Origin of the sequence: Rathayibacter sp. VKM Ac-2927 (assembly GCF_022815525.1) — a bacterium.
Classification (GTDB): domain Bacteria; phylum Actinomycetota; class Actinomycetes; order Actinomycetales; family Microbacteriaceae; genus Rathayibacter; species Rathayibacter festucae.
Map to the genome: position 1 here is coordinate 56,315 of NZ_JALGRT010000007.1, position 113,828 is coordinate 170,142.

The following is a 113,828-nucleotide window of genomic DNA, read 5'->3' on the forward strand; positions in this document are numbered from 1 at the left end:
GGCGCGCCTGGGTCGGGCCCGCGGTCCTCTTCTCCGGCGTCGCACTCGTCGTCGGGCTCGGCGTCACCCCCGCCCCCTACGTGATCGAGCAGCCGGGCCCGGTCTTCGACACCCTCGGCACGAGCGGCGAGGACGTTCCGCTGATCTCCATCCCGGACGAGACGACCTATCCCACCGAGGGCACTCTCGACATGCTGACCGTCTCGGTGGTCGGCAACCCGCAGAGCCTGCCGACCTGGATCGAGGTCGCGACCGCCTGGTTCGACCGCACCAAGGCCGTCGTGCCCGTCGCGCAGATCTTCCCGCCGTCCTCCACCGTCGAGGAGCGGGACCAGGCGAACCAGGCCGAGATGACCGACTCGCAGCAGGAGGCGATCGCCGCGGCGCTCACGGAGCTCGGCTATCCGATCGGGCAGCGCGTCTCGGTCGTGCAGATCCCGGACGACTCTCCCGCCGCCGGCGCGCTCGAGACCGGCGACGAGATCGTCGCCGTCGCGGGGGAGCCGGTCGCCGATGTGACCGCGCTCCGCGCCGCCGTCCAGGCCTCGGGCACCCAGCAGCCGGTCACCCTCACCGTCGAGCGCGGCGGGGCCGAGCAGGACGTGCAGGTCACCCCGGTCGACAACGACGGAGCGGCCGTGATCGGCATCGTCGCCGGAGCGGCCTTCGATTTCCCGTTCGAGGTCGACATCCAGCTGGACGACGTCGGCGGGCCGAGCGCCGGGATGATGTTCGCGCTCGGGATCATCGACAAGCTCACCGAGGGCGCGCTGAACGGCGGCGCCTCCGTCGCCGGGACCGGCACCATCGACGCCGCGGGCGAGGTCGGCGCGATCGGCGGCATCCGGCAGAAGATGTTCGGCGCGGTCGACGCGGGCGCGCAGTACTTCCTCGCGCCCGCCGACAACTGCAACGAGGTCGTCGGCCACGTGCCCGACGGCCTCCAGGTCTTCAGCGTCGCCACCCTCGACGACTCCCTCGCCGCCCTGAAGGGCGTCGCCGCGGGCGACACCGACGCCCTGCCGACCTGCGACGGCGCGACCCCCATCAACTGACGGCGGCGGGTCTCGATACGCCCCTGCGGGGCTACTCGACCAGCAAGTGCGGCCACCGAGTCGCCGAACGACCGCGGCATGCTGATCGAGTAGCCCGCGCAGCGGGCGCATCGAGATCCACCGCCCGCCCGAGCCGCCCTGTCCGCTCAGGGCGGAGCGGCGGGGCCGCTCCCTGAGGGCGACGCTCAGGTCCCCTCGCTGGTCGTCGCCTACCATGGGGAGCCTCCCGTCACATCTCCACATCAAGAGGCTTATCCGTGAGTTCTGCAGCAACCGAAGCCCCGCCGCGCAAGAGACGGAGCGTTCTCGCCGTCACGGTCGTGGTGGTCGCCGTGCTGGTGGTGGCGTTCTTCGTCTTCGCCGGTCTCTACACCGACATCCTCTGGTACGACCAGCTCGGGTTCCTCTCGGTGCTCACGACGCAGTGGTTCGCCGCGGGCGGGCTCTTCGTCATCGGCTTCGTCGCGATGGCTGTCCCCGTGTTCGTGAGCCTGACGCTCGCCTACCGGCTGCGCCCGGTCTACGCGAAGCTCAACTCGCAGATCGACCGCTACCAGCAGGTCGTCGAGCCGCTCCGGCGCCTGGCCACCTTCGGAATCCCGGCGGTCCTCGGCCTCTTCGCCGGCGTCTCCTCCTCCACCCGGTGGCAGACGAGCCTGACCTTCTGGAACCGCACGCCCTCGGGCGACGTCGATCCGCTGTTCGGCCTCGACACGTCGTTCTACCTCTTCGAGCTGCCCTTCTACCAGAGCATCGTCGGCTTCGCCTCGGCCGTGCTCATCATCTCGGCGCTCGCCACCCTCGCCACCGGCTACCTCTACGGCGCGATCCGGATCAACGGCCGCGAGATCCGCATCTCGAAGTCCTCGCGCATCCAGCTCGCGATCATCGCGGCGCTCTACCTGCTCGTGCAGGCGGTCAGCCTCTGGCTCGACCAGTACGCGACCCTCAGCCGCCAGGGCACCCGGATCACCGGCGCGACCTACGCCTCCGTGAACGCGACGATCCCCGGCCTGCAGATCCTCGCCGCCATCTCCGCGCTGATCGCCGTCCTCTTCATCATCACGGCCTTCATCGGCCGCTGGCGCCTGCCCGTCATCGGCACCGCGCTCCTCATCGTCGCGAGCCTGCTCGTCGGGTCGCTCTACCCGTGGGTCGTCCAGAAGTTCCAGGTCGAGCCGAACGAGCGCACGCTCGAGTCGACGTACATCCAGGACAACATCGACATGACGCGGCAGGCCTACGGCGTCTCCGACGTCGAGGTCATCCCGTACGACGCGACCACCGACGCCGAGCCGGGCGCCCTGCGCTCCGACGCGGAGACCACGGCGAACATCCGCATCCTCGACCCCGCCGTCGTGACCGACGCGTTCTCGCAGCTGCAGCAGTTCCGCCAGTACTACTCCTTCGGCGACCAGCAGAACGCGCTCGACGTCGACCGCTACTCGATCGACGGCTCGACGCAGGACGCCGTCGTCGGCGTCCGCGAGCTGAACCTCAACGGCCTCGGCACCAACCAGACCTGGTACAACCAGACCCTCGTCTACACCCACGGCTACGGCCTGGTCGCCGCGTACGGCAACCAGCGCTCGTCCGACGGCGAGCCGGTCTTCATCGAGTCCGGCGTCCCGACGACCGGTGACCTCGGCGACTACGAGCCGCGGATCTACTTCGGCGAGAACTCGCCCGGCTACTCGATCGTCGGCGGCGACGGCGACCGCAACATCGAGCTCGACTACCCCTCGGGCACCGAGGGCGAGCAGCAGACTTACACGACCTTCGACGGCAACGGCGGCCCCTCGCTCGACAACGTCTTCAAGAAGCTCGTCTACGCGATCAAGTTCCAGTCCGAGCAGATCTTCCTGTCGGACGGCGTCAACGACCAGTCGCAGATCCTCTACGACCGCGACCCGGTGCAGCGCGTCCAGAAGGTCGCCCCGTACCTGACGCTCGACTCGGACGCCTACCCGACCGTCGTCGACGGCCGCGTCGTCTGGGTGGTCGACGGCTACACCACCTCCGCGGACTACCCGTACTCGGAGGTGCAGAGCCTGTCGCAGGCCATCGCCGACACCAACACGCAGCAGCAGTTCCCGACCGACGACGTCAACTACATCCGCAACTCGGTCAAGGCCACGGTCGACGCCTACGACGGCAGCGTGACGCTCTACGCCTGGGACACCGAAGACCCAATCCTGCAGACCTGGCAGAAGATCTTCCCGAGCACCGTCGAGCCGATCAGCGAGATGTCGGCCGGCCTGCTCAGCCACGTCCGCTACCCGGAGGACCTCTTCAAGGTGCAGCGCGCCGTGCTCGGCACGTACCACGTGACCGACGCCGGCTCGTTCTACTCGCGCGAGGCCGCCTGGTCCACGCCGAACGACCCGAACTCGGGTGGAGCGAGCACGGCCGCCGTCGGCGGCGGGGACACGCTGCAGCCGCCGTACTACCTGACGCTCCAGACGCCCGACGTCGAGACGCCGTCGTACTCGCTGTACTCCACGTACATCCCGGCGAGCACACCCGGCAGCGCGGCGAGCCGCAACGTGCTCACCGGCTACCTCGTCGCCGACTCGGATGCGGGCTCGACGGAGGGCGCGGTGGCCGACGGCTACGGCACGCTCCGGCTGCTCGAGCTGCCGAGCGACGACACGGTGCCCGGCCCCGGTCAGGTGCAGAACGCGTTCAACACCGACCCGACGGTCGCGAACCAGCTGGCACTGCTCCAGCGCGGCGACACCACGGTGACCCGTGGCAACCTGCTCACCCTGCCCGTCGGCGGCGGACTGCTCTACGTGCAGCCGATCTACGTCAGCTCGAACGGCGACACGAGCTTCCCGCTCCTGCAGAAGGTGCTCGTCGCCTTCGGTGACGACATCGCCTTCGAGGACACCCTCGACGCCGCCCTCGACAGCCTCTTCGGCGGCGACTCGGGAGCGGACGCCGGTGACACCGGCACGGTGGTCACTCCGACCCCGACGCCGACCGACACGGCGGATCCGGGCACGGGCGACACCGGGACCGGCGACGCGGGCACCGGCGGGACGGCTCCGACGGGCGACCAGACCGAGCTCCAGGCCGCTCTGAGCGACGCGAGCACGGCTCTCGCCGCCCGCGAGACCGCCCTGAAGGCCGGCGACCTGACCGCCTTCGCGGCGGCGGACGAGCAGCTCACCGAGGCGCTCCAGCGGGCGCTGGCGGCCGAGGGGCAGCAGTAGGCCGATGGTCCAGGTCGATCGTGGCGAGCACCTGCGCGCAGGGGAGTGGCTCGATCCGAACCGGGAGTACTGGGAGGGGCGTGCCGGTGACGGCGCGCCCCTCCGGGCGTTCGGGGCGGCGGTGCCGGCCGGGGCGCGGGTCCTGCACCTGCAGTGCGGCGCCGGGGGCGACGCGCTCCCGCTCGCCGAGCGGGGCGAGGACGTCATCGGCGTCGACTTCTCGATGCCGGCGATCCGGCTGGCCCGCGAGGCGGCCCGCGAGCGCGGTCTCGCCGAGCGGACCCGCTTCGTCTGCGCCAACGTCTACGAGCTGCGGCACATGCTGCCCGAGCCCGACGCCTTCGACGCCGTCGTGACGACCCTGGACGCGGTCGCCTGGCTCCCCGACCTCGAGGAGTGGGCGCGTGTCGTCGAGTGGTTCGTCGCACCGGGTGGGACCGCGGTGATCGGCGCGCAGGCGCGACCGCGCGTCGACGACCCGGCGGTGCGCACCTGGGAGCGCTCGGGCGAGGACGTCGCGGAGGCCCTCCGGGCGACCGGTCTCGAGGTCGCCGTGAGCGCCCTCGACGGTGTCGCCTGGACGGCGACGAAGTTCGTCTGAGCCGCCGAGCACGGCACTGCCTGCTCCGGGTGCCCACTCGATTTGCATCGCTCCTGATCCCCGTGTAGTGTCTCTTCTTGTGACGCGGGGTGGAGCAGTTCGGTAGCTCGCTGGGCTCATAACCCAGAGGTCGTAGGTTCAAATCCTGCCCCCGCAACAAGAAGACGGAAGCCGGTCGCGAAAGCGGCCGGCTTTAGTCGTTAACGCGGGCTGTGCACGGGTCAGGACGCCGCGTCGATGACGCTGAGCACGTTGCCGGACGGGTCGCGGAACCAGGCGATCGTCGGCCCCCGCCCGCGCATCACGCCGTTCTCGTCCGTCGGCATCTCGCTGTCCGAGTAGATCTTGGTGACGACGCCGGAGCCGTTGAGCGCCGCGACCGCCGCGTCGACGTCCTCGACGGCGAAGTTGAGGATCGTGAACTCCGCCGGCACGTGGCTCGGCTTCGGATAGGCGATGGCGCTCCCGCCGCCGGGCAGGGCGATGTCGAGGATCCCCATCGCGTTGACCGACACCTCCAGCCCGAGAACGTCGCCGTAGAACGCCCTCGCCGCCTCGACGTCCTGCACGCTGAACCCGCTGAAGGCCCGCTCGCTCCTGATCATGACCGCACTCCCGTCCGCGCAGCGCCGTCGCCGCGTCCTGCGCGCGACGCTACTCCGCCGTCAGCATGCTGGTCGAGCAGCCCCGCAGGGGCGTATCGAGACCCACCGTCCCCAGCAGGGCGGGTCTGCAGACTCTCGTTCTGACGCCGGTGGATCTCGATACGCCCGCTGCGCGGCCTACTCGATCAGCATGGTGGGCCCGCTCCGCGGGCTACTCGATCTGAGAGCGCCGGAGTCCCGTCCCCACTGCGTGCTGGTCGAGTAGCCCGCAGGGAGTATCGAGACCCACCATCGCTGAGGGTGCGGTCGCCCTCTCCTCCACAGACCCTGATTCGCACCCGACGTATCCAAGAGAAGCCTCGGCCCCGGCTCGATGGTCGTCCTGCCTGGTTCAGTGCTCGTATGACAGAGCACCAGACAGCAGAAGAACTCCGAGCCTCCATGCGCGCCCATCTCGAGAGCGCCGCCGCCCACGGCCGTGCCGCCGCTGCGCTGCGGCTCGCCTCGGTCGAGGTGCTCCACACCGGGCACCGCAGGGCCCTCGCCTCACCCGCACTGGCCCACGGCACGACCCGCGACCTCCTCGAGCGCTCGATACGTGCAGAGCTCGCAGCGCGGACGGGCCTCTCGGAGCGGGACGTGGCGCGTCGCCTCGAGCAGGGGGAGCTGCTGGTGGAGCACCTCCCGCTCACCCGCACCCTGCTTGCGGAGGCACGGATCGTCTGGGAGGCGGCAGAAGCGATCTGCGCCACCGCGAGCAAGCTCCCCGCCGCCTCCCGCGGCGTTCTCGACGAGCGCGCCGCCGAGGCGGTGCTCACGATGACGTTCGAGCAGCTGAACCGCGCCCTGCGCCGCTGGCAGAAGGAGCTGCGCTAGTAGGCCCGTCGACGTCGCGCGGTCGATGTCGCCCCGTGACGGGTGGATCTCGATGCGCCCGCTCTGCGGGCTACTCGATCAGCATGAGGGTCCCACTCCGCGGGCTGCTCGACACGGAGCGCCGCTCCACTGACCGTTTGTCCGCGGCCAGGCCCTGCGTGCTGGTCGAGCAGCCCCGCAGGGGCGTATCGAGACCCACCGTCACCAGCAGGGCGGGTCTGCAGACTCGTCGCTCTGACGCCGGTGGATCTCGATACGCCCGCTCCGCGGGCTACTCGATCAGCGGGAGGGGCCCGCTCCGCGGGCTACTCGATCAGCGGGAGGGGCCCACTCCGCGGGAGCCCCGAGTCGCTCGGTGTGTCGGGCCGGGGCGCACGCTATCCTCGTCCGGGATGCGAAGGGTGCTGGTGTGAGCGACGAACAGGTGGACGAGACCGCAGGAGCGACCCGGGACGGGTCCCCGAGCGAGGGGATCCACCTCACCCGCCGGAGCCGGCGGGACGCCGAATCCGCCGCACAGGCTCAGCGTCCGACTCGCCGCACCCGCCCGGTGCCCGTCGCCCCCGTCGCGGTGCGCACACCCGTCCTCGCGACGGTGGCGCCCGTCCGCCGCCGCCGCGGTCGCGTCCTCCGCACGACGGTCAGCACGGTCGCGGCCGCCGCGATCGCCGGCATGGTCGCCGTGATGGCGCTGCCCGCCTACTCCTTCGACCCCGCGCCCGACTCGCAGGCCGCGATCGAGGCCGCCGCCCGCATCCAGGCGCTCGGCAACCAGAAGCTCACGGTCGCGTCGACCGCCGTGCAGGAGCGGGTCATCCGCGACTCCTTCACCGCCCCGACGCAGGCGCAGCTCGACGAGGCCGCCGCGCAGGCGCGCGCCCTGGCCGCCGCCGCGGAGAAGGCTGCCGCCGATGCCGCGGCTGCCGCCGCTGCCGCAGCAGCCGAGGAGGCCTCCGGCACGTCCTCGGCCGCCGCCTCCCCGAGCCGCTCGGGCGGCACCAGCAGCTCCGTCACCCCCCGCGAGGAGGGCGACGACTACCCCTGGCGCGACGCGCTGACCGACGACCAGGGCGGCGGGCTCTCGCCGCTGCGCTACTACTACCGCGAGTGCGTCGACTTCGTCGCCTGGCGCCTGAACCGCGACCAGGGCTCCACCGGCGCCCCGTTCAAGTGGACCTGGGGCAACCTGACCCCGGGCGGCGGCAGCGCCTACGCCTGGGCCGGCCAGTGGGCCTCGCACGGCTGGGAGACCAGCACGACGCCCGTCCCCGGCGCCGTCGCCTGGTTCAACGGCAACCACGTCGCCTACGTGCAGTCCGTGAACGGCGACGGCACCGTCTCGCTCGAGGAGTACAACTGGGGCAACGACCACGCGTACCACGCGCGGACGATCCCGGCCTCGAGCGTCCCGCTCTTCCTCTACCCGCCGAGCTGATGGCGGCGCAGCGCAGAGCCTCCACGCGCAAGGCCGCCCGGCCCGCGAGCGCGGCGGCCGTCGGCTTCGCCGTCGCGCAGTTCGCTCCGAGCGACGACCGCGCGGCGAACCTCGCGGTGATCCGCCGCCTCGCCGGCATCGCCGCTCAGCGCGGCGCGAGCGTCGTGGTCCTGCCCGAGTACAGCTCGTTCTTCGTCGACCCGCTCGGCCCCGAGCTCGTCGCCGCGGGCGAGGCGCTCGACGGCCCGTTCGTCCAGGGACTCGGCGAGATCGCGCGCGAGCTCGGCGTCCACCTGGTGGCGGGCATGGTCGAGTCCGTCGACGACGGCGAGCGGATCGCCAACACCCTCGTCGCGGTCGAGCCCGGGGGAGCGGTCGTCGCCACCTACCGCAAGCTGCACCTCTACGACGCCTTCGGCCAGACCGAGTCCGACTGGGTCGCGCCCGGCGAGATCGGCGTGCCGCAGACCTTCGAGGTGGGCGGCCTCGTCGTCGGCCTGCAGACCTGCTACGACCTGCGCTTCCCGGAGGTGACCCGCTGGCTCGTCGACGCGGGCGCCGACGTGGTCGCCGCCCCCGCCGAGTGGGTCCGCGGCCCGCTCAAGGAGGCGCACTGGCGCACCCTGGTCACCGCCCGCGCGCTGGAGAACACGATCTACCTCGTCGCCGCCGACCAGACCCCGCCGATCGGCGTCGGGACGAGCATGATCGTCGACCCGATGGGTGTCGAGATCGCCACGCTCGGCGAGGTCGAGGACGTCGCGGTCGCCTGGCTCTCGCAGGAGCGCATCGCCGCGGCCCGGGAGAAGAACCCCGCGCTCGCGCTGCGGCGCTTCGAGGTCCGCCCCGTCCGGGCCGGCCGCCGGTCAGCCGCGGCGCGCGAGTCCCGCTAGCCGCTCCGCCGCGCTGTCCAGCACCTCGAAGCGCTTGCAGAACGCGAATCGCACCAGCGAGCGGTAGGCGTCCGCGTCCTCGGCGCTGCAGAAGGCCGAAACCGGCACCGCCACCACTCCGGCGAGCCCGGGCAGCGCCCGGCAGAAGGCGACCCCGTCGTCCCAGCCGAGCGGAGCCGCGTCCGCGACGACGAAGTACGACCCCGCCGACGGCGACACCGTGAAGCCGGCCGCCGCGAGTCCCGCGGAGAGCACGTCGCGCTTGCGCTCCAGGGTCGCCGCGATGCCGGTGAAGAACGCGTCGGGCAGCCCGAGGCCGACGGCGACCGCGCCCTGGAACGGCGACCCGCTGACGTAGGTGAGGAACTGCTTCACCGCGAGCACCGCGGTGATCAGCGCGCGCGGCCCGGTGATCCAGCCGATCTTCCAGCCGGTGGTGCTGAAGGTCTTGCCCGCGGAGGAGACGGTGAGCGTGCGCTCCCGGGCGCCGGGCAGCGTCGCGATCGGCACGTGGCCGCCGTCGAAGCGCAGGTGCTCGTAGACCTCGTCGGTGACGATCAGCGCGTCGTGCCGGTGCGCGAGCCGCACGATCAGCTCCCGGGTCTCAGCGGGCAGCACGGAGCCGGTCGGGTTGTGCGGGTCGTTGACGAGGATGACCCGGGTCCGGTCGGTGACGGCGGCCGCCAGCTCCTCGTGATCGACGTGGAAGTCGGTTCCCCGCAGCGGGACCGTGCGGTGCACGCCGCCGGCCAGGGCGATCAGCGCGCCGTAGGCGTCGTAGTGCGGAGTGAAGGTGACGACCTCGTCGCCGGGCTCCAGGAGCGCGAGCAGTGTCGCCGCCAGCGCCTCCGTGGCGCCGGTGGTGACCAGCACCTCGCCGTCCGGGTCGACGGCGAGGTCGTAGAACCGCCGCTGGTGCGCCGAGACGGCCTCGCGGAGCACCGGGAAGCCCGGCCCCGGCGGGTACTGGTTGAGGCCCGCGGAGATCGCCGCGCGCGCCGCCTCGAGCACCTCCTGCGGGCCGTCCTCGTCCGGGAAGCCCTGGCCGAGGTTGATCGCCCCGGTCCGCGCGGCGAGGGCGCTCATCTCGCTGAAGACGGTGGCGGCGACCTCGCCGCTCGGGCCGAGAAGACCGGCGCCGGAGGCGGCGCGGGTCCAGGATCCGGGGATGCTCACCCCGCCAGTCTGGCGGCTGGGGCCCCGCGGGCGCACCGGCGGGCATTGGCGTGCCGCTCGCAGGCGCGTCATAAGGAACGCACAGGTTCCCTGGTCAAGCTATCCCCGCTTGGAAGGAGCACCACCCATGACCGAGAGTCACGACGGTCCTCGTCAGCCGGAGGATCCCCGCACGCCGGAGGATCGCCGCCACGAGGCGAACCAGCCCATCTCCGGCGAGCACACCCCCGGACAGCCCACCACCCCCCTGGGCACCGGAGCGCCGTCGTCGTCCACCGGGCCCACCGAGCCCCTCCCGTCCTACACGTCGAACTCGGCGGAGGGGAACCAGGCCCAGCCGGTCGCGCCGACCCCGCGCTACGGCCAGTTCGCCCCTCCCGCCGCGCACACCGTGCAGAGCACCGAGCAGCCGCCCGTCGGCGAGCAGGGCTCGTTCGGCGGCGGCCAGCCCCCGGTCGGGCCCACCGCGACCAAGCGCCGCGCCGGTGTCGGCGTCGTCGCGGCCCTCGCCATCGGCGCGGTCGTCGGCGGAGTCGCCGGGGCCGGCGTCTTCGGCCTCTGGTCCGCCTCCAACGGAGCCGGCACGCGCGTCGTCTCCTCGAGCGGCTCGCAGACGATCACGGTGAACAACGCCGAGGACGCGACCACCGCGACCGCCGTCGCCGCGAAGGCCACCCCGAGCGTCGTGACGATCGCCGTCGCCGGCAGCTCCTCGTCCGGCACCGGCTCGGGCATCGTGCTCTCGAAGGACGGCTACGTCCTCACCAACACCCACGTCGTCACCCTCGACGGCCAGATCTCGGACGGCGCGGTCACCGTGACCACGCAGGACGGCCGCATCTTCACCGCGACCATCGTCGGCACCGACCCGACGCTCGATCTCGCCGTGATCAAGCTGGCCGACGCGACCGACCTGGTCCCGATGACCTTCGCCGACTCGACCGAGGTCAACGTCGGCGACACCGCCGTCGCGATCGGCGCGCCGCTGGGCCTCTCCGGCACCGTCACCGACGGCATCGTGAGCGCGCTCAACCGGAGCATCCAGGTCGCCTCCTCCGCCGCCCCGGACGACTCGGGCGACAGCTCGAGCGGCAGCACCGAGAGCCCGTTCAACTTCGACATCCCCGGCCAGACCCAGCAGACGCCGGCCACGAGCACCATCTCGCTGCCCGTCATCCAGACGGACGCGGCGATCAACCCCGGCAACTCGGGCGGCGCGCTGCTCGACAGCGACGGCGAGCTGATCGGCGTCAACGTGGCGATCGCGAGCGCGGGGCAGTCCTCGAGCTCGAGCGGGCAGTCCGGCAACATCGGCGTCGGCTTCGCGATCCCGAGTGCCATCGCCGAGCGCGTCGCGAAGGAGATCATCGCGAACGGCTCCGCCACGCACGGCCTGCTCGGCGCGAGCGTCTCGGACTCCACCCAGGACGTCCTCGGCGCGAAGATCCAGGAGGTGACCAGCGGCGGTGCTGCGCAGGCCGCCGGCCTGGCCGCGGGCGACATCGTCACCGGAGTGGCCGGGACGCCGATCACGAGCGCCTCGGACCTCACCGCCCAGGTGCGCGCGCAGGCCGCGAACGCCGATGTGAAGCTGACCTACGTGCGCAGCGGCAAGACCTTCGAGGTCGACGTCACGCTCGGCACCATGGCCACCAGCTGACTCCTTGAGCAGTGAGCGGCAGCCCCCGGGGATCCGTCCCCGGGGGCTGCTCCGCGTCCGCGGGGCGGTGCGCGACCCGCTGGTAGTGTGGGGCGCCCGCGTCCGGCCAGGACGCCCGGCCCCGCCTCACGAACTGGACCCATGCAGCCCGAGACCCCGACGGACGACCTCCCCGATCTGCCCGGCGTCTCCTACGTGATGCCCGTGCTCAACGAGGTCTCCCACGTGCGGGCGGCGGTCGACTCCCTGCTGGCTCAGGACTACACCGGGCCCTTCGACGTCGTCCTCGCGCTCGCGCCCAGCATCGACGGCACCGAGCGACTCGTCGCCGAGCTCAGCGCGGCCGACGAGCGGATCCGCGTCGTGGCCAATGCCGTCGGCTCGACTCCCGCCGGGCTGAACGCCGCGATCCGCGCCTCGCGGCACCCCGTCGTCGTCCGCGTCGACGCGCACTCCGTCCTCCCGCCGGACTACGCGCGGATCGCCGTCGAGGCGCTGCAGCGCTCGGGCGCCGCGAACGTCGGCGGAGTGATGGCGGCCGAGGGGCTGACGCCGTTCCAGCGCGCCGTCGCCCGGGCTTACGGCTCGCGGATCGGCCTCGGCGGCACCCCGCACCACGTCGGCGGCGAGGAGGGCCCGGCCGACACCGTGTACCTCGGCGTCTTCCGCCGCTCCGCCCTCGAGCGCGCCGGGCTCTTCGACGAGCGCTTCAAGCGCGGCCAGGACTGGGAGCTCAACCGCCGGCTGCGCGAGGCGGGCGGCCTCGTCTGGTTCACCCCGCGGCTCACCGTCACCTACCGGCCCCGGCCGTCGATGCGGGCGCTGCTGCGGCAGTTCCTCTCCACCGGGATGTGGCGGGGCGAGCTGACCCGGCTGTTCCCGGCCTCGCGGTCCCTCCGCTACTTCGCACCCCCCGTCCTCGTGGCGCTGCTCGCCCTCGGCCTGCTCGCCGGGGTCGCCGGAGCGCTGCAGGCGCTGCTCGGCGCCGCGCCCTGGCTGCTGATCGGCCTCGTCGTCCCGGTCGGCTACCTCGCCCTCGTGGCGGCGGCCACGATCGCCGTCGCCCGCGTCGACGGACCGCGCGCCATGCTGTGGTTCCTCGTCGTGATCCCCGGCATCCACGTGGCCTGGGGCACCGGATTCGTGCTCGGCTTCGCGGGCCTCACCAGCAACATCGCGGCGCACCGCCACCACCCCGCGGCCGACTCCGCCGCCGATTCCGCGAGGGACGCATGACCAGCACCGCCAGACCGCGATCGATCGCCGAGCTCCGCGCGGTCGCCCAGCCGCCCGAGGTCCGCGGACGGCGCAACGCCGAGCACTGGACGGCGTCGCTCTACCTGCGCCGCTTCTCGCCGTACCTGACCATGCAGCTGCTGCGCACCTCGATCTCGGCCAACGGCGTGACCGGGCTGATGATCCTCGTGGGCTGGAGCGCTGCCGCGGCGCTGCTGATCCCCGGGATCGCCGGCGCCGCCCTCGCGCTGATCCTCGGCCAGCTGCAGATGCTCGTCGACTGCTGCGACGGCGAGGTCGCGCGCTGGCGCCGCACCTCGTCGCCCGCCGGCGTCTTCCTCGACAAGGTCGGCCACTACACGACCGAGTCGCTGATCCCGATCGCGCTCGGACTGCGCGCCGCCGGGATCCCCTTCGACGCTCCGGAGGACTTCCTCTGGACGTCGATCGGCCTCGCGCTCGCGCTCGTGATCGTGCTGAACAAGGCGCTCAACGACATGGTGCACGTCGCCCGGGCGAACGCCGGGCTGACGAAGCTCGCCGACACGAAGGGGGAGGCGACGCCGTCCTCCTCCGCTCTCGCGCGCCTGCGCCGTGCCGCGCGGTTCCTGCCGTTCCACCGGCTGTACCACTCGGTCGAGCTGACCATGCTGGCCTTCGCCGCGAGCCTGGTCGGGCTGGTCGTCGGCGCTGGAACGGTCGACCGGGTGCTGGTGTCGGCGCTGCTGCCGCTCGCGCTCCTCGCGCTCGTCGGCCACTTCGTCGCGATCATGGCGTCCAAGCGTGTCCGGTCCTGAGCCGGGCGGGCTGCCGCGCGTCGGCGTCGTCGTCCTGACCCGGGGCACGCGCCCCGACGACCTCGCGGCCGGGCTCGCGAGCGTCCTCGCCCAGGAGGGCGTCGAGCTCGACGTCGTCTGCGTCGGCAACGGCTGGGTGCCCGAGGGACTGCCCGAGGGCGTCCGCGCGCTCGCCCTCCCGGAGAACCTCGGCATCCCGGCCGGTCGCAACGCCGGTGTGCCGGCCGTCGCGGGCGAGTACCTGTTCTTCCTCGACGACGACGCGCGCGTGCCCTCGCCGAGCTTCCTCCGCGACGCGATCGCGCTGCTCGCCTCGCCGCGGCGGATCGGCATGGTGCAGCCGCGGGTCGACAGCGTCGACGGCGCACCCGCGCCCCGGCGCTGGACCCCGCGCATCCTCAAGGGCGACCCGCGCCGCTCCGGACCCGTCTTCTCGGTCTGGGAGGGCGCGGTGGTGCTGCGCCGCGACGTCTTCGAGCAGACCGGCGGCTGGGCCGGTCCCTTCTTCTACGCGCACGAGGGCATCGAGCTGGCCTGGCGGGTCTGGGACACCGGCCGCAGCACCTGGTACGCGGGCGAGCTCGTCGCGCAGCACCCCGTGATCCAGCCGACCCGGCACGCCGACTACTACCGGCTGAACGCCCGCAACCGGGTGTGGCTCGCCCGCCGCTCGCTGCCGGCTCCGCTGGCGCTCGCCTACGTCGGCTCGTGGACCGCCATCCAGTGCCTGCGCTGGCGGAACGACCGTGCGGCGCTCCGGGCCTGGTTCGCCGGCTGGCGCGAGGGCTGGACCGCCGACCCCGGGGAGCGCCGCATTCTGGCAGGCCGGACGCTGCTGCGCATGACGGTCGCCGGGCGTCCCCCGATCGTCTAGCATCGGGGAATCCGCCCCCCGCCGGGCGGACGCCCCTCGGAAGGACGACGGTGTTCGATTCGACGCAGCCCCCCTCGACAGCTCTGCCCGGTGCAGTGCTGGACGAGCCGGTGCCCACCCCCGACGACCTGATCGCGGACGTGCGCTCCCGCGTGGACGCCCTCGGCGGACCGGTCGCCGATCCCGAGTTCCAGTCGCGCCTGGACGCCCGCCTCCCGCGGCTGGTCGACCTGCTCGCCGCGGTCTACGCGGGTCGCGACGACCTCGTCGAGCAGATCGTCGCCCTGGTCGAGCTCGCCGCGGCCTCCTGGCAGGAGCGTCCGGAGGACCTGCGCGCGCTCGATCGTGCCCGCGGGCAGCACCCGGACTGGTTCCTCTCGAACAAGGCCCTCGGCGGCGTCTGCTACGTCGACCGCTTCGCCGGCGACCTCGCGGGGCTGCGCGCCGAGATCCCGTACTTCCGCCAGATCGGGCTCAACTACCTGCACCTGATGCCGGTCTTCGACGCTCCGGAGGGGGAGTCGGACGGCGGCTACGCGGTGTCCAGCTACCGCCGCGTGCGCCCGGACCTCGGCGACATGGACGATCTGCGCCTGCTCGCGGCCGAGCTGCGCGAGCACGGCATCGCGCTCGTCGTCGACTTCGTCTTCAACCACACCTCGAACGAGCACGAGTGGGCGCGGAAGGCGCTCGCGGGCGAGCAGCGCTACGAGGACTACTACTGGATCTACCCCGACCGCGAGCAGCCGGACGCCTTCGAGCGCACCACCCGCGAGATCTTCCCCGACGACCACCCCGGCTCCTTCGTGCAGCTCGAGGACGGCCGCTGGGTGTGGGCGACCTTCCACCGCTACCAGTGGGACCTCAACTACTCGAACCCCGAGGTCTTCCGCGCGATGGCCGGCGAGATGCTCTTCCTCGCCAACCAGGGCGTCGATGCGCTGCGGATGGACGCGGTCGCCTTCATCTGGAAGGAGCTCGGCACCACCTGCGAGTCGCAGCCCGAGGCGCACCTGCTGCTGCGCGCCTTCAACGAGGTCTGCCGGCTCGCGGCGCCGTCGCTGCTGTTCAAGTCCGAGGCGATCGTGCACCCCGACGAGGTGATCGAGTACATCGACCTCGAGGAGTGCCAGCTCTCCTACAACCCACTGCAGATGGCGCTGACCTGGGAGGCGCTCGCGACCCGTGACGTCCGGCTGCTCGCCCAGGCGCTCGAGCGGCGGCACGCGCTGCCGACCGGGACGGCGTGGGTCAACTACGTCCGCGGGCACGACGACATCGGCTGGACCTTCGCCGACGAGGACGCCGCCGAGCTCGGCATCGACGCGGCCGGGCACCGGCGCTTCCTCAACGACTTCTACACCGACCGCTTCGAGGGGACCTTCGCCCGGGGCGTGCCGTTCCAGGAGAACCCGCGCACCGGCGACCGCCGGGTGTCCGGCACGACCGCCTCGCTCGCGGGCGTCGAGGCCGGCGACCCGTACGGGATCGACCGGGTGCTGCTCGCGCACTCCATCGCCCTCAGCACCGGCGGTCTGCCGCTGCTCTACCTCGGCGACGAGGTGGGACAGCTGAACGACCACGGCTACCTGGACGACCCGAGCACCGCGGGCGACTCCCGCTGGGTGAACCGCCCGCGGCGGCCCGCGGAGCGCTACGCCGAGCGCGAGACCCCCGGGGCCGACGCGGCCGAGATCTTCGGCGGGCTCCTGCACCTGATCGCGATCCGCAAGCGGACGGACCTCTTCGCGGGCAACGCGCTCACGGTCTTCGACGCGGTCAACGACCACGTGCTCGGCTACCAGCGCCCCGGCGACGGCGAGGCCGTGCTCGTTCTGGCCAACGTCTCCGACGAGGCGCAGGAGGTCGCGCCGGAGCGCTTCGGCGGCTTCGCCCCCGAGGCGGTCGACCTGGTCACCGAGATCGCCGTCGACCTCCGCGAGGGCTTCCGCCTCGCCCCCCTGCAGTTCGTCTGGCTGCGCGTGACCCCGGCCCCTCACCTGCTGGCCGAGTAGCCCCGAAGATCCATGCTGGTCGAGTAGCCCCGGAGGGGCGTATCGAGACCCACCGTCACACGGAGGCCGGTCTGCAGAGCCGACCTTCAGGCCGCGGTGGATCTCGATACGCCCGCTGCGCGGGCTACTCGATCAGCATGCTCAACCCCGGCTTGTAGCCTGGTCCGATGACACCCGCACCCCGCGCCGTCCTCTCCCGCCTGCTCCGGGACGCGACGCTGGCGCGCGGAGTGGCCGGCGACCTGCTGACCGCGCGGCGGGCCCGCCGCGACGTCGCCCGCGAGCTCGCGGCCCGCGCGCCGCTGACGCCCGGCGTCTTCGAGATCGGCGTCTACTTCGCCGACGGCGACATCAACCTCTACCAGCTGCGCCAGTGGTACGCGCCGCTGCAGGAGCTCGCGAAGACCCATCCGGTCGTCCTCCTCTCCCGGAACGCCACCGCCACCCGGGCGCTGCTGCGCGAGAGCCCGCTCCCGGTCGCGCACGTGCGCTCCGTCGCCGACCTCGAGACCGCCATCGACGAGCAGCCGCTGCGGATCGTCCTCTACGTCAACCAGAACGCGCGCAACTTCCAGATGATGCGCTACGGGCGCCGCTGGCACGTCTTCGTCAACCATGGCGAGAGCGACAAGATGTACATGACGACCAACCAGTTCAAGGCCTACGACTACAGCTTCATCGCCGGCGACGCCGCGCTCGCGCGCCTGCGCCGCGTCCTCTGGGACTTCGACTTCGACAAGCGCGCCCTCGCCATCGGCCGGCCGCAGGCGGACCACGTCTCGGGCCGCACCCCGTACCCCGAGGACGGGCGTCGGGTGGTCCTCTACGCCCCCACCTGGGAGGGCGACCGCCCCGCCGCCGGCTACGGCTCGATCCGCACCCACGGCGTCGCGCTCACCCGCGCCCTGCTGGCCGACCCCCGCTACCGCCTCGTCTACCGGCCGCACCCGCGCAGCGGCGCCGTCGACTCGGCCTACGGGGCGGCGGACCGAGAGATCGTCGCGCTGATCGCGGCGGCGAACGCGGCGGACCCGGCGGCCCGGCACGTGCACGACACCTCCGCCGAGCTCGGCTGGCAGCTCACCGCCGACATCGCGGTGCTGGACGTCTCGGCCATGGTCTACGACCGGCTCGCGACCGGCCGACCGCTGCTGGTCACCCGGCCGATCAGCCCGGCGGCCGAGGTCGACGAGTCCGGCTACCTCGGCGATGCGGAGTGGCTCCGCGCCGAGGACGCCGCCGCGATCGTCGCTCGGCTCGAGAGCGTCGAGCACGACGAGACGGCGGTCGAGCGCCTCGAGCGCTGGGTCGCCCACTACTTCGGCGACACGAGCCCCGGAGCCGCGACCGCCCGCTTCCACGCGGCGATCGAGCAGCTGCTCGCCGAGTGGGACCGGCACGCCGAGCTGCACCGCGACGACGCCGCCGTCGACGAGCACGATCCCGAGCACTGAGCGGGCCGCCGGCCACACGGCCGGCCACACCTCCGGCGCCCGTCCGTCAAGCCTTCTCCCGCGGCGCGGGCGGCCGTCCGCGCCCCGCTACGCTCGACGCATGATCACCCCGCGCGCCTTCGCCCGCTCCCGCCGGCGTGCCGCCGCGCCGGCCCAGCCCGTCGTCGAACCCGACATCGTGGTGTCGAGCGACCCTGAGCGACCGCAGTTCACCATCCGCTCGTTCCGGATCGGCCTCTTCGGCGGTCTCGGCGTGCTCGTCGCCCTCGTGGTCGGCGGGCTCGTCGTCTCGCTGGGCACGGTGCTCACCTACGTGTTCGTCGCGCTGTTCTTCGCCCTCGGCCTCGACCCGCTCGTCTCCTGGCTGGAGAGCAAGAGGATCCCGCGCGCGCTGGCGATCACGATCGTGCTGGCCTCGGTGCTGCTGATCTTCGCCGGGCTGCTCCTCTACATCATCCCGATCCTGATCGAGCAGCTCACCATCTTCGTGACGAGCGCTCCCCGGATCGTCTCCGACATCGCCTCGCAGCCGTGGGTGCTCGACCTGGAGCGGCAGCTCAGCGGCGTCGTCGACGTCGACTCGCTCATCGGCAACGTGCAGAGCTTCATCGGCAACCCGAACAACCTGCTCTCGCTCGGCGGCGGCATCCTCGCGGTCGGCAGCGGCATCGCGAGCGGCGTGACCGGCGCGATCATCGTGCTGATCCTCACCCTCTACTTCCTCGCCTCGCTGCGCTCGATGAAGTCGGTCGCCTACCGCTTCGCGCCCGCCTCCCACCGCCCGAAGGCGCGCGAGGTCGGCGAGGAGATCACCGGCGCGGTGGGCCGCTACGTCGTGGGCCAGGTCTCGCTCGCGGCGGTCAACGGCGTGCTGACCTTCATCCTGCTGCTGATCATCGGCGGCCCGGTGCCGGCGCTGCTGGCCTGCGTGGCCTTCCTCGGCTCGCTGATCCCGCTCGTCGGGACGATCTCGGGCGCCGTCATCATCTCGCTCGCCTGCCTGCTCGCCTCGCCGGTGACGGCGCTCGTCGCGGCGATCTACTACCTCGTCTACATGCAGGTCGAGGCGTACGTCCTCAGCCCGCGGATCATGAACCGCGCCGTGTCCGTGCCCGGCGCCGTCGTCGTCATTGCGGCGGTCGCCGGCGGCACGCTCGCGGGCGTGCTGGGGGCCCTCGTGGCGATCCCCGTGGCGGCGTCGGTGATCATCGTGGTGCAGAAGGTCGTGTTCCCGAGGCAGGACACGAAGTAGGGTCCACTTCGGCGCGTCGCTTCGCGACGGCGCGGGGGCGGCTCGGGGCGCGTCACTTCGTGACGGCGCGGGTGCGGTACCTCGCCGCGGCTCCTTCCCGCGCGCCTGCGGCGCGCCCGCCCCGAGCCAGGAGCCGCGACGAGGCACCGCACCCGCGCCTCGTGCTCGGCGGAGGGCCCCAGCATGCTGGTCGAGCAGCCCTGGAAGGGCGCAACCATGCTGGTCGAGTAGCCCCGGAGGGGCGTATCGAGACCCGCGTCGTCAGCGGGGCGGGTCTGCAGACTCGTCCTCCCAGGACGGTGCGGGATCAGCGGAAGGGCGGCACCGTGCTGTCGACCGTGCTGGTGAAGGCGTTCACGGACGCGGGCGGCTCGGGAGCGGAGCCGGGGGCCGGCGCCGCGGGGAGGGTGCGGGTGACCAGGGGGACGGTGCCCGCCCAGACGCCGGGGGTCTGGGCGTCGTCGTCAGAGGGGCCGGCGGCGCGGATCTTGAGGCTCGCCTCGGCGAGGGGCAGGCGGAGGACGAGGGTGGCGGCGATCTCGCGGGCGGTGCTCGGGCGGGTCTCGGCGGGGCGGCCGGGCAGGAAGCGCTCGGTGAGCAGATCGAGGGCACGGGCCTTGCCGGGGCCCTCGACGGGCTCGGCTCGACCGAGGATCATCGCGGAGCGGTAGTTCATCGAGCTGTCGAAGGCGGAGCGGGCGACGACGAGGCCGTCCACGAGGGTCACGGCGACGGTGAGCAGCGAGCCGCGCGCCGCCTCGCGCAGGAGGCCGCCGCCGCTCGAGCCGTGCAGGAGGAGGTCGTCGCCGTCGCGGGCGAAGAGGATCGGCAGCACGATCGCGGCTCCGTCGCGGACGACGGCGACGTGCGCGATCAGCGCTTCGTCGAGCAGGGCGTCCAGGGCGCCGCGGTCGAGGACCTGGCGGTCGCGGAGCCGGGTGACGCGGGTGCGGTCGGTGGTGTCGAGGGTGTCCATGGTCCGAGGATCGCGTCCGCACTGGATCTGCGAGAATGCCAGGGAGCCACGGGTCGAGTGGTCCAGAACGGGGGAGTCGATGGCGTCCGGTGATCTCGAGGTGCCGCTGCTGCTGCGGGTGCCGGAGCGCGGAGAGGTCCGCTCGGGGCTGGCCGAGGCGCTGCGGGCGGCGGTGCTGGACGGCCGCTACGGGGCGGGGGACGCCATCCCCTCCAGCCGGGTGCTCGCGCAGCAGCTCGGCGTCTCGCGCGGGTCGGTCGTCGCGGCGGTCGATCAGCTGGTCGGCGAGGGCTACCTCGTGGCGCATCCGCGCGCGGCGGTGACGGTGGCGGCGGACGGGGTGGTCGTGCCGATCCGGTCCCGGGTCGCGCGGGCGGAGCCGGCGGTGATGCCGGCGACGGCCCGCTTGGATCTGCGGCCGGGGCGCCCGGACACGCGTGATCTGGACGGGCCGGAGTGGCGGGCCGCCTGGCGGCCGGCGCTCTCGGCGCCGCCCTCGGAGCTGCCGTCGGCGGCGGGGCACGCGGGTCTGCGGACGCGGATCGCCGAGCAGCTGCGGCGCTCGCGCGGGATCGACGTCGAGGCGGAGGACGTCCTCGTGACGAGCGGGACCGCGGACGCCGTCGCACTGCTGGTGCGGGCGGCCGCCGCTGCGCTCGGCCGGCCGGTGCGGGTCGCGGTGGAGGACCCGGGCTACCCGGCGGTGCGGCGGCGGCTGCGCGCGGAGGGCCACGAGGTCGTCGGGGTGCCGGTCGACGCGGACGGCATCGACCTGGACGCGCTCGCGACGAGCGGCGCGGACGTCGTGGTCGTCACGCCCTCGCACCAGTACCCGACCGGAGGGCGCCTGGCGCTCGCCGCCCGGCTCGAGCTGGTGCGCCGCGCGGCGACGGAGCGGCTGCTGGTGATCGAGGACGACTACGACAGCGAGTTCCGCTACGTCGGCGCACCGCTGCCGGCGCTCGCGTCGCTCGACGGCGGCGGGGGAGTGGCGCACGTCGGCTCGTTCTCGAAGACGGTGTCGCCGTGGCTGCGGGTGGCCTACCTGGCGCTGCCGCCCTCGTCGTGGCTGCACGGGGCGGTGCGGGAGATCGACGCCGAGCGCGACGCCTCCGTCTCGGGCCCGACGCAGGAGGCGCTCGCCGCGTTCATGGCGGGCGGCGGCTTCCGGCGGCACCTCACCCGCTCGCGGCGCCGCTACGCTCACCGTCGCGGGCTGGTCCGCGACTTCTCCGAGGCGATCGACTGGGGCTCGGCGCGTGGACTCGACGGCGGGCTGCACGTCGTGCTCGGGCTGCCCGCGCCGCTCACGGCGAGGGCGGTCGTCGCGGCACTCGCGGCGGAGGGGCTCCTCGTCGCTCCGCTCGACGACTACGCCCTGGCCGACCGCGCGGAGGAGGAGGCGCTGGTCCTCGGCTACGGCAGCGCGAGCGATCTCGAGCTGACCGCCGCGCTGAGCACGATCGACCGGACGGTCCGCGCTCTGCTCGGCAGCGACGCCGGTGTCCGTGGTATCCCTGGAGGATGACCGCCGACTCCGCCCTGCACATCACCGACGACGCCGACGCCGACGCGCTGCTCACCCGCGACCCGCTCGCCCTGCTGATAGGGATGCTGCTGGATCAGCAGGTCGCGATGGAGACGGCGTTCTCGGGGCCGCTGAAGCTCGAGCAGCGCCTGGCCGAGGAGGGGTCGTCCTTCGACGCGGCCGCGATCGCGGACTTCGACGAGGACCGCTTCTCGGAGCTGTCCCGGACGCCCCCGGCGATCCACCGCTACCCGGCGAACATGGCCGGCCGGGTGCAGACCCTCTGCCGTGCGATCGTCGACGACTGGGACGGCGACGCCTCGGCGATCTGGACCCGCGACGACCCCGACGGCCGCGAGGTGCTCGCCCGCCTCAAGGCACTGCCCGGCTTCGGCGACCAGAAGGCCCGCATCTTCGTCGCCCTGCTCGGCAAGCGCCGTGGCTTCGAGGGCGAGGGCTGGCGCGAGGCCGCCGGCGCCTACGGCGAGGAGGACTCGTTCCGCTCGGTCGCCGACATCGTCTCCCCCGAGTCCCTCGCCGAGGTCCGCGCCACGAAGCAGGCGGCCAAGGCCGCCGCCAAGGCCAAGAAGTAGGACGCGCGCGCGGCTCGCGCCTCACGCTGGTCGAGCAGCCGCAGCAGCGAAGCCGCTTCGCGTCTCTGTGATGAGGGAGAGGACGCGCCTGCGCCCCGTCATGCTGGTCGAGTAGCCCCGCAGGGGCGTATCGAGACCCGCCGTCACCAGCAGGACGGGTCTGCAGACTCGTCTTCTGACCACGGTGGATTTACTGGGAACAGTCGCCCGCAGACATGCTGGTCGAGTAGCCCCGCAAGGGCGTATCGAGACCCTTCCACCCAAGGACGTCGGTCTCTTCCCCGCTCTGCGCTGGCGCCGGAGGCGCCCCCTCCGCTCGATACGCCCGCTTCGCGGGCTACTCGATCAACAGGGAAGCAACGGCTCCGCGCTCTGCTCCCGGACTCGACCGGCGAGTTCGAGGACCGACGTGATGCAGCTGCCCTCCGTGCCGATCCCCGCGCCCCCTGGTCCGAACCGCTCGGCGATGGTTACCGTGTCGTGTCTCCTTCCGGATCTCGCGATCCGGTCGGATGACTTCACCGGGCCGGGTGGACACGACTGAACGGTCGTCGGACAGTGTCCTTCCAGGTCGCGTCCCCCACCTGGTCCGGCCCTCCGATCCCTCTGGACGCAGAGCGGCGCAGCCGCAGGTGGCGGCGTATCGAGACCTGCGGGAGCGTGCCGTGCCGGTAGCGTGGCGCCGATGCTGCCGTTCGACACCGCGCGCCTGCGCTTCCGCGAGATGACCGAGGCGGACCTGGATCTCCTGGCCGAGCTGCTCGGGGATCCCGAGGTGATGCGCTACTACCCGGCCCCGAAGACGCGCGCGGACGCCGCCGCCTGGATCGCCTGGAACCGGCGCAACTACGAGCGCGACGGCTTCGGGCTGTGGGTCATCGAGACCATGGACCGCGAGTTCGTGGGGGACTGCGGCCTGACCTGGCAGAGCGTCAACGGCGTCCCCGAGCTGGAGGTCGGCTACCACGTCCGCTCCTCCCTGCAGGGGCGGGGCTACGCCACGGAGGCCGCGACCGCCTGTCTCGAGCTGGCTCGACGGTGCGGCCTCGCGGAACGCCTCGTGGCGATCGTCCATCCCGAGAACAGCGCCTCCCAGCGCGTCGCCGAGAAGATCGGGCTCCGCGTCGCCGGTGAGGACCGCGACGGAGGCCCGCTGGTGCGGATCGTCCTCGCGACGCCGCTCGACGGGCCCCGGTCCCATCCCGAGGAGGGTTGAGAGGCCGGAGAACGGTTCGGCCCGAGCTGCGCGGCCGAGGTCGTCCGGTCGGTGGATCTCGATACGCGCCCTGCGGGCGCTACTCGATCAGCATGGCGCGGCTCGGCCGGTGGGGAGGCGGACGCTCATCCCCGGCATGTTGGTCGAGCAGCCGCGGAGCGGCGTATCGAGACCCCGGAAGCCGGATCGACCCGTCGATTCCGTTCCACAGGTGGCCGGTGTCCTCATGACGAAGGCTGAGTGCGTCGAACACGAGCGGGTCCGCTGGTTCGGGACGCTCAGCCTCCGTCCTGCGGGCGCCGAAGGCTAGAGGCGGTCGGCGAGCGCCGCGATGAGGGCCGCGCGGTCCTCGCGGAGGATCGAGGCGCCCGCGCCGGGGATCGTGCGGACCTCCACGCCGTGGTCGGCGAGCACATCACCGAGCGAGGAGTGGCCCAGCGGGTCCTCCGGCAGCACAGCGAGCGTCGGCACCGGGAAGGCGTCCGGCGCTTCGGCGGCGCCGCGCGCCGTCAGGCCGGAGGCGGACTCCGGGTCCCAGAGCGCGTGGGCCGAGACGTCGAGCTCGATCTGCTCGTCAGTCCAGATCGGGTGGCGGTGGCGCAGGTCGTCGGCGTCGCCCTTCTCGACGTGGGCGATCGAGCCGCCGCGGCGCAGGGCGCTGGTCAGCCCCTTCGCGTCGGAGAAGGCGGGGTCGAGCAGGATCAGCCGCTCGGCGCGGTACTCCGGGGCGAGCCGCGCGGCGACGACGGCGCCGAGGCCGTGCCCGATCACCAGGTCGGGCGACTGCAGCACCGAGGCGCGCACGTCCTCCGCCCAGTGCTCGACCGAGTACGCCGGCGACTTCGGCGAGCCGCCGTGCCCGGCGAGGTCGGGCGCGACGACGCGGTAGCCGTGCTCGTGCAGCGTCGGCACCAGGGCGTACCAGACCCGCGAGTCCGTGCCGAGGCCGTGCAGCAGCAGGGCGATCTTCTCGCCGGTCCCGCCGTAGTCGCGGACGTGCAGCTCGAGCGGCTCGGCACCGGCCGCGAGCGCCTTCCGCTCCGCCTTCGTCGGCGGGAGCACGAAGGTGTTGCCGAACTCGCGCGGGGCCGGACCGAACGCGTCCCGCGCGCTCTGCACGACCTTGCGGCCGAGCATCGCGTTGCCGACGCCGCCCAGCGCGGCGCCGATCCCGAACGGCATCGCCCGCCCGACCAGCCCGGCGCCCTGCTGCGCGAGGAAGTGCTTGGCGAAGGACTTCTTGGCCCGGTCGGCCAGCTCGCCCACGAGGAACGACGGCAGCCCCTTGGTCACCACCGAACCCCAGTACTGGTTCATCCCGGTGCTGGTGCCGGTCGCGTGCCCGGCGACCTGGCGCACCAGCTCGCTGCCGGAGGAGCCCATCATCAGCGTGAGCACGAGGGCGCGGGCGCGGTCCGGGTCCTCGAGGCGGATGCCGTGCACCTCGGTGACCGACTGCGCGAAGAGGGCGCTCGCCTCGAGGAAGCCGATCGCACCGGCGCCGGAGAGCGCGACGGACGCGGCGGTGCCGATCCCGGGGACGACCGCGGTCGCTCCGATGGCTGCGCCGCCGGCGGCGACGCTGGAGAGGTACTGGCGCTCGAGGGAGGTGATCAACTGCTCGGGAGTCGCGTTCGGCCGGCGACGCCGCAGCGCCCGGATGTTCGCGAGGACCGCGGGCCGCTGGACGGCGAGGACGCGGTCCAGGATCCGGGCCAGCTGCGCGTTCTCGACGTCGGCGGCGCCGGCCTGCTCGAGCTCGTCGCGGTCCTTGCGGTCCTTCTTCGAGGACATGTCTGCACTCCTGCGTCGTGAGGACCCGCGCGTCGCGCTGTCACGACGAGCTCCGGGCCGTGCGGCTCGGACTGCCGGTCACTCCGCGGCGGGCTGCGCTTTCGGCGCGTAGTCCTCAGAATACCGGGCGAGAACCTGATCGATCGGTGCGTCGAGGACCAGCGCGCCCTTGTCCAGGTAGAGCCCGCGGGTGCAGAAGCGGCGGAGGTCGCGCTCGTTGTGCGAGACGAAGAAGAGCGTCCGGCCGGCCGCGAGCAGCTCCTCGATCCGGGCGTAGCACTTCTCGCGGAAGGCCTTGTCGCCCACCGCGAGGACCTCGTCGACCAGGATGATCGGCTCCTCGAGCCGCGACACCACCGAGAACGCGATCCGGACCTTCATCCCGCTGGAGAGGTGCTTGTACGGGGTGTCCAGGAAGTCGCCGATCTCGGCGAACTCGATGATCGAGTCGAACCGGTCGTCGACCTCGCGCTTGGACATGCCGTGCAGCCCCGCGGTCAGGTAGACGTTCTCCCGGACGCTGAGGTCGGCGACGAAGCCGCCGGTGATCTCGATCAGCGGAGCGACTCCGCCGCGGACCTCGACCACGCCCTCGTCCGGCAGCACGACCCCGGCGACGAGCTTCAGCAGCGTCGACTTGCCCTGGCCGTTCCGGCCGACGACGCCGATCGCCTCGCCCGCGTGCACCCGGACGTCGAGGCCGCGCAGGGCCCAGAACTCGCCGGGTCGCGAGCGCCGCGTCCCGCGGGAGAAGAGGTCCTTGAAGGAGCGACGGCCGCGGCGGTTCCGCCGGAACCGGATCCCGAGACCCCGGCACTCGATCACGACAGGGGAGTCCCCGGCGGGAGCGCGGCCGGCGAGGGAGTCGCCGCCGGAAGCGCGGTCGGGGGCGTCCACGCTCACAGCTCCTTCAGCACCGCGCGCTCGGAGCGGCGGAAGACGATCAGGCCGAGACCGAGCACGAGGAACGAGATGAGCACGGAGGTGAGGATGAGCGGCAGGTCGAGCTCGCTCGCGAAGAAGGTGGAGCGGTAGAGCGCGAAGATCCCGCTGAGGGGGTTCAGCGCGGCCCACGGCCGGATCGCGTCGGGCAGGTTCGCCGTCGAGTAGATGATCGGCGAGGCGTAGAAGAGGAAGCGCAGCACCAGCTTGATCGCGCGCTCGAGGTCGCGGAAGAACACGACGAGCGGGGCGACCAGGAGGCCCACGCCGAGCGTGAGCACGCCCTGGAGCAGGATCGCGAGCGGGAAGAGCAGGATCGCCGGCGTCACGCCCGCTCCCGCGACGACCGCGAAGAGCACGAGCACCGGCAGGCTCGCCACGAACTCGATGCCCTTGGACAGCACGATCCGGCCGACCCAGATGGTGCGCGGGATCGATGTGGAGCGCACGAGCTTCGCCTCGCGGAGGAAGGCCCGCGTCGCGTCGGAGGTCGCCTGGTTGAACCACATCCACGGCAGCAGGCCCGCGAGCAGGAAGACGATGTACGGGTCCTCGCCGACGGTGCGCTTGAAGACGACGGTGAAGACGAAGTAGTAGATGCCCGACATCACCAGCGGGTCGAGCACCGACCACACGTAGCCGAGCGCGCTGGTGGCGTACCGGACCGTGAGGTCGCGCTTGGTCAGCAGCCAGAGCGAGTGCCGATAGCGCCAGGCCCGCGAGCGGTGCGGACGCAGGGCGGTCGCACCGGCGTCGACGCGTGCGGGGCTGCTCACGGCAGGCGACTCCTCTCGACCGGCTCGGATCGAGCCGGACGAGACGCGAGCCTCAGACGAAGAGGTTCGCCCGCTCGAGATCCTCGGCGAAGTCCACCTCGACGGCGTAGAGGTCGGAGATGTCCATCGGCTCGACGAGCAGTCTGTCCTGCTCGATCGCCAACTCTATTCCACGCTCGAAGTAGTCCTGGGCGTCGACCCGGGCCAGCTGGCGGATGAGCGCCGGCTTGTCCGCGGCCGAGACGTAGTTGATCCCGACGGCCTCGCCGAGACCGCGCTTGACGGTCTTGGACAGCTCGTCGATGTAGCCCTCGGCGCTGGTCGTGTACTTGACCTCCTCGTCGGACACCTTCGCGGTGTTGACGGTGACGAAGGAGACGTCCTTCGCGATGAGGTCCGCGGTGCGGTCGAGGATCCGCGGGTCGAAGACGACGTCGCCGTTCATCCAGAGCACGCCGCCCTGGCCCGAGGCCTGCAGTGCGCGGAGGAGGCTCTTCGAGGTGTTGGTCTGGTCGTACTGCTCGTTGTAGACGAACGTCGCCGAGGGGAACGCCTCGATGATGTGCTCGAGCTTGTAGCCGACGACGATGCTCACCGGCACCTTCGTGCCGAAGGCGTGGTGGATGTTGTCGAACTGCTGCTGCATGATCGTGCGGCCGTCGCTCAGCGGCGTCAGCGGCTTCGGCAGGGAGCGGCCGAGCCGGCTGCCCATGCCTGCGGCGAGGATGACGACGGAGGCGGGCGCACCGGTGGAGCCGCCGGCGGGGGCGGTCGGGAAGGGCTTGCTCGTCATGGGTTCTCCTCGCGTCGATCGCGGCGGAACGATGTGTTCACCGCCGCGTAGCGATCCTTAACCGGCGTGCAGCGACCTGATCGCTTCCTGGGTCACCACTTAGTGTACTGTGCACGCCTTCGAAGGCCAGGGGTTGCCAGGAGCCGTGTCGGCGCGATGGATCGGAGGCTCCTCTCCACAGGGCCCGGCGCGCCCCGTCCCCGTCCGGAGCGACTTGGTACCGTAGCCGGATGACGTCCGCGACGAACGCCGAGGAATCCGAGCGCGACGGCGCTCCGCCCGCCGAGTCGCCGACTCCCGCAGAATCCGTCGCGACGGAGGCGGCGGCCCCGGCCGCTCCCGCGCGGACGGCCGACGCCTCGCAGCAGCCCGAGACCGCCCAGCCCGCCGACCCCGAGCACCCCGTCGTCTTCGAGCTGCACGCCCTCACCCGCACCTTCGGGCGCACGGTCGCGGTCGACCGCATCGACCTCGCCGTCCGCGCCGGCACCTTCTACGGGATCATCGGCCCGAACGGCGCGGGCAAGACCACGACGCTGTCGATGATGACCGGCCTCCTCCGCCCCGACACCGGCCGCGTGCTCGTGCACGGCGTCGACGTCTGGAAGGACCCGCGCGCCGCGAAGCCGCTGATCGGCGTCCTGCCCGACCGTCTGCGCCTGTTCGACCGGCTGACCGGCGCGCAGTTCCTCTACTACTCCGCCGCGCTGCGCGGGATCGACCGGAAGACCGCCAAGCAGCGCACGGTCGAGCTCGCCGAGGCGCTCGGCCTGACCGACGCGCTCGAGCGCCTCATCTCCGACTACTCGGCCGGCATGGCCAAGAAGGTCGCGCTGGCCGGCGCCATGATCCACGCGCCCCGCGTCCTGGTGCTCGACGAGCCGTTCGAGTCGGTCGACCCGGTCTCCTCCGCGGCCGTGATCACCGTGCTGCGCCGCTTCGTCGCGGGCGGCGGCACCGTCGTCCTCTCCAGCCACGGCCTCGACTTCATCGAGCGCGTCTGCGACGACGTCGCCGTGATCGTGGGCGGCAAGGTTCTCGCCGCCGGGTCCGTCGAGGAGGTCGCCGGCACCGCGACGCTCGAGGAGCGCTTCCTCGAGCTCGCGGGCGGCAAGCAGATCGCCGAGGGGCTGCAGTGGCTGCACGACTTCTCCGGCTGAGGCTCGACGTCCTGCTCGGCGCCTTCCGCTCGGGCGCGCGACACGCGGGCGGCGCCCTGCTCGGAGTGCTCGTCGTCGTCGTGGCGACCGCGGCGCTCCTGGCCGGCCTCGGCACGCTCGAGCCCGGCTCCTGGCTCGCGGACGACGCCGTCGTCGCCGGGGGAGCGGTCGTCACGCTCGGCTTCCTGGTGCTCCCGTTCCTGCTCGGACCGAAGGATCCGATGGACCCGCGGGCGTTCCGGCTCTTCGGCATCCCGAGCGGCCGGCTCGCGGCCGCTCTCGCGCTGGCCGGGCTCGCCTCGCTCCCCGTGCTCGCGCTCGTCGTCCTGGGTGCGGCGTCGATCCGGCTCTTCCCGGGCGCCGGACTGCTGGCGGTGCTCGGCCCGCTGCTCGGCGTGCTGACCGCGGCGCTGCTGGCCAGGATCGGCCTCGCCGCCTCGTCGGCGCTGGTGCCCTCCCGCACTGCGCGGGAGCTGCTCGCGGTGCTCGGCCTCGTCCTCCTGCTCACCGCGCCGGTCGCGCTCGTGCTCACCACCGGACTCGACTGGGGCGGCGAGGGCTCCGAGGCGCTGGAGCGGCTTGCCGCCGTCCTCGCGCCCACCCCGTTCGGCGCCGCCTGGGCGATCGCGCCGAGCGCGGCCTCCGGGGCGGTCGCCGGCCCGCTGCTGACCGCGCTGCTCACCCTCGTCGTCGCCGGGGCGCTCTGGTGGCTGGTCGTCCGCGCGCTGACCGTTCGCCCCGAGCGCACCTCCCGGCCGCCGCGGGGGCTCCGCCTGGGCTGGTTCGACGTCCTCGGCGGCAGCCGCACCGGTGCCATCGCCGCGCGGAGCACGACCTACTGGCTCCGGGACCCCCGCTATCAGGCGTCGCTCGTCGCCGTGCCGCTGCTCCCGGTGCTCGCCGTGGTGCTGCTGGCCCTGGTGGGAGTGCCGTTCCAGCTGCTCTCGCTGCTGCCCGTCCCGCTCGTCGCGCTGTTCCTCGGCTGGTTCCTGCACAACGACGTCGCCTACGACGGCTCGGCCTTCTGGCTGCACGCCGCCGCCGGGGTGCGCGGCTGGTCGGACCGGCTCGGCCGCGCCTTCCCGACGCTGCTGCTCGGCCTGCCGGTCGTCGTGCTCGGCTCGCTCGTCAGCAGTGCCACGTCCGGCCTCGACGATGCGCTGCCGGTCCTGCTCGCGGTGAACGCCGCGCTGCTCCTGGTGCCCGCGGGGGTCGCGAGCGCTCTCTCCGCGCGGCTCGCCTACCCGGCGCCGCGTCCCGGCGACAGCGCCTTCGTCCAGCCGCAGGCGCCGGGAGCGAGCGGGGCCGGCTCGCAGGCGCTCGCGTTCGGCCTCGGGCTGCTGCTCTCCGCGCCGGCCGTCGTGCTGGCGGTGCAGACCCTGTTCTTCGAGGGCGACCGGGACCAGGCGATCCTCGCGGGCCTCGGCAGCGCGGTCGGCGTCTTCGCCCTGGGCGTGCTGCTCGGCGGCTTCCTCTTCGACCGCCGCGCGGCCGAGCTGGTCTCGTTCACCAGCCGCTACTGAGCCTCAGCGGGCCCCGCCCGCTCCCGCGCTCCGAGCGTAGGATCGGAGCCATGACGTCCCGATTCGAGAACAGCAGCACCGACCCCCTCGAGGGAGGCGGAGGAACCGCCACCCTCGACCGCGAACTCGAGGAGCTCCTCAACCAGGAGACGATCGAGCCGGGCGACCACGAGCGCTTCTCCCACTACGTGCCGAAGGACAAGATCCTCGAGAGCGCGATGACCGGCAAGCCCGTCCGCGCCCTCTGCGGCAAGAAGTGGCTGCCGGGCCGCGACCCGGAGAAGTTCCCGGTCTGCCCCTCCTGCAAGGAGATCTACGCCCGGATGAAGTAGGGCGCGCGGCCCGGCCCCCTCGAGAGCCGGGCCCGTCCCGCTCCGGGTCCGCCCCGCTCCGGAACCGTTCCGCTCAGGCGTAGCGGGTCGGGATCACCGGGTCGCCGCGGCCGAGACGCAGCGCGTCCTGCGGCAGCTCGATCACGGCGTTCGCGCGGTGCTCGCGTGCGGCGACGACACCCGCCGCACCGAGGTGCTCCTCGCGGATCCGGCCGTCCTCGATCAGCGGCACCAGCAGTGCGCGCTCGTCCTCGCCGACCGCGCCCTCGGGCCCGGCACCGACGTGCACGACCTCCTCGACGGCGATGCCGTCCTCGGTCAGGCGCCGCCCCGCGGACTTGCGCCCGCCGATGGAGGCCTTCGCCGCTGACTTCTTGGCGACCGAGACCCACTCGCCCGCGTCGTCCTCGTGCGCGACGAGCTTGTAGACCATGCCCGCGGTGGGGTGGCCGGAGCCGGTCGCGACCGAGGTGCCCACGCCGTAGGAGTCGACGGGGGAGGCGGCCAGCGCCGCGATGCCGTACTCGTCCAGGTCGTTCGTGACGGTGATCCTGGTGCCGGTGGCGCCGAGCCCGTCCAGCTGGGCGCGGACGGCGGCGACCTGCTGGGGGAGATCGCCCGAGTCGATCCGCACGGCGCCGAGCGAGGTGCCCGCGACGCGGACGGCGAGGTCCACCGCGGCGGTGACGTCGTAGGTGTCGACGAGGAGCGTCGTGCCCGGCCCGAGCGCGGCGACCTGCGCGCGGAAGGCGTCCTCCTCGGAGTCGTGCAGCAGGGTGAACGCGTGCGCGGAGGTGCCCATCGTCGGCACGCCCCAGCTGCGGCCCGCCTCGAGGTTCGAGGTCGCGCCGAAGCCGGCGATGTGCGCGGCGCGCGCGGCGGCGACCGCCGAGCGCTCGCCGGCCCGGCGGGAGCCCATCTCGGCCAGCGGGCGGCCGTCGGCCGCGGAGACCATCCGGGCCGCGGCGCTCGCCACCGCGCTGTCGTGGTTGAGCACGCTCAGCACCAGCGTCTCGAGCAGCACGCCCTCGGCGAAGGGCGCCTCGACGATCAGCACGGGGGAGCCGGGGAGGTAGACCTCGCCCTCGCGGTAGCCCCACATGTCGCCCTGGAAGCGGTAGTCGGCCAGCCAGTCCATCGTGCGGGTGTCGACGACGCGGTTCTCCCGCAGCCAGTCGAGCTCGGCGTCGCCGAAGCGGAAGCGGGAGATCAGCTCGAGCAGGCGGCCGGTGCCGGCGAGGATCCCGTAGCGGCGGCCCGGCGGGAGGCTGCGGGCGAAGACCTCGAACATGCAGCGCCGGTCGGCGGTGCCGCTGCCGAGAGCGCCCTCGACCATCGTCAGCTCGTAGCGGTCGGTGAGGAAGGCCGTCGCGTCCATCCGACCAGTGTTCCATGCACCGTTCCCCGCACGGGGCACCCTCCCCGGGCGCGGGTAGGCTCTTCCTCCGTGACGGACGCACCCCTCGGCATCTTCGACTCCGGCGTCGGCGGACTCACCGTCGCCCGCGCCGTGATCGACCAGCTGCAGAACGAGTCGATCGTCTACCTCGGCGACACCGCGCACTCGCCCTACGGGCCCAAGCCCCTCGCCGACGTCCGCGCATACGCCCTCGACACCCTGGACACACTGGTCGACCAGGGCGCGAAGCTGCTGGTGATCGCCTGCAACACCGCCTCTGCCGCGATGATGCGGGACGCGCGCGAGCGCTACACGATCGGCCGCGGCATCCCGGTGATCGAGGTCATCCAGCCCGCCGTCCGCAGCGCCGTCCGCGACACCCGCAACCGCCGCGTCGGCGTGATCGGCACCGTCGGCACGATCCGCTCGCGCGCCTACGACGACGCCTTCGTCGCCGCACCGGACCTCGAGCTGGTCACCGCCGCCTGCCCGCGCTTCGTCGAGTTCGTCGAGGCCGGCGTCACCTGGAGCGACGAGCTGCTGGCGCTCGCCGAGGAGTACCTCGCGCCGCTGAAGCAGGCGGGCGTCGACACCCTCGTGCTCGGCTGCACGCACTACCCGCTGCTGCGCGGCGCCATCGCCTACGTGATGGGGCCCGACGTCCGGCTGGTCTCGAGCGCCGAGGAGACCGCGCTCGACGTCTACCGCACGCTCGTGGCGCACGGGCTGCAGCGCACCGCCGCCGCCCCGCCGACCTACCGCTGGGAGGAGACCGGGTCGAGCGACTTCGTCCGCCTCGCCCGGCGCTTCCTCGGCCCCGAGGTCTCGAGCGTCGACCTCGTCGAGACCGGCACGATCAACCTGCGCGAGCTCGACCGGGCCGCGCGCCGCACGACTCCAGGGAGACCCGAGTGACCGACAGCACCGCCGCCCAGCCGACCGTCAAGCGCAAGGACGGCCGCGCGCCCGACGAGCTGCGCGCGATCACCATCGAGCGCGGCTGGAGCACCCAGGCCGAGGGCTCGGCGCTGATCTCCTACGGGAACACCAGGGTGCTCTGCACCGCGTCCTTCACGAACGGCGTCCCGCGCTGGTTGCAGGGCAAGGGCAAGGGCTGGGTCACCGCGGAGTACGCGATGCTGCCCCGCGCCACCAACTCCCGGATGGACCGCGAGGCCGTCAAGGGCAAGGTCGGCGGGCGCACCCACGAGATCTCCCGGCTGATCGGCCGGAGCCTCCGCGCCGTCGTCGACACGAAGGCGCTCGGCGAGAACACGATCGTGATCGACTGCGACGTCCTCCAGGCCGACGGCGGCACCCGCACCGCGGCGATCACCGGCGCGTACGTGGCGATGGTCGACGCGATCGAGTGGGCCCGCGGCAAGAAGTACGTCGGCCAGAAGGCGCAGCCGCTGATCGACAGCCTGTCGGCGGTCTCCGTCGGCATCATCGACGGCGTCCCGATGCTCGACCTCGCGTACGTCGAGGACGTGCGCGCGGAGACCGACATGAACGTCGTCGTCACCGGCCGCGGCCTCTTCGTCGAGGTGCAGGGCACCGCCGAGGGCGCCCCCTTCGACCGCCGCGAGCTCGACGCGCTGCTCGACCTCGCGGTCGGCGGCGCGGCCGACCTGGCCCGCTTCCAGACCGAGGCGCTCGCCGCGGGGCAGGACGCGTGAGCCTCGACCTCGTCCTCGCCACCCACAACGCGGGCAAGGTCGAGGAGTTCCGGGCGATGCTGGCCGGCGCGCTGCCGGGCGTCGGCGTCCGCGCCTACGACGGACCGGAGCCGGTCGAGGACGGCGTCTCCTTCACCGAGAACGCGCTGATCAAGGCGCGGGCTGCGGCGGCGCACACCGGCCTCGTCGCGCTCGCCGACGACTCCGGCCTCTGCGTCGACGTGCTCGGCGGCTCCCCGGGCATCTTCTCGGCGCGCTGGTCGGGCCGCCCGCACGACGCGGTCGCGAACCACGAGCTGCTGCTCGCGCAGCTGGCCGACGTGAAGCCGGAGCACCGCGGCGCGCACTTCGTCTGCACGATCGCGCTGGTCGTCCCCGAGTCGGTCCTGCCCGGTGGCCGCGAGATCGTGGTCGAGGGCCGCTGGGACGGCGCCATCGCCGCCGGTCCGCGCGGCACGAACGGCCACGGCTACGACCCGGTCTTCGTCCCCGCCGACTCGGCCCTCTCGGCCGCCGAGATCGCCCCCGCCGAGAAGAACGCCCGCAGCCACCGAGCACGGGCCTTCACCGCCCTCCGAGCCGAGCTGGCGGCCCTGGCGACCACCCTCTCCTGATCGGGGGCGCAGCCTCCCGACCGCGAGATGCCACTTGTGCACGCGACACGCCGTGTCGAGCGTGCACAAGTGGCATCTCGCAGGATCGGTCAGTGCTTGCGGCGCTCGTCGTCGACGGCGGTGGGGTCGAGGACGAGGGCGCTCGCCTCCGACGCGTCGGTGTCCTTGTCGGCGGCGAGCCTGGCCTTGCGGCGCTGCTGGAAGAAGTGGAACGCGGTCGGGATGATCGCGAGGGCCACGGCGCCGATCAGGATCACGTCGATGTAGTGCGAGACGAAGTCGGCGACGGGCGGGATGAAGGCGAGCAGCCAGCCGATCAGCGTCACGCCGCTGCCCCAGATCAGGGCGCCGATGGCGTTGTACAGGCTGTACTTGCGGTAGTTCATGTGGGCGACGCCGGCGGCGATCGGCGCGAAGGTGCGGACGATCGGCACGAATCGCGCGAGGATCACGGCGAGGCCGCCGAAGCGCTCGAAGAAGGCGTTGGTGCGCTTGACGTTCTCGACGCTGAAGAGGCCCGACTCCTTTCGCTCGAAGATGCGCGGGCCGGCCTTGTGCCCGATCAGGTAGCCGACCTCGCCGCCGAGGAACGCCGAGAAGCCGACCGCGAGGCAGATCAGCCAGATCGGGACGCCCAGCCCGCCGTTCGAGGCGTTCTCGTGCGCGAGCAGACCCGTGATGATCAGCAGGGTGTCGCCCGGGAAGAGGAAGCCGATCAGCAGGCCGGTCTCGGCGAAGACGATCAGGCAGACGACCAGCACGCCCCACGGACCGAAGGAGGTGAGGATCGTCTCCGGGTCCAGCCAGGGGATCAGGGCGGCGTGGTTCAACGGTTCTCCAGTCGATCAGTGCCGTGCGGCCGGCCGACGCCGCAGCCGATCCTCGGTCTGCGGCGGCTCGACCGCGCTCACTGTACCGGCGAAACCGGGAAGACGGCCGGGGCGGCCCCCGAAGGTGGCGCGCCACGCCGGTCGCCCCGGTCGCCCCTGGTGCGGAAGGTGGGACTCGAACCCACATGCCTCTCGGCACAGGAACCTAAATCCTGCGTGTCTGCCATTCCACCACTCCCGCGTGCGCGGTCCAGTGTAGGAGGGGAGCGCGAGCAGGGGCCCGCGCGGAGACCGCCTGGCCGCCAGGTGCGCTGCGGGTCAGGTGCGCGGGCGCCGGTGCGGCAGGTACCGCGGGATCCAGCGCGAGAGCGCGGCGGCACCGGCCAGCCCGAGCACGCCCATCGCTCCCGCCGCGAACGGCAGCGAGACCGCCGCGGTCAGCGCGGATACCGCGATCGGCGCCGCGGCGTTGCCCGCGTCGCCGGTGAAGCGGAACGCCCCGAGGAAGGGCGCCGGATCCTTCGGCGGTGCGAGATCCGCCGCGATCGTCATCAGGATGCCCGAGCCGATCCCGTTCGCCACCGCGAGGACGCAGGCCACCGCGATGAACCAGGGCACCGGGTCGGCGGCGAGGAGCGTCGCCACCAGCAGCAGGTGCCCGACCCCCAGGCCGATCATCGACGGGATCGCCGTGGCGCCGCGGCCGAAGCGGTCCATCACCTGCCCGCCCGCGTAGAAGAGGGCGAAGTCGAGGGCCCCGGCGATGCCGATGATGATCGCGGTGTCGGTCTCGGCGAGGCCGAGGCTGACCGCCCAGAGCGGGAGGATCAGCGTCCGGCTCGCGCGCAGGGCGCCGATCACGGCGGCGCCGGAGCCCATCCGCGCGAGCACGCCGCGGTGCGCGCGGAGGGTGCGGACCAGGCCGGGGGAGGACTCCGGCACGGCCGCGGCCGCGGCTTCGGCAGCGGAGTCGAGCGCGGGGTCGGCGGCGGCGGAGGCGGCCGCCGCGCGGCGCAGCACCGTCGCAGGGTCCGGCACGAGCAGCAGCACGACGACCGCGGCCACGCAGCAGGCGATGTGCACCCAGAAGATCGACTCGACCGAGCCGCTGAGGTGCACGACCCCCGCGGCGAGGAACGGGCCGATCAGCCAGCCCGCGCGGAACACCCCCGCGAGCGAGGACAGCGCCCGCGCCCGGTGGCTGATCGGCACGAACGAGGTCATGAAGGCGTGCCGGGCGAGCGCGAAGACCGCCGTCGCGAGGCCGATCAGGAAGACGCCCACGGTGAGCGTCACCCACGAGGTCGAGACGAGGCAGATCACCAGGCCGAGGATCGAGGCGGCCGAGGCGCCGAGCATCGCGCCGCGCTCGCCGATCCGCGAGACGATCCAGCCGCTCGGGATGTCGCCCGCGAGCTCGCCGATCATGATCATTCCCGCGACGAGGCCGGCGATCGCCAGCGTCGCACCGAGGTCACCGGCGACGGCGGGGAGGAGCGGGATGATCGCGCCCTCGCCGACGGAGAAGAGCAGCGTCGGCAGGAAGGTCGAGAGCAGGAGGGGCCCGACGGGGAAGGGGCGCTCGGCGGTGCTGCTCACCAGCCCCATCCTAAGCGCCGCCCGGGCGGCCGCCCGCGGTGACCCCCGGCGCCCCCGGTAGTCTGGAGCCACCATGCTGGACAACGACTTCACCGAGCAGATCACTGCTCTCCGCTCCACCTTCTCCGACATCCTCGCCGTCATCGACGTCGCCGAGCTCCGCTCGAAGATCAAGGAGCTGAACGAGCAGGCGGGCGTCCCCGACCTCTGGGACGACACCGAAAACGCGCAGAAGGTGACCAGTGCGCTGAGCCACCGCCAGTCCGAGCTGGCGCGGATCACCGCGATCGAGCGGCGCCTGGACGACCTCGAGGTCCTGGTCGAGATGGCCAACGAGGCCGATGACGCCGAGTCCGAGCAGGAGGCGATCGCCGAGCTCGACGCCCTGCAGAAGACCATGGGCGAGCTCGAGGTGCAGACCCTCCTCGACGGCGAGTACGACGACCGCCCCGCCGTCATCACCATCCGCGCGGGAGCCGGCGGTGTCGACGCCTCCGACTTCGCCGAGATGCTGATGCGGATGTACCTCCGCTGGGCCGAGAAGCACAAGTACCCCGCGACCGTGATGGACGCGAGCTACGCGGAGGAGGCCGGCATCAAGTCCGCCACCTTCCAGATCGACGCGCCCTACGCCTTCGGCACCCTCTCCGTCGAGGCCGGCACCCACCGCCTCGTGCGGATGAGCCCCTTCGGCGCCGCGGGCAAGCGCCAGACGTCCTTCGCCGCGGTCGAGGTCATCCCGCTGATGGAGGAGGCCGGCGCGATCGAGATCCCGGACAACGACATCCGCGTCGACGTCTTCCGCTCCTCCGGCCCCGGCGGCCAGTCGGTCAACACGACCGACTCCGCGGTGCGCCTGACCCACCTCCCCACCGGCCTCGTCGTCTCGATGCAGAACGAGAAGAGCCAGATCCAGAACCGCGCGGCCGCCATGCGCGTGCTGCAGTCGCGCCTGCTGCTGCTGCAGAAGGAGCAGGAGGCCGCGACCAAGAAGGAGCTGGCCGGCAACATCACGGCGAGCTGGGGCGACCAGATGCGCAGCTACGTCCTCGCGCCGTACCAGATGGTCAAGGACCTCCGCACCGACCACGAGGTCGGCAACCCCTCGCACGTCTTCGACGGCGACCTCGACGGCTTCATCGCCGCGGGCATCCGCTGGCGCAAGTCCGCCTGACCCGCGGCGGCACGGCGCGAGCCGGGCCGGCCCCCTCCGCCCGGGAGCCCCACTGGAGCACGAGCGCGAGGCGGAGCCGACGTTCCGCGAACCCGGAAGGGCCTGAGCGTCGACCGGTTCTACCCTGAGAACGTCTCGATCCGAGACTCTCTCACGAAAGGTGGAACCATGTCGAAGACTCCTCTCCTGATCGCTGCCGGGGCGGGCGCCGTGCTCGCCCTCGCGGCAGCCGCTCCGGCACAGGCGGACGAGCCGATCGCCGGCCTCCCGCTGTCCTCCGAGACGTCGCTCTCCGACGCCCTCGGGGACGACGTCGCGCTGCGACTCGGAGAGACCCCCGCGAACCCGCTCGCTCCCGCCCGAGCAGCGGACGTCGTCGGGGGTGCCTCTGCGGGAGCGGTCACCGGCGCCGGGCTCCGAGTCGACGGAGCCGCGCTGTTCGACGGCACCGAGCTGTTCGCGCTGGTCCTCGAGGACGAGTGGGCGTCCCTCCCCACGGAGGGCGACCTCGCGCTGCCCTCCGAGGAGACGGGCGCCGTCGTCGCGGGCGGTTCCGTCGCGGACGCCGCTGCCGTCGTCGACGCCGCCGCTCGCGTCGTTCCGACCGGGGCGGTCGACGGCGATCCGGGAGACGCCCCCTCCGCCGATCGCCGGTGAGCACGCTTCCCCGCCGGCCCGCCGCGGAGCGGACCGGCGGGGAGACCCCCGGGGGCACTCCGGCCGAGCGCCCGGTGGGGCTCGTTCTCCTCGGGCTCGCTGCGCTCGGTGCGGCGGCGGCCGCGTTCGTCGTCGCGTCCGTCATCGGCAACCGGACAGGTGCGTTCGACGCCGTGGCGGACGAGGGGTGGCGGGTCGGCTTCGCGGTGGCGCTGGCGCTCGCCGGTCTGCTGCTGCTCGGAGCCGCCGCTCTCCTCGGGCGCGCGTGGGGTGCCGAGCGAGGGGGGAGCACAGCCCCCGTGATCGCGACGACGGCGGCCGCGGCGGCGGTCTGCCTCCTCGTCGGGCTGTCGCTCGTCAGCGTCGGGACGGAGGCGGCGACGTCGATGCCGGCTCCCGAGGCGCAGAGGGCGTCGTCGGCTCTCGCGATCGCTTTCCTCGCCTGCGCGACCGTCTCCGCCTGCTCCTTCGTCGTCGCCCTGGTGCGGCGACCCGGCGAGTCGCGAGGCGTCTGACTCCCAGGTCGTGACCGCCGAAGGGCCGGCCGCTCGGCGCGCCGGGCGGCCGGACGGGTCACTCTCCGGGATCGTCGCTTACCCTCGTACCGACATGATTCGCTTCGACAACGTCTCCAAGCAGTATCGGGGTGGCACGAGACCCGCCCTCAACGCCATCGATCTCGAGATCCTCCGGGGCGAGTTCGTCTTCCTCGTCGGCGCCTCCGGGTCCGGCAAGTCCAGCTGCCTCCGCCTGATCCTCAAGGAGGAGCGGCCCTCCTCCGGCTCGATCCACGTGCTCGGGCAGAACCTGGGCAAGATCTCGAGCCGCAAGGTCCCCTACTTCCGCCGCAACATGGGCGTGGTGTTCCAGGACTTCCGGCTCCTCCCGAACAAGTCGGTCTTCGACAACGTCGCCTTCAGCCTGCAGGTGATCGGCAAGTCGAAGGGCTACATCCAGGAGGCGGTCCCCGACACGCTCAAGATGGTGGGCCTCGCCGGCAAGGCCGCGCGCCTGCCGCACGAGCTCTCCGGCGGCGAGCAGCAGCGCGTGGCCATCGCCCGCGCCGTGGTCAACAAGCCCGCAGTCCTCCTCGCCGACGAGCCGACCGGAAACCTCGACCCGACGACCAGCGCCGGCATCATGGCGCTGCTCGAGCGGATCAACGCCGGCGGCACGACCGTGATCATGGCCACCCACGAGGCCGGCATCGTCGACCAGATGAAGCGCCGCGTCATCGAGCTCTCGGCGGGCAGCATCGTCCGCGACGAGAGCCGGGGCGGCTACGGCCAGACCGAGAGCATCACCGTCGTGCACGACGGCGTCGTGGTCGTCGCGGCCGACGACCACCCGACCACCACGTCCTCGATCGCCGTCCCCGTGATCACCGAGAGCGCCCTCGCGCCCGCCGAGGTCCCGGAGGTCGACCTGCGCCGTGCCCCGGCGCCCGCCGCCGCCGCGCCGGAGCTCCCCGAGCACGGCGCCGCGTTCGCGCGCCCGCGCCTGCAGCAGACCGCGCCGCAGCCTCGCGTCCCGGAGGGCCGCCGCTCGGCCGCCGCACCCGAGACCCACGTCGCTCCCGCGCGCCCCACCACCCAGTCGAACCCGGTCGTCCCGCCGCCGCCGCCCGCCCCGACCGAGGCGCCCGCCTCGCCGCGCGTGGTCGAGCTGCAGAGCCAGACCGGCCCGATCTACCTCCCCGCCGACACCGGGGCCCTCCCCGAGGAGTCGCTCGCGGCCCGCCTGGGGCTGCGCGCCCACGCCGGCGAGGGCGACGAGTCCGGGGACGACCAGCAGGATGTAGGACCCGTCAAGTGAGATACGCACTGATCTGGTCGGAGGTCTCGAGCGGCCTCCGGCGCAACGTCTCCATGGTCGTCTCGGTGATCCTGGTGACCTTCATCTCGCTCACCTTCGTCGGCACCGCGATCCTGCTGCAGATGCAGATCGGCCAGATGAAGAACTTCTGGTACGACAAGGCCCAGGTCGCGGTGTACATGTGCACCGCCACCTCCGGCGGCTCGAACTGCAGCGGCTCCGACGCGACGCAGGAGCAGATCGACACCGTCGAGTCGCAGCTCGCGGGCGCGACGCTCGCCCCCTACATCGACCGCTCCTACTTCGAGGATCACGACCAGGCCTACGCGAACTTCCAGGAGCAGTTCGCCGGGAACCCGGTCGCCGAGTACGTCACGCCCGACCTGCTCAACCAGACCTTCTGGATCAACCTGAAGGACCCGACGCAGTCGGACGTGCTCGTGGAGAGCCTGTCCAGCGTCTCGGGGGTCGAGAGCGTCACGGATCAGAAGCAGTACCTCGACCAGATCTTCTCGATCCTCAACGCGGCCAGCTACACGGCCATCGGCATCGCGGTGCTGATGCTCGTGGCGGCGGTGCTGCTGATCGCGACGACGATCCGATTGTCGGCGTTCTCGAGGAGACGGGAGCTGGGCATCATGCGGCTCGTGGGCGCCTCGAACCGGTTCATCCAGACCCCCTTCATCCTCGAGGGCGTGTTCGCGGCGCTGCTCGGCTCGATCCTCGCGGGGGTCGCGGTCGTGGCGATCGTGGTCTTCTTCGTGCAGGGGTTCCTCGCGTACCGGATCCCGCTGACGTCGTTCGTGGGCGTCGACGACGCGCTGATCGTGGTGCCGATCCTGATCGTGGTGGGGATCGTCCTCGCGGCGATCTCGGCCAACGTGGCGATCGCGCGGTACCTGCGGGTCTAGACCGCCCGGCGTTCTCGGCCGCGTGCGGCCGTATACTGGTGGGCTGCCCCGATCGGGGCGGCCCACCATCGCTCTCGGACCGAAGGAGCAGCCGTGCCCAGGGAACAGGGACAGAAGGTCGTCGCGACCAACCGCAAGGCGCGCCACGACTACCTCATCGAGGACACCTACGAGGCGGGACTCGTGCTCTCCGGCACGGAGGTCAAGTCGCTCCGCAACGGCCGCGCGTCACTGGTCGACGGCTACGCCTTCGTCGACGGCGGTGAGGCGTGGCTCGACGCCGTGCACATCAACGAGTGGGCCCAGGGCACCTGGACCAACCACCCGCCGCGGCGCAAGCGCAAGCTGCTGCTGCACAAGGCGCAGATCCTCAAGATCCACAACAAGGTGAAGGAGGGCGGGTACACGCTGATCCCGCTCTCGCTCTACTTCAGCGACGGCAAGGCCAAGGTCGAGCTCGCGGTCGCGAAGGGCAAGAAGGACTACGACAAGCGCCAGGTGCTCCGCGAGCGCCAGGACCGCCGCGAGGCCGACCGCGCGATGTCCACCCGCCGCCGCATGGGCGAGTAGGCCGCCCGCGCCGATGTCCCGCAAGCGGGGGAGGCGCGCGCTCCGGTCCTGAGAGACTGGAGGACGTGACCTCTCCCGACAACGCTCCCGACGCGCCGCCCACTGCCGCGGAGGAGAGGACGCGCTGGCGGGCCTTCGCGGTCGCGGTGTCGGTCGCCGCCTTCACGATCCTCGACCTGTCGAAGGTCAACGTCGGGCTGCCCTCGATCGAGAAGTCGCTCTCGGCCGATCCGAGCCAGCTGCAGCTGATCGTCGCCGGCTACGCGCTCGCCTTCGGTCTCTCGCTCGTGCCGTCCGGACGGCTCGGCGACATCAAGTCGCGGCGCCTGCTCTTCCTCGTCGGTCTCACCGCGTTCACCCTCGCCAGCCTGCTCTGCGCCGTCGCGCCGACGATCGAGCTGCTCGTCGTCGCCCGCTTCATCCAGGGCATCGCCGCAGGCATCCAGATGCCGCAGGTGCTCGGCCTGGTGCAGCAGCTGTTCACCGGGGTCGCACGGGCCCGCGCCTTCGGCGTCTTCGGCGCCGTGATCGGCCTCTCCACGGCGTTCGGGCCGACCCTGGGCGGACTGCTGATCGCGCTCGGCGGCGAGCAGGACGGCTGGCGGCTGCTGTTCTGGATGAACATCCCGCTCGGCATCGCTGCGCTGGTCTTCGCCTGGAAGCTGCTGCCGAAGGTGCAGCGCACACCGCAGGGCGACACCTCGCTCGACCCGGTCGGCCTGCTGCTGCTGGGCGTGACGATCTTCGCCTTCATGCTGCCGTTCCTGCTGACCACCGGCGCCTCGACGGACTCGCCGTTCCGCTGGCTCTGGCTGCTGCTGGCGGCTGTCGCCGCGTACGCCTTCGTGAAGTGGGAGGCGCACTACGCCGCGAAGGACCGCACCCCGGTCATCGACTTCCGGATCTTCCGCACCAGCTCGTACCGCAACGGGATCCTGGTCGCGACGTCCTACTTCGCGGCGATCCCGGCGACCTTCCTGCTGACGACGCTCTTCCTCCAGCAGGGCCTCGGCCTCGCGCCGGTGTTCGCGGGCATGGTCAGCATCCCGTTCGCGCTGACCTCGGCGGTGACCGCGTGGTACGGCGGCAAGCTCGTCCAGCGCTACGGTCGCGCCCTCGTCGTGCTGGGCATCGTGCTCGTCGTCATCGGCTTCACGCTGGTGCTGCTGGCGGCCGAGCTGCTGCCGGCCGAGACGGCCGCCTACGGGATGGGCGCGGCGATGCTCGTCGCCGGCGCGGGCGGCGGCTTCGTCGTCTCGCCGAACCAGACGCTGACGCTCGCCGAGATCTCGCCCGAGCAGGGCGGCGTCGCGGGCTCGGTCGGCCAGCTCGGGCAGCGCGTCGGCACCGCGGTCGGCACGGCCTGCGCCTCGGCCATCTTCTTCGCCACGCTCGCCAGTGAGGCGGGAATGGCCGAGGGGCTCGACCGGTACCACGACGCCTTCCGCAACGGCTACTTCGTCACCCTCGGGCTGATCGCACTCGCCCTCGTGCTCGGACTGCTCGATCTGCGCCGTCGTCGGGTCACCGCCCGCGCGACGAGGTAGACTTGCTCCTTGTAACTCCACAGTGTGCGACGACGACCCACTCCACCGGCTCAGTGTCGGCGAGTGCTCGCGGGGATGATCGGTTTCGACATTGCCTGCGAAACTGCGAGAAGCGGGTCGAGGATTCAGGGTTATCTCGTTAACGATCTCTGAAAAACACAGGTGCCGAACAGAAGCGCACCGACTTCGCTCTCGCTGCCTAAGCCAGAGTAGATAGTCCGTCAGCCCGTGGGTGCGTCCTCGCCCCGGATCCTGGCGTCATCTAGAGGACTTGCTGCGTCGTTACGCCTGAGGGCGACGCGGGACTTGCACTCGGGCTGGGCCCGTCGACCGATGCGCCAGTGGTAACGGTCGGGGCCGAGTAGAACGCTCTCACTGGCTACACCCGTAGAAGGCGCAGAATCACAGCGATGGACGGGGGTTCGATTCCCCCCATCTCCACCACCGGTCGTCGTCGCACACGTGGAGCTGCCGCTCGGAGCCGCTGCTGCTTCTCGGAGCCGCTGCTGCTCCGGGCCGTCACTCCGGACGCACGTCCAGCTGGCGGACGCGGCCGTAGAGGGTCAGCAGCGCGAGGCGCTCGTCGTCGTCGCGCTCCGCGCCGTTCTCCGGCCCCTGGAGCGTCTCGGGAGGCGTCCACGCGCGGTAGAGGTTCTCGGGCGTGACGACCGTCGCCATCGCGCCGTCCGGGTAGTTCGGGTGGGCATCGAGGGGCAGCTCGGCGAACCCGCTCGGGAGCATCCGCGCGAGTGCCTGCGTGAGCGGTGCGAGGCGCTCGGCGCGCTCGTCGTCGACGGTCAGCGTCACCGCGTTCATCGCCGCGAGAGCGGCAGCCAGGTGCTCGACGGCATGGTCGTCCGCGCACTCCTCCGTGACCAGGAGGGCGACGACGCCGCGGGGCTTCAGCCAGCCCAGCACGGCATCCTCCGCGCCGCCGTGCACCGAAACGACCCGGTCCGAGGTCAGCGCGTAGTCGTGGAGGAGCCGGGACCAGCGCCGGACGGAGTCCTCGGTCGAGTCGGCCAGCGTCTCCGCTGCGGAGAGCAGCGCGCACTGCCGCTGCAGCCGGGTGAAGAGGCTGTCCGCCGGCCGGAACTCGTGCTCCGCCGTCGCCGAGCGCTCCGGCTCCGCGCTCTCCGGAACGTCTCCTGCGTGCTCGTGCATCTTCGACTCCTGCAGCGCTTCGCGGCACCCCCGAGCCGTTCGCCGATCGTGTGTGATCGTCCTCCCACAGTGCGCGTGCGCCGCGAACCTGTCAATCGAGGCGCGGAGGGGATTGACCCGGACGGCGGGCGTCCGGGCTGAGCGTCAGCGCGCGGCGCCGAAGAGGCTGCCCGTGGTCTCGCCGGTCGCCGGGTCGAAGACGGCGCAGAGCACGGCGCGGTCGCTGTGGCGCCAGCTGACCTCGGACGGGACGAAGCTGCGGTACTCGAGGGCGGAGTCGCCGTAGGCGATGCTCATCACCGCGCCGAACTCGGGCTCGCAGCCGGCGTCCGCCTGGGCCAGCAGGGTGTTGCGGCTGGTGTAGTCGTCGCCGGGCTGCGCGAAGACGTGGAAGACCTCGAGGTCGTGGCTGTCCGCGCAGGGGACGGCCTCGAAGTCGGCGACGCGGTCGTCGTCCGGCTCCCGGAGGCAGTCGCCCTTCGCCACCGAGAAGGCGTCGACGACGCCCGCGGTGGTGATCGTGCCGCTCTCGTCACGGAGTGCCGCCGGATCGTCGGAGCCGACGACGGACGAGCACGCCGCGAGCGGGAGCACGGCGGTGAGGAGTGCCGCCGCGAGGAGCGCCGAGCGCCGGCTCATCGGCGGGCGGCGATCGTGAGCACCTCGTCGTGCAGGAGGCCGTTGGTCGCGACGGCGCTGCCGTGCCAGGGGCCGTCCTCGCCGTCGGCGGAGGTGAAGCGGCCGCCCGCCTCCTGGACGATCGGGATCAGGGCGGCGAGGTCGTAGGGCTTCACGTCGAACTCGCCCGCGCCGTCGATGAGGCCCTCGGCGACCAGCATGTAGGGCCAGGCGTCGCCGTAGGCCCGGTCGCGCCAGACCGTGCGCGCGAGCTCCAGCAGCTGCTCGAGCCGGCCGGCGCCGTCCCACTGCTGGATGCTGTTGTAGCTGAAGGTGGCGTCGGCGAGGGACGCGACGCCGGAGACCTGGAGCCGGCGCGGCTCCTCGGCGGCGGGGGCGACCAGGACGCCGCGCAGGTCGTCCGGCAGGTCGAGGCTGCCCAGAGGAGCGCGGATCTCGTCCACCCAGGCGCCGGCGCCCCTGGACGCCCACCAGCGCTTGCCAAGGGCGGGGGCGGAGACGACGCCGACCACCGGGACGCCGTCGATCGCCAGCGCGATCAGGGTCGCCCAGATCGGGACGCCGCGGACGAAGTGCGCCGTGCCGTCGATCGGGTCGAGGATCCACTGGCGCGAGGCCTCGCCGGAGGTGCCGAACTCCTCGCCGAGGATCGCGTCGTCGGGGCGCTCGGCGGCGAGGAGCGCGCGGATCGCCTCCTCGACGGCGCGGTCCGCGTCCGAGACGGGCGTGCTGTCGGGCTTGGTGTCCACGACGAGGTCGAGGGCGAGGAAGCGCTCGCGCGAGATCGCGTCGGCGGCGTCGGCGAGGCGGAGGGCGAGGCGGAGGTCGTCGTCGAGGGTCACGCGTCCACGATACTGAGCGCCCTCGTCGGAGGGGTGCACTGCATGCTGGTCGAGTAGCGCGCAGCGCGTATCGAGACCCGACCTCTGCAGGATGGTGGATCTCGATACGCCCGCTGCGCGGGCTGCTCGATCAGCATGACCGGGCGCCGCTGAACGCGGTGATGCGCGAGAGCCCAACCCGCTCCGCCGTGTCGATTTGACGAAACGGGGGTGGGCGCTGGTAATGTGATCCCTCGGTTCGGCACGCACGATTCGCCGGTCGCCACGCACCTCTAGCTCAATCGGCAGAGCAACTGACTCTTAATCAGTGGGTTCTCGGTTCAAGTCCGAGGGGGTGCACCACATAGAGACGCCCGCCACTCCGGCGGGCGTTTCGTCGTTTCCGGAGCGTCCGACGTCGTCGCGCTCCGCCTGGGCATCCCCGCAACGTGCGGCGTCGCCCCGTGCGCTTCCCGCCGTGTCCGTGGGAGGCTGCCCTCTTCGTCCGATCCGCTCGATGGTGCGCGCCCCTTCCCCCACCCGAAAGGACCGCCGTGCCAGAAGACGCTCTGCAAGAAGTCGGCTCCATCGCCCTCGCCGTGCTGATCGCGGTCGTGATCGCCGTCGTCGTGACCGCGGTCGTGGCGCTGATCATCCGCTCGATCGGCAAGCGCAAGACGTGGGCCCGGCTGCTGATCCGCCGGGTGCGCATCCCGTTCCGCGTGCTGCTGCTCACGATCGCCGTGTGGGCCGCGCTCGCCGCCACCGTCTCCGGTGACACCTGGCCGGGGCTCGTCGACCGGATCTTCCAGATCGCCACGATCGGCGCCGCCGCCTGGCTGGTCGGCGCGACCTTCGTCTTCCTCGAGGACCTCGGCGCCGAGCGCTACCGCACCGACACCGCCGACAACAGGCGGGCCCGCCGCCTGCGCACCCAGATGACGATCATCCGGCGGGTGGCCGTCGCGGCCGTCGTCGTGATCGCGATCGGCGCCTCGCTGCTGACCTTCCCCGAGGCGCGGACCGCCGGGGCGTCCCTGCTGGCCTCGGCCGGTGTGCTCTCGATCGTCGCCGGTCTCGCCGCGCAGTCGAGCCTGACCAACATCTTCGCGGGGATGCAGCTCGCCTTCAGCGACGCGATCCGCCTGGACGACGTGGTCATCGTCGAGAACGAGTGGGGCCGGATCGAGGAGATCACCCTGACCTACGTGGTCGTCCACCTCTGGGACGACCGCCGCCTGGTGCTGCCGACCAACTACTTCACCACCCAGCCGTTCCAGAACTGGACCCGCACCGGCTCCGAGCTGCTCGGCGCCGTCGAGCTCGACCTGGACTGGCGCGTGCGCCCCGACGAGATGCGCACCGAGCTGCACCGGATCCTCGAGGAGACCGATCTCTGGGACCAGCGGGTCAGCGTCCTGCAGGTCACCGACGCGGTCGGCGGCTACGTCCGCATCCGCGTGCTCGTCACCGCGAAGGACGCTCCGACGCTCTTCGACCTGCGCTGCTACGTCCGCGAGGGGCTGGTGACCTGGCTGCACGAGAGCGACCCGATCGCCCTGCCGCGCCAGCGCGTCGAGATGCAGCACGAGGAGGCGGGCACCGCCCCCGCACCGCGCACCCGAGCGAAGTCGGCGCCGGACAACCTGTTCTCGGGCGACCAGCAGTCCAACGAGCGCGGCGCGCTCTTCACCGGGCTGATCGACCTGCGCGAGACGCCGGACCGGGACGGCCGCCGGCACGACTGACCGCCACGGCGGGCGGGACCGGGCCTAGCCGCGCTCGTCCGCGAAGGCGAGCAGCGCCTCGGCGATCTGCACGTCGGCCTCCTCGTGGCTGATCGTGGCGGTGCCGTCGCCCGGCTGCGGGCCGTACCAGCCGAAGTCGGCGTGGTTCGACCCGTCGATCTCGACGAAGCGCGCGTCGGCGGGCAGCTGGTCGCTCGCCGCGGCGACCTTCGCCGGGGTGCTCAGGCCGTCCTCCGAGCCGCTCACGCTCAGCACCGGCAGTCCCGACGCGGAGAGGTCGTTCGCGCAGTAGCTGCCGAAGAGCACGAGGCCCGCGACCTCGGGGTCCTCGCCCCACTGGCAGGCCTTCACGCCGCCCAGGGAGTGGCCGCCGACCAGCCACTCGTCGACGCCGTCGGCCTGCGCCGTGAAGCTCTCGAGCGAGCGCAGGTCGAAGAAGGCCAGGTTGAGGATCGGCCGGGTGATCACCACGCTCGCACCCTCCTCGACGAGCGGCGCGAGGGTCGCCTCGTAGGAGGCCGCGTCGACCTTGGCGCCGGGGACGAAGACGAGGCCGACGCCGTCGAGGTCGGTGCCCGCGTCGTCCGTCGGGGTGAGCACGATCGCGGTGTCGGTGCGCTCGACGGAGACCGCGGGGTCCGCGTCGACGCGGGCGAGCGCCTCCGGATCGGGGCCCATCACGATCGAGGACCAGGTCAGGAAGCCGAGGACGGCGACGGCGACGAGGGCGCCGATGCTCACGAGGACGATCCGCAGCGGGCGGCGCCGGCGCGGCGCCGCTCTGCGCGCGCTCATCGGTGCCGCGCGATCGCGTCGGCGGCCTGGACGAGCGCGAGGTGCGAGAGCGCCTGCGGAGTGTTGCCCGCGTGGCGCCGGTTCTCGACGTCGTACTCCTCCGAGAGCAGGCCGACGTCGTTGCAGAGCCCGACCAGGCGCTCCATCAGGGCGCGGGCGTCGTCGAGGCGGCCGGAGTCGGCGTACTGCCGCACCAGCCAGAACGAGCAGGCCAGGAACGGGTGCTCCCCGCCCGCCAGGCCGTCGACCGAGGACTCCGTGCGGTAGCGGTGCAGCAGGCCGTCGTGCATCAGCGCCCGCTCGAGCTCGGCGACCGTGCCGAGCATCCGCGGGTCGTCGGCGGCGACGAAGCCGACCATCGGCAGCACGAGCAGCGAGGCGTCCACCTCGGTGGAGCCGTAGGACTGCACGTAGTGGCCGCGCTCGGAGTCGAAGCCCTGCTCCTCGATCTCGGCGCGGACGGTGTCGCGCAGCCGCTCCCAGGTCTCGACCGGGCCGTCGAGCCCGTGCTCGCGGACGGCGCGGACGCCGCGGTCCAGCGCCGCCCAGACCATCACCCGGGAGTGGGTGAAGTGCCTCGGCTCGCCGCGGATCTCCCAGATGCCGTTGTCGGGCCGCTGCCAGTTGCTCTCGACGAAGCCGAGCAGCGCGCGCTGCAGCGGCCAGGAGAACTCGTTCTCGTCCACTCCGGCCACTCGCGCCTCGTGCAGCGCCACCATCACCTCGCCGATCACGTCGGCCTGGTACTGGTCGACCGCCGCATTGCCGATCCGGACGGGGGAGGCGCCGTCGTAGCCGGGCAGGCTCGGCATCTCCCGCTCGGTCAGGTCGCGCTCGCCGGCCAGGCCGTACATGATCTGCACGTCCTCCGGCGCGCCGGCGACCGCCCGGAGCAGCCAGGCGCGCCACTTCTGCGCCTCCTTCTCGAAGCCGTGCGCGAGCAGGGCCTCGAGGGTGAGGGACGCGTCGCGGAGCCAGACGTAGCGGTAGTCCCAGTTGCGGCTGCCGCCGAACTCCTCGGGGAGGGAGGTGGTCGCGGCGGCGACGATGCCGCCGGTCTGGTCGTCGGTGAGGGCGCGCAGCGTGAGCAGCGAGCGGACCACGGCCTCGCGGTGCGGGCCGTCGTAGCGGATCGCGCCGGCCCAGTCCGTCCACCAGCGGACCGTGCGCTCGATCGCCTTGTCGACGTCGAGCACCTTCGGGGCGCGCTGGTGCGAGGGGAACCAGGCCATCGAGAGGTCGACCGTCTCGCCGGGCGCGACGTCGAACTCGGCGGAGTGCACGTGGTCGGTCGCCGAGAGGCGCACGCCGCGGACGACGACCGCGTCGGGGCCGGCCACGGCGACCAGCAGCGGATCCTCGTCCGTCCCCTCCTGGCGCACCCACGGCATCGTGCGGGCGTAGTCGAACCGGATCCGCAGCTCCTGGCGCATCCGCACCGAGCCGGAGACGCCCTTCACGCGGCGGACCAGCTCGGCGCGGTCGTCGCGCAGCGGCATCACGTCGGTGACCTCGACGACGCCGGTCGCGGTGGTCCAGGTGGTGACGAGGGCGAGGGTGTCGCCGAGGTAGTGCCGCTCGACGGTCGCCTCCGCGTCCACCGGCCGGAGCGACCAGCGGCCCTGGTCGTCACCGCCGAGGAGCGCGCCGAAGATCGAGGCGGAGTCGAAGCGGGGGAGACAGAGCCAGTCGATTCCTCCGTCGCGGGAGACGAGAGCGGCGGTGCGGCAGTCGGAGAGGACGGCGTAGTCCTCGATCGGGGAGACCATGGGCTGATCCTGGCAGCAGAACACTGGGCGCTCCTGCGAGCGGGCGGGGCCGGCCGGCCGGGGCGCACCGCCGTCAAGGCCGGGAAACGGTCGGCGGGGGCGCCGTAGGGTGTGGCGCATGCCTCAGTCGGTCCACACGCTGCTCATCCTCGGTGCGACGGGCGACCTGTCCGCCCGCCTCCTCCTCCCCGCTGTCGGTCAGCTCCTGACCCGCGAGCCCGATCGCCGCCTGCACCTCGTCGGCGCCGGTCAGGAGGACTGGACGCAGGAGCACTGGCACGAGGTCGTGTCCACGTCGTTCGCCACGGAGACCGCCTCGGGTGCCGGCATCGACGCCCTCGTCTCGGGCACCCGCTACCAGCAGGTGGACGTGACGGATCCGGAGGCGCTCGCCGCGCTGCTCGCGAGCTGCGCGGGACCCGTCGCGATCTACTTCGCCCTGCCGCCGGCGATCGCCGCGAAGGCCTGCGACGCGCTCGCCGCGCACGAGCTGCCGGAGGGGACGGTGCTCGCGCTCGAGAAGCCGTTCGGCACCGACGAGAAGAGCGCCCGGGACCTGAACGCGCGCGTCGCCGCGCTCGTCCCCGAGGACCGGGTGCACCGCGTCGACCACTTCCTCGGCCGCGCGACCGTCATGAACCTGCTCGGGCTGCGCTTCGCGAACCGGATCCTCGAGCCGCTGTGGTCCGCGGAGCACATCGAGAGCGTCGCCATCGTCTACGACGAGCAGCTGGGCCTCGAGGGGCGCGCGGGCTACTACGACGGCGCGGGTGCGCTGATCGACATGATCCAGAGCCACCTGCTGCAGGTGCTGGCGGTCGTCGCGATGGAGCCGCCGTCGACCCTCGGCGCGGCGGACCTGCGCGACGCCAAGGGCATCGTGCTGCGGGCGACGCGGCTGCACGGTGAGGATCTGAGCGCGAACTCGCGCCGGGCCCGCTACACCGCCGGCTCGGTCGACGGGCGCGAGCTCCCCGCCTACACGGACGAGAAGGGCGTCGACCCGTCGCGCAAGACCGAGACGCTGGCCGAGCTGACCGTCGAGATCGACACGTGGCGCTGGGCGGGCGTGCCGTTCACGCTGCGCTCGGGCAAGGCCCTGGGCGAGCGGCGGCGCGAGATCGTGATTCGCTTCAAGCCGGTGCCGCACCTGCCGGCCGGCTTCCACGGGACGGCCGAGGCGTCGGTGCTGCGGCTGTTCCTCGCGCCGGACCAGATGGCGCTGGAGCTGAACATCAACGGCCCGGGCGACCCGTACACGCTCGAGCGCGCGTCGCTCGAGGCGACCTTCGGTGCGGGGGAGCTGCTGGCGTACGGCGAGGTCATCTCGGGGATCCTCGACGACGACCCGTCGCTCTCGGTCCGCGGCGACGCGGCCGAGGAGTGCTGGCGCATCGTCCAGCCCGCGATCGACGCCTGGCGCGCCGACGACGTGCCGCTGGACGAGTACCCGGCCGGCAGCGAGGGCCCGGAGAGCTGGCCGGCGGTCTGAGCGCGCGGGATCTCGATACGCCCGCTGCGCGGGCTACTCGATCAGCGGGGAAGGCGCCGTCTGCGAGGGCTGCTGCATCAGAAGCGGCGCTGCCTGCTCGGCGGCCGTGTCGTTTCATGCTGGTCGAGTAGCCGCGGAGCGGCGTATCGAGACCCGGCGGCAGGCGCGCAGGGCGTTTCGCGCCACAGCACGGCCGGGCTCCGCCCCGACCTACTGTGATCGGCGACCGGTGCTGAGTACGCGCCGGTCTCCGGTTCGAGGGAGTCCCCGTGGTCGTCGTCCTGTCCCCACTCGCCGGGCGCGCCGTGCCCCTCTCGGCCGTCCCCGATCAGCTCTTCGCGGCCGGCGTGATGGGAGCGGGGACGGCGATCGAGCCTCCCGCGGAGCGCGTCGAGGTCCTCTCGCCGGTCCGCGGGGTCCTGCTCCAGGTCCTGCCGCACGCCTTCGTGGTCGTCGCGGACAGCGGACGAGCGGTGCTCGTCCACCTCGGGATCGACACGGTGGGGCTGAAGGGCGCCGGCTTCACGGTCCTCGCCGCCAAGGGCGACCGCGTCGAGGCCGCGACGCCGGTCCTGGAGTACGACGTCCCGGCGATCCTCGCCGCGGGACTCCCGACGGTGGTGCCCGTGGTGGTGCTGGAGCGGACCGCGGACCACGTCGACGCCCTCGTGGAGGACGGCGCGTCCGTCCTCGCCGGTGATCCTCTGCTGTCCGCATGACCGCCCGTACTCGGAGCGCGCCCGCCTCGCGTCGACGACTCGTCGTCCCCGGCTTCGCGGGTCTGCAGCGCCTCGGCAAGAGCCTCATGCTCCCGATCGCGGTGCTCCCCGCCGCCGGACTCCTCCTCCGGATCGGACAACCCGACCTGCTCGGGCGGATCGATCTGCCCGTGATCGGCCCGTTCTTCCAGGCGATGAGCGCGGCGGGCGGTGCCCTCTTCGAGAACCTGGCCCTGCTGTTCGCCGTCGGCGTCGCCATCGGGTTCACCAGGAAGCCGGACGGGTCGACCGCGCTCGCGGCCGTCGTCGGCCACCTCGTGCTCGCGAAGGTCTTCACCGTCCTGTCGCCGATCGTCCTGGCGGGGCGGACGACGGCCGCCGGCGATCAGGTGCAGATCGACTACAGCGTCTTCGGCGGGATCGTGGTCGGTCTGCTCACGGCCGTGCTGTTCGACCGGTTCCACACCATCGCGCTCCCCGCCTACCTCGGATTCTTCAGCGGCCGGCGGTTCGTCCCGATCGTCGTCTCACTCGCGTGCCTCGTCGTCGGCTTCGGTCTGAGCTGGTTCTACCCGGTCTTCGAGTCCGGCCTCACCGGTCTCGGAGCGTTCATCGGCGGCACCGGGGCGCTCGGCGCCTTCGTCTACGGCTTCGCGAACCGCATGCTGATCCCGCTGGGGCTGCACCACATCCTCAATTCGTACGTCTGGTTCCTCCAGGGCTCCTACGCGAACGCCGACGGCGGCGTCGTCACGGGGGAGCTGACGCGCTTCGCCGCGGGCGACCCGACGGCCGGCGCGCTCACCTCGGGCTTCTACCCGGTGCTCATGTTCGGACTCCCGGCGGCGGCGCTGGCGATGATCCACGTGTCGAACCGGTCGCAGCGCGCGGCCGCCATCGGCATCCTCGGTGCGGCCGGCCTGACCGCCTTCCTCACCGGCATCACCGAGCCGCTGGAGTTCGCGTTCATGTTCGCGGCGTTCCCGCTCTACGTCGTGCACGCCGTGCTGACCGGGCTGTCCCTCGCGATCGCGGACCTCCTCGACATCCACCTCGGCTTCTCGTTCTCCGCCGGGCTCGTCGACCTGCTTCTCTACGGCACGGCGCCGGCCGCGAAGAACGTGGGGCTGCTCGTGGTGATGGGAGTCGTGTACTTCGCCGTGTACTACCTGCTGTTCCGGGTCGTCATCCGGAGGTGGAACCTCCGCACGCCGGGCCGGGAGGAAGCCGCCTCCGCAGTGGACGAGGGCGGACCCGTCGCGGTCGTGGCGGACCCGACCTCCGCGTCGAACGGACCGCCGGAGTCCGAGGCCGAGTCGCTCATCGCGGCTTTCGGCGGGCGCGACAACCTCGTCCACGTCGACGCGTGCATCACCCGGCTGCGCGTCCAGGTCGGCGACCGGGCGCTGGTGGATCCCGCACGGCTGAAGGCTCTCGGCGCGGCCGGCGTGCTGGAGGTCGGCGAGAGCGTGCAGGCCGTCTTCGGCCCCCGCGCGGAGGTGCTGAAGAACGACATCCTCGACGTGCTCTGAGGCAGCCCATGGTGGTCGAGTAGCCGCGGATCGGCGTATCGAGACCCCACGTGCTCAGGGGGGTGGATCTCGAACCGCCCTCTGCGAGGGCTACTCGATCAGCATGAGTGGCGCCCTCTGCGAGGGCTACTCGATCAGCATGAGTGGCGCCCTCTGCGAGGGCTACTCGATCAGCATGCAGGGGGCCGACGGGTCAGCGGGTGGCGTCGGCCGGAGTCGCGACGGGCGCGGCATCGGGCTCGGCCCAGACGGCGATCGGCTTCGGGTCCCAGGTGAGGGCGACGGGCTCGGCGACAGGGGCGGCCGGCTCCGCGGTGACGGGGGGAGTGGAGGCGCGCATGACGGGGATGGCGGAGGTGACCGGGTTGGCGGTGGCCTCGACGCCGGCGCGGAGCTGCTCGGCCTGGATGGCGGCGGACAGCTCGTGGGCGAGCGAGCGGGCGAGCATCCCGTGGAAGATCGGGTCGCGGTCGTCGTGGCTGCGGCGGGTGACGACCCAGGCTCCCTCGGCGCCGACGAAGGCGGAGAGGCGCTCGTGCACGACGGCGAAGAGCTCGTCCTGCGTGAGCGCGGGGGCCGCGACGACCTCGGGGGCCGGCTGACGGCGCCTCAGACGAAACCTCATGACGAACCCCGTTTCCCGTGCCGCGTGCTGAGACTCCAGTGTCCAGGGGCGACGGCGCCGGAGCGCGCTGACACGCCGCGGCCGGTGGCTCGCGGCGTGTCAGAAGGCGGTCAGCGGTCGCGCTTCTTGCCGTTCTGCTCCTTGACGAGCTCCTTCGAGTCGTAGGAGACCGAGCCGATGGCGACCGCGAGAGCGATCGCCCAGCTGACCCACTGCAGGGCCAGCCGCCAGTCGCGCGGACCCTTGCGCGTCGTCTGCAGGATGGACCAGCCTCCGACGATCGCGCTGATGACGCTGGAATTGAGGATGAACTTGCGCATCGATTGCCTCCTGTGTTCACCACGACGCTAGTGGCCCGGCCCCGTTCCCTCCCAACGGTTGACACCGCCGACGGCCAGCGGACGGTTCCGTCGTCGGTCCCGCCCGCTACGGTGAACAGCTGCTCGGCGCCGGGCCGCGGCAGGGACCGAGGAGGACGGATACGAGATGCGCACGGCTGTGATCGGGGCGGTGCTCCTCGTGCTCGGCGTGATCGCCGCTCTCACCGGGGTCCTGCCGATGGACGCGCTCGGCGAGCTGGTCGAGCGCACGGCGCCGATCCTGGCCTTCGTGGTCGCCGTCACCGTGGTGGCGGAGCTGGCCTCCGAGGCCGGAGTCTTCACGGTCGTGGCGGAGCGGGCGGCGATCTGGGGCCGCGGGCGGACCGCGCTGCTCTGGCTCCTGGTCGTCGCGATGGCGATCGTCAGCACCGTCTTCCTCTCCCTCGACACCACCGCCGTGCTGCTCACGCCGGTCGTCGTGCTGCTCGCCGCGCACGTGCGGGTGTCGCCGCTGCCGTTCGCGATGGCGACCGTCTGGCTCGCCAATTGCGCCTCCCTGCTGCTCCCTGTGTCGAACCTCACCAACCTCCTGGCAGAGAGGCGGCTCGGCGTCGACGGGCCGCTCGCCTTCGCCGCGCTGACCGCCGCGCCCGCGCTCGTCGCCGCCGTGGTCCCGGTGCTCGTGCTCGCGATCCGCTACCGCCGCGAGCTGGCCGGCCGCTACCGGACGGGGGAGCGGACCCCTGTCGAGGACCGCGTCCTGCTGATCGGCGCCGGCGTCGTCGTCGCGCTGCTGCTGCCCGCCCTCGTCTCCGGGCTCGAGGTGTGGATCCCCGCGGCCGTCGCGGCGCTCGCCCTCGTCGTGCTCTTCGCGGTGCGGCGGCCGTCCGCGCTGAAGGTCTCGCTGCTGCCGTGGCAGCTGGTCGTCTTCGCCTCCGGTCTCTTCGTCGTGATGGAGGCGGCGCACCAGCTCGGGCTCGGAGCGGCGCTCGCCGTGGTCGCGGGCGACGGGAGCGGCGTGGGCGACCTGCTCCGCCTCGCGGGCTCGGGCGTCGTGGCCGCGAACCTCGTCGACAACCTGCCCGCCTATCTCGCGCTCGAGCCGGTCGCCGCCGACCCGGTGCGCCTGGTCGCCCTGCTGATCGGCGTGAACGCCGGCCCGCTGATCACCCCGTGGGCGTCGCTCGCCACCCTGCTCTGGCACCAGCGGCTGACCGCGCTCGGCGTGACGATCTCCTGGCGGCAGTACGCGCTGCTCGGCGCCGTCGCGGTGGTGCCGACGGTCGGCGGTGCGGTGCTCGCGCTGGCCCTCGCCCAGGGCTGAGCCCGGCCCCCGTTCGAGTGCGGCTGGTAGCCTCGGCGGGTACGAAGACGGGCACGACCGACGATCGGGACCACCATTCCTCCGCACTCCGCCTCCGCCCCCGCACCCCTCGAGGACAGCGCCGACGGGACGACTCCAGCCGCCGCCGACCACACCGCCGGAGCGCGCAACGCGTTCGTCGTGGTCTCCAACCGCCTCCCGGTCGACCGCGTCGTCGACGCCGACGGCACCGCCTCGTGGAAGACGTCGCCCGGCGGGCTGGTCACCGCCCTCGAGCCCGTGATGCGGGCCAACGAGGGCGCCTGGGTCGGCTGGCCCGGTGTCGCGGACGAGGAGGTCGCGCCGTTCGAGAACGACGGCGTGCTGATCATCCCGGTCGCCCTGAGCGCCCAGGAGCTCGAGGACTACTACGAGGGCTTCTCGAACGACACCCTCTGGCCGCTGTACCACGACGTGATCGCGCCGCCCACCTACCACCGCGAGTGGTGGGACGCCTACGTGCGGGTGAATCGCCGCTTCGCCGAGGCCGCCGCCGCGGTCACCGAGCAGGACGGCGTGGTCTGGGTGCAGGACTACCAGCTGCAGCTCGTGCCGAAGATGCTCCGCGAGCTGCGCCCGGACGTCACGATCGGCTTCTTCAACCACATCCCGTTCCCGCCCTACGGCATCTTCGCCCAGCTCCCGTGGCGCAAGCAGATCGTCGAGGGCCTGCTCGGCGCCGACGTGATCGGATTCCAGCGCCAGGGCGACGCGGGCAGCTTCCTCCGCGCGGTCCGGCGCCTGCTCGGCTACGACACCCGCAGCACCGTCGTCGAGGTGCCGGTCGAGGACGACGCGGTCGACGGCACCCGCCGGGTCAACCGCTCGCGCCGCGGCGCCAGCGTCCGCCCGGTCGTCGCCCGGCACTTCCCGATCTCGATCGACGCCGCCGCCTTCGAGGCGATGGCGCGCACCCCCGAGATCCAGGAGCGGGCGCGCCAGATCCGCTCCGATCTGGGCGATCCCGAGACCGTCATGCTCGGCGTCGACCGCCTCGACTACACCAAGGGCATCGGCCACCGGCTGAAGGCGTTCGGCGAGCTGCTCGCCGACGGCCGGCTCAGCACCAAGGACGCGGTGCTCGTGCAGGTCGCGAGCCCGAGCCGCGAGCGGGTCGAGACGTACAAGCAGCTGCGGGACGACATCGAGCTGCAGGTCGGCCGGATCAACGGCGACTACGGCACGATCGGCAACCCGGCGATCAGCTACCTGCACCACGGCTACCCGCGCGAGGAGATGGTCGCCCTCTACCTCGCCGCCGACGTGATGCTGGTCACGGCGCTGCGCGACGGGATGAACCTGGTCGCCAAGGAGTACGTCGCCTCCCGCTTCGACAACGACGGCGTGCTCGTGCTGAGCGAGTTCACCGGTGCGGCGGACGAGCTGAAGCAGGCCGTGCAGATCAACCCGCACGACATCTCCGGGCTCAAGGACGCCATCGAGAACGCGGCTCGCATGCCACGGGCCGAGCGCAGCCGCCGGATGCGTGCGCTGCGCCGCCGGGTGCTCGAGAACGACGTCTCGCGCTGGTCGGCGAGCTTCCTCGACGCGCTGAGCGAGCACGCCGCGGGCCAGCAGCTCGACGTGCGGCCGGCCGCGCGGGGCCAGGAGGCGCCGCTCGGCCAGGAGGCGGAGCACCACGAGGACGGCGTCCGCGGTCGCGCGGCCGAGGACGCGCACCACGAGACGGCGGAGGCGACGCGATGACCATCGTGACCCCGACCTCGGGCGAGCACCTGCCCGGCGTGCCCGACCGCCTCGTCGCCGCGCTGCACGAGCTCGCCGCGACCGGCCGCCTGCTGGTGGCGCTCGACTTCGACGGGACGCTCGCGCCCGAGGTCGACGACCCGGCGCACGCCCGCGCCCTGCCCGAGGCGCGCGAGGCGGTCCTCCGACTGCTCGCGCTGCCCGGCACCCGCGTCGCGCTGGTCTCCGGCCGCGCGCTCGGCAGCCTCGAGGAGGTCGCGCAGCTGCCCGACGAGGCGCTGCTGGTCGGCTCGCACGGCATCGAGATCCGCCTCGACCCGGGCGACGACGCCGTCCGCCTCGACGAGACCGAGCTCGCCAAGGTCGGCGTGCTCGAGGACGTGCTGAAGGGCATCGCCCGCGGGATCGACAACGTCTGGATCGAGGACAAGCCGGCCGGCTTCGCCCTGCACACCCGCCTGGCCACCGACCGGCACAGCCGCGTCGCGCACCTCGTCGCCCTGTCGGAGGCGCGCGCCGAGGTCGAGGGCGTCACCGTCCGCGAGGGCAAGAACGTCCTCGAGTTCTCGGTCCGCTCGACCACCAAGGGCGAGGCCGTGCAGCACCTGCGCCGCTACACCGGCGCGACCGCCGTGCTCTACGCCGGCGACGACGTCACGGACGAGGACGCCTTCGCGGTCCTCGGCACCGGCGACGTCGGTGTGAAGAGCGGTCCCGGCACGACCTCCGCCGCCTACCGCGTCCGCGGCCCCGAGCAGATCGCCCACGTGCTGTCGCTCCTCGCCGACTTCCGCGCCACCGCGGACTGAGCCCTACCGGTCGATCCGTCACGAACGGTCGGCGCGCGGCCACTGACACGACCATCGCTGCCGGATCGAGGCGACGGACGCGACCGTTCGCGACGGATCGGGACGCGCTCCGCAGCGCCGGAGCACCGCGCGCGAGGCGGTAGCCTCGTCACATGCCGGAAATCGATTGGAAGCCTCGTTCGCGCACCGTCACGGACGGCATCGAGGCCACGACGTCGCGCGGGATGCTGCGCGCCGTGGGAATGGGCGATGACGACTGGGAGAAGCCCCAGATCGGCATCGCGTCGTCCTGGAACGAGATCACCCCCTGCAACCTCTCGCTGGAGCGCCTCGCGCGCAGCGCGAAGGAGGGCGTGCACTCGGGCGGCGGCTACCCGCTGCAGTTCGGCACCATCTCCGTCTCGGACGGCATCTCGATGGGCCACGAGGGCATGCACTTCTCGCTCGTCTCACGCGAGGTCATCGCCGACTCCGTCGAGACCGTGATGATGGCCGAGCGCCTCGACGGCACCGTCATGCTGGCCGGCTGCGACAAGTCGCTGCCCGGCATGCTGATGGCCGCCGCGCGGCTCGACCTCGCCGCCGTCTTCGTCTACGCCGGCTCGATCGCGCCGGGCTGGGTCAAGCTGTCCGACGGCACCGAGAAGGACATCACGATCATCGACTCCTTCGAGGCGGTCGGCGGCGTCAAGGCCGGGATCATGTCCGAGGAGGACGCCAAGCGCATCGAGTGCGCCTTCGCCCCGGGCGAGGGCTCGTGCGGTGGCATGTACACCGCGAACACGATGGCCAGCGTCGCCGAGGCGCTCGGGATGAGCCTGCCCGGCTCCGCGTCGCCCGCCGCGGCCGACCGCCGCCGCGACTACTTCGCCCGCAAGTCGGGGGAGGCGGTCGTCGAGCTGCTGCGCAACGGCACCACCGCCCGGGACATCCTGACCAAGGAGGCGTTCGAGAACGCGATCGCCGTGGCCATGGCCTTCGGCGGCTCGACCAACGTCATCCTGCACCTGCTCGCGATCGCGAACGAGGCCGAGGTCGACCTCACGATCGACGACTTCAACCGCATCGGCGACACGATCCCGCACATCGGCGACCTCAAGCCGTTCGGCAAGTACGTGATGAACGACGTCGACCGCCACGGCGGCGTCCCCGCCGTGATGAAGGCCCTGCTCGACGCGGGCCTGCTGCACGGCGACTGCCTCACCGTCACCGGGAAGACCGTCGCCGAGAACCTCGCGGCGATGGACATCGCGCCGCTGGACGGCGAGGTCATCCGCACCCTCGACAACCCGATCCACGCCACCGGCGGCCTGACCGTGCTCAAGGGCTCGCTCGCTCCCGAGGGTGCGGTCGTCAAGACGGCCGGCTTCGACGCCTCGGTGTTCGAGGGCCCCGCGCGGGTCTTCGAGCGCGAGCGCGCCGCGATGGACGCGCTGACCGACGGCGAGATCAAGAAGGGCGACGTGGTGGTCATCCGCTACGAGGGCCCCAAGGGCGGCCCGGGCATGCGCGAGATGCTGGCCATCACCGCCGCCATCAAGGGGGCCGGGCTCGGAAAAGATGTACTACTGTTGACCGACGGACGATTCTCAGGCGGCACAACCGGCCTGTGCATCGGCCACATAGCTCCCGAATCGGTGGACGCAGGTCCCATCGCATTCGTTCGCGACGGAGACCCGATTCGGGTCGACATCGCCGCTCGATCGATCGACCTACTCGTCGACGAATCCGAGCTCGCCGCCCGCCGAGAAGGCTGGGCGCCCCTCCCTCCGCGCTACACCCGCGGTGTCCTCGCCAAGTACGCCAAGCTCGTCCGCTCGGCCGCCGAGGGCGCCACCACGGGTTGATCCCGGCCCGCTCGGGCCGGCCGCGCACTCGCGCCTCCCGGGCACCGCTCGCTCGCACTCCGAGCCCCCGGTGCCCGCCGCCGCACACCGCTTCGAAGGAATCGACACCCGCATGACCCCGGACCCGTCCGCCGCGCCTCCCGCCCCGACCCCCCAGCCACCCCGCTCCGCCGCGTCCGCGACGGCGGTCGCTCCCGTCGCCGAGTCGCTCACCGGAGCGCAGGCGGTCGTCCGCTCGCTCGAGATGCTCGGGATCGAGGACGTCTTCGGCCTGCCCGGCGGCGCGATCCTGCCCGTCTACGACCCGCTGATGGACTCGTCGAAGATCCGCCACATCCTGGTCCGCCACGAGCAGGGCGCCGGCCACGCGGCCGAGGGCTACGCGGCGGCGACCGGCAAGCTCGGCGTCTGCATCGCGACCTCCGGGCCCGGTGCGACCAACCTCGTCACGGCGATCGCGGACGCCTACATGGACTCCGTGCCGATGCTCGCGATCACCGGCCAGGTCTTCTCGACGCTGATGGGCACCGACGCCTTCCAGGAGGCGGACATCGTCGGCATCACGATGCCGATCACCAAGCACTCCATCCTGGTCACGCGCCCCGAGGACATCCCCTCGGCGCTCGCCTCCGCGGTGCTGATCGCGACGACGGGTCGCCCCGGCCCGGTGCTCGTCGACATCACCAAGGACGCGCAGCAGGACGCGGCGCCGTTCGTCTGGCCGCCCAAGGTCGACCTGCCCGGCTACCGCCCGGTGACGAAGGCGCACGGCAAGCAGATCCAGGCCGCGGCGCAGCTGCTGGCCGAGGCGAAGAAGCCCGTACTGTACGTGGGCGGCGGCATCATCCGCGCCCGTGCGGCTGCCGAGCTCCTGGCGTTCGCCGAGGCCTGCGGCGCTCCCGTCGTCACGACGCTGATGGCGCGCGGCGCGTTCCCGGACTCGCACGAGCAGCAGCTGGGCATGCCCGGCATGCACGGTACCGTCCCCGCGGTGCTCGCGCTGCAGGAGTCGGACCTGATCCTCGCGCTCGGCTCGCGCTTCGACGACCGGGTGACCGGCAAGGCGGCGCTCTTCGCGCCCAACGCCAAGGTCGTGCACGTCGACATCGACCCCGCCGAGATCTCCAAGATCCGCACGGCCGACGTGCCGATCGTGGGCGACCTCAAGGACGTCCTGCCGGACCTGACCGACGCGTTCGCGAAGGCGATCGACGGCGCGGCGCCGGACACGGCCGACTGGTGGACCTACCTCAAGGGCCTGCAGGGGGAGTTCCCGCTCGGCTACACCGAGCCGGTCGACGGCCTGCTGTCCCCGCAGTACGTGATCAAGCGGATCGGCGAGATCACCGGGCCCGAGGGCGTCTTCGCGTCGGGTGTCGGCCAGCACCAGATGTGGGCGGCGCAGTTCATCAAGTACGAGCGCCCCAACTCGTGGCTCAACTCCGGCGGCGCCGGCACGATGGGCTACTCCGTGCCCGCGGCGATGGGCGCCAAGGTCGGCGAGCCGGACCGCACGGTCTGGGCGATCGACGGTGACGGCTGCTTCCAGATGACCAATCAGGAGCTCGCCACCTGCACGATCAACGACATCCCGATCAAGGTCGCGGTGATCAACAACTCCTCGCTCGGCATGGTGCGCCAGTGGCAGACCCTGTTCTACGAGGGCCGCTACTCGAACACCGACCTCAACACGGGGCACGACACCGTCCGGGTGCCGGACTTCGTGAAGCTCGCGGAGGCCTACGGCGCCCTGGGCATCCGGGTCACCAAGCCGGAGGAGATCGACGCGGCCATCGAGCTGGCGATCGCCACCAACGACCGGCCGGTCGTCATCGACTTCGTGGTCAGCCGCGACTCCATGGTGTGGCCGATGGTCCCGCAGGGCGTCTCGAACAGCTACGTCCAGTACGCCAGAGACCACAGCCCGACCTGGGACGACGAGGAGTAGACCGCATGACCCACCACGTTCTCTCCCTGCTCGTCGAGGACAAGCCGGGACTGCTCACCCGCGTCGCGGGGCTGTTCGCGCGCCGCGGCTTCAACATCGAGTCGCTGGCCGTCGGGCCGACCGAGCTCGAGGGGCTCTCGCGCATCACGGTCGCCGTGGACGTCGAGGACCTGCCGCTCGAGCAGGTGACCAAGCAGCTGAACAAGCTGATCAACGTCATCAAGATCGTCGAGCTCGATCCCGACCAGTCGGTGCACCGCGAGCACCTGCTCGTGAAGGTGCGCGTCGACAACGTCACCCGCTCGCAGGTGCTCGAGGCCGTGAACCTCTTCCGCGCCCGCGTGGTCGACGTCGCGACGGACGCCCTGGTCATCGAGGTCACCGGCGACTCCGGCAAGACCACCGCGTTCCTCCGGGTCATCGAGCCCTACGGGATCAAGGAGATCGCCCAGTCGGGCCTGCTGGCCATCGGCCGCGGCTCGAAGTCGATCACCGAGCGCGTCTTCAAGAACTGACGGCTCCGCGCCGTCCCCTCTGCTCCGCCCACTCCACAACCAGAAAAGGAAGCATCACGTGACCGAGCTCATCTACGACGCCGACGCCGATCTCTCCATCATCCAGTCCAAGAAGGTCGCGATCGTCGGCTACGGCTCGCAGGGCCACGCCCACGCGCAGAACCTCCGCGACTCCGGAGTCCAGGTCGTCATCGCTCTCAAGGAGGGGTCGAAGTCGACCGCCAAGGCCGAGGACGACGGGTTCGAGGTCAAGAGCGTCGCCGACGCCGCCGAGTGGGCCGACCTGATCATGATCCTCGCGCCGGACCAGCACCAGCGCGCCATCTACAGCGAGCAGATCGCGGACAAGCTGACCGAGGGCAAGACGCTCGCCTTCGCGCACGGCTTCAACATCCGCTTCGGCTACATCGAGGCCCCCGCGGGCGTCGACGTGATCCTGATCGCGCCGAAGGCCCCCGGCCACACCGTACGCCGCGAGTTCGTCGCCGGCCGCGGCATCCCGGACATCATCGCCGTCGAGAACGACGCGACCGGCACCGCCTGGGAGACCGCGAAGTCCTACGCGAAGGCCATCGGCGGCACCCGCGCCGGCGTCATCAAGACGACCTTCACCGAGGAGACCGAGACCGACCTGTTCGGCGAGCAGGCCGTGCTCTGCGGCGGCACCTCGCAGCTCGTCCAGTACGGCTTCGAGACCCTCGTCGAGGCCGGCTACCAGCCCGAGATCGCCTACTTCGAGGTGCTCCACGAGCTGAAGCTGATCGTCGACCTGATGTGGGAGGGCGGCATCGCCAAGCAGCGCTGGTCGGTCTCCGACACGGCCGAGTACGGCGACTACGTGTCGGGCCCCCGCGTCATCGACCCGAGCGTCAAGGAGAACATGAAGGCCGTCCTGGGCGACATCCAGAACGGTGCCTTCGCGAAGCGCTTCATCGCGGACCAGGACGCGGGAGCGCCCGAGTTCCAGGAGCTGCGCGCCAAGGGCGAGAAGCACCCGATCGAGGAGACCGGCCGCGAGCTGCGCAAGCTCTTCGCCTGGAAGCAGACCGACGAGGACTACACCGACGGCAGCGTCGCGCGCTAGTCGCCCGCACGGACGGACCTCGGAGCCCCGGGCCGTCGACGGACACCGCTTCTGCGGCGCACGTCGGCGGGGCCGGGGCTCCGTCGCGTCCGGGGCGCTCCGCGCGTCCGCATGCTGGTCGAGCAGCCCCGGAGGGGCGTATCGAGACCCGCCGTCGCCGGAGCGGGTGGCCTGCAGACCCTCGTTCCGGCGGGGGTGGATCTCGATACGCCCGCTGCGCGGGCTACTCGATCAGCATGAAACGGGGCGTTCCTCGGATGCGGTTCGTCCAGGGAGGTCTGCAGGCCCGTGTTCTGGCGGGGGTGGATCTCGATACGCCCGCTGCGCGGGCCACTCGATCAGCAGGCGGACCGCGGGAGAGCTCACGGGGGGCGCGGGTAGCGTGGGGCGGATGGAGCGACGGGCACGGCGGCTGCGGCAGTGGGACGAGGGCGTGGCGGCGGCGCGGGACGGGCTGTCGTACGAGGTGTCGGCGGGGATCGTGCTGTGCGGGGTGGCCGGCGGTGGGCTCGCGGCGGCGCTCGCGCTTGCGTCCGGGGGGATACTCGAGTCGGCGCCGGTGGCGCTGCGGACGGTCACGGCCCTCGCGCTGGCGCTGATCGCCGGCACGGTCCTCGTGGCGACCGCCACCGCCCTGCGGAGACGGACGGAGGCCGCGGGAACCCGCTTCGCCCGGGCCGCCTGGCCGGTCCCCGCCGACCTCGGCCGGGACGACCTCGCGGAGACCGCCGATCTGCCGTTCGACCTGCGACTGCCGGAGGACGCGCTCTCGCCGGCGGACCTCGTCGGCATCCTCGCGCCGTCGCGTGCGGCACGGGCCGAGGCGAGGAGGAGGGCGGCCACGCGGGATCTGCGGGCCCACTCCCTCCTGTTCTCGGCGCTCTCGCTCGTCGGCATCGTCCTCGCGCTCGCCGGCGTGCTGCTGATGATCGCGGTGATCGCGCTGCAGGGCTCGGAGGGGGCCGTCGTCACCGCGGCGGTCGTCGTCGCGGCCGGAGCTGCGGCCGGGATCGGCTCGTCCCAGGCGAACGGTCTGCCGCTGGCGGTGCTGCGCGCGTCCGACGCCGCCCTGGCCCGGAGCCGCGGGCTGCTGGTCGAGCGCTGGCCGGGGGATCTCGAGGAGGGACCGCTGTCAGTGCGCGGGGGAGCGGCGGCAATCGACCGCCGCCGGCTGACCGGACTGGCGCGGAGGCCCGCGCCGTCGAGCGCGGGTGCGGGGCGGGTGGCGCCGATCGTGATGCTCGCGGTGGCGCTGCTGCTGGTGGCGGGACTGCCGCTGCTGTCCTAGCGGCCAACGCTTCGGGATCGGGCGACTCGTCGCGCAGAGCATCAGCGGAGAGTGCTGCTCATCGCCGATGGCGGATGACGAGTGCTCTCGGCTGATGTTCTGCGCGTGAACGCTCGTCAGCGGGCGGCGTCGCGGGCGAGGCGGCGCAGGCCGCCCTTGGGCGGGACGAGCACCGGCTCCGGCCAGCGCGGGGAGAGGTGGTCGCCCAGGGTCACCCGGCGGATCTTCCGGCCGACGAGGGGGAGCACCCAGTCGTGCGCCCAGCGGTACTGGTCGCGCAGCAGCTCGCGCGGCGTGAGCGGCTCGGGCGGGTCCCACGGGCCGGCGGAGATGGTGTGCGGCACGCCGAGGACGTCCAGCACCTGCGCGGCGAGCACGCGGTGCCCGCGCTTGGAGAGGTGCATCCGGTCGCTCGACCACATCGCGGCGTCGCGGAACGCCTGCATCCGCCAGTAGTCGACGAGGACGGCGCCGCGCTCGCGGGCGATGCGGCGGACGGCGCTGTTGTAGACGCGGTTGCGCTTCACGAACATCCGTGGGGCGGGCAGCCCGGGGATGTCGAAGCCGGTGAAGAGCACGAGCGACGCGCCCGTCGTCGCCAGGGCGTCGACCAGGTGCTCGTAGCCGTCGATCAGGACGCGCATGTCGGTGGCGAGGTCGAGGATGTCGTTGCCGCCGGCGTAGAGGGTGACGAGGGTCGGCCGCAGCTCGAGCGCGGGCGTCAGCTGCTCCGCGGTGATCTGGGCGAGCCGCTTGGAGCGGATCGCGAGGTTCGCGTACTCCCAGCCGGGTTCGGCGCGGGCGAGCCGGTCGGCCACGCGGTCGGCCCATCCGCGCACGCCGTTGGGCAGGAGCCGGTGCGGGTCGCCGACGCCCTCGGTGAAGGAGTCGCCGATCGCGACGTAGCGGCGCCGGCCGCCCTCCACCCCGCGTTCGTCCGTCCCCGACTGCTCCGCCATCCCCGAAGGGTCGCCCGCCGGGGAGGCCGGGCGGTGACGCCGCGGTGGCGGGGAGGTGTCGGGCTGCTCCGAGCCGACGGCGAGGCCGCGCGGCTAGGGTGTTGCGGTGATCGACAGCAGACCCGAGGACGACCGGGACGACGACGCGCTCAGCTGGGCGGGCGAGGGCGGCGACCCCACCCTGGTGGCGGGCGACGCCCCGGTGCGACGCCGGACGCCCCGTGCGGTGCGCTCGGCTCCGGAGGTCCGTGAGACGCGCGAGGGCGACGTCGACGAGCTGCCGGACGAGCTCCGCGAGGACGACGACGAGCTCGAGGACGACGAGGACGACGAGCGCGACGCCGCCGACGCGGCGGCCGCCTCCTCCGTGCTGCTGGTGGCGATGGGCGTCGCCGCGGGCCTGTACCTGCTCTGGACGATCGGCTGGATGATCACCGCGACACGGCAGAACGCCACGGTCGCCGGGACGTTCGGGGGCGACCCGCTCGGCGGCGGACTCTACGGCCTCGGACTCTGGCTCGCGGTCGCGGGGCCGGCGGCCTGGTTCGCCGCCGTGCTACTCGGCACGCGGAGCGCCCGCACGCGCACCCGGGTGCTCTGGCTGATCGCCGGGCTGATCCTGCTGGCACCCCTGCCGTTCCTGAAGGGGGCGTGATGAGCGACTCCGCATCGAGCGACTCCGCATCGAACGACTCCGCATCGAACGACTCCGTCGCGACCGGGAGCACGGTGAAGGCGACCCTCGGCGGGACCGGACACCGTGACGGCGGTCGGAAGCGCCTCCTGCTCTCGGTGCTGATCGCCGCGGTCTTCGCCCTGTTCTTCGCCTGGGACGTCTGGGAGGGGATCGGCAACCTGGTCGGCCTGCGCGCCTACGCCGCCACGCTCGGCACCGATCTGAACGGCACGGGCTGGACGGTGCTGCTGCTCGGGCTGGCGCTGCCGGTGGTCTGCTTCGTGCTGGCACTGATTCTCGGCCGCCGGCGCGGGCTCCTGGCGCGGACCGGGCTGCTGTTCGCGGCGCTCTGCCTCTCCGCGGCGCTGTCGCTCGACGTGCAGCTGATCCTCGGATTCGAGAGCCTCGTCTCGCTCTAGGCCGCCGTCGCGCCCGCCGTCGAGGCCGGGCGTCACACGGCCGGGGACGGCTGCGGGCCTCCGCTAAAGTGGCGGGGGCTCCACCGATGCCCGTGCTCGGTGCCCGCTCCGTCCCCTCTCCGAAGGAAGCGCCTCTCGTGACTAAGCCGGTCGTCCTGATCGCCGAAGAACTCTCGCCCGCCACCGTGGACGCCCTCGGTCCCGACTTCGAGATCCGCTCCGTGGACGGCACCGACCGCCCCGCGCTGCTCGAGGCGCTCGGCTCGGCCGACGCGATCCTGGTCCGCTCCGCGACGCAGGTCGACGCGGAGGCGATCGCCGCGGCGCCCTCGCTCAAGGTCGTCGCGCGCGCCGGCGTGGGCCTCGACAACGTCGACATCACCGCCGCGACCGCCGCGGGCGTCATGGTCGTGAACGCGCCGACCTCGAACATCATCTCGGCCGCCGAGCTCACCGTCGGCCACATCCTGAGCCTCGCCCGTCACATCCCGGCGGCGCACAGCGCGCTCGCGCAGGGCCTCTGGAAGCGCTCGAAGTACACCGGTGTCGAGCTCTACGAGAAGACGGTCGGCATCATCGGCCTGGGCCGCATCGGCGCGCTGATCACCGCGCGCCTGCAGGCCTTCGGCGTGAACGTCGTCGCGTACGACCCCTACGTCACCAGCGCCCGCGCGCAGCAGCTCGGCGTGACGCTCCTGCCGCTCGAGGAGCTCCTCGCGCAGAGCGACTTCATCACCATCCACATGCCGAAGACCCCGGAGACCACCGGGATGATCTCGGACGCGCAGCTCGCACTGATGAAGCCGACCGCGTTCCTGGTGAACGTCGCGCGTGGCGGGCTGATCGACGAGGACGCGCTGCACCGCGCGCTCGTCGCCAAGACCATCGCCGGCGCCGGGCTCGACGTGTTCGTCAAGGAGCCGCCGACCGACTCGCCGCTGCTCGCCCTCGAGAACGTGGTCGTCACTCCCCACCTCGGCGCGTCGACGGACGAGGCGCAGGAGAAGGCCGGCGTCTCGGTCGCGAAGTCGGTGCGACTCGCGCTCTCGGGCGAGCTCGTGCCGGACGCGGTGAACGTCGCCGGCGGCGTCATCGACCCGTACGTCCGCCCGGGCATCCCGCTGGTCGAGAAGCTGGGCCAGGTCTTCTCCGGCCTCGCCGCCTCGCCGGTCACGTCGATCGACGTCGAGGTGCGCGGCGAGCTGGCCGGCTTCGACGTCAAGGTGCTCAAGCTCGCGGCGCTCAAGGGCGTCTTCAGCAACGTGGTGTCGGAGACGGTGTCGTACGTCAACGCGCCGGTGCTCGCGGAGCAGCGCGGCATCGAGGTGCGGCTGATCACGGACGCGGTCTCGGACGAGTACCGCAACGTGATCACACTCCGCGGCGCCCTCTCGGACGGCTCGCAGATCTCGGTCTCGGGCACGCTGACCGGCACCAAGCAGGTCGAGAAGCTCGTCGCGATCAACGGCTACGACGTCGAGGTGCCGCTCGCGAAGCACCACGTGGTGATGAGCTACGTCGACCGTCCCGGGATCGTCGCGGTCTACGGGCGCGAGTTCGGCGAGGCCTCCGTCAACATCGCGGGCATGCAGATCGCGCGCACCGAGGCGGGCGGCAAGGCCCTCTCGGTGATCACGATCGACTCGCCGGCGCCGGACGGACTGCTGGAGAAGGTCCGCGTCGCGATCGACGCCGACCTGATGCAGGAGATCGACATCACCGAGTAGGTCCGAGCGCGGCGGAGGAGACGGCAGCATGGAGCGCAGGTTCGCCCAGGTCGACGTGTTCGGCGCGGAGCCGTTCCTCGGCAACCCGGTGGCGGTGGTCGTCGACGGCGACGGCGTGTCCGACGCGTCGATGGCCGTGTTCGCGCGCTGGACGAACCTTTCGGAGACGACGTTCCTGCTGCCGCCCACGACCCCGGAGGCCGACTACCGGCTGCGGATCCTCACGCCGCGGCGCGAGCTGCCGTTCGCCGGGCACCCGACGCTCGGCAGTGCGCACGCCTGGCTCGCGGCCGGGGGAGTGCCCCGCGACTCCGGAGTGCTGGTGCAGGAGTGCGCGGCCGGGCTCGTGCGGCTCCGGGTGTCGGACGGGGCGATCGCGTTCGCGGCGCCGCCGCGGCAGCGCACGGGGCCGGTGGACGAGCCGACGCTGGCGCGTGCGGCGGCGGCGCTGGGGCTCGCGCGCGAGGAGATCCTCGGGCACGAGTGGGCGGACAACGGGCCGGGCTGGCTGGCGCTGCGGCTGGAGTCGGCGGAGCGGGTGCTCGCGATCCGCCCGGAGTCGGCGCAGCTCGGCGGGCTCGCGGTCGGCGTGGTCGGGCCGCATCCGGCGGGGGCGGAGTGCGCCTTCGAGGTGCGCGCGTTCATCCCGGACGCGGGGGTGGCGGAGGATCCGGTGACGGGGAGTCTCAACGCAGGCATCGCGCAGTGGCTGATCGGGGCCGGGCTGGCGCCCGAGCGCTACGTCGCAGCGCAGGGGACGGCGATGGGGCGCGCGGGACGCGTGCTCGTCGAGCGCGTGGGGGACGACGTGTGGATCGGCGGGGCGACGGCGACGCTGATCGAGGGGACAGTGCGGCTGTAGGCGGCGGGTCTCGATACGCCGGCCCTGCGGCCGGCTACTCGACCAGCATGCTCCGCGTCCTTCGCGCGGCCGCTCCTCCGGGGTCAGCTCGGGAGGAGGCGGGCGATGACGGCGAGGACGTCGGCGGCCTCGCCGCGGGGGCTGTCGCCGGTGGGGAGCAGGGCGGAGTTGTAGTAGAGGCCGTCGCTCAGCAGGACGATGGCGCGGGCGACCAGGGGGTCGCCGACGGCCTCGGCGACGACGGCGTACCAACTGTCGTGGATGCGGGCGAGGCCGGCGCTCGCGCGCTCGTCGTGGCCCTGGGCCACGCGCGAGACGGCGAGGATGGTGCGGTCGAAGGGGGTGTCCGCGGCGAACGAGGTGCGGATGAGGTACGGGACGACGCCCTCGTCGGACGTGCGGATCCGGTCGATGTCCTCGGCGAGGCGGTCGTCGAGCCGTCCGACGAGTCCGTCGACGAGGGCGTCCTTCGAGGGGAAGTGGTACAGCAGCCCGCCCTTGGAGACTCCGGCGGCCTTCGCGACGGCGTCGAGGGTGGCCGAGCGCTCGCCCTGCTCGATCAGCAGGGCCTCGAACGCGTCGAGGACGCGGTCGCGGGCGGGGGCGGCGGGCATGGGCTCCATCCTAGGGACGGATCCCGGTTCCGCCCCTGGCTACTGTACCGGCTGGACGGTATACTCGATCGCGATCACCCCGTCCGAGAGAGAGCACCACTGTGTCCGCCCGCACCGCACCCGTCACCACCGTCACGACCCCCGGCCCCGCCTCGCGCGCCGCCGTCGAGCCCGACGGTCCCCGCGTCGGGCGCCGCGCCTGGTTCGCGCTGGCCGTGCTGATGCTGCCGGTGCTCCTCGTATCGGTCGACAACACCGTCCTCAACTTCGCGCTGCCGCTGATCGCGGAGGACCTCGGTCCCTCCGGCACCGAGCTGCTCTGGATCGTCGACGCCTACCCGCTCGTGCTCGCCGGACTGCTGGTGGCGATGGGCAGCCTCGGCGACCGGGTCGGCCGGCGGAAGCTCCTGCTGATCGGCGCGGTCGGCTTCGCGGTGGTCTCCGTCGCGGCGGCCTTCGCTCCGACGGCCGGCGCGCTCATCGCCGCCCGCGCGGCGCTCGGTCTCTTCGGCGCCACCCTGATGCCGTCGACCCTCTCCCTCCTGCGCAGCCTCTTCCCGAACCGCGACCAGCGCCGGATGGCGATCGCGATCTGGGCGACCGGGTTCGCGGTCGGCTCGGCCGTCGGCCCGCTGGTCGGCGGCGTGCTGCTGGAGAACTTCCCCTGGGGCTCCGTGTTCCTGCTCGCGGTGCCGGTGCTGCTGCCGCTGGTGGTGCTCGCGCCGATCCTGGTGCCGGAGTCGCGTGACCCGAAGCCGGGCCCGGTCGACGTGGTCAGCATCGTGCTGTCGCTCGCGACGATGGCGCCGATCGTCTACGCGATCAAGTCGGCCGCCGAGCACGGGATCGACGCGGTCGCGGTGCTCTCGCTCGTGGTCGGCGTCGTGAGCGGCGTGCTCTTCGTGCGCCGGCAGCAGCGCCGCGAGGTGCCGATGCTCGACCTCTCGCTCTTCCGCCGCGGCTCGTTCAGCGCGGCCATCCTGGTCAACCTGCTCAGCGTCGTCGCGCTGGTCGGCGGGCTGTTCTTCGTCTCGCAGCACCTCCAGCTCGTCGTCGGCCTCTCGCCGCTCGAGGCCGGGCTGGTATTGGTGCCCGGGCTCGTGGTGATGATCGGCGCGGGGCTCGGCGTGGTGCCGATCGCCCGGCGGATCTCGCCGCGGATCGTCGTGCCGGCGGGACTCGTGATCTCGGCGGTGGGCTACGCGCTGCTCGCCATCGGCAGCGCGGCGCCCGGCGGCGCCTCCGCGCTGACCGTCGCGATCTCGTTCGCCTTCCTCGGCCTCGGGATCGGCGCGGCCGAGACGGTCTCCAACGAGCTGGTGCTCGCGAACGCGCCGGCCGACAAGGCCGGATCCGCCTCGGCGGTGTCGGAGACGGCGTACGAGCTGGGCGCGGTGCTCGGCACGGCGACGCTCGGCACGGTGCTGACGGCCGCCTACCGGAGCGGCGTCGTGCTGCCCGAGGGCCTCGACGCCGGCCAGGCGCAGCGCGCGGGGGAGACCCTGGGCGGTGCGGTCGCGGTCGCGGGCGAGATCCCCGCGGAGTCGGCGTCGAGCCTGCTCGCCTCGGCCGGAGCCGCGTTCGACGCGGGCGTCGGCTGGTCGGCCTGGATCGGCGTCGGACTGGTGCTGCTCGCCGGTGTGGTGGCGGCCTGGCGCCTGCGCCGGAGCTGACGCGGCGCGACCGGCGGGCGGCGCGGCCCGAGAGTACGCTGGGCTGGTCTCCTGCCCCGCACGCTCGAGTGCTCCGCGCGCCCAGTCCCCTGGACGCGCAGCACTCCGGCCCGTGCCCCCCGCACGTCTGAGGACCGCCATGACCCGCACCGTGAAGCTCGCCGTCATCCCCGGAGACGGGATCGGACCGGAGGTGATCGCCGAGGCCGTGAAGGTCCTCGACGCCGTCATCGCCGACTCCGACCTGGTGATCGAGAAGACGCCGTTCTCGCTCGGCGCCGGCCGGTTCCTCGAGACCGGCGACGTCCTCACCGACGAGGACCTCGCCTCGATCTCCGCGCACGACGCGATCCTGCTCGGCGCCGTCGGCGGCGTGCCCGGCGACCCGCGCCTCAGGGACGCGAACATCGAGCGCGGGCTGCTGCTGCGCCTGCGCTTCGCGCTCGACCACTACGTCAACCTCCGCCCGACCCGCCTCTACGCGGGCGTGCCGTCGCCGCTGTCGGCGCCCGGCGAGGTCGACTTCGTCGTCGTCCGCGAGGGCACCGAGGGGCTGTACGTCGGCAACGGCGGGTCGATCCGCCAGGGGACGCCGCACGAGATCGCCAACGAGGTCTCGGTGAACACGGCCTACGGCGTCGAGCGCGTCGTCCGGCACGCCTTCGAGCTGGCCCGCAAGCGCCGCTCGAAGCTGACGCTGGTGCACAAGACGAACGTGCTGGTCTTCGCGGGCTCGCTGTGGAAGCGGCTCGTGGACGAGGTGGGGGCCACCTACGAGGACGTGGCCGTCGACTACCTCCACGTGGACGCGGCGACGATCTTCCTGGTGACCGATCCTGCTAGGTTCGACGTCATCGTCACCGACAACCTGTTCGGCGACATCCTGACCGATCTGGCCGGCGCGATCAGCGGCGGCATCGGACTCGCGGCCTCGGGCAACATCAACCCCGACGGCGCGTTCCCCAGCATGTTCGAGCCGGTCCACGGATCCGCGCCCGACATCGCCGGGAAGCAGCTCGCCGATCCGACCGCCGCGATCCTGTCGGTGGCGCTGCTGCTCGACCACCTGGGTCGCGGCGACGAGGCCGCCCGCGTGACGGCGGCCGTGACCGCCGACATCGAGTCGCGCGACGGCACCCCGCGCTCCACGGCCGCGATCGGCGACTCCGTCGTCTCGCGGCTCCGCTGACCCTCCTCTCCGGCCCCCGCCCCCGGGCCCCACGCCACTCCAGGAAGAACCCCTCATGACCGACACCCTCCCCGCGCAGGACCTCGCCTTCGAGGTGACCGCCAACCCCGCGCCCCGCTCCGACGAGGAGCGCGCCCGCATCCTCGCGAACCCCGGCTTCGGGGTCCACTTCACCGACCACATGGTCGACATCCGCTGGTCGCGCGCCGGCGGCTGGGACCAGGCGCGCGTCGAGCCCTACGGCCCGATCCAGCTCGACCCGGCCGCGGCCGTGCTGCACTACGCGCAGGAGATCTTCGAGGGGATGAAGGCCTACCGCCACGCGGACGGCTCGATCTGGACCTTCCGCCCCGAGGCGAACGCCGGCCGGCTGCAGCGCTCCGCCCGGCGGCTCGCACTGCCCGAGCTGCCGACCGAGCTGTTCGTCGAGTCGCTGCGGCAGCTGATCGCGGCGGACGGTGCCTGGGTGCCGTCCGAGCCGGAGACGAGCCTCTACCTGCGGCCGTTCATGTTCGCGAAGGAGGCGTTCCTCGGCGTGCGCGCGGCCGAGGAGGTCGGCTACTACGTGATCGCGAGCCCGGCCGGCGCCTACTTCTCCGGCGGCGTGGCCCCGGTGTCGATCTGGCTGTCGACGTCCTTCGCCCGCGCGGGCAAGGGCGGCACCGGCGCGGCGAAGACCGGCGGCAACTACGCCTCGTCGCTGCTGCCGCAGCAGGAGGCGTACCAGCACGGCTGCGCGCAGGTGCTCTTCCTCGACTCGCAGGAGTCGCGCTGGATCGAGGAGCTCGGCGGCATGAACGTCGTGCTCGTGAAGAAGGACGGCACGCTCGTCACGCCGGAGTCGGACTCGATCCTCGAGGGGATCACCCGCGACAGCGTGCTGCAGCTCGCCGAGGACCGCGGCCACCGCGTGGAGCGCCGCCAGGTGTCGATCGACGAGTGGCGCGACGGGGTCGAGTCCGGTGACGTGGTGGAGGTGTTCGCCTGCGGGACCGCGGCGGTCATCACGCCGATCGCCGAGCTCAAGGGCGACGGCTTCTCGGTGGGCCACGAGGGCGCGCCGGCCGGCGCGCTGACGATGTCGCTGCGCGAGGAGCTGACCGACATCCAGTACGGACGTCGCGAGGACACGCACGGCTGGATGACGAGGTTGGACGCATGAAGATCGCACGATTCGCCACGCAGCGCTCCGGAGACAACGGGGGTGCGATCCACTTCGGGATCCTGGACGAGGACGACCTGGTCGTGCTCGCCGGCGACCCGATGTTCGCGGGCTTCGAGACCACGGGCGAGCGGATCCCGCTCGCCGAGGCGAAGCTGCTCGCGCCGGTGATCCCGCGCTCGAAGGTGATCGGGATCGGCAAGAACTACTCCGACCACGCGGCCGAGATGGGCGGCGACGCTCCGGCCGAGCCGCTGATGTTCCTCAAGCCGAACACCTCGGTGATCGGGCCGGACGAGGCGATCGTGCTGCCCGAGGACAGCCAGCAGGTGGAGTTCGAGGGCGAGCTCGCGGTCGTGATCGGGGCGATCGCGCGGAACGTGCGGGCGGAGGACTACGAGGACGTCGTCTTCGGGTACACGATCGCGAACGACGTCACTGCGCGCGACCTGCAGAAGTCGGACGGGCAGTGGGCCCGGGCTAAGGGCTACGACACGTTCTGCCCGATCGGGCCGGTCATCGAGACCGAGTTCGTCTGGAACGAGAGCGCGCTGGAGACGCGGGTGAACGGACGGCGGCTGCAGTCCGGGAACACCGGCGACATGATCCACGGGGTGCCCGAGATCATCGCCTACGTCTCGCGGGTGTTCACGCTGCTGCCGGGCGACATCATCCTGACCGGGACGCCCGCCGGCGTCGGGCCGATCGCCAACGGCGACACGGTCGCGATCGACATCGAGGGCATCGGCACGCTCTTCAGCCCGGTGGTGTCCCGAGCCTGACCCTCTCCGCGAGATGCCACTTGCGCACGCCTCTCACGGCGTGTCGCGTGCACAAGTGGCGTCTCGCGGACGTCGACGGGCTCGACTCAGTCGGCGGAGGCGCGGTCGTCGGTGACGGGGCCGTCCGTGTCGTCCGGGAGGTCGGCGTCGCCGGAGACGGTGTCACCGGCGCTGTCGCCCTCCGTGACGGAGTCGGAGACGCCGCGGTCGATGGCGGTGCCGCCCGGAGCGGCGCCCGCGGCGCTCGCGTCGGTCGCGTCCTCGCCGGGCAGCACGGTCTGGGCGCCGCCGGTGTTCGGGGTCAGGTCGGACTCCTGCTCGGGCAGGTCCTCGTTCACGTTCTCGGGCACGGGGGCTCCTCTCGTCGGAGTGTCCATCGGAGCACGCGGGCGGCGGCGGGCGTCAGGGTCTTGACACGTTCCGGCGGTAGGTGGGTCTCGATACGCGCCTCCGGCGCTACTCGACCAGCATGGGGGCGCTCCGGCGCTCTGCGACCGGCACGGGGCGGGGCGGTGGCTTCACCGTGCTCCCCGGAGCTGTCAAGTGGAGACGCTCGACGGGGACGGAGTCGTAGCGTCGAAGCATGAGCTCGTCCCGCCCGACCCGCAGTTCCGATACCACCGCCACGACCAAGAGCACTGCCACGACGACCGCCGCCGCTGAGAAGAGCCGCGCGAAGAAGACCACCGCGAAGAAGACCACCGCGAAGAAGACCGGCGCGAAGAAGACCGCCACGAAGAAGACCGCCACGAAGAAGATCACGCGCAGCAGCGTCGATCGCATCGCTCGCGAGGACTTCGGCTGGACGTCGCTGCTGCCGGGGCAGCGCGAGGCCATCGAGTCGGCCGCCGCGGGCCGGGACACGCTGCTCGTGCTCGCGACGGGCGGCGGCAAGTCCGCCGTGTACCAGATCGCCGGCGCCGAGCGCGGGGGCGTCGTGCTCGTCGTCTCGCCGCTCGTCGCGCTGCAGGCCGACCAGCTCGCCTCGATCGAGGCCGCGCCGGCCGCGCCGCCCGCCGTCGCCATCAACTCCGCGCAGGGCACCGCCGCCGTCGCGCGGGCCTGGGAGCGCATCGACGAGGGCGGCCCGCTGTACGTGCTGCTCGCTCCGGAGCAGCTGGCCAAGGAGGAGAACGTCGCCCGGCTCGCCGCGGCCGGCGTCTCGCTCCTGGTCGTCGACGAGGCGCACTGCGTCTCCTCCTGGGGCCATGACTTCCGCCCGGACTACCTGCGACTCAAGGACGTCCGCAGTGCGCTGGGCGTCCCGCCGGTGCTCGCGATGACGGCCACTGCCTCGCGGCCCGTGCGCGAGGAGATCATCGACCGGCTCGGCATGACCGATCCCGAGGTGCAGGTGCACGGCGTCGACCGCCCCGAGATCCGTCTCGTGGTGCACCGCCACGAGAGCGAGAACGAGAAGCGCGCGGCCGTCGCCGAGGAGGCCCGCAGCTGGACTGCTCCAGGGCTCGTCTACGTGGCCACTCGCAAGGAGACGGAGACCTACGCGGCGGAGATCGCTGCCGAGGGCCGCTCCGTCGCGGCGTACCACGCGGGGCTCAAGACCAGCGAGCGGCGCGATGTGCACCGGCAGTGGCGCGACGGCGAGCTGGACGTCGTGGTCGCCACCTCCGCCTTCGGCATGGGGATCGACCGCGGCGACGTGCGCTTCGTGCTGCACGCGACGACGTCCGAGTCGCTCGACGCGTACTACCAGGAGATCGGACGCGCCGGTCGCGACAGCGAGCCCGCGACGGCCGCGCTGCACTACCGGCTCGAGGACCTCGGGCTGCGCCGTTTCTTCGCCAAGCGCCGGGTCGAGCCGGCCGCGCTGCGCGTGGTGTGGGCGGCCGTGTCCGACAGGCCGGGCGTGCAGGTCGACGAGCTGGCGGAGGCGCTGGGCAAGTCGCCGCGCACCGTCGCGCGGCTGGTCAACGACCTGGCCGAGGCGGATCTGCTCGAGACCGAGGGCGGCCTGCGGGCCGTGAGCGACGCCAGCGGGGACGACGCGGTGCGCGCGGTGAAGGAGGGGCTCGCCTCGCGCGAGCGCATCGCGGAGTCGCGGCTGTCGATGATGCGGGCCTACGCGGAGACCTCGCAGTGCCGGCGGCGCGTGCTGCTGGACTACTTCGGCGTCGAGGGGCCGGAGTGGTGTGGCAACTGCGACGGCTGCGAGCGGCACGAGGCGCGCCAGGAGGCGGCCGACGAGGCGGCGTCCGCGGCTCCTGCCGATGCGCCGTTGAGCGTCGACGAGGCCGTCGAGCACCGCGAGTGGGGTGCGGGGACGGTCATGAGCGTCGAGGACGACCGCGCGACGATCTTCTTCGAGTCCGAGGGCTACAAGGTGCTCTCGTTCGCGGCGCTGGAGTCCGGCGTGCTGAAGGAGCGCGAGGCGGTCTCGGCCTGAGTGCGGGCGGGGCGGGGTCTCGATACGCCGTCCTGCGGACGGCTACTCGACCAGCATGGAAGGGCGGCAGCACCGGAGGTGCGACCTCGTGACGCAGGGCTGCTCGGCCAGCATGGAGGGGAGCCGCACCGCAGGTGCGACCTCCACGTGCGAGATGCCACTTGTGAGCGGGCGACACGGCGTGTCGCGCTCACAAGTGGCATCTCGCGGAGGGGGTCAGACGTTCGAGACGGCGGAGCTCACGTCGGTGGGCTTGTCGTAGTCGCCGGCCGGGATGGCGCGGAGGGCGTCGAGGACGTCGCTGTCGGCGCCCTCCTTCTCGGCGGTCTCGACGATCGTGTCCTTCGAGGCCGGGTAGTCGATCCCGGAGAGGTACTTCTGGACCTGGATCGGGTTGGGTGCATCCATCGTGCTGTCCTTTCGTCGTTCGGTCAGTGCTGGTGCTCTTCGGTGAAGAGCCGGTCGAAGGCGTCCACGCGCCGGTCGGTGACCGTCGTGGGCGTCTCGAGGTGCACGGCGCCGCTGGGGACGAGCCCCGCGCCGCCGAAGCGCTCCATGACGCGCCACTGCGCGGCGACGTCCTCGCCGCTGTGCTCCGGGGGCAGCTGCTCCCAGAAGTCGAAGCCGCCGCAGGCGACGAGCGCCTCGCGACGGTAGAGCACGCACGCGCCGAGCCAGGCGACGCGGTAGGCGCGCCAGGCGCCCTCCGGGACGTCGAGGCGGGCGGCGACGTGGGTGAGGTTCGCGGCGTTGTGCAGCGGCCAGCGCTCGAACTCCGGCGTCCCGCGTCGGATCCGCTCGGGCTGGACGCCGTCGTCCCAGGGCGCGAAGGCGGTCTGCTCGTGCGGCCGCTCGTCGCCGAGGTAGGACAGCCCCTGCACGGCCGAGCCGACGAAGCCGCAGCCGAGGCGCTCGAGTGCGTCGTGCAGCCGCGCCAGCGTGCCCGGCTCGAGCCAGACGTCGTCGTCGAGGTAGAGGACCGCGGGGGCGGTCGCGAGCGAGAGGAGATAGTGCCGCTGCTCCGCGAGGCCCCGCCGGGGGAGATGCCGGCGCACGAGCGGAGCGCGGCCCTGCGCGGCGAGGATCCGCAGCATCGAGACAACGGTCGGGTCCGTCTCCGTCACTGCGGCGTCCGACTGATCGCTGACGATCACGCGGAACGGCGGATCGTCCTGCGCCGCGAGGCCCGCGAGGGTCGCCGCCAGCTCGGCCGAGCGGCCGGCCGTCGGGATCAGGACGTCGACGGCCGGGGTCTCCGGGGGCAGGTCGCGCCCCCAGAGCCCCGACCAGCGCCGGCTGCTCACGGCGCCGACGACGAGCGGATGCGCTGGACCATCTCGGTCGTCGAGTGCTCGGAGACGTAGCCCACGGTGGTGACGGTGCCGCCGTAGGAGCGGACGACCACCGCCTCCGCGAGCATGTCGGGGGCGTAGTCGCCGCCCTTCACGTAGACGTCGGGCTGCACGCGCTCGAGCAGCGGGATCGGGGTGTCGCCACTGAAGAGCGTGACGTAGTCGACGCAGCCCAGCTCGGCGATGACGCCCGCGCGGTCGCCCTCGGGGTTGATCGGGCGGCCCTCGCCCTTCAGCCGGCGGACGGAGTCGTCGTCGTTCACGGCGACGACCAGCACGTCGCCGAGCTCGCGCGCCTGACGGAGGTAGGCGGTGTGGCCGCGGTGCAGGACATCGAAGCAGCCGTTGGTGAAGACGATGCGGCGGCCGCGGCGGGCCTCCTCGGCGAGCACCTCGACCAGGCCGTCCTCGCCGAGCACGACGGCGCCGGGCGCGGCGAGCGAGGCGAGCAGGTCGTCCGCGGTGCAGACGGAGGTGCCGGGGCGCTGCACGACCACGTCGGCCGCGGCCTGCGCCAGGTCGACGGCGGTCGCCAGCGAGCGGCCGGCGGCGAGGGCGAGGGTCGCGGTGGCGGCGAAGGTGTCGCCGGCGCCCGAGGCCTGCTTCTCCTCGGCCGGCTGCGCGAAGGTGCGGGAGACGGTGCCGTCGGCGTCGAGGGCGGTCGAGCCGTCGCGGTCGAGGGTGACCACGACGTGCCGGGCGCCGGAGCGCTCGCGGAGCTTCTCGGCGGCGGCGCGGACGGCGGCGGCGCGCTCGGTGCCGCGGCCGAGCGGGGTGCCGAGGAGTCGCTCCGCCTCCTTGGCGTTCGGGGTGACCAGGTCGGGGGCCGCGAAGGCCCAGTCGGCGAGCTCGTGCGCATCGACGACGAGGAGGCCGGGGCGCTGCGCGGCGAGCACGCGTTCGACGGCCTCGCGGAGGATCCCGGAGCCGTAGTCGCAGACGAGCACGGCGTCGGCGCCGTCGGCCGCGCGGACGGCGGCCTCGGCGAGCTCGGTCAGCTCGGGGTCGGACGGGCGGTGCGGGCCGGAGTCGACGCGCAGCATGACGCTGTCGCCGCCGACGACGCGGGTCTTGATGGTGGTCGCGGCGTCGCTCCGGACGATCGCACCGGTGTCCAGGCCTGCGCGCTCGAGCGCGGCGAGGAGGCGGTCGCCCTCGGGGTCGCGCCCGGCGACGCCGACCGTGCGGACCACGGCGCCGAGCGCGCAGAGGTTCGCCGCGGTGTTGGCCGCGCCGCCCGCGACGTCGACGACGTCCTCGAGGCGCAGCACCGGGGCGGGGGCCTCGCGGGTCACCCGCTCGGCCTCGCCGAGCCACCAGGAGTCGAGGATGAGGTCGCCGACCACGGCGACGACCGGCGGCCGCTCGCGCACGTGGGCGACCAGCGCGCTCGCCCGCTGGAGCGCGGAGCCCTCGAGGCTCATCGCCCGGCGCCGGGGAGGACGGGGAGGCCGAAGTGCACGACCGTGGTGGTGGTCATCTCGTCGAGCAGCTCCGGGCCGTAGCCGAAGCCCGAGCCGCTGGTGCCGCGCGGCTGAGCGCTGCCGCCGGGGGCGCCACCGAAGACGCCGTTGATCTTGACGGTGCCGACCGGGAGGGTCGCCGCGGCGCGGTGCGCGTGCTCCATGTCGGCGGTGAGGACGGTGGCCGCGAGGCCGTAGGGACCGGCGGCGGCGCGGGTGAGCGCCTCGTCGAAGTCGTCGACGACGAGGACCGGAGCGACGGGGCCGAAGGTCTCCTCGGTCATCACCAGCATCTCGTCGGTGCAGTCGGCGAGGACGGTGGCGGGGTAGAAGGTGCCGTCGCCGGGCTCGCCGCCGGTGAGGACGCGGGCGCCGTCGCGGACGGCGGAGGTGACGTGCTCGTGCACGGCGTCGCGCATCCGGGCGTCGACCAGGCGGGGGAGCGGGCCGTCGCGCCAGCGCTCCGCCTCGACGACCAGCGCCGCGGTGAAGGCCTCGGCGACGTCGCGGTGCACGTAGATCCGCTCGACGGAGGTGCAGATCTGGCCCGCGTTGGCGAAGGCGCCGAGGGCGGCCTGCTCGGCGGCCCAGACCGGGTCGACGTCGCGGTCGACGACGAGCGCGTCGTTGCCGCCGTTCTCGAGGATGGTGTGCGCGCCGGTGACGGCGGCGATCCGGGCGAGGGCACGGCCGGTGGCGGTCGAGCCGACGTGCGCGAGGACATCGACGCCGTCGGTGCGGGCCAGGGCGTCGCCCACGGCGCCGTCGCCCTCGACGAGGGTCAGCACGCCCTCGGGCAGGGCCTCGGCGAGCAGGCGGGTGAAGAGCGCGCCGGTTCCGGGGCTGCGCTCGCTCGGCTTGTGCACGACGACGTCGCCGGAGACGATCGCGGCGCCGAGCATGCCGGCGGCGACGGCGACCGGGTCGTTCCAGGGGGTGAGCGCGAGGACGACGCCGCGCGGGTGCGGCAGGGCGAGGTCGACGTTGAGGGCGCCGCCGCGCAGACTCTTGCCGCGGTGCAGGGGGCCGAGCTCGGCGTACTGCAGCAGGGTGTCGACGCCGGCGCGGACGCCGCCGAGGGCGTCGCCGGCGGGCTTGCCGGTCTCCTCGGTGTTGAGGTCGGCGAGCTCCTGCTCGCGGGCGGCCACGTGGTGGGCGGCGGCGCGCAGCAGGGCACCGCGCTCGGCGGGCGCGGTGGCGGCCCAGGCGGGGAAGGCGGCGCGGGCGCGGGAGACGGCGTCGGCGGCGAGGTCGGCGGTGGCGCCGGTCGTGCCGGCGGCGGGGGTCGCGGTGTCGATGGTCACGGTCACCTCTCGGTCGGAGGCGTCCGCAGGGGTCGCGGACGCGCGTGCAGACCTCCGGTACCCGCGCGGCGGCGGCTCAAACGGATCGGGCCGCTCGACATCAGCTGAGAAGGGTGGGACGCCCATGCTGATCGAGTAGCCCGCGCAGCGGGCGTATCGAGATCCACCAGCGTCGGAACCCGAGTCTGCAGACCAGCCGTGCTGGTGACGGTGGGTCTCGATACGCCCCTGCGGGGCTACTCGACCAGCATGCGGGGGACGCCGACCATTCCGCTGATATCGCGCGGTCGCGGCAGGGGTCAGGCGGGGCCGAGGCGGGTGACGGCGGAGGTGATCGCGGGGGTGGTCTCGCCGTCGGGCCAGCGGAGGGTGACGCCCTCGCCGGGGACGACGCGGCCGATGGCGGCGGTCGTCGTGTGAGGCGTGCCCATGCGGGAGGCGCCGGGGCGGTCGGCGGTGAGCATCGCGAAGCCGGGGAAGCAGGAGAGCCAGTCGGCGAGTCCCGCGGCGGCGGGGCGGGGGATCGCGGCGACGTCGAGCTCGGCGCCCGCGCCGGACGCCTCGGCGAGCATGCCGACGGTGCCGACGAGGCCGGCCATGCTGACGTCCTTCGCGCCGTCGGGGGCGGCGGCGCCGACGCTCGCCGCGAGCGCCCGCAGCACCTCCGGTGAGCGGCCCGAGGTCGAGTCCCACTGCAGCCCGGCGTAGCCCGGGCGCCAGCCGCCCGCGAGGTCCGCGGTGAGGCTCAGCTCGTGGCCGACCGGGGCGCTGCCGGGGACCGGGCGCGCGGTGCGGCCGAGGCCGGTGACCGAGAGTGCGGCCGGGACGCCGAGCTGGGTGTGCCCGCCGAGCAGCGGCACACCCCAGGCCTCGGCGCCGGCGCGCAGTCCGCGGAGGACGCGCGCGGCGAAGGAGGCGTCCCGGGCGGCGACCGCGTCGAGCAGGCCGACCGGGTCCGCGCCCATCGCCGTGAGGTCGTTGACGTTGACGAGCACCGAGCACCAGCCCGCCCACTCCGGGTCGCGCTCGACCATCGAGGGGACGATCGCGTCGCAGACGGCGACGAGGTCGGAGCCGGGGACGGGCGCGCCGTCGTCGCCGCGGAAGCCCGGGCCGCCGAGCTGACCGGCGAAGGCGTCGAGCAGCGGACCGAGCGCGGCCTTCGCACCGCGCGCGAGCCGGTCGAAGCGGTCGATCGGCCAGCGCATCCGCACGTGGGGCGTCCCCGCGACCTCGACGGTGCCGAGCCGGTCCCAGCCGAGCCGGCGGAAGAGCACCTCGTTCTGCGTCTGCACCGTCGCCTCGAAGCGGATCACGCCGCGCGCCTCGGCCTCGGCGCAGGCGGCGCGCACCAGTGCGGCGCCGATCCCGGCACCGCCGCGGGCGCTGCGGCGGACGACGAGGCGGCTGCCGGTCCACCAGCCCAGATCCTGCTCGAGCGCGGGCGCGATCCGCACCCCGCCGAGCACGCCGTCGGCCGAGCGGGCCACCAGCACCACGGTGCGCGGATCCTCGTCGAGCGCGTCGCGGTCGTCCGCGTCGAAGAGGCCCTGCTCGCCGACGAACACCTCGCGGCGCAGCGCCCGGTAGGCGGCCACCTCGGCCGCATCGGCGACCACGACCACGAAGGCCTCGCGGGCGGCCGGCGCGACCGCGCGGACCCCCTCGAGGATCGAGAGCTCCATCAGGCGCCGGCGGTCTTCAGCACGCCGCAGGCGCCGCAGGCCGCGCAGCCCGCCTTCTGCCCGGAGGAGAGCATCCCCGCGGCGATCAGCAGCGCGGCGACCTGCTCGCTGACCTTCTCCAGCAGCGAGCCGGCCGGTGGCAGGACGTGGTCCACCTCCGTCGCCAGCGTCCCCTTGAGCGGCCGGAACGGCACCACGAACGGGTAGATCCCGCGCTCGATCAGCTCGCCGGCGCTGGCGACCAGCTCGTCCGGGTCCTCACCGAGGCCGACGAGCAGGTAGGTCGAGACCTGGTTGCGGCCGAAGATCCGCACCGCCTCGTCCCAGGCCTCCCAGTACTTCGCGGTCGAGACGCGCGCCTTGCCGGGGGTCCAGCGGCGGCGGATGTCGTCGTCCATCGACTCGATGTGGATGCCGATGGAGAGGGCGCCGGCGTCCTTGAGCTCCTGCAGCGCGGCGAGGTCCTCCGGCGGCTCGCACTGCACCTGGATCGGCAGCCCGGGGACGGCCTGGAGCACCGCGCGGACGCAGCGGGCGAGGTGCCGGGCGCCGCGGTCGCGGCCCTTGGAGGTGCCGGTGGTCATCACCATCTGGCGGATGCCGTCGAGCCGGGCGGCCGCCTCGGCGACCTCGGCGAGCTGCGCCGGGGTCTTCACCGCGATGGTCGAGTCGTTGGCGAGCGAGGCCTCGATCGCGCAGAACCGGCAGCGCTCGGCCTCGTCGTAGCGCATGCAGGTCTGCACGACGGTGGTGGCCAGGATGTTCCGGCCGTGCAGGCGGGCGATCTTCTCGTAGGAGACGCCGTCGGCGGTGCTCAGGTCGTAGAAGCGCGGGCGCTTCACCGGCTCGACGTCCAGGCCGATGTCGGCGCCGTCGAGCAGGAGGCGGCCGTTGGTGACGGCGTAGGGGCTCTTCGGGTTCACCGGGATGGCGGCGCCGAGCCCGCCGAGCATCACGTGCCCGTCGTCGCTCGGGCCGGCGCCGGCCTCGCGGTGCACGGGGGCGTCGACGCGGATGCCCTGGAGGGCGATGTCGACGCGGGTGCGCAGGGCTGAGGAGCCGGTGCGGCGGACGGGGGCGGAACCGCAGGCGTCGGCGGCGCAGGCGGAGTCGGCGGAGTCGGAGGGTGCGGGATCGGCGGTGCGGAGGCGGGGCGTCTGCAGATCGGTCATGGTGCTCCTCGGAGTCTCGAGTCGAGCGGTGCGCGACGGCGGAGTCCGACGTCGTGAGCCTCCATTAGGTCAACGCGGTGTTTCGGAGCGATGACATCGGGAACGCGATCGTGTTACATCCGGCGGCGGCCCCGGCGCCCACCCGATGCCTGCCCGGCGTCACGCAGGCTTCTTCTGGCCGAAACCACTCCGAAACACGAGCGGCCTTGACTGGACGCAGTCGGGACGAACGCTCCCGACCCGGCCCCGTCGCTCCGCTCGTCCTCGCACCGCCCCGAGCGACGCCGGCCTCTGCATCACAGCACCGCCCGTTCCACCCGGCACTCCTGTCCCTGCACCACTCGCTCGCGCCCCGCCCGGCGCGCTCCTCACCGAACCCCGGAGGTTCTCATGACCGACGACCAGACCACCCCCGCCGACCACAGCACCGACGACCAGGCCTCGATCGAAGAGCAGATCAGCGCCAACATCGAGAAGTCGCGCTCCGAGATCGCGCACCCCTCGCTGCCCAAGGGCAGCAACCTCTACGGCTCCACCAAGGTCTTCCCCGACTACCAGGCCGAGCCCGGCCAGTCCTACTTCACCCTCGTGCACGGCATCGCGCACGAGTCCTCGGTCAGCTTCGTCGCGATCCTGCAGGCGACCCGCGCGGCCCGCAAGGGCTTCGAGTCGGCCGTCTACTTCTACGGCCCCGGCACGATCAACGCGATGGCCACCCGCGGCTTCCCGACGGTCGGCGACTCCGGCTTCCCGGGCGAGCAGAACATCAACGACGCCCTGAAGACCTTCATCGACGAGGGCAACCGCGTCTTCGTCTGCCGCTTCGGCATGGCGCTGCACGGCCTGCGCGAGGAGGACCTGATCGAGGGCACCATCCCCTGCCACCCGCTCGACGTCCAGGACGCCGTCATCCACTACGCCCGCAAGGGCGCCATCATCAACTCGACCTACAACCTCTAGGCGCCCGCCATGACCGTCGTCGGATCGGTCGCGGCGAACTTCACCCGCGACCTCGATCAGAACTACGCGCTCATCGCCGCGCTGGCCGAGGAGGCCCGCGAGAAGCGGGTCGAGTTCCTCGTCCTGCCCGAGGCCGCGATCGGCGGCTACCTCTCGTCCCTCGGCAACCACGGCGACACGGTCAAGACGACCACCCGCTCGATGCCCCCGGCGATCGCGCTGGACGGTCCGGAGCTGCGCCGGGTGCAGGAGATCGCCGGCGACCTGCTGGTCGCGATCGGCTTCTGCGAGCTCGACGCGGACGGCGAGACCCGCTACAACGCGGCCGCCCTGCTCGACGGCGGGCAGATCTACGGCAGCTACCGCAAGGTGCACCAGCCGCTCGGCGAGCACATGTCGTACTCGCCCGGGCCCGGCTACTCGGTCTTCGAGACCCCGGTCGGCCGGGTCGGGCTGCAGATCTGCTACGACAAGGCCTTCCCGGAGGCGGCCCGCTCGATGGCGCTGGACGGGGCGGAGATCATCGCCTCGCTCTCGGCCTGGCCGGCCGCGCGGACGGCGACGGCGGAGAACCTGCAGGAGGACCGCTGGACCTACCGCTTCAACCAGTTCGACATCGCGCGGGCCCTGGACAACCAGGTGTTCTGGCTGGCGTCGAACCAGTCGGGCACCTTCGGGTCGCTCCGCTACGTGGGCAACGCGAAGGTCGTCGATCCGGGCGGCAACATCCTCGCGACGACGCTGCTCGGCTCGGGCATGGCGGTCGCCGACATCGACGTGCGGGGCACCTTCGAGGCGATGCGCGGCGGGATGTTCCACCTCCGCGACCGCCGGCCGGACGCCTACGACATCGACCGTGTCTGGAGCGGAGGGCTGGTCCATGCCTGAGATGACCTTCCACGTCCGCTGGCCGGACGGCGTCGAGGAGCGCTGCTACTCGCCGAGCCTGGTGATGCACGACTACCTCGCCGAGGGCGAGAGCTACCCGATCGAGGACTTCGTCGGGCGCTCGACCGAGGCTCTGCGGCTGGCGAGCGAGCGGGTGCGCGCGAAGTTCGGCTTCGCCTGCACCTCCGCGCTGCAGCAGGAGTCGGAGATCCTCGCGGCCGCCGCGCGCTTCGACGGCGGGCGGGTGCGGGTGCTGGCGATGGACCCGCCGCTGCCTCCGGCCTCCGTCCCCGCGTCCGCGCAGGGGGCGCGCGCATGACCGCGCTCGAGAACGGCCGGCATCTCCCGGTCGCCGTGATCGGCGCCGGCCAGGCCGGGCTGTCGATCAGCCGCCTGCTCACGGACCAGGGCGTCGAGCACCTCGTGATCGAGCGCGACACGATCGCGCACGACTGGATCGACCGCCGCTGGGACAACTTCACGCTCGTCACGCCGAACTGGCAGTGCCGGCTCCCCGGCTACCCCTACGACGGCGACGACCCGGACGGCTTCATGACCCGCGCCGAGGTGCACGCCTGGGTGCGGCGCTACGCCGAGTCGTTCGGCGCGCCGGTGGCCGAGGACACCGAGGTGCTCCGGCTGCGCGAGAGCGCGGACGGGGCGTTCGAGATCGTCACCTCGCGCGGCACGATCACCGCCGACCAGGTCGTCGTCGCCACCGGCGGCTACCACCGGCCGGTGCTCCCGGCGGTCGCGCACCGCATCCCGGACGCGATCGTGCAGCTGCACTCGGCCGACTACCGCTCGGCCGCGGCGCTGCCCGAGGGCGGGGTGCTCGTGGTCGGCTCCGGCCAGTCCGGCGCGCAGATCGCGGAGGACCTCTTCCTCGAGGGGCGCGACGTGCACCTGGCGCTGGGGACGGCTCCGCGGGTCGCCCGGTTCTACCGCGGCCGCGACTGCGTCGCCTGGCTCGCCGACATGGGCGTCTACGACGTGCCGGTGCACGCGCAGGTCGGAGGGCTCTCCAAGCGGGAGTCGACCAACCACTACGTCACCGGGCGCGGCGGCGGCCGCGACATCGACCTGCGGGCGTTCGCGCGCGACGGGATGACGCTCTACGGCCGGCTGCAGCAGGTCGACGGCGGGTCGCTCCGCTTCGCGCCGACGGCGGAGGCGTCGCTCGACTACGCGGACTCGGTGGCGGAGTCGATCAAGAACGACATCGACGCCTACATCGAGCGCTCGGGCATCCAGGCGCCGACCGAGGCCCGGTACGCGCCGGTCTGGCGGCCGGAGCGCGAGATCGAGGAGCTCGACCTGGCGGCCGCCGGGATCACGAGCATCGTCTGGGCGGTCGGCTTCCGGGCCGACTACTCCTGGATGCAGATCGGCGTCTTCGACGGCGCGGGGCATCCCACCCACCGGCGCGGCGCGACCGCCGTGCCCGGGCTGCACTTCCTCGGGCTGCCCTGGCTGAACACCTGGGGCTCCGGGCGCTTCGAGGCGATCGCGCGCGACGCGGAGCACGTGGCGGAGCAGCTGCTCGGCGGCGCGCGGATGGACCGGCTCGAGGGCGCCGCGGTACGGTGACGGCCACGCGCTCGGCTCGAGCGCACCGCTCTGCCGCGCGGGGCGGAGGAGGGCGGAGGCTCTCCGTCCGCCCCGGCGCACCGGCCGCCCGCAGAGGGCGGGAGAGAAGGACCATGTCGACGATCACGATGGCCGCGGTCGCGGCGCACTTCGGCCGCGACATCGAGCGCACCCTCGTCAAGCTGCCCGGCATGATCGCGAGCGCTCAAGAGCGCGGGATCGACCTGCTGGTGCTGCCCGACGCGACCCTCGGCGGCTACCTCCTCGACATGCACCACCCCGGCCCCGACGACCTGCCGCAGGCCGTGGAGGTGGACGGGCCGGAGGTGGCGGCCGTCGCGGCGATGGCGGGGGACACCACGGTGTGCTTCGGCATCGCGGAGCGCGCGCTCGAGGGCGGTGAGGTGCGGCGCTACAACTCGGCGGTCTGCGTGCAGGGCGGTGAGGTGATCGGGACGCACCGCAAGGTGCACCTGCCGCTGGGCGAGTCCGAGGCGTACGCCGCGGGCGACTCCTTCCGCTCGTTCGACTCGGCCGTGGGGCGGATCGGGATGATGATCGACTTCGACAAGACCTTCCCGGAGTCGGCGCGCTCGCTCGCCCTCGACGGGGCCGAGATCCTCTGCTGCCTCAGCGCCTGGCCCGCGAGCGTCACCGACCGCTCCGACCGGATCCGCAACGACCGCCAGGCGCACCTGTTCGACCTCTACGACTGCGCGCGTGCTGCGGAGAACCAGGTCTACCTGGTCTCCTCGAACCAGACCGGGGTGCTCGGCGGGCTGCGCTTCCTCGGGCAGGCGAAGGTCGTGGACCCGGCCGGCGAGATCCTCGCGAAGACCTGGGCGAAGGGCGGGCTGGCGGTCGCGACCGACGACGTCTCGGCCTCCGTCGCCCGGGCCCGCCGCAGCATGGACCACCTGCGCGACCGCGCCGAGCACGCGTACCACCGCGCGGCTCCCACCGTCTGAGCTTCCGGCCCGCCCGTCCGACCGGTGCCGCCCGTGGGCGCCGCCCCGCCTGAAGGAGACCCCGTGCGGATCGCGCAGCTGACCTACTCCACGAAGCCCCGCGGCGGCGTGGTGCACACGCTCGCGCTGTCGGAGGCGCTGGCCCGGCGCGGGCACGAGGTGACCGTCTGGACGCTCGGCCGCGGCGGCGACTCCGCCTTCTTCCGCGCGGTCGACCCCGCGGTGGCGGTCCGGGTGGTGCCGTTCGCGGCGCGCGACGGGGAGGACGTCGGCGACCGGATCGTCCGCTCGCTCGACGCGATGGCTGTGGCGCTGGGGGAGGACGGCGAGGAGTGGGACGTCGTGCACGCGCAGGACTGCATCTCGGCGAACGCCGCGCTCGACGCGGGCTTCGCCGGGGCCGGCGGGCTGCTCCGGACGGTGCACCATCTCGACGCCTTCACGACGCCGGCGCTGATCGCCTGCCATGAGCGCGCGATCACGGGGCCGGCCGGGCTGCTCGCGGTGTCGCGGGCGGTCGCGGACGAGGTGGCGGCGGGCTGGGGGCGGGCGCCGGCGGTGATCCCGAACGGCGTCGACGCCGCGCGGTTCGCCGCCGCGGCCGGCGGTGCTGCCGCGGGGGAGTGGCGGGCCGAGCTCGGCCGCTACGTGCTCGCGCTCGGCGGCATCGAGCCGCGGAAGGGCAGCATCGACCTGCTGGAGGCGTTCGCGGGGCTGGCTCCGGGGACCGCGCTCGTCTTCGGCGGCGGGGAGACGCTGTTCGACTACCGGGGCTACCGCGAGGAGTTCGAGCGCCGGGTGGCGGAGCTGGGCGTGACGCCGGTCGTGCTCGGCACGGTGCCGGAGGAGCGGCTCGCGGCGCTCGTCGCCGGTGCGGCGGTGCTCGGCTTCGTCTCGACCAAGGAGGGCTTCGGGCTGGCGGCGATGGAGGCGCTCGCCGCGGGGGTGCCGGTCGTCGCGCGCGATCTGCCGGTGCTGCGCGAGGTGTTCGGGGAGACGGTGGCGTACGGGAGCGACGTGACGGGGATCCGGGGTGCGCTCGCCGCGGCGCTCGCGGGGGCGGCGCCGGAGCCCGGGCCCGGGCGGGAGCTCGCGTTCTCGCACTCGTGGGACGACGTCGCCGCGAGTCACGAGGCGCTGTACCGGGCTCACCTCGGCCGCCGATCCGTGGGCGTGTGATGCGCCGGTCGTTCTCGCGCTGCTTCTCGGCGCTCGCCGAGCAGGACCCCGAGGGCGTCGTGGTCGTCGCCGATGACGCGACCCTGACCGCGGGCGCCCTGGACCGGGCCTCCAACCGGCTCGCGCGCGCCTACGCGGCGCTCGGCGTCACTCCGGACTCGCTCGTCGCGGTCTCGCTGCCGAACAGCGCCGAGCTGGTGCTCGCCTGCGCGGCTATCTGGAAGGCGGGCGCGACGCCGCAGCCGCTGTCGCGCGGGCTGTCGGCGCGGGAGCTCGCCGAGGTGGGCGCGCTCGGGCGGCCCTCGCTGAGCATCGGGGTCGAGCTCGATGGCGTGCCGTTCGTCCCCGCCGGCTTCGAGCCCGACCCGGCGCTGCCGGACGACGAGCTGCCCGACATCTGGGCTGCGTCGTGGAAGGCGCCCGCCTCCTCCGGCAGCACCGGGCGGCCGAAGATCGTGCTCGCGGCGGCGCCCGCGCAGATGGACCCGACGCAGCCGGTCGCGGCGTTCCTGCCGCGGGAGGGGGTGCAGCTCGTCGCCGGGCCGCTCACCCACTCCGCGACCTTCACCTACGCCTTCCGCGGGCTGCTGACCGGGCAGCGGCTGGTGATCCTGCCGCGCTTCGACGAGGCGCGGGTGCTCGCGGCGATCGCGGAGCACCGGGTGACCTGGGCGCTGCTGGTGCCGACGATGATCCACCGGCTGCTGCGGACGCCCGCGCACCGGGACGCGGACGTGTCGTCGCTCGAGGCGGTGCTGCACCTCGGCTCGCCGTGCCCGCCCGCGGACAAGCGCGCGCTGATCGAGTGGATCGGCGCGGAGCGGGTCGTCGAGGTCTACGCCGGCAGCGAGTCGAACGGGCTGACGATGATCCGCGGCGACGAGTGGCGGGAGCGGCCCGGGAGCGTCGGCCGCCCGATCGGCGGCACGGAGCTGCGGGTGCTGCGGTCGGACGGGTCGGAGTGCGCGGTCGGCGAGCCGGGGCTCGTGCAGATGCGCCGCGGGGAGCCGACCTACCGCTACCTCGGCGGGGAGTCGAAGCGGACCGACGACGGCTGGGACACCCTCGGCGACCTCGGCTCCGTCGATGCGGACGGCTACCTGACGGTGCTGGACCGGGCGGACGACCTGATCCTGCGTGGCGGGGTGAACGTCTACCCGGCCGAGATCGAGAGGGTGCTGGAGGAGCACCCGGCGGTCCGCGGCGCGGTCGCCTTCGGCGTCGCGGACGCGGAGCTCGGCCAGGCGGTGGAGTCGGTGGTGGACATCGCGGAGAGCGACGTGACGGAGGAGGAGCTGCTCGCCTTTTCGCGCGAGCACCTCGGCTCGCGGGCGCCGCGGGCTCTGCGGCTCCAGCGCTCACCGCTGCGCGACGACGCGGGCAAGATCCGCCGCGGGGCGCTCGCCGCCGAGTGATCGCCGAGAGCAACGCGGCGGCGCCCCTCCCTGCATGCTGGTCGAGTAGCCCCGCAGGGGCGTATCGAGACCCGCCGTCACCAGCAGGGCGGGTCTGCAGACCCCCGTTCTGACGGTGGTGGATCTCGATACGCCCGCTGCGCGGGCTACTCGATCAGCATGACCCGACCATGCTGGTCGAGTAGCCCCGGAGGGGGGTATCGAGACCCGCGGGCCTCAGCAGGGCGGCTCGAAGGGATTCTCGGTCCGCTGCGATGCTCCCGCACCGGCCGCCTCCGGTTTCGGATCGCCTCGGACGGGGAAGAGGAGGAGTGCCCCTTCCCCGGAGTCGCCGCGCGCGACTCCGCCCCATCGAGAGGAACGCCCGTGGTCGCCATCGCCCCGCTCCGAGACCGCTTCGACGGAGTCGAGAGGATCGCCGTCCTGCGCGGCGGCGGACTCGGCGATCTGCTGTTCGCGCTGCCCGCCGTCGACGCGCTCGCCGCCGCCTACCCGGGCGCCGAGATCGTGCTGCTCGGCACTCCGGCGCACCGCGTGCTGCTGCAGGGCGTGGAGTCGCCGGTGAGCGACGTCGAGATCCTGCCGGTGGCGCAGGGCGTCCGCGACGGCGAGGGCGAGGACCCGAGGGTCGTCGAGGACTTCACCGAGCGGATGCGCGCGCGGCGCTTCGACCTCGCGGTGCAGCTGCACGGCGGCGGCCGCTTCTCCAACCCGTTCCTGCAGCGCCTCGGCGCGCGGCACACGATCGGCTCGCGCACCGACGACGCGGCCGAGCTGGAGCGCACCATCCCCTACGTCTACTACCAGCACGAGATGCTGCGGGCGCTCGAGATCGTCGGGCTGGCGGGGGCCCCTGCGGTGCGCCTCGAGGCGTCGCTGCAGGTCGACCAAGAGCGCCGCGACCGCCTCGCCGCGGCCCTCCCCGCCGGGGGGCCGCTGGTGCTGATCCACCCGGGCGCGACCGACGTCCGGCGCCGCTGGAGCTCCGCGAACTTCGCCGAGGTGGCCCGCGCACTGCTGGCCGACGGCGCGCGCGTGCTCGTCGTGGGCGACGCCTCCGACGCGCCCGCCGCGGAGGCGATCGTCGCGGGCGCTCCGGGCGCGGTGTCCTGGGCGGACCGGGTCGAGCTCCCGGATCTCGGTCCGCTGCTCTCGCTCGCGGACCTCGTGCTCGGCAACGACAGCGGACCGCGGCACCTCGCGGCGGCGGTCGGTGCGCCCACGGTCGGCGTCTTCTGGGTCGGCAACGCGATCAACGCCCAGCCCCTCGGCCGCCAGCGCCATCGCGTGCAGCTGAGCTGGACGACCCGCTGCCCGATCTGCGGCATCGACGTCACCCAGGTCGGCTGGACCGCCCCGCGCTGCGAGCACGAGCTGTCCTTCGTCGACGACGTCCCCGTCGCCCGGGTCCTCGAGGACGTCCGCGGCGTCCTCGCCTCCACCCGCTGACGTCGCCCGGGCCCTGCCCCCCCACCACGAGATGCCACCTAGGAGCGCCGACACCGGCGTGTCGCGCTCATAAGTGGCATCTCGCGGGAGGGGTCGGACGCGGGGGAGCGTCAGACGTCCGGGGCGTCAGGTCACGGCCAGGAGGGCTCCTCCTCGTGGGTGATGACGAGCTCGCGGACCTCGCAGCCGCGGGGCTGGCCGAGGACGAACATGACGGCGTTCGCGACGTTCTCCGGGTCGTTGAGGAGCGCGTCGGGGCCCGGCTTGTACTGGGCGTCGCGGTCGTCGAAGAAGCGCGTCTTCATGCCGGAGGGGATCAGCGTGGTCACGCCGATCTCGCCCTTGGTCTCGGCCGCGAGAGCGCGGGTGAAGCCGAGCACGCCGAACTTCGACGCGCAGTAGGCGGTGGCGTCCGAGACGGCCTTGATCGCGAGCGAGGACGCGACGGTGACGACGCGGCCGTGGGTCTCGGTGAGGAAGGGCAGTGCGGCGCGGACGACGGCCGCGGTGCCGAGCAGGTTGACCGAGATCACGCGCTCCCACTCCTCCGGGTCGACGTCGACGAGGCGGCCGCAGCGGTCGATGCCGGCCGCGGTGACGACGGCGTCGAGGCCGCCGTGCTCGCGGGCGATCTCGACGACGGCCTTCTCGGCCTCGCGGGTCTTGGCGACGTCCACCTGGTAGGCGGCGACGCCCTCCTGCACGTTCGAGACGTCGCGGTCGAGGACGATCGGCGTGCCGCCCGCGGCCGTGACGGCGGCCGCGACGGCGGCTCCGAGTCCGGAGGCGCCTCCGGTGATCAGGACGCGGCCGATGGGGGTGGGGGTGGTGGTCATGGGTGTCCCTTCCAGGATCGTCAGCGCCGACGGGATCGGCGCAGCGGGGCGGTGGTCGGCCGGAGCCGACGCGGTCAGCCGACGCGCGCGAGCGCGGCGGCGAGATGGGTGGTCGAGCGGCCGGCGTGGTACGGCACCGTCAGGACGCGGCCGCCCCACTCGGCGACCGTCGCGGTCTCGGGCAGCGATTCGGCGGAGTAGTCGCCGCCCTTCACCCAGACGTCCGGGCGGATGCGGCGCAGCGCCTCGTCGGGGGTGTCCTCGCCGAAGACGAGGACCGCATCGACGCACTCGAGCGCGAGCAGCAGGTCGACCCGGTCGTCCTCGGGGATGATCGGCCGGGCCGGTCCCTTGAGCCGGCGCACGGAGTCGTCGGAGTTGAGGCAGACGATCAGGCAGTCGCCGAGCGCCCGGGCGGCCGAGAGGGTGCGGGCGTGGCCGGCGTGCAGCAGGTCGAAGCAGCCGCCGGTCGCGACCACGGTGCCGCCGGCGCCGCGGACGGCCTCGGCGACGCGCAGCGCGTCCACTCCGGACGCCCCGTGCAGGGCGGCGGTGTCGGCCGGAGTGCCGAGGGAGGAGACTCCGCCCGCGAGCAGGTAGGCGCCGGCCGCGGCGACGGCCGCGCCGACCGCCTCGGAGGGGGTGGCCCCGCCGGCCAGCGCGACGGCGGCGGAGGCGGCGAAGCGGTCGCCCGCCCCGCAGGGATCGGTCGGCGGCACGGCGGCGGCGGGGTGCACCACCGGCACGCCGGCGCCGCGCGAGCGGACCAGGGCACCGCCGGAGCCCATCGTCACCGCGACCGCGCCGCAGCCCCAGCGCTCGAGCAGCGTCGTCGCGGCGGTCTCGGCGAGGGTGACGCCGCGGCCACTCGCCCCGGAGAAGCCGGTCGCCTCGCCCAGGTTCGGCGTCGCGAGGGTCGTCCCGGCGACCGGCTCGGTCCCGCGCGGATGCGGATCCCAGACCAGCGGCACGGTGAGCGCGTCGAGGGCCGCGCGGAGCGAGGCGTCCTCGGTGAGCCGGCGGCCGTAGTCCGCGACGACGACCGCGTCGACCTCGCCGAGCGCGGCGAGCATCTCCTCGGTCACGGTCGGCACCGGCGGGCGCTCACAGCCGCGGTCGAAGCGGACGACCGCCTGACCGGAGGCGGCGACCCGCGTCTTCACGGGCGTCGGCGCGCCGGAGGGCCCGGCGACCACTCGGACGCCGTCGAGGGCGGCGAGCAGCTCGGCCGCATCGGCATCGGCGGCGTCGGCCAGCGCCGTCACCAGCACGACCTCGTGGCCGTCGCGCACCAGCATCCGCGCCACCAGCCCGGCGCCGCCGGCGCGCACCCCGCGGGTCGACACGTCGACCACGGGCACCGGCGCGTCGGGGCTCAGCCGCTCGGCCGGCCCGGAGAGGTCGACGTCGAGCATCACGTCGCCGACCACGGCGATCCGCAGGCGGCTCACGCGGCCGCCCCCGTCCGCACGCGGATCCGGTGCTCGAAGGCCCGGCAGAGCGCGTGCACCAGCACGAGCTGCGCCTCCTGCACGTTCGAGCCGTGGCCCTCGAGCGCGATCGACTCGTCGCAGGCCTCGGTCAGCGGGTTCGGTCCGTTGCCGGTGAGCGCCCAGGTGCGGGCGCCGGCCGCGCGGGCCGCCTCGGCCGCGTGCAGCAGGTTGGCGCTGCGGCCGCTGGTCGAGAGCAGCACGACGACGTCGCCGCTGCGGGCGTGCGCGGTGACCTGGCGGGCGAAGACGTGGTCGAAGCCGTAGTCGTTGCCGATCGCGGTGAGGCTCGAGGTCTCGGAGTGCAGCGAGATCGCGGAGAACGGGATGCGATCGCCGTCGAAGCGGCCGACCAGCTCGGCGGTGAGGTGCTGCGCCTCCGCGGCCGAGCCGCCGTTGCCGGCCGCGAGCAGCCGGGCGCCGGTGTGCAGGCGGTCCGCCAGCTCGACGCCCCAGGCGACGATCCGGTCGGAGTGCCGCTCCAGCTGCGCGACGACGTCGAGCGCGCGGGCGACGTGGTCGTCGACGAGGCGCCGGGCGGCGTCCGTCGAGGTGTCGGACGGCGTGCCCGTCGGGGTGTCCAGAACGGTGTCGATGCTCATCTGCGCGGGGCCGCCTTCCGGGGGGTGGAGGAGAGGGAGGTGCGAGCGGTGCCGCTCATGGCGGCACCGCCGTCGCCGAGTCCGGCGAGGGTGGTCAGGTAGGCGCGCTCGGTGTCCGCGGCGACGCGGTCCCAGGAGTAGCGGGACTCGACGCGGGCGCGGCCGGCGGCTCCGTAGGCGCGGGCGCGCTCGGGGTCGGCGATCAGCGCGGCGAGGGCCGCGGCGAGGGCCTCGGGGTCGCGCGGCGGGACGTGCACGCCGGTGACGTCCTCGACGACCGTGTCGATCAGCCCGCCGACGGAGGAGGCGACCACCGGCACGCCGCAGGCCATCGCCTCCAGCGGGGTGATGCCGAACGGCTCGTACCAGGGCGCGCAGATCACGATGTCGGCGGAGCGGAGCATCGCCGGCATCTCGGTCTGCGAGAGCTGGCCCGCGAAGACGACGCGGTCGGCGACTCCGAGGCCCTCGGCGACGCCGTGCAGGCGCTGGTACTCCGGGTCGGCGATGAGCGCGTCGCCCGAGCCGGAGCCGCCGACGACGACCAGCTCGGCGTCGCAGCCGTCGGCGACCAGGCGGGCGAGCGCCTCGATCGCGTGGCCCATGCCCTTGCGGGGCACGAGGCGGCCGATGCTCATCAGCCGGACGCGCGCGGTGCGCTCGGCGACGGGTCCGTCGGGCGTGAAGCGCTCGAGGTCCACGCCGCAGGGCACCACCGAGATGCTCGAGGTGGGCACGCCGAGGCCCTTCAGCTCGAAGGCCTCGTCGGAGCAGGTGGCGACGACGCCGTCCGCCCGCTGGCCGACACCGGGCTCGAGCCAGGCGCGCTCCTCGGGGCTGGTGTCGAGCGCGCCCTGCTGGCGGCGCTTCACGACGCCGAGCGCGTGGAAGGTGTGGAAGACGGGCACTCGGCGCCCGGTGGCGCGCTCCACCCGCTCGGAGGCGTCGAGCGCGGCGACCCCGGACATCCAGAAGTGGCTGTGCACCAGGTCGGGGCGGGAGTCGAGCCAGTCGTTCGCGAGGTCGACGGCGAAGTCGCCCATGAACGGCAGCAGCTCGTCCTTGGAGACCTTGGCGGCCGGGCCCGCATCGATGTGCACGACCTCGACGCCGGAGGTGAAGGGCACCCGGCGGGGGAGCGACGCGTCGTCGCGCCGGGTGTAGACGGTCACGCGGTGGCCGCGGCGCGCGAGCGCGTCGGCGAGGGCCGCGACGTGCACGTTCTGGCCGCCGGCGTCCACGCCGCCGAGCGTCGCCAGCGGGCTGGCGTGCTCGGAGACCATCGCGATCGAGAGGGGACGGGGGGTGCTCATCGGGTGCTCCCTTCGCGGGTTCCGGCGGTGGAGAGGGTGCGCGGGGCGGCGGCGAGGTCGCCGAGCAGCTCGTCCCAGTCGCGGTGGAACCGGCCGAGGCTGTAGCGGGCGAGCGCGGCCTCGCGGGCGACCGCGCCGGCGACGGCGGCCCGCTCCGGGTCCTCCATCAGCGCACGGGCGGCTGCCGCCAGCGCGTCGAGGTCGTTCGAGACCGCCCCGGCCTCGGGCGGCACAGCGCGGCCGGCCTCCGTGGTCTCCAGCGCCACGACCGGCATCCCCAGGTGCATCGCCTCGAGCAGCGCGAGGCCGAGCGAGGTCCAGCGGAACGGGTGCAGGTAGACCCGGCGGCGGGCCAGCTCCGCGTGCATCGCGCCGGTCTTCACGTCGCCGAGCACGTCGAGGCGGTCGGCGGGCAGCCCGGGCGTCCCGACGAGACCCTCGGTCTTCATCCCGAAGACGTCCAGCGGGGCGACCGCGGCGAAGCGCGGCAGGAGGTCGGTGCCGGTCACCCGCCGCCGGCGCACCGGCTCGTTGATGACGACGCCGAAGCGCGCGAGCTCGCCGGTGTAGAGGGGGCCGGGGTCGTTGATCCCGTGCTCGATCACCGTGGTGCGCGTCGATCCGGTGTCCCACATCAGCGCGTTGAAGTGCGTGACGTGCACGAGGAGGAGGTCGTCGCGGTCGGCGAGCGGGTGGCGGTTGTCGGGCACGTCGCCGCGGGGCGTGTTGTGCTCGACGTAGACCGCCGGGATCTCGCGGCCGAGCCGGCGGCCGAGCAGGCGCTCCGCCTCGGCCAGCTCGTCGGGGCGCTGGAGGAGGACGACGTCGACCTCGGCGTCGCGCAGCTCCTCCGGGGCGATCTCGACGGTGTTCGGCCAGTCGCGGCCGCCGGTGCCGAGGCCCCAGCCGTCGCGGGCGGGGGTGGTGGGCAGCAGGTACTCGTGGTCGCCGCGGACGAACGCGTCCGCCCAGCCGCCGTGCACGTGCCAGAGCAGGATCCTCATGCGAGCGCCTCCGAGGGTGTCGTGGTGGATGTCGTGGAGTCGCGCCGCGGGAGCGCGCGGAGCCGGTGGGCGGCGGCGACCGCCTCCTCGGCGCTCACTCCTGCGAGGCAGGGGTGGCCGGGAACGGGGCAGACGCGGGCGCGCGAGCCGGCGCAGGCGGCCTGCTGGTCGCCGAGCAGCTCGACCGGGACGCCGTAGGGCGCCCAGCGGATCGCCGGGACGACGGGCGCGAACAGGCTGACCACCGGGGTGCCGACAGCCGCCGCCAGGTGCGCCGGCCCGGTGTTGCCGCTGATGACGACCTCGGCGCGGGCGAGCACCTCGGCCGCGCCGGCGAAGTCGGTCGCGCCACCGAGGTCGATGCCGCGGCTGCCCGCGACCTGCGCGGTCAGCGCGCGCTCGCCGGGGCCGCCGGTGACGGCGACCGCGACTCCGGAGTCGGCGAGCAGCTCGACCGCGCGCGCCGCGTTCTCGGCGGGCCAGGCCCGCGCGGGAACCGCTGCACCGGGATGCACGACCACGTACGGTCCGACGCCCTCGAGCGCGTCGGGGAGGACGCTTTCGCGATTCACCCGCAGGAGCCCGTCGTCGCCCTCGGGCAGCGCGAAGCCCGCGGCCGCCGCGATGGCGAGCGCGCGCTCCGGCTCGGGCTGGTCCTCCTCGAGCGTCTCGCCGGGCACCAGCCGCACGTCGAGCAGGGCGCCCGCGAAGTCGACGGACGCGCCGGAGATCCGCGCGACGCCCGACAGGCGCAGCAGCAGCGCGAGCGGCAGCGGCGACTGGTGGAAGGAGGTGAGGATCACGGCCTCGTCCGGAGCGAACTCCTCGACGATCGACCGCAGCTCCGCCACGAGGGCGGCGTCGACCGGGCGCGAGGCGTCGCCGATCCACGGGCAGGACCAGGTGCGGACCCGCGTCGGCCCCGGCAGCAGCGCCGCGGCGGGCGCGCCCTGCGGTCCCGCGAGCAGCAGCACCTCGGCGTCGGCCGCGATCGCGCGGACGGCCGGTCCGCAGAGCAGCACGTCGCCGGCGCTGTCGAGGCGCGCCACCAGCACGCGGCGGGTCATTCGGCGTCCTCGTCCGGCTGCATCGCCAGCAGCAGCTCGACGGCCTCGAGGAGCGTCGCCGCGCGCAGCGGAGCGGCGGCCACCTCCTCGGCCCGGGTGATCGGGGTGGGCACGAGCACGCCGCGGGCCCCCGCGGCCGCAGCCGCGCCGACGTCCGCGCCGATGTCGCCGATCACCGCGAGGGAGCCGGCGGGCAGCCCGAGGCTCTGCGCGGCGTCGAGCACCATGCCCGGCGCGGGCTTGCGGCAGGCGCAGCCGTCCTCGGGGCCGTGCGGGCAGAGCATCCAGGCGTCGAAGCCGCCGAACAGCTCGTCGACACACCGGTTCACGGCGTCGGCCTGCGCGCGGTCGATGATGCCGCGGGCGATGCCGGACTGGTTCGTGACGACGCCGAGCTTCAGTCCCGCCTCGCGGGCCCGCTCGACCGCGTCCAGCGCGGTGGGCATCGGCTCGACCAGCGCCGGGTCGCCGTTGTAGGGCACGTCGACCACGAGCGTCGCGTCGCGGTCGAAGAGGATTCCGCGCAGCCGCGCAGCGCGCGGGGCGGGGGCGTCCTCCGCGGTGCGGTGCGCGGAGCCCGGCTGGATCGAGTCGTTCACCTCTCCCTCGTACCCCCCTCCTCCGGGTTCCAAACGCGGGGGAGGAGAAGTGGTCCGCTCGGGCGCGTCGGAGCCGCGGGGCCGCCCGCTCGAGATCCGCGCGTCTGAGGACGCCGGAGCGGGGTACGGGACCTCCGACAGGAAGGAGGCGCCGTGCGCGCTCTCACCGACCCGGACGGAACCCCGGAGATCCTCGCCCTGCGAGCCCTCAAGCTCGGCGACATCCTCGTGGCCGTCCCCGCCCTCAAGGCGCTGCGCCGCGGCTTCCCCGAGCACCGGCTGATCCTCGCGACCACGCCCTGGCTGGAGCCGATCGTCGACCTCATCGACGGCCTCGACGCCCTCGTGCCGACCCTGCGCGGGCTGGACGATCCGCTGCCGGTCGCGCCCGGGCGCATCGAGCTCGCCGTCAACCTGCACGGCAACGGCCCGGAGTCCCGCGACGCCCTGATCGCGCTCGAGCCCGAGCGCCGCCTCGAGTTCCGCGTGCCCGCTCTCGACCCCGACGCGAGCCACGACGACCCGTGCCCGCTCTGGCTCGACGGCGAACTGGAGCGCGCGCGCTGGGCCCGCCTCGTCAACTCGATCGGCCTCGACGCCGACCCCGAGGACGTCGGCATCGCCGTCCCGGCCGTGCCCGCGCCCGTCGACGGCGCGGCGATCGTGCACATCGGCGCGTTCTACGGCTCGCGCGAGTGGCCGGAGGAGCGCTTCGCCGCGGTCGCGCAGTCGCTGGCCGCCGAGGGGCACCGCGTCGTCTACACCGGAGGCGCGAACGAGGCCGACCGCGCCCGCCGCGTCGCCGAGCTGGCCGGAACGGGCGAGGTGCTCGCCGGCGCGATCGACCTGAGCGGGTTCGCCGCGGTCGTCGCCGCGGCCGAGGTGCTCGTCACGGTCGACACCGGTGCCGCGCACCTGGCGTCCGCCTACGGCATCCCGTCGGTCGTGATCTTCGGACCGGCGCCGCCCGAGGCGTGGGGCCCGCCGGTGAGCGGACCGCACGTCGTGCTGACCGACGCGTCGCTGCGCCGCGGCGACGTCTTCTCCTCCGAGCCCGACCCGGCGCTGCTCGCGGTGCGGACCGAGGACGTCCTCGACGCGCTCGCCACCCTGCCCTCGCGCGCCGACGCGCACCTCAGGCGGTCCGCAGCCGCGCCGCAGGGTGGACGGGCGTGACCACGGCGACCGACGCTACCCGCGCGCGGTTCGTGGGCTGATGACTGCGCGACGGGGCGCCGAGGCGGTCGGCGAGCTGCGCGAGGATCCGGCGCTGCAGCCGCGAGACCTGCATCTGCGTGGTGCCGAGCGCGTCGGCGATCTGCTGCTGCGTCATCTCCTCGACGAAGCGCATCCGGAGCAGCTCGCGCTGGCCGTTCTCGAGCTCGGCGAGCGCCCGGGCCAGGCCGTGCCGGCGGTCGATCGCCGCGAGGTCCTCGTCCTCCCCGCCGATCGTCTCGGCCAGCCGGACGCCGGTCTCGCCGACGGTCTCGTCGAGGGAGAGCGGATGCCCGGCCGCGCGCGCGTCGGCGACCTCGGCCGGCTCGACGCCGAGCCGCGCGGCGATCTCCCGATCGCTCGGGTGGCGGCCGAGCTCCTGCGCGAGCTCGTCGGCGACGACGGCCGAGCGGCGGTGCAGCTCCTGCACGCCGCGGGGCGGGCGGATCATCCAGCCGAGGTCGCGCAGGTGGCGCTTGAGCTCGCCGGTGATGGTGGGCACCGCGAAGGCGGCGAAGCTGTCGCCGCGCTCCGGCGTGAAGCGGCGGGCGGCCTTGACCAGCCCCACGTAGGCGACCTGGCGGAGATCCGCGCGGTCGCCGCCGGCGCGGGACACCCGGTTCGCCATCGCCTCGGCCAGCCCGAGGTGGTCGAGCACGATGCGCTCCCGGATGCGGGCGCCCTCGGCGTCGTCGGCGGTCGCCGCCGCTTGGAAGAGCGAGAGGGTGCGGGCGTCCTTCTCCTCGCGCGGCGAGGCGGGCTCGCTCGGCGAGTCGGTCGCGGGGGCGAGCGCTGCGAGGGCGGTGTCGAGAACGACCGTGCTCATCGGGACCCCTTTCCGGGCATGCTGGCGCGTCCGGGGCGGCGGGATGCGACGCGCTCGTCGTCGAGCGGCCCCGGGGGAGAAGCAGTAGCCACAGGCCACCACTGCTCCTCCCGTTGGAGAAGTCCGTTGACTCGGAGCACTGCTTCGCGCTAAGAGCTCCTGCCGCCCGCGAGCCGGATCGGTCCCGCGAGCCGGACCGACGCCCGAGTCGGCCCCCTGTCCAGTCCGGGCGCCGATCCCCGCCCCGCCGCTAGAATCGCCCCGTATGTCTGAGCTCACCCCGCCCTCCGATCGCGCCCACGACGCGCACCCGTTCACGACCGCGACCGGGAGCGACGTCCGCGTCCGCTTCTGCCCGTCCCCGACCGGGACGCCGCACGTCGGCCTCATCCGCACCGCCCTGTTCAACTGGGCGTATGCGCGGCACACCGGAGGCACCTTCGTCTTCCGGATCGAGGACACCGACGCGGCCCGCGACAGCGAGGAGAGCTACGAGCAGCTCATCGACGCGCTCCGCTGGCTGAAGCTCGACTGGGACGAGGGCGTCGGCGTCGGCGGCCCGCACGGCCCCTACCGCCAGTCCGAGCGCAGCGACGTCTACACCGACGTCATCCAGCGCCTGCTCGCCTCCGGCCACCTCTACGAGAGCTACTCGAACGCGGAGGAGATCGACGCCCGCAACGAGGCGTCCGGCCGCGCCAAGCAGCACGGCTACGACAACTTCGACCGCGACCTCACCGAGGAGCAGCGCGCCGCCTTCCGCGCCGAGGGCCGCAGCCCGGCGCTCCGCCTGCGCGTCCCGGACGCCGACCTCTCCTTCGACGACCTCGTCCGCGGTGAGATCACCTTCCCGGCCGGCTCCTTCAGCGACTTCGTCGTCGTCCGCCCCAACGGCCAGCCGCTCTACACGCTGGTGAACCCGGTCGACGACGCGCTGATGCAGATCACGCACGTCCTCCGCGGCGAGGACATCCTGCCCTCCACCGCGCGCCAGATCGCGCTGTACCACGCTCTGATCGACATCGGACTGACCACGTTCGTCCCGCGCTTCGGCCACCTCCCCTACGTGATGGGCGAGGGCAACAAGAAGCTCTCCAAGCGCGACCCCTCCGCCAACCTCTTCCACCACCGCGACCGCGGCTTCATCCCCGAGGGCCTGGTCAACTACCTCGCCCTTCTCGGCTGGTCGCTCACCCACGACCGCGACGTCTTCTCGATCGACGAGATGATCGCCGCCTTCGACGTCGCCGACGTGAACCCCAACCCGGCCCGCTTCGACCTCAAGAAGGCCGAGTCGATCAACGGCGACCACATCCGCCTGCTCGCGGTCGACGACTTCACCGAGCGGACGATCCCCTACCTGATCGCCGCCGGCGTCCTCGAGACCGAGCCGACCGCCGACCAGCGCGCCGTCCTCGACGCCGCCGCCCCGCTCGTCCAGGAGCGCATCGGCCTGCTCGGCGAGGCGCCTGGGATGCTCGGCTTCCTCTTCACCACGGCCGACGCCCTCTCCTACGACGAGGACGCGCTGAAGGGCCTGCCCGCGAACGCCGGCGAGGTCCTCGCCGCGTCGATCGGCGCCCTCGAGCTCGTGCCCGAGGGGGAGTGGCTGACCGCCTCGATCCAGGAGGCGCTCGCCTCCGCGCTGATCGAGGGCCTGGGCCTCAAGCCCCGCATCGCCTACGGGCCGCTGCGCACCGCGATCTCGGGCCGCCGCGTCTCGCCGCCGCTGTTCGAGTCGATGGAGATCCTCGGCAAGTCCGAGTCGATCGCGCGCCTCGCCCGCCTCGCCGACACCCGGAGCTGATCGTGGCGGAGGTGCAGGGCGGCCACTACGACGTCGTCATCATCGGCGCCGGCCCCGCGGGGCTCTCGGCGGGGCTCAACCTCGTCCGCGCGCGCCGCAGCGTGCTGCTGCTCGACAGCAACCGCCCGCGCAATGCGGCGACCCTGCACTCGCACGGCTTCCTCACCCGCGACGGCGTCTCGCCGCTGGAGCTGCGCCGCCTCGGCCGCGCCGAGCTCGAGCAGTACGACGAGGCCGAGGTGCACAACGCCATGGTCACCGCCGTCGAGCGCTCGGGCGGCGAGTTCGTCGTCACCGCGAAGGGCGTCCGCGGCTCGGCCGACCGCTCGGTGCTGGCGACCGCGGTCGTCGTCGCGGGCGGCCTCTCCGAGCGCCTGCCGACGCTCCCCAGCCTCCGCGCCTACTACGGCACCGCCGTGCACAGCTGCATGGAGTGCGACGGCTACGAGAAGGCCGGCGAGCCGCTGGCCCTGATCGGCGAGACCGCCGACCTCGCCGAGCGCGCCATGCTCCTCTCGCAGTGGTCGACCGACCTCATCGTCTTCACCAACGGCGTCGGAGTCGTCAGCGACACCGACGAGTCGCTCCTGAACTCGATCGGCATCCGCATCGAGCGCCGCCCCGTCGCGGACCTGGTGGGGGAGCGCGCCGTGATGACCGGCGTCGCCCTCGCCGACGGCGATGTGATCCCGCGCACCGGCGCCTTCGTCCGCCCGGTCTGGGTCCCCGTCCTCGACTACCTCGACCCGGCCGGCCCCGAGGTCGACCCCGACGGCTTCCTCCGCGTCGACGCCGGCGGCCGCACCTCTGTCCCCGGCCTCTACGCCGCCGGCGAGGTCACCGCCCCCGGACCGCAGCAGCTGATCGTCGCCGCGGGCTCCGGCGCGCAGGTCGCCTCGGCGATCAACCGCGACCTCGTCCGCGCCCGCCTCGGCGAGGCCGCGCCCGAGTCGGAGGCCCTCGCCGTGCACGATCGCGGAGCCGATTTGAGCGGCGTGCGTCCGTAGGGTACTGTCGTCTCTCGGCGCCGAGTTCCACTCCGGCCGCCGCCTGGTCCCGGCCTCACCGCCGGATGACCATTGGGGTATGGTGTAATTGGCAACACGACTGATTCTGGTTCAGTTGTTCTTGGTTCGAGTCCAGGTACCCCAGCTATAGTGCTCTTATTCTTCTCCGAGGCAGACTGGAAATTGTTCAGGATTTGAAGAGTTTTCTACGGAAATTTCGAGATTGTCTTAGTTTCCCGTGACAGCTTGCGGGTTTGTTCTTATAGCCACCGCGGCGTCGTGGAAGGCATAGGTGGCTGCCGTTTGCTCAGCCTCGATCTGGATAGTTTTGCCCTCCTAGTAGACGCGCAGGCAGACAAAGAACGCTTGAAGCAACTCGCGGCGCACCGTGTCTGGTGCATTGTGATACTGCTGGTCAGGGTTGCGCGGCAGGTGAAGGCACGCCAGGGCCGTCTCCGCACCGTCGCGCAGTCGGTCCGCAGCTCGCGCCAGCTTCTCCTGAAGTAGCACCTTCTGGCACCCTCTCTTCGAGCTTGGCGCGGAACCGCGAAATCGCAAAGGTGCCCGTGGCGGCGAGGTCGACGAGGCGCTCTTCCTGAGCTTCGAGGAGCGCCATTCGGCTCTGCAGCCGCGCCGCGATCGTCGAGTCGGAGCGTTCCACCGACTCATTTCAGGCGAGTGATGCACCGTGGTGGGGCGCTACGCATCTGGGTTGATCCGGAGGAGCCCTGTAGTTGCAGTAGTCAAAGTTGGCGGGCCCCGGGCGCCTGTCACGTCAAGGTGAAACCGACGGCCAGCCAAGCGGGACTGTGGTGGGGGGTGGTACAAAATGCCAGTTCAGCGTGAAAATTAGGGCAGCGATCCGCGACCTGCTGAGCAACCACCCGGTCGCGCCACCCCGAATCGAGTGCATCCCCGACGACGCCCGCGCGCCCCGATACCCTGAGAGCAAGTCCTGGGGAAGTAACTGTGATGCGCGCACAAACGCGTAGGAGGAGCCATAGAGCATGACCCGAACCACATACAGCCGATCGAGGCTTGCATCCGAGGAGCGCCTTGGTGAGCACGGGGCGACCGACCAGTCGCCGAAGGTGGTGACGAGATAGTGGGCCTGAAGAAGTCGGACCTCTACAGCTCCCTATGGGCGAGCTGTGACCAGCTCCGTGGCGGCATGGACGCAAGCCAGTACAAGGACTACATCCTGACGATGCTGTTCATGAAGTACGTCTCGGACAAGGCGAAGTCGGATCCCGACAGTCTCATCGAGGTCCCCGAGGGCGGCTCGTTCGACGAAATGTTCGCGACCAAGAACGACAAAGAGATCGGTGACCGCTTCAACAAGATCATTGGCAAGCTTGCCGATGCCAACGGTCTGCGTAACGTCATCGACCAGGCCGACTTTAATGACCCCGAGAAGCTCGGCAACGGCAAGGAGATGCAGGACCGCCTCTCGAAGCTCGTGACGATCTTCAGAGATCTCGACTTCCGCGGCTCCCGGGCAGAGGGCGACGACCTGCTGGGCGACGCGTACGAGTACCTGATGCGTCATTTCGCCACGGAATCGGGCAAGAGCAAAGGGCAGTTCTATACTCCAGCCGAGGTCTCGCGCGTGCTCGCCAGGGTTGTGGGTATCAACAGTTCGACGCGCCAGGATGAGACGGTCTACGACGCAGCCTGTGGATCGGGGTCTCTGCTGCTGAAGGCTGCCGCTGAGGCTCCTCGCGGGATGACGATCTACGGCCAAGAGAAGGACAACGCGACTTGGGCGCTCGCAAAAATGAACATGATTCTGCATGGCAACGCGACTGCAGAGATCCACAAGGGCGACACGATCACGAGCCCGCAGTTCACCAACGGCAACAGTCTGAAGACCTACGACTACATCGTGATGAACCCACCGTTCTCCATCAAGTCGTGGAACAACGGTCTCGAGGAGGACTTCGGTCGGTTCGAGTATGGCATGCCGCCCGAGAAAAACGGTGACTACGCCTTTCTCCTTCACGCCCTTACCTCACTGAAGTCTGAGGGCAAGGCGGCCGTCATCTTGCCCCACGGCGTTCTCTTCCGCGGCAACGCCGAAGGGAGCATCCGTCGCGAGCTCCTCAAGCGCGGCTTCATCAAGGGCGTGATCGGTCTGCCGGCGAACCTCTTCTACGGCACCGGCATCCCGGCGTGCATAGTGCTCCTCGATAAGGAGAACTCCGCCAGTCGGACAGGAGTCTTCATGGTGGACGCGAGCAAGGGCTTCACCAAGGACGGCAACAAGAATCGCCTCCGCGACCAGGACATCCACAGGATTGTCGACACCTTTAACCGTCAGGTGCCTATCGACGGCTACTCGCGCATGGTGCCGATGAGGGAGATTGCCGATCCAAAGAACGACTACAACTTGAACATTGCGCGCTACATCGACAGCTCGGAGCCCGAGGATCTTCAGAATCTGTCGGCGCACCTGCACGGCGGCATCCCCACCCGTGACATCGACGCGTTGCAGAAATACTGGGATGCGTTGCCCGCGCTGAAGGGCGCGCTGTTCGAGCCGCGCCGCGAGGGCTACTTGAAGCTCAAGGTCGAGCCTTCGGAGGTTCAGGACTACGCCCTCAACCGCAGCGGACTAGAATCGATCCGCCAAGAAGTGGCGTCTGTTGTGACGAACTGGTTCGAGGCTCACCGCAGCGCACTGCTCGGTATCACCGCCGACACGAAGCCGAATGACCTAATCCGAGATCTCGGCGATGATCTGCTCGCGCGCTTCAAGGACGTGCCGCTCCTCGACGAGTACGACGTCTACCAGCAGTTGATGAGCTACTGGAACGACATGATGCATGATGACGTCTACTTGATCATGGCCGAGCTCGGCAACGAAGGCTCGTGGGCGAGCGCAGCCAAGCCCCGCCCGACGATCGAGGACAAGGAGCGGAAGCTCACCGAGGATGCCGATCTAGAGATCGGAAGCGGCCGCAGCAAGAAGAAGTTCAAAACGGATCTCATTCCGCCGGCCCTGATTGTGGCTCGGTACTTCGCGGACCAACAGGCCGTAGTTGATGCTCTCAACGTCAAACTCCAGTCAGACTCCGCTGCTGTCGTCGAACACGCCGAAGAGAACGGCGCTGACGAAGGACTCCTTCCCGATGCCACCAATGACAAGGGCGCATATACCAAGAAACTCGTCACTGCGGTGATCCGGGAAGCGAGAGCCGGCCATGATCAGGAGACACTCAAATGCGCTCAAGCTGCCCTCGAGCTCCTGAACACTGAGGCTGCGTCAAAGAAGGCAACTAAGGACGCTCAGGCGACGCTCGACGCGAAGACGCTTCGGAAGTACGGCGAGCTCTCTGTCGATGACGTCAAATCCATCGTGCTTGACGACAAGTGGCATACCGCAGTTGCGGTGAGGATCGGCGATGTGGTCGGCGACCTGACACTCGCGCTCGTCGCACGCATCCAGCAGCTAGGCGAACGTTACGTGAGGACCGTCCTCGAACTGAAGGCTGAGCTGGATGCGTTCGAAGGAAAGGTCGCAACACACCTGGTCGCGATGGGGCTTGAACTGTGAGTGCGTCCACTGACTGGGTGAGCCTTCCTATTGGCCAGATTGCGCAGCTTCGGTTGGGTGGCAACTACAAGAACGGTGCAGATATAACGAATCGACCCCTCATTAAGATGGGCAACATTGCGCGTATTTCCATTGACCTTTCTCGCATTGATTACATCCCTACCTCAGAAAACGTTGACCTAACACATCAGTTGCGCTTTGGTGATGTCCTGTTCAACACCAGGAATACGCTGGAGCTTGTCGGGAAGGTGTCCATTTGGCGCAATGAGCTTCGTCTAGCTTTCTACAACTCAAATATTCTCCGATTGCGGTTTAAGCCAGAAATTTGTGGAGACTCTCAGTATTTTGGGTACGCGCTCAATGCTGTAGAGAATATCAAGGCGATCCGAAACCTCGCGACGGGGACAACCACCGTCGCAGCGATATACACACGGGATCTGCTTAAGCTTGAGGTCCTCGTCCCGTCGAAAGCGGAACAGCGCTCGATCGCGGAAGCCCTGTATGACGTCGATCAGCATATCTCTGCCCTTGAACGGATGATCGCCAAAAAGCAGGCGATCAAACGGGGCATGATGCAGGAGCTCTTGAGTGGCCGCACACGCCTTCCGGGCTTCAATGGCGAGTGGATAGAGGGAGTATGGGGGGAGTTCGCCGAATATATATCGAGTGGTGCTACACCTTCACGTTCCCGGGATGCTTTCTGGGGTGGCTCCATCCCGTGGGTAACAAGCACGGAATTGAAGCGAGGGCTAGTGACGCGCGTGCCGCAAAAAATTACCGAGGCAGGCCGCCGTGCAGCCAACCTTCAAATTTGGCCGGCGGGAACCTTTGTGATGGCAATCACTGGTCTCGAGGCGGCGGGAACGCGTGGTAGCTGTGGAGTCCTCGGCCATGCTGCTGCAACGAATCAGTCCTGCATGGTAGTCGTTCCTAGTGCTCGACTCGATACGGGCTACTTGTTTCAGTACTACCTGTACTATGGCGAGGAACTTGCACTCAAGTACACCCAAGGAACTAAGCAGCAGAGTTACACAGCAGGGCTCGTTCGTGAGCTTCCAATTCGACTCCCAGAGGATGTTTCTGAACAAGGAGCGATCGCCGGTGCGCTCTCCGATGCCGAGGAAGAAGTGCGAGCGCTACAAGTTCGGCTCACTAAGGCGCACGCCATCAAGCAAGGCATGATGCAGCAGCTCCTCACAGGCCGCGTTCGTCTTCCTGTGGAGGCACGGCATGACTAGGCCTAACACAAAGTTTGCACTCAAAGAGCTCGACAACCTCAACTACTCGACCGAACTTGTTCCACATCCGTTTTCGAATGTCATTGGCAGGTCCGTGCGGGGATCGAAAGAGGATATTGCCGCGCAAGTACAGATCCTGAAGCAGATATTGGATCGGGTTGTTGCACGCTGGCGAGTCGAGGTGCCGCACCGAGTGTACATAGCGTGGGCTGACTATGTTAATGCGGCACTGCGCGCGCGTCCGCACATAGAGCGTGCCGACGAGATTCGGCAGAAGCTCGGCGACGACACGCCAGGGATTTCGGGCGCGGACCTGCATACCGGGGTTGGGGGTGGTGCGCGGTTGCTCTGGCAGTCAGGGCACTTTGGACAGCCTGTGCGCGACGCAGCGACGAGGCTCAATGCCGGGACGCACAACAAAGTGGAGCGTCGAGACGTCAGCGAGACGAACCTCTTCAAGCAGTCCTTTTCGCTCGACGAACCGAAGCCCGGGAAGCCGCGGCTACGGCGGATGAGCCCAGAATTCAGCGACATTTACCGCCCCGTGAAGCGCGGGGCGATGTCGCTTGCCAAGGGCGTGTTCGCCGGGATGCGCGATTCGCCCTCGCGGGAATCGGACCAGGAGCTTTCCGACGAGGTAGCGTTTGGGAACCTGGCGTCGCTAAGTGTGCTCGCGCGCTGGGTAAATGAATCAAATGTGGAGCATACCGGGGGAGCATCATGAGCACAGTAGGTCAGATCGAGAAGAAGACGCAGGAGCGCGTCGTCAAGCTGTTCAGGGAGCAGCTCGGGTACGACTACCTTGGCGACTGGCACGACGGCAACCGGACTGGTGGAATCGAGGCCGACATCCTCAGGCAGAACCTGCGCGCACGGAACTACGACGATGCGCTCATCACTCGCGCGATCGAGCGGCTCGAGAAGGTGGCCGCCGTTGGTGTCGGGCGCAATCTGTACGAGGCCAGCCGCGAGGTCTATCAGCTGCTCCGCTACGGCGTGAAGGTGAAGCCGGCCGCCGCCGAATCGACACAGACGGTATGGCTCATCGACTGGCAGACCCCGTCGGCCAACCACTTCGCGGTCGCCGAAGAGGTCACCGTGCTCGGCCAGCACACCAAGCGCCCGGACATCGTGCTCTACGTCAACGGGTTGGCGCTCGGGGTCATGGAACTCAAGCGATCCAAGGTTTCGCTGACGGAGGGGATCCGCCAGTCCATCGGCAACCAGAGCAAGGACTTCATCCGTCCGTTCTTCTCGACCGTCCAGTACCTGTTCGCCGGCAACGATGCCGAGGGCCTTCGCTACGGCGTCATCGACACGCCTGAGAAGTACTGGCTCGAGTGGAAGGAAGACTCGGACGTCGACTCCCTGCTGGACCGTGCGCTGCTCCAGATGTGCGGCAAGGAGCGCTTCCTTGAGTTGATCCACGACTTCATCGTCTTCGACAAGGGAGTCAAGAAGGGGCCGCGCCATAATCAGTATTTCGGCATCAAGGCGGCACAGCAGCGCATCGCGACGCGCGAGGGCGGCATCATTTGGCACACCCAGGGATCGGGCAAGAGCCTAACGATGGTCTGGCTGGCGAAGTGGATCCGCGAGTCTCAGATCGGCACCGATCCCCGTGTCCTCATCATCACTGACCGCACGGAGCTCGACGACCAGATCGAGCAGGTGTTCAAGGGCGTCAATGAGTCCATCTATCGGACCAAGAGTGGCGCGGACCTCATCACTACACTCAACACCTCTGAGGAGTGGCTCATCGGGTCGCTCGTTCACAAGTTCCGTGACAACTCCGACAGCGCTGACTCCGATGACTACATCGCGGAACTCAATGCAGTGTTGCCGAAGGACTTCCGCGCCAAGGGCAACATCTTCGTCTTCGTTGATGAGGCCCACCGCACCCAGTCCGGCAAGATGCACCGCGCAATGAAGCTGGTCCTCCCGGAGGCCATGTTCATCGGCTTCACGGGCACGCCGCTCCTCAAGGCGGACAAGGCGAGCAGTATTGAGACCTTCGGGTCGTTCATCCACACCTACAAGTACAACGAGGCCGTCAGCGACGGGGTCGTGCTTGATCTTCGCTACGAAGCGCGTGACATCGACCAGGATCTGACCTCACCCGCCCAGGTCGACAAGTGGTTCGAGGCGAAAACAAAGGGCATGACCGATCTCTCCCGTGCCGAGCTCAAGAAGCGCTGGGGCACCATGCAGAAAGTCGTCTCCAGTAAGTCTCGCGCGGAGCAAATCGTCGCGGACATCCTGCTCGACATGGAGACAAAGCCGCGTTTGATAAACCGGCGCGGCAACGCAATGCTTGTCGGCGCCAGCATCTATCAGGCTTGCAAGTTCTATGACCTCTTTCTCAATGCGGGCTTCAAGGAGAAGTGCGCGATCGTCACTAGCTATCAGCCGAACGCCACGGAGATCTCGAAAGAAGACGCCGGTGCTGGCAAGACCGAGAAGGTTGCGCAGTACGACACCTATCGTCGCATGCTGGCTGACTACTTCGACGAGTCCGAGGATGCAGCCATGGGGCGCGTCGAGGAGTTCGAGGCGGCGGTCAAGAAGCAGTTCATCGAGGAGCCTGGTCAGATGCGGCTGCTCATCGTGGTGGACAAGCTCCTCACTGGCTTCGACGCACCGAGTGCCACCTACCTCTACGTCGACAAGAAGATGCAGGATCACGGGCTGTTTCAGGCGATCTGCCGCGTGAACCGCCTCGACGGCGACGATAAGGACTACGGCTACATCGTCGACTACCGTGACCTATTCAACTCGCTTGAGAGTGCGATCAACGACTACACCTCGGGCGCCCTTGAGGGGTACGAGAAGCAGGACATCGAAGGACTCCTGACCGACCGCATCGACAAAGCCCGGGAAGATCTTGACGATGCCCTGGAGCGGATTCGCGCGCTCTGCGAGGCCGTGCTTCCGCCCAAGGGGACGGATCAGTACCGTGCCTACTTCGTCGCAAAGGACGCGGGAGACGCGGCGCAGATCAAGGTTAATGAGCCGAAGCGCGTTGAGCTTTACAAGGCGGTCTTCGGTGTTGTCCGCGCGTTCGCCAACATAGCCAACGACATGGCTGAGGCTGGTTTCAGCCCTACCGACATCGAAAGGATTCAGAAGGAGATCGCTCACTACAGTGATGTGCGTGTCGAGGTGAAGCTCGCCGCGGGTGAGGACGTCGACTTCAAGGCCTACGAAGCCGACATGCGCTTCCTGCTCGACACCTACATCAAGGCTGGTGCGTCGGAGGTGGTGTCGGCCTTCGAGGACACGGGCTTGATCGACCTGATCGTGAAGCTCGGCCCGGCTGCCATCGATAAGCTCCCGCCCGGCATCAAGAAGAGCAAGGACGCGGTCGCCGAGACGATCGTCAACAACATGCGCAAGGTGATCATCGACGAGTACGCACTTAATCCGAAATTCTACGACCGGATGAGTGAACTGCTCGATGCGATCCTTGACGAAAGACGCAAACAGGCGCTCGACTACGAGGACTATCTTGCCAAGATCCTCGAGGCCGCGCAGCAGCTCGGGAACAAGGAATCCGGCAAGAGTTACCCCACGTGGGTGAAGCATGGCGGACAGAAGGCGCTTATCGACACGCTGG

The 113,828-nt window shown here is 72.1% G+C and carries 99 protein-coding genes, 4 tRNA genes and 1 other RNA gene (2 of these 104 running past the window's edge); 69 read left to right on the forward strand and 35 right to left on the reverse strand.

Annotated elements, in window-relative coordinates; all coding sequences use genetic code 11:
* From MT353_RS18170 to MT353_RS18185, 4 genes are all read left to right on the forward strand, one after another.
* Nucleotides 1-1,055, forward strand: the 3' portion of a protein-coding gene (locus tag MT353_RS18170; RefSeq protein ID WP_243625519.1) for a PDZ domain-containing protein. The gene continues 43 nt to the left of window position 1, outside the view; only the last 1,055 of its 1,098 coding nucleotides appear in the window; its start codon lies off the left edge, out of view; the stop codon is at nt 1,053-1,055.
* A 257-nt stretch (nt 1,056-1,312) separates the two neighbouring features.
* Nucleotides 1,313-4,273 carry a UPF0182 family protein gene (locus MT353_RS18175; RefSeq protein ID WP_243625520.1) on the forward strand — a complete coding sequence of 987 codons (2,961 nt, stop codon included), beginning with the start codon at nt 1,313-1,315 and terminating at the stop codon, nt 4,271-4,273.
* Between the two features lie 4 nt (nt 4,274-4,277).
* On the forward strand, nt 4,278-4,874 hold the full coding sequence (locus MT353_RS18180; protein ID WP_243625521.1) for a bifunctional 2-polyprenyl-6-hydroxyphenol methylase/3-demethylubiquinol 3-O-methyltransferase UbiG: 597 nt from the start codon (nt 4,278-4,280) through the stop codon (nt 4,872-4,874).
* Between the two features lie 83 nt (nt 4,875-4,957).
* Nucleotides 4,958-5,031 (forward strand) — tRNA-Met (locus MT353_RS18185).
* 64 nt (nt 5,032-5,095) lie between these two features.
* On the opposite strand, the gene MT353_RS18190 is transcribed toward MT353_RS18185, so the two are convergent.
* On the reverse strand, nt 5,096-5,479 hold the full coding sequence (locus tag MT353_RS18190) for a VOC family protein (RefSeq protein ID WP_243616371.1): 384 nt from the start codon (nt 5,477-5,479) through the stop codon (nt 5,096-5,098).
* A gap of 441 nt (nt 5,480-5,920) precedes the next feature.
* On the opposite strand from MT353_RS18190, the gene MT353_RS18195 reads away from it, so the two are divergent.
* The 3 genes from MT353_RS18195 (at nt 5,921) to MT353_RS18205 (ending at nt 8,683) form a co-directional block, all read left to right on the forward strand.
* On the forward strand, nt 5,921-6,355 hold the full coding sequence (locus tag MT353_RS18195) for a hypothetical protein (RefSeq protein ID WP_243625522.1): 435 nt from the start codon (nt 5,921-5,923) through the stop codon (nt 6,353-6,355).
* 409 nt (nt 6,356-6,764) lie between these two features.
* Complete coding sequence (locus MT353_RS18200; RefSeq protein WP_243625523.1) at nt 6,765-7,790, forward strand: CHAP domain-containing protein; 1,026 nt, start codon at nt 6,765-6,767, stop codon at nt 7,788-7,790.
* Nucleotides 7,790-8,683, forward strand: a complete 894-nt coding sequence (locus MT353_RS18205) for a carbon-nitrogen hydrolase family protein (RefSeq protein ID WP_243625524.1) — start codon at nt 7,790-7,792, stop codon at nt 8,681-8,683. The genes MT353_RS18200 and MT353_RS18205 overlap by 1 nt, the downstream gene beginning before the upstream one ends.
* On the opposite strand, the gene MT353_RS18210 is transcribed toward MT353_RS18205, so the two are convergent.
* Nucleotides 8,657-9,859, reverse strand: a complete 1,203-nt coding sequence (locus MT353_RS18210) for a pyridoxal phosphate-dependent aminotransferase (RefSeq protein ID WP_243625525.1) — start codon at nt 9,857-9,859, stop codon at nt 8,657-8,659. The two genes, MT353_RS18205 and MT353_RS18210, sit on opposite strands and share 27 nt — an antisense overlap.
* A gap of 127 nt (nt 9,860-9,986) precedes the next feature.
* Here MT353_RS18210 and MT353_RS18215 point away from each other — a divergent pair, with 127 nt between their 5' ends.
* From MT353_RS18215 to MT353_RS18245, 7 genes are all read left to right on the forward strand, one after another.
* The gene (locus MT353_RS18215; protein WP_243625526.1) at nt 9,987-11,519 is read left to right on the forward strand and encodes a S1C family serine protease; all 1,533 of its coding nucleotides are present in this window, start codon (nt 9,987-9,989) and stop codon (nt 11,517-11,519) included.
* A 141-nt stretch (nt 11,520-11,660) separates the two neighbouring features.
* Nucleotides 11,661-12,755, forward strand: a complete 1,095-nt coding sequence (locus tag MT353_RS18220; protein ID WP_243625527.1) for a glycosyltransferase family 2 protein — start codon at nt 11,661-11,663, stop codon at nt 12,753-12,755.
* Nucleotides 12,752-13,552 carry a CDP-alcohol phosphatidyltransferase family protein gene (locus MT353_RS18225; protein WP_243625528.1) on the forward strand — a complete coding sequence of 267 codons (801 nt, stop codon included), beginning with the start codon at nt 12,752-12,754 and terminating at the stop codon, nt 13,550-13,552. Before MT353_RS18220 ends, MT353_RS18225 begins: the two co-directional genes overlap by 4 nt.
* On the forward strand, nt 13,539-14,426 hold the full coding sequence (locus MT353_RS18230) for a glycosyltransferase family 2 protein (RefSeq protein WP_243625529.1): 888 nt from the start codon (nt 13,539-13,541) through the stop codon (nt 14,424-14,426). The genes MT353_RS18225 and MT353_RS18230 overlap by 14 nt, the downstream gene beginning before the upstream one ends.
* Nucleotides 14,427-14,536: 110 nt before the next feature.
* Nucleotides 14,537-16,441, forward strand: a complete 1,905-nt coding sequence (locus MT353_RS18235) for an amylosucrase (protein ID WP_374204723.1) — start codon at nt 14,537-14,539, stop codon at nt 16,439-16,441.
* Between the two features lie 167 nt (nt 16,442-16,608).
* Nucleotides 16,609-17,895, forward strand: a complete 1,287-nt coding sequence (locus MT353_RS18240) for a CDP-glycerol glycerophosphotransferase family protein (protein ID WP_243625530.1) — start codon at nt 16,609-16,611, stop codon at nt 17,893-17,895.
* A 100-nt stretch (nt 17,896-17,995) separates the two neighbouring features.
* Nucleotides 17,996-19,147, forward strand: coding sequence for an AI-2E family transporter (locus MT353_RS18245; RefSeq protein ID WP_123447566.1), 1,152 nt, complete (start codon nt 17,996-17,998; stop codon nt 19,145-19,147).
* A 307-nt stretch (nt 19,148-19,454) separates the two neighbouring features.
* On the opposite strand, the gene MT353_RS18250 is transcribed toward MT353_RS18245, so the two are convergent.
* Complete coding sequence (locus MT353_RS18250) at nt 19,455-20,123, reverse strand: pyridoxamine 5'-phosphate oxidase family protein (RefSeq protein WP_243598551.1); 669 nt, start codon at nt 20,121-20,123, stop codon at nt 19,455-19,457.
* A gap of 79 nt (nt 20,124-20,202) precedes the next feature.
* Between MT353_RS18250 and MT353_RS18255 the strand changes: the two genes are divergently transcribed.
* The 3 genes from MT353_RS18255 to MT353_RS18265 all read left to right on the forward strand — a co-directional run bounded on the left by MT353_RS18255 (nt 20,203) and on the right by MT353_RS18265 (nt 23,460).
* Nucleotides 20,203-21,651, forward strand: a complete 1,449-nt coding sequence (locus MT353_RS18255) for a PLP-dependent aminotransferase family protein (protein WP_243598552.1) — start codon at nt 20,203-20,205, stop codon at nt 21,649-21,651.
* Complete coding sequence (locus MT353_RS18260) at nt 21,648-22,244, forward strand: HhH-GPD-type base excision DNA repair protein (protein WP_243625531.1); 597 nt, start codon at nt 21,648-21,650, stop codon at nt 22,242-22,244. The genes MT353_RS18255 and MT353_RS18260 overlap by 4 nt, the downstream gene beginning before the upstream one ends.
* A gap of 685 nt (nt 22,245-22,929) precedes the next feature.
* Entirely contained in the window at nt 22,930-23,460 is a 531-nt protein-coding gene (locus tag MT353_RS18265) for a GNAT family N-acetyltransferase (RefSeq protein ID WP_243625532.1), read from the forward strand.
* Between the two features lie 306 nt (nt 23,461-23,766).
* Here the strand turns inward: MT353_RS18265 and MT353_RS18270 are convergent, their stop codons facing one another.
* From MT353_RS18270 to MT353_RS18285, 4 genes are all read right to left on the reverse strand, one after another.
* Nucleotides 23,767-25,254, reverse strand: a complete 1,488-nt coding sequence (locus MT353_RS18270) for an alpha/beta fold hydrolase (RefSeq protein WP_243625533.1) — start codon at nt 25,252-25,254, stop codon at nt 23,767-23,769.
* A gap of 78 nt (nt 25,255-25,332) precedes the next feature.
* Nucleotides 25,333-26,079, reverse strand: a complete 747-nt coding sequence (locus MT353_RS18275; RefSeq protein WP_123737310.1) for an ABC transporter ATP-binding protein — start codon at nt 26,077-26,079, stop codon at nt 25,333-25,335.
* Between the two features lie 74 nt (nt 26,080-26,153).
* Entirely contained in the window at nt 26,154-26,972 is an 819-nt protein-coding gene (locus tag MT353_RS18280; RefSeq protein ID WP_372487873.1) for an ABC transporter permease, read from the reverse strand.
* Nucleotides 26,973-27,024: 52 nt separating this feature from the next.
* Nucleotides 27,025-27,765, reverse strand: a complete 741-nt coding sequence (locus MT353_RS18285) for an NTP transferase domain-containing protein (protein WP_123448011.1) — start codon at nt 27,763-27,765, stop codon at nt 27,025-27,027.
* Nucleotides 27,766-27,995: 230 nt separating this feature from the next.
* Here MT353_RS18285 and MT353_RS18290 point away from each other — a divergent pair, with 230 nt between their 5' ends.
* Genes MT353_RS18290 through MT353_RS18300 form a run of 3 tightly spaced genes read left to right on the forward strand, consistent with a single transcriptional unit; the run spans nt 27,996 to nt 30,780 of the window.
* Nucleotides 27,996-28,925: an ABC transporter ATP-binding protein gene (locus MT353_RS18290; protein ID WP_243625534.1), complete on the forward strand. Its 930-nt coding sequence runs from the start codon at nt 27,996-27,998 to the stop codon at nt 28,923-28,925.
* Nucleotides 28,901-30,448, forward strand: coding sequence for a hypothetical protein (locus tag MT353_RS18295; protein ID WP_243625535.1), 1,548 nt, complete (start codon nt 28,901-28,903; stop codon nt 30,446-30,448). Before MT353_RS18290 ends, MT353_RS18295 begins: the two co-directional genes overlap by 25 nt.
* A 50-nt stretch (nt 30,449-30,498) precedes the next feature.
* Nucleotides 30,499-30,780 carry a DUF3039 domain-containing protein gene (locus MT353_RS18300; RefSeq protein WP_123448008.1) on the forward strand — a complete coding sequence of 94 codons (282 nt, stop codon included), beginning with the start codon at nt 30,499-30,501 and terminating at the stop codon, nt 30,778-30,780.
* Nucleotides 30,781-30,853: 73 nt separating this feature from the next.
* Here MT353_RS18300 and MT353_RS18305 read toward each other — a convergent pair whose 3' ends face one another.
* On the reverse strand, nt 30,854-32,158 hold the full coding sequence (locus MT353_RS18305; protein ID WP_243625536.1) for a nicotinate phosphoribosyltransferase: 1,305 nt from the start codon (nt 32,156-32,158) through the stop codon (nt 30,854-30,856).
* 69 nt (nt 32,159-32,227) lie between these two features.
* On the opposite strand from MT353_RS18305, the gene murI reads away from it, so the two are divergent.
* From murI to rdgB, 3 genes are read left to right on the forward strand one after another with little or no spacing between them, the layout of a single operon-like run.
* Nucleotides 32,228-33,094: a glutamate racemase gene (gene murI / locus MT353_RS18310; RefSeq protein ID WP_132438493.1), complete on the forward strand. Its 867-nt coding sequence runs from the start codon at nt 32,228-32,230 to the stop codon at nt 33,092-33,094.
* On the forward strand, nt 33,091-33,858 hold the full coding sequence (rph, locus tag MT353_RS18315; protein WP_243598560.1) for a ribonuclease PH: 768 nt from the start codon (nt 33,091-33,093) through the stop codon (nt 33,856-33,858). Before murI ends, rph begins: the two co-directional genes overlap by 4 nt.
* Nucleotides 33,855-34,472: an RdgB/HAM1 family non-canonical purine NTP pyrophosphatase gene (gene rdgB / locus MT353_RS18320; protein WP_308197538.1), complete on the forward strand. Its 618-nt coding sequence runs from the start codon at nt 33,855-33,857 to the stop codon at nt 34,470-34,472. Before rph ends, rdgB begins: the two co-directional genes overlap by 4 nt.
* An 89-nt stretch (nt 34,473-34,561) precedes the next feature.
* On the opposite strand, the gene MT353_RS18325 is transcribed toward rdgB, so the two are convergent.
* The 3 genes from MT353_RS18325 to MT353_RS18335 form a co-directional block, all read right to left on the reverse strand.
* The gene (locus MT353_RS18325) at nt 34,562-35,302 is read right to left on the reverse strand and encodes a DedA family protein (protein ID WP_123737287.1); all 741 of its coding nucleotides are present in this window, start codon (nt 35,300-35,302) and stop codon (nt 34,562-34,564) included.
* 157 nt (nt 35,303-35,459) lie between these two features.
* Nucleotides 35,460-35,543: transfer RNA gene (locus tag MT353_RS18330), tRNA-Leu, on the reverse strand.
* A gap of 77 nt (nt 35,544-35,620) precedes the next feature.
* Nucleotides 35,621-36,901, reverse strand: coding sequence for an MFS transporter (locus tag MT353_RS18335; RefSeq protein ID WP_243625537.1), 1,281 nt, complete (start codon nt 36,899-36,901; stop codon nt 35,621-35,623).
* A 73-nt stretch (nt 36,902-36,974) separates the two neighbouring features.
* Between MT353_RS18335 and prfB the strand changes: the two genes are divergently transcribed.
* The 8 genes from prfB (at nt 36,975) to ssrA (ending at nt 44,019) form a co-directional block, all read left to right on the forward strand.
* Nucleotides 36,975-38,075, forward strand: coding sequence for a peptide chain release factor 2 (gene prfB / locus MT353_RS18340; protein ID WP_243625538.1), 1,101 nt, complete (start codon nt 36,975-36,977; stop codon nt 38,073-38,075).
* A gap of 168 nt (nt 38,076-38,243) precedes the next feature.
* Nucleotides 38,244-38,732: a hypothetical protein gene (locus MT353_RS18345; protein WP_243625539.1), complete on the forward strand. Its 489-nt coding sequence runs from the start codon at nt 38,244-38,246 to the stop codon at nt 38,730-38,732.
* The gene (locus MT353_RS18350; RefSeq protein WP_243625540.1) at nt 38,729-39,247 is read left to right on the forward strand and encodes a hypothetical protein; all 519 of its coding nucleotides are present in this window, start codon (nt 38,729-38,731) and stop codon (nt 39,245-39,247) included. Before MT353_RS18345 ends, MT353_RS18350 begins: the two co-directional genes overlap by 4 nt.
* A gap of 94 nt (nt 39,248-39,341) precedes the next feature.
* A complete protein-coding gene (ftsE, locus tag MT353_RS18355) occupies nt 39,342-40,547 on the forward strand; it encodes a cell division ATP-binding protein FtsE (RefSeq protein WP_123737282.1) in 1,206 nt (401 codons plus the stop codon).
* Nucleotides 40,544-41,458 (forward strand): permease-like cell division protein FtsX, encoded by a 915-nt coding sequence (ftsX, locus tag MT353_RS18360; RefSeq protein WP_123737281.1) that lies wholly within the window; start codon nt 40,544-40,546, stop codon nt 41,456-41,458. Before ftsE ends, ftsX begins: the two co-directional genes overlap by 4 nt.
* Before the next feature lie 93 nt (nt 41,459-41,551).
* Nucleotides 41,552-42,028, forward strand: coding sequence for an SsrA-binding protein SmpB (gene smpB / locus MT353_RS18365; RefSeq protein WP_123447996.1), 477 nt, complete (start codon nt 41,552-41,554; stop codon nt 42,026-42,028).
* Nucleotides 42,029-42,093: 65 nt separating this feature from the next.
* Entirely contained in the window at nt 42,094-43,575 is a 1,482-nt protein-coding gene (locus MT353_RS18370; protein ID WP_243625541.1) for an MFS transporter, read from the forward strand.
* Between the two features lie 71 nt (nt 43,576-43,646).
* Nucleotides 43,647-44,019: a transfer-messenger RNA gene (gene ssrA / locus MT353_RS18375) on the forward strand.
* A 75-nt stretch (nt 44,020-44,094) separates the two neighbouring features.
* On the opposite strand, the gene MT353_RS18380 is transcribed toward ssrA, so the two are convergent.
* The 3 genes from MT353_RS18380 to MT353_RS18390 form a co-directional block, all read right to left on the reverse strand.
* Nucleotides 44,095-44,739 (reverse strand): hypothetical protein, encoded by a 645-nt coding sequence (locus tag MT353_RS18380; RefSeq protein WP_243598566.1) that lies wholly within the window; start codon nt 44,737-44,739, stop codon nt 44,095-44,097.
* A gap of 144 nt (nt 44,740-44,883) precedes the next feature.
* Nucleotides 44,884-45,378: a septum formation family protein gene (locus MT353_RS18385; protein WP_243625542.1), complete on the reverse strand. Its 495-nt coding sequence runs from the start codon at nt 45,376-45,378 to the stop codon at nt 44,884-44,886.
* The gene (locus MT353_RS18390; protein ID WP_243625543.1) at nt 45,375-46,220 is read right to left on the reverse strand and encodes an inositol monophosphatase family protein; all 846 of its coding nucleotides are present in this window, start codon (nt 46,218-46,220) and stop codon (nt 45,375-45,377) included. Before MT353_RS18390 ends, MT353_RS18385 begins: the two co-directional genes overlap by 4 nt.
* A gap of 266 nt (nt 46,221-46,486) precedes the next feature.
* On the opposite strand from MT353_RS18390, the gene MT353_RS18395 reads away from it, so the two are divergent.
* Nucleotides 46,487-46,562, forward strand: a tRNA-Lys gene (locus MT353_RS18395).
* 191 nt (nt 46,563-46,753) lie between these two features.
* On the forward strand, nt 46,754-47,947 hold the full coding sequence (locus MT353_RS18400; protein ID WP_243598569.1) for a mechanosensitive ion channel family protein: 1,194 nt from the start codon (nt 46,754-46,756) through the stop codon (nt 47,945-47,947).
* Between the two features lie 24 nt (nt 47,948-47,971).
* Here the strand turns inward: MT353_RS18400 and MT353_RS18405 are convergent, their stop codons facing one another.
* A complete protein-coding gene (locus tag MT353_RS18405) occupies nt 47,972-48,742 on the reverse strand; it encodes an alpha/beta hydrolase (RefSeq protein ID WP_243598570.1) in 771 nt (256 codons plus the stop codon).
* A complete protein-coding gene (locus tag MT353_RS18410) occupies nt 48,739-50,511 on the reverse strand; it encodes a glycoside hydrolase family 15 protein (RefSeq protein WP_243598571.1) in 1,773 nt (590 codons plus the stop codon). Before MT353_RS18410 ends, MT353_RS18405 begins: the two co-directional genes overlap by 4 nt.
* Before the next feature lie 118 nt (nt 50,512-50,629).
* On the opposite strand from MT353_RS18410, the gene MT353_RS18415 reads away from it, so the two are divergent.
* From MT353_RS18415 to MT353_RS18425, 3 genes are all read left to right on the forward strand, one after another.
* Nucleotides 50,630-52,003, forward strand: a complete 1,374-nt coding sequence (locus MT353_RS18415) for a glucose-6-phosphate dehydrogenase (protein WP_243625544.1) — start codon at nt 50,630-50,632, stop codon at nt 52,001-52,003.
* A 269-nt stretch (nt 52,004-52,272) separates the two neighbouring features.
* The gene (locus MT353_RS18420) at nt 52,273-52,722 is read left to right on the forward strand and encodes a PTS glucose transporter subunit IIA (protein WP_243625545.1); all 450 of its coding nucleotides are present in this window, start codon (nt 52,273-52,275) and stop codon (nt 52,720-52,722) included.
* Nucleotides 52,719-54,254, forward strand: coding sequence for a PTS transporter subunit EIIC (locus MT353_RS18425; RefSeq protein WP_243598574.1), 1,536 nt, complete (start codon nt 52,719-52,721; stop codon nt 54,252-54,254). The genes MT353_RS18420 and MT353_RS18425 overlap by 4 nt, the downstream gene beginning before the upstream one ends.
* A gap of 193 nt (nt 54,255-54,447) precedes the next feature.
* On the opposite strand, the gene MT353_RS18430 is transcribed toward MT353_RS18425, so the two are convergent.
* Nucleotides 54,448-54,879 carry a hypothetical protein gene (locus MT353_RS18430; protein WP_243598575.1) on the reverse strand — a complete coding sequence of 144 codons (432 nt, stop codon included), beginning with the start codon at nt 54,877-54,879 and terminating at the stop codon, nt 54,448-54,450.
* Nucleotides 54,880-54,989: 110 nt separating this feature from the next.
* Entirely contained in the window at nt 54,990-55,199 is a 210-nt protein-coding gene (locus MT353_RS18435; protein WP_123447985.1) for a hypothetical protein, read from the reverse strand.
* A 166-nt stretch (nt 55,200-55,365) separates the two neighbouring features.
* Between MT353_RS18435 and MT353_RS18440 the strand changes: the two genes are divergently transcribed.
* The 8 genes from MT353_RS18440 (at nt 55,366) to MT353_RS18475 (ending at nt 65,760) form a co-directional block, all read left to right on the forward strand.
* A complete protein-coding gene (locus MT353_RS18440; protein ID WP_132438509.1) occupies nt 55,366-56,523 on the forward strand; it encodes an SLC13 family permease in 1,158 nt (385 codons plus the stop codon).
* A 180-nt stretch (nt 56,524-56,703) separates the two neighbouring features.
* Complete coding sequence (locus MT353_RS18445) at nt 56,704-58,269, forward strand: trehalose-6-phosphate synthase (RefSeq protein ID WP_243598577.1); 1,566 nt, start codon at nt 56,704-56,706, stop codon at nt 58,267-58,269.
* Nucleotides 58,266-59,078 carry a trehalose-phosphatase gene (gene otsB / locus MT353_RS18450; RefSeq protein WP_243625546.1) on the forward strand — a complete coding sequence of 271 codons (813 nt, stop codon included), beginning with the start codon at nt 58,266-58,268 and terminating at the stop codon, nt 59,076-59,078. Before MT353_RS18445 ends, otsB begins: the two co-directional genes overlap by 4 nt.
* Before the next feature lie 152 nt (nt 59,079-59,230).
* A complete protein-coding gene (gene ilvD / locus MT353_RS18455; RefSeq protein ID WP_123447980.1) occupies nt 59,231-60,925 on the forward strand; it encodes a dihydroxy-acid dehydratase in 1,695 nt (564 codons plus the stop codon).
* A gap of 112 nt (nt 60,926-61,037) precedes the next feature.
* Nucleotides 61,038-62,873: an acetolactate synthase large subunit gene (locus MT353_RS18460; RefSeq protein ID WP_243598579.1), complete on the forward strand. Its 1,836-nt coding sequence runs from the start codon at nt 61,038-61,040 to the stop codon at nt 62,871-62,873.
* Nucleotides 62,874-62,878: 5 nt separating this feature from the next.
* On the forward strand, nt 62,879-63,388 hold the full coding sequence (ilvN, locus tag MT353_RS18465; protein ID WP_123447978.1) for an acetolactate synthase small subunit: 510 nt from the start codon (nt 62,879-62,881) through the stop codon (nt 63,386-63,388).
* A gap of 58 nt (nt 63,389-63,446) precedes the next feature.
* Nucleotides 63,447-64,472 (forward strand): ketol-acid reductoisomerase, encoded by a 1,026-nt coding sequence (gene ilvC / locus MT353_RS18470; protein WP_123447977.1) that lies wholly within the window; start codon nt 63,447-63,449, stop codon nt 64,470-64,472.
* A gap of 391 nt (nt 64,473-64,863) precedes the next feature.
* Nucleotides 64,864-65,760 (forward strand): hypothetical protein, encoded by an 897-nt coding sequence (locus MT353_RS18475; protein ID WP_243625547.1) that lies wholly within the window; start codon nt 64,864-64,866, stop codon nt 65,758-65,760.
* A gap of 116 nt (nt 65,761-65,876) precedes the next feature.
* Here the strand turns inward: MT353_RS18475 and MT353_RS18480 are convergent, their stop codons facing one another.
* Nucleotides 65,877-66,719 carry an SGNH/GDSL hydrolase family protein gene (locus MT353_RS18480; RefSeq protein ID WP_243625548.1) on the reverse strand — a complete coding sequence of 281 codons (843 nt, stop codon included), beginning with the start codon at nt 66,717-66,719 and terminating at the stop codon, nt 65,877-65,879.
* 106 nt (nt 66,720-66,825) lie between these two features.
* On the opposite strand from MT353_RS18480, the gene MT353_RS18485 reads away from it, so the two are divergent.
* The 4 genes from MT353_RS18485 to MT353_RS18500 all read left to right on the forward strand — a co-directional run bounded on the left by MT353_RS18485 (nt 66,826) and on the right by MT353_RS18500 (nt 70,403).
* Nucleotides 66,826-67,374: a hypothetical protein gene (locus MT353_RS18485; protein WP_243625549.1), complete on the forward strand. Its 549-nt coding sequence runs from the start codon at nt 66,826-66,828 to the stop codon at nt 67,372-67,374.
* On the forward strand, nt 67,374-67,814 hold the full coding sequence (locus MT353_RS18490) for a hypothetical protein (protein ID WP_243625550.1): 441 nt from the start codon (nt 67,374-67,376) through the stop codon (nt 67,812-67,814). The genes MT353_RS18485 and MT353_RS18490 overlap by 1 nt, the downstream gene beginning before the upstream one ends.
* A 137-nt stretch (nt 67,815-67,951) precedes the next feature.
* Complete coding sequence (gene serA / locus MT353_RS18495; protein ID WP_123447972.1) at nt 67,952-69,541, forward strand: phosphoglycerate dehydrogenase; 1,590 nt, start codon at nt 67,952-67,954, stop codon at nt 69,539-69,541.
* Nucleotides 69,542-69,569: 28 nt separating this feature from the next.
* On the forward strand, nt 69,570-70,403 hold the full coding sequence (locus MT353_RS18500; RefSeq protein WP_243625551.1) for a PhzF family phenazine biosynthesis protein: 834 nt from the start codon (nt 69,570-69,572) through the stop codon (nt 70,401-70,403).
* A gap of 83 nt (nt 70,404-70,486) precedes the next feature.
* On the opposite strand, the gene MT353_RS18505 is transcribed toward MT353_RS18500, so the two are convergent.
* The gene (locus tag MT353_RS18505; RefSeq protein ID WP_123447970.1) at nt 70,487-71,017 is read right to left on the reverse strand and encodes a TetR/AcrR family transcriptional regulator; all 531 of its coding nucleotides are present in this window, start codon (nt 71,015-71,017) and stop codon (nt 70,487-70,489) included.
* A gap of 101 nt (nt 71,018-71,118) precedes the next feature.
* Here MT353_RS18505 and MT353_RS18510 point away from each other — a divergent pair, with 101 nt between their 5' ends.
* From MT353_RS18510 to MT353_RS18525, 4 genes are all read left to right on the forward strand, one after another.
* Complete coding sequence (locus tag MT353_RS18510; RefSeq protein ID WP_243625552.1) at nt 71,119-72,690, forward strand: MFS transporter; 1,572 nt, start codon at nt 71,119-71,121, stop codon at nt 72,688-72,690.
* A gap of 139 nt (nt 72,691-72,829) precedes the next feature.
* A complete protein-coding gene (locus MT353_RS18515) occupies nt 72,830-73,879 on the forward strand; it encodes a 3-isopropylmalate dehydrogenase (protein ID WP_243625553.1) in 1,050 nt (349 codons plus the stop codon).
* Nucleotides 73,880-73,934: 55 nt separating this feature from the next.
* On the forward strand, nt 73,935-75,041 hold the full coding sequence (locus tag MT353_RS18520; protein WP_123734014.1) for a branched-chain amino acid aminotransferase: 1,107 nt from the start codon (nt 73,935-73,937) through the stop codon (nt 75,039-75,041).
* Nucleotides 75,038-75,823 (forward strand): fumarylacetoacetate hydrolase family protein, encoded by a 786-nt coding sequence (locus tag MT353_RS18525; protein WP_123447967.1) that lies wholly within the window; start codon nt 75,038-75,040, stop codon nt 75,821-75,823. Before MT353_RS18520 ends, MT353_RS18525 begins: the two co-directional genes overlap by 4 nt.
* Nucleotides 75,824-75,909: 86 nt before the next feature.
* Here the strand turns inward: MT353_RS18525 and MT353_RS18530 are convergent, their stop codons facing one another.
* Nucleotides 75,910-76,173: a hypothetical protein gene (locus tag MT353_RS18530; protein ID WP_243625554.1), complete on the reverse strand. Its 264-nt coding sequence runs from the start codon at nt 76,171-76,173 to the stop codon at nt 75,910-75,912.
* A gap of 233 nt (nt 76,174-76,406) precedes the next feature.
* On the opposite strand from MT353_RS18530, the gene MT353_RS18535 reads away from it, so the two are divergent.
* Complete coding sequence (locus MT353_RS18535; protein WP_243625555.1) at nt 76,407-78,227, forward strand: RecQ family ATP-dependent DNA helicase; 1,821 nt, start codon at nt 76,407-76,409, stop codon at nt 78,225-78,227.
* A gap of 216 nt (nt 78,228-78,443) precedes the next feature.
* On the opposite strand, the gene MT353_RS18540 is transcribed toward MT353_RS18535, so the two are convergent.
* From MT353_RS18540 to MT353_RS18565, 6 genes are all read right to left on the reverse strand, one after another.
* A complete protein-coding gene (locus MT353_RS18540) occupies nt 78,444-78,635 on the reverse strand; it encodes a DUF2795 domain-containing protein (RefSeq protein ID WP_123737261.1) in 192 nt (63 codons plus the stop codon).
* A 23-nt stretch (nt 78,636-78,658) separates the two neighbouring features.
* Entirely contained in the window at nt 78,659-79,531 is an 873-nt protein-coding gene (locus tag MT353_RS18545) for a glycosyltransferase family 2 protein (protein ID WP_243625556.1), read from the reverse strand.
* Nucleotides 79,528-81,003 (reverse strand): D-glycero-beta-D-manno-heptose 1-phosphate adenylyltransferase, encoded by a 1,476-nt coding sequence (gene rfaE2 / locus MT353_RS18550; RefSeq protein WP_243625557.1) that lies wholly within the window; start codon nt 81,001-81,003, stop codon nt 79,528-79,530. The genes MT353_RS18545 and rfaE2 overlap by 4 nt, the downstream gene beginning before the upstream one ends.
* Nucleotides 81,000-82,346 carry an aldehyde dehydrogenase gene (locus tag MT353_RS18555; protein ID WP_374204724.1) on the reverse strand — a complete coding sequence of 449 codons (1,347 nt, stop codon included), beginning with the start codon at nt 82,344-82,346 and terminating at the stop codon, nt 81,000-81,002. The genes rfaE2 and MT353_RS18555 overlap by 4 nt, the downstream gene beginning before the upstream one ends.
* A gap of 299 nt (nt 82,347-82,645) precedes the next feature.
* Nucleotides 82,646-84,031 (reverse strand): MSMEG_0567/sll0787 family protein, encoded by a 1,386-nt coding sequence (locus tag MT353_RS18560; RefSeq protein WP_243625558.1) that lies wholly within the window; start codon nt 84,029-84,031, stop codon nt 82,646-82,648.
* Nucleotides 84,031-85,203: an MSMEG_0568 family radical SAM protein gene (locus MT353_RS18565; protein WP_243625559.1), complete on the reverse strand. Its 1,173-nt coding sequence runs from the start codon at nt 85,201-85,203 to the stop codon at nt 84,031-84,033. Before MT353_RS18565 ends, MT353_RS18560 begins: the two co-directional genes overlap by 1 nt.
* Before the next feature lie 390 nt (nt 85,204-85,593).
* Between MT353_RS18565 and MT353_RS18570 the strand changes: the two genes are divergently transcribed.
* From MT353_RS18570 to MT353_RS18605, 8 genes are all read left to right on the forward strand, one after another.
* Nucleotides 85,594-86,163, forward strand: coding sequence for an MSMEG_0572/Sll0783 family nitrogen starvation response protein (locus MT353_RS18570; RefSeq protein WP_123447959.1), 570 nt, complete (start codon nt 85,594-85,596; stop codon nt 86,161-86,163).
* Nucleotides 86,164-86,172: 9 nt separating this feature from the next.
* Nucleotides 86,173-87,051 carry a carbon-nitrogen hydrolase family protein gene (locus MT353_RS18575; RefSeq protein WP_123447958.1) on the forward strand — a complete coding sequence of 293 codons (879 nt, stop codon included), beginning with the start codon at nt 86,173-86,175 and terminating at the stop codon, nt 87,049-87,051.
* Complete coding sequence (locus MT353_RS18580; protein WP_127887124.1) at nt 87,044-87,370, forward strand: MSMEG_0570 family nitrogen starvation response protein; 327 nt, start codon at nt 87,044-87,046, stop codon at nt 87,368-87,370. Before MT353_RS18575 ends, MT353_RS18580 begins: the two co-directional genes overlap by 8 nt.
* Complete coding sequence (locus MT353_RS18585) at nt 87,367-88,641, forward strand: MSMEG_0569 family flavin-dependent oxidoreductase (RefSeq protein WP_243625560.1); 1,275 nt, start codon at nt 87,367-87,369, stop codon at nt 88,639-88,641. The genes MT353_RS18580 and MT353_RS18585 overlap by 4 nt, the downstream gene beginning before the upstream one ends.
* Before the next feature lie 113 nt (nt 88,642-88,754).
* Nucleotides 88,755-89,609, forward strand: coding sequence for a carbon-nitrogen hydrolase family protein (locus MT353_RS18590; RefSeq protein ID WP_123734002.1), 855 nt, complete (start codon nt 88,755-88,757; stop codon nt 89,607-89,609).
* Between the two features lie 63 nt (nt 89,610-89,672).
* On the forward strand, nt 89,673-90,788 hold the full coding sequence (locus MT353_RS18595) for an MSMEG_0565 family glycosyltransferase (protein WP_243625561.1): 1,116 nt from the start codon (nt 89,673-89,675) through the stop codon (nt 90,786-90,788).
* Complete coding sequence (locus MT353_RS18600) at nt 90,788-92,203, forward strand: AMP-binding protein (RefSeq protein ID WP_243625628.1); 1,416 nt, start codon at nt 90,788-90,790, stop codon at nt 92,201-92,203. The genes MT353_RS18595 and MT353_RS18600 overlap by 1 nt, the downstream gene beginning before the upstream one ends.
* Nucleotides 92,204-92,569: 366 nt before the next feature.
* A complete protein-coding gene (locus tag MT353_RS18605; protein ID WP_243625562.1) occupies nt 92,570-93,652 on the forward strand; it encodes a glycosyltransferase family 9 protein in 1,083 nt (360 codons plus the stop codon).
* 131 nt (nt 93,653-93,783) lie between these two features.
* Here MT353_RS18605 and MT353_RS18610 read toward each other — a convergent pair whose 3' ends face one another.
* From MT353_RS18610 to MT353_RS18640, 7 genes are all read right to left on the reverse strand, one after another.
* A complete protein-coding gene (locus tag MT353_RS18610; protein ID WP_127887118.1) occupies nt 93,784-94,488 on the reverse strand; it encodes an SDR family oxidoreductase in 705 nt (234 codons plus the stop codon).
* 74 nt (nt 94,489-94,562) lie between these two features.
* Nucleotides 94,563-95,930 carry a PfkB family carbohydrate kinase gene (locus tag MT353_RS18615; protein WP_243598710.1) on the reverse strand — a complete coding sequence of 456 codons (1,368 nt, stop codon included), beginning with the start codon at nt 95,928-95,930 and terminating at the stop codon, nt 94,563-94,565.
* A gap of 5 nt (nt 95,931-95,935) precedes the next feature.
* A complete protein-coding gene (locus MT353_RS18620; protein WP_243625563.1) occupies nt 95,936-96,580 on the reverse strand; it encodes an SIS domain-containing protein in 645 nt (214 codons plus the stop codon).
* On the reverse strand, nt 96,577-97,893 hold the full coding sequence (locus MT353_RS18625; protein ID WP_243625564.1) for a glycosyltransferase: 1,317 nt from the start codon (nt 97,891-97,893) through the stop codon (nt 96,577-96,579). The genes MT353_RS18620 and MT353_RS18625 overlap by 4 nt, the downstream gene beginning before the upstream one ends.
* Complete coding sequence (locus MT353_RS18630) at nt 97,890-98,897, reverse strand: glycosyltransferase (protein WP_243625565.1); 1,008 nt, start codon at nt 98,895-98,897, stop codon at nt 97,890-97,892. Before MT353_RS18630 ends, MT353_RS18625 begins: the two co-directional genes overlap by 4 nt.
* Nucleotides 98,894-99,964: a glycosyltransferase family 9 protein gene (locus MT353_RS18635; protein ID WP_243625566.1), complete on the reverse strand. Its 1,071-nt coding sequence runs from the start codon at nt 99,962-99,964 to the stop codon at nt 98,894-98,896. The genes MT353_RS18630 and MT353_RS18635 overlap by 4 nt, the downstream gene beginning before the upstream one ends.
* The gene (locus MT353_RS18640) at nt 99,961-100,563 is read right to left on the reverse strand and encodes an HAD family hydrolase (RefSeq protein WP_308197539.1); all 603 of its coding nucleotides are present in this window, start codon (nt 100,561-100,563) and stop codon (nt 99,961-99,963) included. The genes MT353_RS18635 and MT353_RS18640 overlap by 4 nt, the downstream gene beginning before the upstream one ends.
* Before the next feature lie 153 nt (nt 100,564-100,716).
* On the opposite strand from MT353_RS18640, the gene MT353_RS18645 reads away from it, so the two are divergent.
* The gene (locus MT353_RS18645) at nt 100,717-101,739 is read left to right on the forward strand and encodes a glycosyltransferase family 9 protein (protein WP_243625567.1); all 1,023 of its coding nucleotides are present in this window, start codon (nt 100,717-100,719) and stop codon (nt 101,737-101,739) included.
* Here the strand turns inward: MT353_RS18645 and MT353_RS18650 are convergent.
* Nucleotides 101,699-102,604, reverse strand: coding sequence for a sigma-70 family RNA polymerase sigma factor (locus tag MT353_RS18650; protein WP_243625568.1), 906 nt, complete (start codon nt 102,602-102,604; stop codon nt 101,699-101,701). The genes MT353_RS18645 and MT353_RS18650 overlap by 41 nt on opposite strands.
* A gap of 265 nt (nt 102,605-102,869) precedes the next feature.
* Between MT353_RS18650 and gltX the strand changes: the two genes are divergently transcribed.
* The 7 genes from gltX to MT353_RS18685 form a co-directional block, all read left to right on the forward strand.
* Nucleotides 102,870-104,411 (forward strand): glutamate--tRNA ligase, encoded by a 1,542-nt coding sequence (gene gltX, locus MT353_RS18655; protein WP_243625569.1) that lies wholly within the window; start codon nt 102,870-102,872, stop codon nt 104,409-104,411.
* An 11-nt stretch (nt 104,412-104,422) separates the two neighbouring features.
* Complete coding sequence (locus MT353_RS18660; protein ID WP_374204636.1) at nt 104,423-105,418, forward strand: NAD(P)/FAD-dependent oxidoreductase; 996 nt, start codon at nt 104,423-104,425, stop codon at nt 105,416-105,418.
* A gap of 73 nt (nt 105,419-105,491) precedes the next feature.
* Nucleotides 105,492-105,563: transfer RNA gene (locus MT353_RS18665), tRNA-Gln, on the forward strand.
* Nucleotides 105,564-106,523: 960 nt separating this feature from the next.
* Nucleotides 106,524-108,974 carry a class I SAM-dependent DNA methyltransferase gene (locus MT353_RS18670; protein WP_243625570.1) on the forward strand — a complete coding sequence of 817 codons (2,451 nt, stop codon included), beginning with the start codon at nt 106,524-106,526 and terminating at the stop codon, nt 108,972-108,974.
* A gap of 17 nt (nt 108,975-108,991) precedes the next feature.
* Nucleotides 108,992-110,212, forward strand: a complete 1,221-nt coding sequence (locus MT353_RS22060; protein WP_243625571.1) for a restriction endonuclease subunit S — start codon at nt 108,992-108,994, stop codon at nt 110,210-110,212.
* Complete coding sequence (locus tag MT353_RS18680) at nt 110,205-110,936, forward strand: TIGR02391 family protein (protein WP_243625572.1); 732 nt, start codon at nt 110,205-110,207, stop codon at nt 110,934-110,936. Before MT353_RS22060 ends, MT353_RS18680 begins: the two co-directional genes overlap by 8 nt.
* Nucleotides 110,933-113,828: the 5' portion of a type I restriction endonuclease subunit R gene (locus MT353_RS18685; RefSeq protein ID WP_243625573.1), read on the forward strand. Its footprint extends 185 nt past the window's final position; only the first 2,896 of its 3,081 coding nucleotides appear in the window; the start codon lies at nt 110,933-110,935; its stop codon lies beyond the right edge, outside the window. Before MT353_RS18680 ends, MT353_RS18685 begins: the two co-directional genes overlap by 4 nt.

What these genes read in the sequence shown, in the direction of transcription:
- MT353_RS18180 (WP_243625521.1), top strand. Translation starts at nt 4,278, where the DNA reads ATGGTCCAGGTCGATCGTGGCGAGCACCTGCGCGCAGGGGAGTGGCTC.
- MT353_RS18190 (WP_243616371.1), bottom strand. Translation starts at nt 5,479, where the DNA reads ATGATCAGGAGCGAGCGGGCCTTCAGCGGGTTCAGCGTGCAGGACGTC.
- MT353_RS18195 (WP_243625522.1), top strand. Translation starts at nt 5,921, where the DNA reads ATGCGCGCCCATCTCGAGAGCGCCGCCGCCCACGGCCGTGCCGCCGCT.
- MT353_RS18205 (WP_243625524.1), top strand. Translation starts at nt 7,790, where the DNA reads ATGGCGGCGCAGCGCAGAGCCTCCACGCGCAAGGCCGCCCGGCCCGCG.
- MT353_RS18215 (WP_243625526.1), top strand. Translation starts at nt 9,987, where the DNA reads ATGACCGAGAGTCACGACGGTCCTCGTCAGCCGGAGGATCCCCGCACG.
- MT353_RS18220 (WP_243625527.1), top strand. Translation starts at nt 11,661, where the DNA reads ATGCAGCCCGAGACCCCGACGGACGACCTCCCCGATCTGCCCGGCGTC.
- MT353_RS18225 (WP_243625528.1), top strand. Translation starts at nt 12,752, where the DNA reads ATGACCAGCACCGCCAGACCGCGATCGATCGCCGAGCTCCGCGCGGTC.
- MT353_RS18240 (WP_243625530.1), top strand. Translation starts at nt 16,609, where the DNA reads ATGACACCCGCACCCCGCGCCGTCCTCTCCCGCCTGCTCCGGGACGCG.
- MT353_RS18245 (WP_123447566.1), top strand. Translation starts at nt 17,996, where the DNA reads ATGATCACCCCGCGCGCCTTCGCCCGCTCCCGCCGGCGTGCCGCCGCG.
- MT353_RS18250 (WP_243598551.1), bottom strand. Translation starts at nt 20,123, where the DNA reads ATGGACACCCTCGACACCACCGACCGCACCCGCGTCACCCGGCTCCGC.
- MT353_RS18255 (WP_243598552.1), top strand. Translation starts at nt 20,203, where the DNA reads ATGGCGTCCGGTGATCTCGAGGTGCCGCTGCTGCTGCGGGTGCCGGAG.
- MT353_RS18260 (WP_243625531.1), top strand. Translation starts at nt 21,648, where the DNA reads ATGACCGCCGACTCCGCCCTGCACATCACCGACGACGCCGACGCCGAC.
- MT353_RS18265 (WP_243625532.1), top strand. Translation starts at nt 22,930, where the DNA reads ATGCTGCCGTTCGACACCGCGCGCCTGCGCTTCCGCGAGATGACCGAG.
- MT353_RS18270 (WP_243625533.1), bottom strand. Translation starts at nt 25,254, where the DNA reads ATGTCCTCGAAGAAGGACCGCAAGGACCGCGACGAGCTCGAGCAGGCC.
- MT353_RS18285 (WP_123448011.1), bottom strand. Translation starts at nt 27,765, where the DNA reads ATGACGAGCAAGCCCTTCCCGACCGCCCCCGCCGGCGGCTCCACCGGT.
- MT353_RS18290 (WP_243625534.1), top strand. Translation starts at nt 27,996, where the DNA reads ATGACGTCCGCGACGAACGCCGAGGAATCCGAGCGCGACGGCGCTCCG.
- MT353_RS18300 (WP_123448008.1), top strand. Translation starts at nt 30,499, where the DNA reads ATGACGTCCCGATTCGAGAACAGCAGCACCGACCCCCTCGAGGGAGGC.
- MT353_RS18305 (WP_243625536.1), bottom strand. Translation starts at nt 32,158, where the DNA reads ATGGACGCGACGGCCTTCCTCACCGACCGCTACGAGCTGACGATGGTC.
- prfB (WP_243625538.1), top strand. Translation starts at nt 36,975, where the DNA reads ATGCTGGACAACGACTTCACCGAGCAGATCACTGCTCTCCGCTCCACC.
- MT353_RS18345 (WP_243625539.1), top strand. Translation starts at nt 38,244, where the DNA reads ATGTCGAAGACTCCTCTCCTGATCGCTGCCGGGGCGGGCGCCGTGCTC.
- ftsE (WP_123737282.1), top strand. Translation starts at nt 39,342, where the DNA reads ATGATTCGCTTCGACAACGTCTCCAAGCAGTATCGGGGTGGCACGAGA.
- MT353_RS18380 (WP_243598566.1), bottom strand. Translation starts at nt 44,739, where the DNA reads ATGCACGAGCACGCAGGAGACGTTCCGGAGAGCGCGGAGCCGGAGCGC.
- MT353_RS18385 (WP_243625542.1), bottom strand. Translation starts at nt 45,378, where the DNA reads ATGAGCCGGCGCTCGGCGCTCCTCGCGGCGGCACTCCTCACCGCCGTG.
- MT353_RS18405 (WP_243598570.1), bottom strand. Translation starts at nt 48,742, where the DNA reads ATGAGCGCGCGCAGAGCGGCGCCGCGCCGGCGCCGCCCGCTGCGGATC.
- MT353_RS18410 (WP_243598571.1), bottom strand. Translation starts at nt 50,511, where the DNA reads ATGGTCTCCCCGATCGAGGACTACGCCGTCCTCTCCGACTGCCGCACC.
- MT353_RS18415 (WP_243625544.1), top strand. Translation starts at nt 50,630, where the DNA reads ATGCCTCAGTCGGTCCACACGCTGCTCATCCTCGGTGCGACGGGCGAC.
- MT353_RS18425 (WP_243598574.1), top strand. Translation starts at nt 52,719, where the DNA reads ATGACCGCCCGTACTCGGAGCGCGCCCGCCTCGCGTCGACGACTCGTC.
- MT353_RS18430 (WP_243598575.1), bottom strand. Translation starts at nt 54,879, where the DNA reads ATGAGGTTTCGTCTGAGGCGCCGTCAGCCGGCCCCCGAGGTCGTCGCG.
- MT353_RS18435 (WP_123447985.1), bottom strand. Translation starts at nt 55,199, where the DNA reads ATGCGCAAGTTCATCCTCAATTCCAGCGTCATCAGCGCGATCGTCGGA.
- MT353_RS18440 (WP_132438509.1), top strand. Translation starts at nt 55,366, where the DNA reads ATGCGCACGGCTGTGATCGGGGCGGTGCTCCTCGTGCTCGGCGTGATC.
- otsB (WP_243625546.1), top strand. Translation starts at nt 58,266, where the DNA reads ATGACCATCGTGACCCCGACCTCGGGCGAGCACCTGCCCGGCGTGCCC.
- ilvD (WP_123447980.1), top strand. Translation starts at nt 59,231, where the DNA reads ATGCCGGAAATCGATTGGAAGCCTCGTTCGCGCACCGTCACGGACGGC.
- MT353_RS18460 (WP_243598579.1), top strand. Translation starts at nt 61,038, where the DNA reads ATGACCCCGGACCCGTCCGCCGCGCCTCCCGCCCCGACCCCCCAGCCA.
- ilvN (WP_123447978.1), top strand. Translation starts at nt 62,879, where the DNA reads ATGACCCACCACGTTCTCTCCCTGCTCGTCGAGGACAAGCCGGGACTG.
- MT353_RS18475 (WP_243625547.1), top strand. Translation starts at nt 64,864, where the DNA reads ATGGAGCGACGGGCACGGCGGCTGCGGCAGTGGGACGAGGGCGTGGCG.
- MT353_RS18480 (WP_243625548.1), bottom strand. Translation starts at nt 66,719, where the DNA reads ATGGCGGAGCAGTCGGGGACGGACGAACGCGGGGTGGAGGGCGGCCGG.
- MT353_RS18490 (WP_243625550.1), top strand. Translation starts at nt 67,374, where the DNA reads ATGAGCGACTCCGCATCGAGCGACTCCGCATCGAACGACTCCGCATCG.
- MT353_RS18500 (WP_243625551.1), top strand. Translation starts at nt 69,570, where the DNA reads ATGGAGCGCAGGTTCGCCCAGGTCGACGTGTTCGGCGCGGAGCCGTTC.
- MT353_RS18505 (WP_123447970.1), bottom strand. Translation starts at nt 71,017, where the DNA reads ATGCCCGCCGCCCCCGCCCGCGACCGCGTCCTCGACGCGTTCGAGGCC.
- MT353_RS18515 (WP_243625553.1), top strand. Translation starts at nt 72,830, where the DNA reads ATGACCCGCACCGTGAAGCTCGCCGTCATCCCCGGAGACGGGATCGGA.
- MT353_RS18520 (WP_123734014.1), top strand. Translation starts at nt 73,935, where the DNA reads ATGACCGACACCCTCCCCGCGCAGGACCTCGCCTTCGAGGTGACCGCC.
- MT353_RS18525 (WP_123447967.1), top strand. Translation starts at nt 75,038, where the DNA reads ATGAAGATCGCACGATTCGCCACGCAGCGCTCCGGAGACAACGGGGGT.
- MT353_RS18535 (WP_243625555.1), top strand. Translation starts at nt 76,407, where the DNA reads ATGAGCTCGTCCCGCCCGACCCGCAGTTCCGATACCACCGCCACGACC.
- MT353_RS18540 (WP_123737261.1), bottom strand. Translation starts at nt 78,635, where the DNA reads ATGGATGCACCCAACCCGATCCAGGTCCAGAAGTACCTCTCCGGGATC.
- rfaE2 (WP_243625557.1), bottom strand. Translation starts at nt 81,003, where the DNA reads ATGAGCCTCGAGGGCTCCGCGCTCCAGCGGGCGAGCGCGCTGGTCGCC.
- MT353_RS18560 (WP_243625558.1), bottom strand. Translation starts at nt 84,031, where the DNA reads ATGGAGCTCTCGATCCTCGAGGGGGTCCGCGCGGTCGCGCCGGCCGCC.
- MT353_RS18565 (WP_243625559.1), bottom strand. Translation starts at nt 85,203, where the DNA reads ATGACCGATCTGCAGACGCCCCGCCTCCGCACCGCCGATCCCGCACCC.
- MT353_RS18570 (WP_123447959.1), top strand. Translation starts at nt 85,594, where the DNA reads ATGACCGACGACCAGACCACCCCCGCCGACCACAGCACCGACGACCAG.
- MT353_RS18575 (WP_123447958.1), top strand. Translation starts at nt 86,173, where the DNA reads ATGACCGTCGTCGGATCGGTCGCGGCGAACTTCACCCGCGACCTCGAT.
- MT353_RS18580 (WP_127887124.1), top strand. Translation starts at nt 87,044, where the DNA reads ATGCCTGAGATGACCTTCCACGTCCGCTGGCCGGACGGCGTCGAGGAG.
- MT353_RS18585 (WP_243625560.1), top strand. Translation starts at nt 87,367, where the DNA reads ATGACCGCGCTCGAGAACGGCCGGCATCTCCCGGTCGCCGTGATCGGC.
- MT353_RS18590 (WP_123734002.1), top strand. Translation starts at nt 88,755, where the DNA reads ATGTCGACGATCACGATGGCCGCGGTCGCGGCGCACTTCGGCCGCGAC.
- MT353_RS18600 (WP_243625628.1), top strand. Translation starts at nt 90,788, where the DNA reads ATGCGCCGGTCGTTCTCGCGCTGCTTCTCGGCGCTCGCCGAGCAGGAC.
- MT353_RS18610 (WP_127887118.1), bottom strand. Translation starts at nt 94,488, where the DNA reads ATGACCACCACCCCCACCCCCATCGGCCGCGTCCTGATCACCGGAGGC.
- MT353_RS18620 (WP_243625563.1), bottom strand. Translation starts at nt 96,580, where the DNA reads ATGAGCATCGACACCGTTCTGGACACCCCGACGGGCACGCCGTCCGAC.
- MT353_RS18625 (WP_243625564.1), bottom strand. Translation starts at nt 97,893, where the DNA reads ATGAGCACCCCCCGTCCCCTCTCGATCGCGATGGTCTCCGAGCACGCC.
- MT353_RS18630 (WP_243625565.1), bottom strand. Translation starts at nt 98,897, where the DNA reads ATGAGGATCCTGCTCTGGCACGTGCACGGCGGCTGGGCGGACGCGTTC.
- MT353_RS18635 (WP_243625566.1), bottom strand. Translation starts at nt 99,964, where the DNA reads ATGACCCGCCGCGTGCTGGTGGCGCGCCTCGACAGCGCCGGCGACGTG.
- MT353_RS18650 (WP_243625568.1), bottom strand. Translation starts at nt 102,604, where the DNA reads ATGAGCACGGTCGTTCTCGACACCGCCCTCGCAGCGCTCGCCCCCGCG.
- gltX (WP_243625569.1), top strand. Translation starts at nt 102,870, where the DNA reads ATGTCTGAGCTCACCCCGCCCTCCGATCGCGCCCACGACGCGCACCCG.
- MT353_RS18680 (WP_243625572.1), top strand. Translation starts at nt 110,205, where the DNA reads ATGACTAGGCCTAACACAAAGTTTGCACTCAAAGAGCTCGACAACCTC.